Below are 111,305 nucleotides of genomic sequence, written 5' to 3' on the forward strand. Positions count from 1 at the left end.
CGGCGTGGAAGATGGCGGCGTCGGGCTTGGCGCGGCCGAAACGGTGCGCCGCGATCGAAACGCCGAAATGCTCCGCCAACCCGATGCGCCCGAGGTCGGCGAAGCCGTTGGAGACCGTGCCCAGCGTCAGTTTGGTTTTCAGGCGTCGCAAGGCCGGTTCGACGTCGTCGAACAGCGCGACCGTGCTGCGCGCCTCGGAAAACAGCGCCATGGCGGCGTCCGCCAGCGCCGGGTCTTCGCCGTGTTCGCGCAGCACTTCCGTGAGCGCGGCATGGCGCAGCTTCCACAAGTCGATGCGGTACAGCGGATCGGTCTGCATCAGGGCCATGCGGCGTTCGCGCAGCGAAGCCACGCTATGGCGGGCGGTGACCTTGGGCGCATGCCGGCGCAGCCATTCGTAGAGCAGGCCTTCGGCGCGCACCAGCACCGGCTCGATCGCCCACAGGGTGTCGTCGAGGTCGAACAGCACGGCCCTGACGGCGGCGCGGGAAGCGGAAGTGGATGGTGTATTCATTACAATCTTAAATTATGGTCTAATCCGCAGCATGTGGCCCATCAAATTACCCGTCCAGGCAGCCGTGCCAAAAACCGTCGCGATCATCGGCAAGTACCAGGCCGTGGGCATCGCGCAGATACTGTCCGACATCGCCGTGTTCCTCGAGTCGCACGGACATACCGTGGTGTTCGAAGCGGAGACCGCGCAGAACGTCGCACTGGATGGGTATGGGGCCTTGACGCCGGAGCAGATCGGCCAGCAGGCCGATGTCGCCATCGTTATCGGCGGCGACGGCACCATGCTTGGCATCGCGCGCCAACTGGCGCCGTACAGCGTGCCGCTGATCGGCATCAACCAGGGGCGCCTGGGTTTCATCACGGATATTCCCCAGGACCGAATGATACCGGCTCTGGGCGATATGCTGGATGGCAAGGTCGAAGCCGAGTCGCGTTCGCTGCTGGAGGCCCGGGTCTACCGCGAAGGCCGGGAGATTTTCCATGCGCTGGCGTTGAATGACGTGGTGGTGGCGCGCGGCGCCACCTCCGGCATGGTCGAGCTGCATGTCGAGGTCGACGGCCACTTCATGTACAACCAGCGTTCCGACGGCCTGATCGTGGCCACGCCGACCGGCTCCACCGCCTATGCGCTGTCGGCCGGCGGCCCGATCCTGCATCCCAGCCTGCATGGCATCGTACTGGTGCCGATCTCGCCGCATGCGCTGTCGAACCGCCCGATCACCATCTCGGACTCCTGCGAGATCGTGATCCAGGTGATTTCCGGGCGCGAGGTCAGCGCCAATTTCGACATGCAGTCGTTGACCAGCGTGCTGCACGGCGACCGCATCGTGATCCGCCGCTCGGCGCACAAGATCACTTTCCTGCATCCCGAGGGCTGGAGCTATTTCGATACCTTGCGGCAGAAGCTGCACTGGAATGAATATCCTTCGATAGAAGGCCGATTACAATAATCCAATGTCGGCGGCTGTCATCCTTGCGTCATGATGGCGGCCGACACTGCCTTCCTGTCCAACCTTCCACTGACCACCATGCTGCGTACCCTCACGATCCGCGACTTTGTGATTGTCGATGCCATCGAGCTCGAATTCGCGCGCGGATTTTCCGTCTTTACCGGCGAAACCGGCGCCGGCAAATCCATCCTGATCGACGCCCTGGCGCTGGCGCTGGGTGGGCGCGGCGACGCCAGCGTGGTGCGCGAAGGCGCGGCCAAGGCCGATATCACGGCCGACTTCGCCGCTCCGCCCGAGGCGCAGGCCTGGCTGGCCGAACATGAATTCGCCGATGAAGACGGCGGCGTGCTGCTGCGCCGGGTGATCGACAACGCCGGCCGTTCCAAGGCCTACGTCAACGGCATTGCCGCCACCGCCGCGCAATTGCGCGAGCTGGGGGAGATGCTGGTCGACATCCACGGCCAGCATGCGCACCAGTCGCTGATGAAGTCCGATGCCCAGCGCCAGCTGCTCGACAGCCAGGCCGGCCTGCTGGACCAGGCGCGCCAGGTGGCGACGGCCTACAAGAGCTGGCGTGCGCTGGCGCGCCAGCGCGAGGAATTCGAACAGGACGCGCGCAACGTGCTGCTGGAGCGCGAGCGGCTGCAGTGGCAGGTGTCCGAGCTGGAGAAGCTGGCGGTCAAGCCCGGCGAGTGGGCCGAGATCAGCGCCGAGCACAGCCGCCTGTCCCATGCCGCTGCGCTGATCGGCGGCGCCCAGGAAGCGCTGGAGGCGATTTCGGAATCGGAGTCGCCGATCCTGTCGCAACTGTCGTCGATCACGCAAAGGCTCAACAAGCTGGTCGACGTCGACAGCGCCTTGCAGCCGGTGCTCGATACCCTGGAGCCGGCCCAGATCCAGTTGCAGGAGGCGGTGTACGCCTTGAACGATTACCTCGGCCGCGTCGAACTCGACCCCGCGCGCCTGAAGACGGTCGAAGAGCGGCTGGAAGCGGTACATTCCACCGCCCGCAAATTCCATGTGCAGCCGGACGACCTGCCGCAGGAATACGCGGCCCTGTCCGCGCAGCTCAAGCAACTGGCGGACGCCAGCGACCTCGATGCGCTGCGCGCGCAGGAAGACAAGCTGAAGGCGGCCTACCTCGCTCTCGCACAGCAGCTTTCCGGCGCGCGCGCCAAGGCCGCCGCGGCATTGGCCGAAGCGGTCACCGCCGCCATGCAGGATTTGTCGATGGCGGGCGGGCGTTTCTCGATCGCGCTCAATGCCTGCGAAGCGGCGGCCTACGGCCTGGAACAGGTGGAGTTCCTGGTTGCCGGGCATGCCGGCGTGGCGCCGCGGCCGTTGGCCAAGGTCGCCTCCGGCGGCGAGCTCGCCCGCATCTCGCTGGCGATCTCGGTGATCGCCTCGCATGCCACCGGCACGCCCACGCTGATCTTCGACGAGGTGGACAGCGGCATCGGCGGCGGCGTGGCCGAAGTGGTCGGACGCCTGTTGAAGCGCCTGGGCCAGGAGCGCCAGGTGCTGTGCGTGACCCACCTGCCGCAAGTGGCCAGCCAGGCCAACCAGCATTTCCAGGTCAGCAAGCGAAATGAAGGCGGCAAGACCCTGTCGCAGATCGATGGCCTGGACGCCAAGTCGCGCGTGGAAGAAATCGCGCGCATGCTGGGCGGCCTGGAAATCACCGCCACCACCCGCAAGCACGCGCGCGAGCTGCTGGCGTCATAAGAAGAGCGTCACCGATGGCATTTCGCAAAGAACCGACCCCGCCCCAGCCGCAGTCCCACGACAGCCTGCCGTCCGCCGCGCTGGTGCTGGTCAACCTCGGCACGCCGGACGCGCCCGATGCGCGCGCCGTGCGCCGCTACCTGAAACAATTCCTGTCCGACCCGCGCGTGGTGGAAATTCCGCGCGCCATCTGGTGGTTCATCCTGAACGGCATCATCCTGCCGTTCCGTTCGTCCCAGTCGGCCAAGAAATACGCCAGCATCTGGACCGGGCAAGGTTCGCCGCTGAAAGTCCATACCGAACGCCAGGCCGCGGCGCTGGGCGCCGGGCTCGCCGCGCGCGGCCATCGCCTGCAGGTGGTCTATGCGATGCGCTACGGCAGCCCGGCGTTGCCGGACGTGCTGGACCGGCTCAAGGCCGGCGGTTGCCAACGCATCCTGGTGTTGCCGGCTTATCCGCAATATTCCGGCACCACGACCGCCTCGATCTTCGATGCGGTCTTCGGCCATTACCGCAAGGTGCGCAACATTCCCGAACTGCGCATGGTTCGCGACTACCACGACAGCGACGGCTACATCCAGGCGCTGCGCCAGTCGGTGCTCGACCATTGGGCGCTGCATGGCCGGCCGGACAAGCTGCTCATGAGCTTCCATGGCGTCCCCAGGCGCACGTTGCTGCTGGGCGACCCCTACCATGATGAATGCCAGCGTAGCGCACACCTGCTGGCCCAGGCGCTGGGATTGGCGCCTGGCGAATATCTGGTCGCCTTCCAGTCGCGCTTCGGCAGGGCCGAATGGCTGCAGCCCTATACCGCGCCGACGCTGCAGGAACTGGCGCGGCAAGGCGTGCGGCGGGTGGACGTGATGTGCCCGGGTTTTACCAGCGATTGCCTGGAAACCCTGGAAGAGATCGCGATGGAAGGCCAAGCCGAGTTCCTGCATGCCGGCGGCAAGGAATTCCATTTCATCGCTTGCCTGAATGAGTCGCCGGCCTGGATGGCCGGCATGGCGGACATCGCGGAACAACACCTGGCCGGCTGGCCTACCATGGGCATGCCGCGCTAAGGCCGGATGGCCGGGCTCCCCCGAAACCTGCGGAAAGCCGTCTGCGGCCTGCTAGAATAGCTGGTTGTCCCTTGCCGGCGGGCAAAGTCGGGTGCGGCATGGCAATTCGCGTTGCAATACGGAAGTTTGGCTTGAACGAGGTTCTCTTCGGCTGCAGGAAGAAGGGCTGGCAGAAGGCTGGCGAGTCCTGCGTGCTTACAATGCGTACAGGCCGACCAGATGCGAATAGCTGATCCAGGCGGTGGCCAGGAGGCTATAAGCGGCAATGAGAACGGCTGCCGCGATCAGTGGCAATTTCATGATGTCACCTCATGTGAGGATGGGATCCGGGGCCCGGTGGTTCCAATCCGGGCGACGCCGCGTCCAGCTTGCCTGGGCGGGTAAAAGGAAAAGCCGCTCAGGCTTGAATTCATCTTAGGTCAAGGTCGTATTAACTTGAAGATGAGTCCAGTAATTTCTGTAACTATTGGTAACAACTTTCTTGTTGAAATGACAGGAAAAAGCAAAAAACCTTGAAATATGAAGGAAATGCCTTATCTGACGGACATCTTGTGCCGTCGCAGGCAGCGCCGGCAAACGGCAATCACAGTTTGATTTGTTGGAGGTAATTCAGGAATGCAAGACATGGAAAAGCAAGAAGCGCAACACGAGCAGCAAACGGCACCGGCCGACCAGACCGCTACCGCCGCCGATGCCGATGCCGATGCCGCGCAGGCGGCGCCCGCCGAGCCGACGCTGGAAGACAAGCTGGCCGCCGCCGAAGCCCGCGCCACCGAAATGCAGGACGCGTTCCTGCGCGCCCGCGCTGAAGGCGAAAACATCCGCCGCCGCGCCCAGGAAGACATTGCCAAGGCGCACAAATTCGCGATCGAAGGTTTCGCCGAATCGCTGCTGGCGGTCAAGGACAGCCTGGAAATGGCCCTGAAGATCGAAAATCCGTCGCTGGAGTCGTTGAAAGAAGGCGTCGACATGACCCTGAAGCAACTGTCTTCCGCCTTTGAAAAGAACAAGCTGCAAGAAGTCAGCCCCCAGGCCGGCGACAAGCTCGACCCGATGAAGCACCAGGCAATCTCGGCCGTGCCCGCCGAGCAGGACGCCAATACGGTCGTGGCCGTACTGCAAAAGGGCTATGTGATTTCCGACCGTTTGCTGCGTCCGGCGCTGGTGACGGTGGCGCAGGGAAAGTAATCGGACAGGCGCCGGAGAGGAAAAGGCATAAATATTGCTTTTTGGCTTGGCTCAGGCGCTTGAAAGTCCGCCTTCCCTCCATATATTAAAACCATTAAAAACTACTGTAGCCCGGCATCCAGGGCTGAAAGATCGAAGGAAAAATCATGGGAAAAATCATTGGCATTGACCTGGGCACCACCAACTCTTGCGTTTCCGTCATGGAAGGCAACCAGCCCAAGGTCATCGAAAACTCCGAAGGCGCGCGCACCACGCCGTCCATCATCGCTTACCAGGAAGACGGCGAGATCCTCGTCGGCGCACCCGCCAAGCGCCAGGCCGTCACCAACCCGCGCAATACCATCTACGCCTCCAAGCGCCTGATCGGCCGCAAGTTCGACGAGAAGGAAGTGCAAAAGGACATCAACCTGATGCCCTACGAGATCGTCAAGGCCGACAACGGCGACGCCTGGATCGGCGTGCGCGACAAGAAGCTGGCGCCGCCGCAGATTTCGGCTGAAGTCCTGCGCAAGATGAAGAAGACCGCCGAAGACTACCTCGGCGAAGAAGTCACCGAAGCCGTGATCACGGTGCCGGCCTACTTCAACGACGCGCAGCGCCAGGCCACCAAGGACGCCGGCCGCATCGCCGGCCTGGATGTCAAGCGCATCATCAACGAGCCGACCGCGGCCGCGCTGGCTTTCGGCCTGGACAAGGCGGAAAAGGGCGACCGCAAGATCGCCGTCTATGACCTGGGCGGCGGCACCTTCGACGTGTCGATCATCGAGATCGCCGATGTCGACGGCGAAAAGCAGTTCGAAGTGCTGTCGACCAACGGCGACACCTTCCTGGGCGGCGAAGACTTCGACCAGCGCATGATCGATTACATCATCGAAGAGTTCAAGAAGATCAACGGCCTGGACCTGTCCAAGGACGCCATCGCCCTGCAACGCATCAAGGCCTCGGCCGAGCGCGCCAAGATCGAACTGTCGTCGTCGCAGCAAACCGAGATCAACGAGCCGTACATCGCCATGGCCAATGGCGCGCCGGTCCACCTGAACCTGAAGATCACCCGCGCCAAGCTGGAGTCCCTGGTCGAGGAACTGATCAGCAAGACCATCGAACCGTGCCGCACCGCCATCAAGGATGCCGGCGTGAAGGTGTCCGACATCGACGACGTGATCCTGGTCGGCGGCATGACCCGCATGCCCAAGGTGATCGAGAAGGTCAAGGAATTCTTCGGCAAGGATCCGCGCCGCGACGTCAACCCGGACGAAGCCGTGGCCGTGGGCGCCGCGATCCAGGGTTCGGTGCTGTCGGGCGACCGCAAGGACGTGCTGCTGCTGGACGTGACTCCGCTGTCGCTGGGCATCGAAACCATGGGCGGCGTGATGACCAAGATGATCAAGAAGAACACCACCATCCCGACCAAGTTCAGCCAGGTGTTCTCCACGGCCGACGACAACCAGCCGGCCGTGACCATCAAGGTGTTCCAGGGCGAACGCGAAATGGCCGCCGGCAACAAGGGCCTGGGCGAATTCAACCTGGAAGGCATCCCGCCGTCCCCGCGCGGCACGCCGCAGATCGAAGTGACCTTCGACATCGACGCCAACGGCATCCTGCACGTGGGCGCCAAGGACAAGGCCACCGGCAAGGAAAACAAGATCACCATCAAGGCCAACTCGGGCTTGAATGAGGAAGAGATCGAAAAGATGGTGCGCGACGCCGAGGCCAATGCCGAGGAAGACAAGCGCCTGAAGGAACTGGCGGAAAGCCGCAACCAGGGCGATGCGCTGGTGCATTCGACCAGGAAGGCGCTGGGCGAATACGGCGACAAGCTGGCCGCCGGCGAGAAGGAAGTCATCGAAGCCGCCATCAAGGAGCTGGAAGACGTCCTCAAGGCTGACGACAAGGCCGCCATCGACGCCAAGACCGCAGCGCTGGGCACCGCCGCGCAAAAGCTGGGCGAGAAGATGTACGCCGACCAGCAGGCGCAAGCCGCGGCAGGCGGCGCCGGCGCTGCTGGTGCCGCTGGCGCCGCCGGTGCGGAAGGCGCAGCCGGCCAGGCCAAGGACGACAATGTCGTGGATGCCGACTTCAAGGAAGTGAAGTAATCCGAGCCTGACCTGACAAGGACAGCCTGCGCGCCCGGGTGCGGAATTTGCATGGGAAACCGTGCGGATTCTGCAGCCCGGGCGGAATTTTGAATATGCATCAACCGGTTTGGCGCAATCATTGCGCCGGACGGTACGCCGAGTCCCGCAGCTGTCAGGCTGAACTCGGCTTTTTCACATTGTTGGTTTCCGGTCGGGCGGGGTCCCCGGCCAGCGGTCGCGACGCGACCGGACGGTTCGACTCCGCATGGCGCGACGGAACACAATAATAAGGTGTTAGACAATATGGCAAAACGCGATTTTTACGAAATTCTCGGACTGGCGAAGAACGCCACCGACGACGAGATCAAGAAGGCTTATCGCAAGCTGGCGATGAAGTACCATCCTGACCGCAACCCCGACAGCAAGGGCGCGGAAGAGAAGTTCAAGGAGGTCAAGGAAGCCTACGAGATGCTGTCCGACCCGCAGAAGCGCGACGCCTACGACCGCTACGGCCATGCCGGCGTCGACCCCAACATGGGCGCGGGCGGCGGCGCCGGCGCGGGCGGTTTCGCCGATGCCTTCGGCGATATCTTCGGCGACATCTTCGGCGGCGGCGGCGGTGGCCGCGCCCGCGGCGCCGGCCCGCAGGTCTACCGCGGCGCCGACTTGCGCTACAACCTGGAAATCACGCTGGAACAGGCCGCGCACGGCTTCGACACCACCATCCGCGTGCCGTCCTGGGACGAATGCGATACCTGCCACGGCAGCGGCGCCAAGCCCGGCACCTCGCCTGTGACTTGCTCGACTTGCGGCGGCCACGGCCAGGTGCGCATGCAGCAAGGCTTCTTCAGCATCCAGCAGACCTGCCCCAAGTGCCACGGCAGCGGCAAGGTGATCCCCGAGCCGTGCGCCACCTGCGCCGGCGCCGGCCGCATCAAGCGCAACAAGACGCTGGAAGTGAAGATTCCGGAAGGCATCGACGACGGCATGCGCATCCGCTCCTCGGGCAACGGCGAGCCGGGTGTCAACGGCGGGCCGCCGGGCGACCTGTATGTGGAAATCCATATCAAGGCGCACGACGTGTTCCAGCGCGACGGCGACGACCTGCATTGCGAAATGCCGATCTCGTTTGCCAAGGCGGCGCTGGGCGGCGAGATCGAAGCGCCGACCTTGAACGGCAAGGCCTCGTTCTCGATCCCCGAAGGCACGCAAAGCGGCAAGACTTTCCGCCTGCGCGGCAAGGGCATCAAGGGGGTGCGCTCAGGCTTCCCCGGCGACCTGTTCTGCCACGTCGTGGTCGAGACCCCGGTCAAGCTGACCGAGCGCCAGAAGGAACTGCTGCGCGAATTCGAGCAACTGACCGCCGAAGGCGGCGCCAAGCACAGCCCGCAGACCAAGACCTGGAAGGACAAGGTCAAGGAATTCTTCGAGTAAGCGACATGGACCGGCATGCTAGTTGGCATGCCGGTTTTTTTGCGAATTTTTTCTATACAATGCACACGCGGCGATGTGCGCCGCCCGCAGCACCGGGGCGCGCACGGCATCCATGGATTCGGCTTCGACTCCGCCCGATGATGCGCCGTGGCAACGCCGAAAGACAGGGGCCTGACGGCTCCCGATAGCAGCGTCGCGCAGGGACCGCATCTTGCGAGCGCGACACCGGCAGCAGTACCGCGATCGTCCACTGGGGCCGGTTATCAAGGCCCTGGATCGCGGAGGCCGCAAGCAGCACGTCTTTCGCTCATCCAACCTCATGCCCGTGGCTTCTTGCGCGCTTTCTGCGCGCAGCGGACGCGTGTGCGTGAACAACCAGATCTTGCCGACCATGACAACACCAAGCCCACAAGACATGATCCAGGAACAACTGCTCAAGGGCAACCGCCGCTGGGCCTCCGAAATCACCGCGCGCGACCCCGAATTCTTCAAGAAGCTGGGCGCGCAGCGCTCGCCCGAATATTTGTGGATCGGCTGCTCCGACAACCGGGTGCCGGCCAACGATTTGCTGGGCCTGTTGCCCGGCGAGCTGTTCGTCCACCGCAACATCGCCAACGTGGTGGTGCACACTGACCTGAACTGCCTGTCGGTGCTGCAATTCGCCATCGATGTGCTCAAGGTCAAGCACGTCATCATCTGCGGGCACTACGGCTGCGCGGGCGTGGCGGCGGCGCTGACCAGGCGCCGCGTCGGCCTGGCCGACAACTGGCTGCAGCACGTGCAGGACGTGCACGAAAAGCACGCGCACTGCTTCCATGAGAGCATGACCCACACCGAGCAGCACGACCGCCTGTGCGAGCTGAACGTGCTGGAACAGTTGGCCAACCTGTGCCGCACCACCATCGTCAGCGATGCCTGGGAGCGCGGCCAGGAGCTGAACTTTTACGGCCTGGTGTACGGCGTGCACGACGGCTTGCTGCGCAACCTGACCGAGGCCATCAGCAATGGCGAGCAATGCCAGACGCATCTGGCGGCAAGCCTGGCGCGGTATTCCGATATACAGGCCTGATGCAGGTAGCGCTGCAGCAATGAAAACAGCCCGGCGTCAGTTCACGCCGGGCTGTTTTTTTATCCGCGCCGGATTCGGTTGCGGGATAGGGACGCTGTCAGAAACAGTGTTCCTGCGCCGGGAAGGAGCCATCCTTGACCGCGGCGACATAGGCTTGCAACGCGGCTTCGATGCTGGGCGCGCCTTCCATGAAGTTGCGCACGAAGCGGCTCTTGTGGCCCGGGAATACGCCCAGCATGTCATGCATCACCAGCACCTGCCCCGAGCAATCGGGGCCGGCGCCGATGCCGATGGTGGGGATGCTCAGGCGCTCGGTGACTTCCTTGCCCAAGGCCGCCGGCACTGCCTCGATCACGATCAACGAGGCGCCCGCCTGCTGCACCGCCAGCGCATCGGCATGCAATTGCGCGGCGCCATCGTGGGTCTTGCCTTGCACCCTGAAGCCACCCAACTGATGCACCGATTGCGGCGTCAGGCCGATGTGGGCGCATACCGGAATGCCGCGCTCGGTCAGGAACCTGACGGTGTCGGCCAGCCAGACGCCGCCTTCCAGCTTGACCATGTGGGCGCCGGCCTGCATCAGCTGCGCGGCATTTTTGAATGCCTCTTCGGGCGTGGGGTAGGTGCCGAAAGGCAGGTCGGCGATCACCAGCATGGTGCCGGCGCCGCGCGCCACGCTGGCGGTGTGGTAGGCGATATCGGCCAGCGCCACCGGGAGGGTGGAGTTGTGGCCCTGGCAGACCATGCCCAGCGAGTCGCCGATCAGCACGGTTTCCACGCCGGCGCGCTCCATCAGCGTGGCGAAGCTGGCGTCGTAGCAGGTCAGCATGCTGATCTTGTCGCCCTTGCCGCGCATGGCTTGCAGCAGGTGGGTGGTGACGGGTTTGCTGCGCGTCGCGGCGCCGGTTTCCTGAAGATAGCCTGCCATGAGATTCAACCTCCCTGATTGAGAAAGGCGCGCTTGCCGCGCATCGCTTCGATGTGCTGCAGCAGTACCTTGAGATCGGCATCGTTGTGGGCCGGATCCAGGTGTTCGGTGTTGACGGTCAACACCGGCGCCTCTGCGTAGTGATGGAAAAAATTGCCGTAGCTGTCAGACAGCTGCTGCAGATAGTCGGAAGAAATCGCTTCCTCCATGCCGATGCCGCGCCGGGCGATGCGCTCCAGCAGCACCTGCGGCGGCGCCTGCAGATAGATCACCAGATCCGGCGGCCTCGCTTGCGGGCGCAGTTGCGCATGCAGTTGCCGGTAAAGCTGCAGTTCCGCTTCAGGCAAGGTCAGTTGCGAGAACAGCATGTTCTTTTCCAGCATGAAGTCGGCGACGAAGCGCCGCTCGCTCAGCGACGGATCCAGCGGCGCCTGCAGTTGCGCAATGCGCTGCAGCAAAAAGAAGGTCTGGGTCTGGAAGGCATACCGTTTAGTATCGCGATAGAAGGACGCCAGGAAGGGGTTGGCGGCGGCTTGTTCGAGAAGCGGCAGGGCATCGAACAAGCTTGCCAGCCGTCGCGCCAGCGACGTCTTGCCGACCCCGATCGGGCCTTCGATTGCGATATAGCGGTAGCTGTCCAGTTCCATGAGCGTTCTTGATCCAGAGGGTGCGCACCGGGTGCGGCATTGTAGATGATTTCGGCAGGCCTGCCATATGCCTGCCCTACGCCTGCGAAGGGAGTGGCGGAATCGGGGAGGGCGCCTGCAATCGGGTAATTTAATTATTCATTTGATAATTTTTTGCCGAATTTTACGTGGTTGATTGATAACTCAACAGGATTTAGGCCTTTATTCCTTGAAAAGACGACACGACTCAAGCGGCACAATAAACTCGCCTCTACTCGTGCGCAGGTATTGTTGACGACCTACGCATGGCAACCGGAAGCGCAGCCAGCAAAGGCTGTGCCGTTCCTGGGGATGCCGGGGCTTATCATCTGAAAAAGAAAAATTAATTAAATATTCGGGATGTTGCTAAAAAAGCAGCGTCGGGTTGCCGATAAATACGGGATGGGCCGCCGGACGGTGCGGCGGCGGGGAAACAGAACAACAACATTTTTGGGGTCGTGTCCGTGAAATTGCTTCGCAATATCTTGCCGGCGCTGTGCATTGTGAATTTGCTGCTGTTCATGATGCTGGCGCAGCATTGGTGGCTCGGCGGCCTGGTCGGCGTGCTGATCGGGGGCGCTTTTTATCTGACCTGCCTGCCGGCGCCGGCAGCATCCGCGCAGGCGCCCGTATCCCCAGCATCCCCAGCATCGGCTGCCGATGAAGGCGATGCCCGTGGGCCATTCCCGGACTTGCTGGTGCGCGTGCTGCCAGTGTGGCAAGCCAACGTGCAACTGGCGCGCAGCCAGACCCAGGGCGCCATCGACAACCTGACGGCGCGTTTCGTCGGCATCCATGAGCGCTTGGGCGATGCGCTGAACCTGTCGCAGGGCGGCAAGAATGCCGACGTGCTCAAGGTGATCCAGAACGCCGCCGAACAGTTGGGCGGCATCGCCACCGCGCTTGAAAGCGTGCTGGCCTCGCGCCAGGCGCTCATCAGCAAGCTGGAGGCATTGGCCGCAGCCAACGACGATATCCGCCACCTGGCGCAGGAAAACGAGCAACTTGCCGGCCATACCGGCGTGACCGACCTGCTCAGCAGCGAGCAGAGCTGGCAGGAGCTGGCGCAGCGGTCGGCTGAAAATAGCCGCCAGATCGCCGCGCGCGCCAAGGGGTTGCGCCAGCAGATCCTGGGCGCGGTCGGCGCGGCCGGCGAACTCTCGGCCGGCGCCGGCGGCATCGTCGAAAACTCGCGCGCGGTGATCGACCAGGTGGTCTCGGATTTCCGCCAGTCGGCCATGACGCTGTCGGCGACCGTCGAACAGCTGGAAGGCGATAACCGCGAAGTCGACCAGGAGGTGTGCGACATCCTGGTCAACCTGCAATTCCAGGACCGCATCGGCCAGATCCTCGACCATGTCCAGCGCGATATCGCGCGCCTGAAGGACGCGAGCGGGGACGGCCGCCTGCCTTCGCCCGAACAGTGGCTGGCCGATCTTGAAAAGACGTACACCACCCCCGAGCAACGCCTGGTCCACACCGGCCAGCAAGTGCCTAATACGCTGCAGCCGCAAGTGGATTTCTTTTGACGGAACCGCCATGGAAAAAAGTATTTTGATTGTCGATGATTCTTTCAGCTTGCGGCAAACCATCTCGATCGCACTCAAGACGGCCGGCTACAGCGTCGTCGAGGCGGCCGATGGCCAGGAGGCGCTCAAGAAGCTCGACGGCCGCAAGTTCAACCTGGTGATCTCGGATCTCAATATGCCCAACCTCGATGGCCTGAGTTTCGTGCGCGAGATGAAGCAGATTTCCGCCTACCGGTTCACCCCGGTCATCATGCTCACCACGGAGAGCGGCGAAACGCGCAAGCAGGAGGGCAAGGCGGCGGGTATCCGCGCCTGGGTGCACAAGCCTTTTCAGCCGCCGGTGCTGCTCGATGCGGTGGCCAAGCTGGTATTGCCGTAACGGAAAAGCCGGGAGCGAAGGGGGTGGCCATGCTGCTGAAACATACCGAGCACAACGGGAACCTGCTGTTGACCTTCAACGGCGGGTTGACGATCTTTCAGGCGGCTGAACGCAAGCCGGAATTGCTGCATGCCCTGGCGCAGGCAAGCCGGACGCTGTCGCTGGACCTGTCGCGGGTGGACGAGATCGATACGGCCGGTGTCCAGTTGCTGTTGATGCTCAAGCGCGAAGCCGGGCGCAATGGCCTGCGGCTGGAGGTGACGGCCTACAGTCCCGCGGTACTGGCGGTATTCGACCTGTTGCAATTGCATTCCATCTTCAACGCGGAAACGGCGGGCCTGGCGGAGGGAGCGGCATGAAAAAAGATTCGGCGCGCGACGCCGTGGTGCAAGAGGCCCGCGAGCTGCTGGTGGCGATGGAAGCCGCGCTGCTGCAGATCGAAATGGAAGGGCCGGGCAAGGACACGGTCAATGCCATTTTCCGCGCCGCCCACACGATCAAGGGGTCGGCCGGGCTGTTCTCTTTCGACAGCATCGTGCAGTTCACGCACCTGGTCGAACACGTGCTCGATAACGTTCGCAATGACGAACTGCCATTGAATGACTACCTGATGTCGTTGCTGCTGGAATGTGGCGACTACATCGGCGAGCTGGTCGACGCCATCGAACGCCGCGAGGAAAACCAGGAGCCGGATCTGGCCCGGCGCCAGGCGCTGGAGGCCAAGCTGGATGCCTTGTCCCGGAATGCCGGGCAACGAGTCGGGCAGGAGCCGGCGCCAGGACCGGAAGCGGCGCCCGGATTGGCGTCCGGAGCGGCGTCGGAGCCGGCTCCGGACGCGCCGCCGCAGCTGCATCAGCAGCCGGTTGCGGAAACCGCGGATGCCAATGAGCCGGCGCTTGCAGGCGATGCGCCCGCTTCGAATCCGTACTGGCACTTGTCGCTGCAATTCAGCAACGACGTGATGCGCGACGGCCTGGACCCGATTTCCTTCCTGCACTATTTATGCACCCTCGGGCGCATCGTCGCCATCATGCCGGTGCTGGAGCGGATGCCCGACGCCGCGGCCATGGATGCGGAGAGTTGCTACATCGGTTTCGAAATCTGCCTGGCGTCCGAGTCGAGCAAGAAGACCCTGGAAGGCGTATTCGAATTCGTGCGCGAGGACAGCCGCATCGACATCTTGCCGCCGCGCAGCCCCTTGTCCGATTACGCGGCGCTGCTGGCCCGGCTGAGCGAGGAAGAGGCCGGCCGGCTGGGCCGGATGTGGCACCAGCATGGCGCATTGAATGAAGAGGATTGGCGCGAGATGGCCGCCGAGGTGCGGCACGATGATGTCGTCGTCCTGGCCTCCATGGGCGACCCGCTGCCGGTCGCGAGCCCGGGTGACGCCCCGTTCGGCGCGGCGCGTTCCCGCGGGCTGGAGGATCGTCGCGCCCAGGAACAGAAATTCATCAAGATCGAAGTCTCCAAGCTGGACCAGCTGATCGACCTGGTTGGCGAGCTGGTCATCGCCGGCGCCGGCGCGCGCCTGATCGCGCGCCGCCGCAAGGACAGCCAGTTCGAAGAAGCGACCCAGGCCATCGATGTGCTGATGGAGCAGATCCGCGATGCCGCGCTGACGTTGCGCATGGTGCAGATCAGCGAAGTGTTCCAGCGTTTTCCGCGCGTGGTGCGCGATTTCGCGCGCGACATGAACAAGGAAATCGAACTGGTTATGACCGGTTCGGAAACCGAACTCGACAAATCGATGATCGAACGCATCGCCGATCCGCTGATGCATATCGTGCGCAACGCCATCGACCACGGCATCGAGCCGGCCGACGAGCGCATCGCCGCCGGCAAGGAACCCAAGGCGACCTTGCGCCTGAATGCCACGCATGAATCCGGCAGCGTGGTGGTGGAAGTGATGGACGACGGCCGCGGCATGGACCGCGACCGCATCCTGGCCACCGCGATCAGCCGCGGCCTGACTACCGCCGATGCCGACTTGAGCGATGCCGATATCTACCGCTTCGTGTTCGAGCCCGGATTTTCGACGGCCAAGCAGATCACCGAGCTGTCCGGGCGGGGCGTGGGGATGGACGTGGTCAAGCGCAATGTCGATGCCTTGCACGGCGAGATCGTCATCGATACCGTGCGCGGCCGCGGCACCATCGTACGGGTGCGCTTGCCGCTGACGCTGGCCATCATTTCCGGCTTCCAGGTGGTGGTGGGCAACGCGGTGTTCGTGATCCCGCTGGACATGGTGGTGGAATGCATCGATATGCCGTCGCAGCGGCACGAGCACAACATCATCTCGGTGCGCGACGAGCCGCTGCCCTTCGTGTACCTGCGCGACCTGTTCGACTTGCCGGCCAGGGAGAGCGGGCGCAAGAGCCTGGTGATCGTGCAGTATGGGCACCAGCGCGCGGGCTTGCTGGTCGATGGCTTGCTGGGCGAGTGCCAGGCCGTGATCAAGCCGCTGGGCCGGCTGTTCGGCAAGGTCAAGGGCTTGTCGGGGTCGACCATCCTGGGCGACGGCCGGGTGGCGCTGATTCTGGATATCCCGCACCTGGTGCACTACACGCAACAACAGGAACAAAGCAATCCGATGGCGCAGGCAGAGCGCGGCGTGGTATCCGAGCAATGAGGCGTCGGCCGAGAGGGAATGAACCATGCAAAACAAGATGACCTATCGAATGAGCATCAAGCAGCTTTTCATCTGGCTGACGGTGGTGCTGTCGATCCTGATGGCGGCCGTGATCGGCCTGATCGGCGCGCTCAAGGATGCCAACATGGAGCTCGAGCGCGCGCATGAGGCGCGCTATTACTCGTCGGCGCTGGCCAACGAACTGCGGCGAACGACCGAGGACATGACCAAGTTCGCGCGCGCCTATGTGACCACCGGCGATCCCAACGACGAGGATCGCTATTACATGATCATGGACATCCGCAACGGCAAGCGCGCGCGTCCCGGCAATTACGACCGCTTCAACTGGGATCTGGTCAGCGCGCGCAAGCTGCAGGCCGAAGCCGGCGCCAAGCCGATGCCGTTGACCGAGCTGATGAAGCAATCCGGCTTCAGCGTGCAGGAGCTGGCCAAGATGCAGGAAGCCCTCCAGGTGGCGGACCAGTTGTCCAAGATCGATGTCACCGCCTTCCATGCCGTCAAGGGGGAGTTCGACGACGGCGCAGGCAAGTTCACCGTGGTCGGCGCGCCCAACCAGGCGATGGCGCAGGAATTGGTGTTCGACCAGAGCTACCGTGCCCTGTTCGGCAAAGTGATGGCGCCGATCAACGATTTCCTGCGGCTGGTCGACGAGCGCACCCAAGCCAATGTGGCCAAGGCGCAGCGCGAGTATGCCGGCCTCGGGCAGAAGATATTCTGGCTGTTGGCGGCATCGGTGCTGTTGTCGTTCGGTTGCCTGTGGTTCGCGTACTACGCGATCCGTTCGCAGATCGGCGGCGAGCCGCGCGATGCCATGGCCGTGTTGCGCCGGGTGGCGGAGGGCGACCTGACGGTGGCCGTGCCATTGGGCAAAAACGACAAGGTCAGCGTGTTTTACAGCACGCAGCAGATGATCAACAAGTGGACCGGCGTGATTGGCGATGTCGGCGGCACCGCCAGCTCGCTGGCATCGGCATCGGAGCAGATTTCCTCGTCGTCGCAGGCGCTCTCCCACAGCGCCTCCCAGCAGGCGTCGAATGTCGAGGAAACCAGCGCCTCGGTCGAGCAGATCACCGCCACCATCGCCCAGAACGCCCACAATGCGCGCACCACCGATGGCATTGCCAGCATGTCGGCCGGCGCCGCGACCGAAGGCGGCGAAGCGGTGCGCGAGACGGTGCTGGCCATGAAACAGATCGCCAGCAAGATCGGCATCATCGACGACATCGCCTACCAGACCAACTTGCTGGCGCTCAATGCCGCCATCGAAGCGGCGCGCGCCGGCGAGCACGGCAAGGGCTTCGCCGTGGTGGCGGCCGAAGTGCGCAAGCTGGCCGAACGCTCGCAGGCCGCGGCGCAGGAAATCATTGCCGTGGCCGAACACAGCGTGGGCCTGGCGGAGAAGGCCGGCGGCCTGCTCAACCAGATGGTGCCGTCGATCCGCAAGACGGCCGATCTGGTGCAGGAGATCGCCGCCGCCTCGAATGAACAATCGGCCGGGCTGGAGCAGATCAACAACGCCGTGCACCAGATGGCGCAGACCACGCAAATGACGGCGTCGGCATCCGAGGAACTGTCGGCGACCTCGGAAGAGATGAGCGCCCAGGCGATCCATTTGCAGGACCTGATGCGCTTTTTCCAAGTAGGTGAACAAAAACGAGTGGTGCCGCATCCGGAACGGGAAATCAACCAGAAACCGGCCATTGGCGGGGACCTCCGTGTGCATCGGGTATCGATGCTGGATGGCGCCGACCAGCAACCGCCCATTGACGAATCATCCTTCAAGCGTTTTTGACATTGCGTGCAACGTTGAACTGCCGTCACGCCCGATAAGGACTACATCATGAAACTTGCCAACAAACTTGCTCTGTTCTTCGCGACGGCGGCCTTGGTTACGCTGGCCGCCGGTATCAAGGGGGGCTACAACCTGTACCAGGTGAACAATCTTCTGAAGGAGATATATGTCTCCAATCTCAAGACGATCGTCAGCCTTGACGGGGTGCGCAAAGGGACGCAGGACATTTACCTCAGCGTGCTCATGGCGCAAAAGGCCGATAGTCCGACCGAGGTGGCGCGCATCTCCAGCGGGCTGGACTCGGCCGTGGCCGAAATGAACAAGTCTTTCGAGGACTACAAGTCGACCACGACGCTGTCGCCGCTGGAGGCCGATTTGCAACGGCAAATCGAACCGATGCTGCAGGAGTATGCGCAGGTGGCCAGGGATGTCAGCAAGTTGCTGCAGATGGGCAAGACAAGCGAGGAGGCCGACAGTGCGTATGCGCAATTGCAGCGTGTGCGTTCCCAATTGGGACTGTTGATCCAGGAGAACGTGCGGCAGGCCGAAGACAATAAAGTGCATGCCGAAGAACTGGAGCACAACAACATGATCACGACGTTTTGGAGTACCGGGCTGGCCGTGCTCATCGCGTTGATCCTGGGCTTTTATACGCGTTACCTGTTTGCGCGCCAGATCGGCGGCGACCCGCGCGAGGCGATGGAGTCGCTCAAGCGCGCCGCCTCCGGCGACCTGACTACCCGTTTCAATGTTTCCCGGCTGGGAAGCGGCAGCATGCTCGACAGCGCGCAACAGATGATGGACCGGCTCAACGGCGTGCTGCATGACGTCAGCCAGGCCATTTCCATGCTGGCCAGCGCTTCCGGCCAGTTGGCCGCCGCCGCCCAGCAGTTGAGCGACAACTCCTTGCGGCAGGCGAGCAATGCCGAAGAGACGGGGTCCGTGGTGGAGGAGATCACCGCCACTATCGGCCACAATACCGACAACGCCAACAAGACCAACGAGATCGCCGGAGAGTCCGCGCGCACGGCAAAGGAAAGCGCGCAAGTGGTGCGCGACACCATCGGCGCCATGCGGGCCATCGCGGGACAGATCGGCGTCATCGACGACATCGCCTACCAGACCAACCTGCTGGCGCTCAACGCCTCCATCGAAGCGGCGCGCGCCGGCGAGCATGGCCGGGGGTTCGGCGTGGTGGCGGGGGAAGTGCGCAAGCTGGCCGAGCGCTCGCAGGCGGCGGCGCAAGAGATCGTCGAGGTCGCCAGCCGCAGCATGGAACTGGCCGAACGCGCCAGCGGCCTGCTCGACAACATGTTGCCGGCGATCCAGCGCACGGCCGATCTGGTCGACGACATTTCGTTCTCGGCGCGCGAACAGAATTCCGGCCTGGTGCAGATCAACGTGGCGATCGGGCAGATTTCCCAGGCCGCCCAGCTCAATGCGGCGGCATCCGAAGAGCTGTCGGCCACCTCGGAAGAGATGAGCTCCCAGGCGCTGAACCTGCGCGAACTGATGCGCTATTTCTCATTGGGGGCGCGTCACGGTTCGACCGGCTCCGACGCGAAGCTGGTTGGGAAGCCGCGTATAGATGCCGCCCGCACATCGACGCTGGAGGCCACATGAGAAGCGCATTAGCAAGAGGAGATGGTCATGCCTAGCGTGTCCTTGAATGGCGCACCGGACAAGAAAAGACATCCGGAAGAGGCGGTGGAGAGCCGCCAGTACCTGACGTTCCTGGTCGGCACCGAAAGCTTCGCCATGCCCATCGGCAGCATTCGCGAAATCATCGAATTCGGCGGCCTGACCGAAGTGCCGCTGATGCCGAGTTTCTTGCGCGGCGTGATCAACCTGCGCGGCGCGGTGGTGCCGGTGATCGACCTGTCGTTGCGTTTCGGCCGTGCCTCTACCGAGATCGCCAAGCGAACTTGCATCATCATCATGGAGCTGATGCAGGAGGAGCAACAGCTGCTGCTGGGCGTGATGGTCGACGCGGTCAGCGCGGTGCTGAGCGTGCAGGAAGACCGCATCGAGCTGCGCCCGTCTTTCGGCGCCGGCGTTAGGGCCGATTTCATTGAGGGCATGATCAACATCAACGAACGTTTCCTGGTGGTGCTGGATGTGCAGAAGGTGCTCTCGGTGGATGAGCTGTCCAGCCTGCTGGGCATGAGTTCAGACGGCGTACTTGCAGGGGAAGAGCGTGACGAACGAAGCGGGCGGCAACCAGAAATCCGGGAAGGTTGACGCGATGGACAGCGGATTCGCAATGGCTCCGGACGTCAGCGATTGCGACATGCTGCTGTTCCAGCAATTGTTCAAGCAGCATATCGGCCTGCACCTGCCGATAACGAAGAAGGCGTTGCTGCAAAGCCGCTTGAGCGGGCGCATGCATGAACTGGGGCTGGAGCAGTTGAGCCATTACCACGCGCTCATCTCCAGCGCGCAGGGGAGCGAAGAGCGGCAACGGGCGATCGACCTGATCACCACTAACGAAACGTATTTCTTCCGCGAACAGAGCCATTTCGATTTCCTTTGCGGCGAACTGCTCCCGGCCTGGTCTGACATGAAAGCGCTGCGCGTCTGGAGCGCGGCCAGCTCGACCGGCGAGGAAGCCTATACGCTGGCCATGCTGCTGGACCACCATCGTCCCGGTGGCTCGTGGTCGGTATTCGCTTCCGACATCAGCACGCGCGTGCTCAGTTTCGCGCGCCGTGGGCTGTACCCGATGGCGCGCGGCCAGAATATCCCCAGTGCCTACCTCAAGCGTTATTGCCTGCGCGGGACCGGCGAATACGAGGGGCATTTCCTGGTGGACGGCGAGCTGCGTCGCAAGGTGGAATTCGCGCAGCGCAACCTGACGAACCTGGATGCGTTCGCCGACGGCGGCTTCGACCTGATTTTCTTGCGCAACGTGATTATCTACTTCGATTTCCAGACCAAGAGCAAGGTGCTCAACGACGTGGTCAAGCGCCTGCGGCCCGGCGGATACCTGGTGGTGGGACACTCCGAGTCGCTGCATGGGCTGCTGCTGGATCTGGAAATGCATTCGCCGTCCATTTACAGGAAGCCGCAATGAGGCGCCGCAGCACCGCCATTGCCGCCGCGCGCGGCGGCGGGCGGGCCGATGCCGGGACCGGCGCTTGGCCGCACGGGAGGCGCGCATGATCCGGGTCATGGTGGTGGATGACTCGTCGGTGGTGCGCCAGCTGATGCAGGAACTGCTCGGCGCCACCAGCGACATCCAGGTCGTGGCCACCGCGTCCGACCCCATCTTTGCCATGCGCAAGATGCGGCAGGATTGGCCGGATGTGGTGGTGCTCGACATCGAGATGCCGCGCATGGATGGCATTACCTTCCTGAAACAGATCATGGCGCTGCGCCCGACGCCGGTGATCATCTGTTCCACGCGCACCGACAGCAGCGCCGAGATCACCATGGAAGCGCTGGCCGCCGGCGCGGTAAGCATCATTTCCAAGCCGGCGCTGGGCGTGCGCAATTTTTTGCATGACACGTTCGACGACCTGGCCAACGCCATTCGCGCCGCGGCCCAGGCGCACCTGGGGAGCCCCGCCGCACAGCCGGCCCAGCCTGCGCCGGTCAAGGCGGCTGCCGCGGACATCCGCAGGCCCAAGGCGCCGCCCCGGGAAATGCGGCATCATCAGGGCTGGGACGGCAGTTTGCAGAAATACAGCGCCGATGTGGTGCTCGATGCGCCGGGAGGGGGCGACGCCATTTGTCCGGGGACGGCCAGGATCGTCGCCATCGGCGCCTCGACCGGCGGGCCGCAAGCGCTGGAACTGGTCTTGGGCGGGCTGTCGCAACACTGTCCCGGGGTGGTGGTGGTGCAACACATGCCGGAGCGTTTCACGCATAGCTTTGCCGAGCGTCTTCACAAGATTTCGCAAGTCGACGTCAAGGAGGCCGTGCACTTGGATATGGTGATGCCGGGCCGCGTCCTGATCGCGCCGGGCGGCATGCATCTGGTAGTCAAGCGCGATGGCGTGCAGTACTATGTAGAGGTCATCAACGGCCCTCTCGTGAGCCGGCACAAGCCCTCGGTGGATGTGCTGTTCCGCTCGGTGGCGAAGGCCGCCGGCAGCAATGGAGTCGGCATCATCATGACCGGCATGGGCGACGACGGCGCCCGCGGCATGAAGGAAATGGCCGAGCGCGGTGCAAATACCTACGCCCAGGACGAACGCAGCAGCGTCGTCTTCGGCATGCCAAAAGAAGCAATACAGCTGGGTGGCGTCCACGATGTCATCTCCCTCGAAAACATCTCTGCTGTGATTGAACAATATGGCCTCCGAGAACTTAAGTGACCTGATCGAGTCGGCGCTGGTGGTCGACGATAGCGCGCTGCAGCGCCAGCATACCGTCGGCCTGCTGCACGAACTTGGCATAGACATGATCTACGAGGCCGGCAACGGCAACGAGGCGCTGGATCTGCTGGCCTTGTTGAAGCTGCCGCCGGGGGTGGCCGTGATCGATCTGGAGATGCCGGGCATGGATGGCATCGAACTGATCCAGCAACTGCAGCAGAAGGGCGTGAACATGCCGCTCATCGTCGCCTCCAGCCGTGAAGCTTCGCTGCTGCAGTCGGTGGAGACCATGATCCAGGCGCTTGGCATGCATGTCCTCGGCGCGCTGCAAAAGCCGCTGAGCAATGAAAAGCTGGCCGCCGCGCTGCGCACCTTCACGCCGTTGCACAGCAATGCGCGGCAGCATGCCGATCCCGGCCCGTCGATGTGCGAGGCCGATTTGGCGGCGGCCATCGCCAATGGCCAAATCATTCCCTACTACCAGCCCAAGGTCGACGTGCAGACCGGCATCCTGAAAGGCGTCGAAGCGCTGGCGCGCTGGATCCATCCCGAGCGCGGCATGATCCCGCCGGACCGTTTCATCCCGCTGGCCGAAAGCAGCGGCCTGATCCACGACCTCACCATCAGCATGATGGACCAGGCCACGGCGCAGGCGGCGGTCTGGCACAGCCGCGGGCTGGCGATCAAGGTGGCGGTGAACCTGTCGCCGCTGTCGCTGGAGCAGCCCGATTTCATGCAGCGGATCATGGGGCTGGTGGAGCGCCATGCGCTGCCGGCCGACCGCGTGGTGCTGGAAATCACCGAGGGTTCGGTGGTGGCGCACAAGGGCAATTCGCTGGGCATGCTGGCGCGCTTGCGGCTGAAAGGCTTTGGCCTGTCGATCGACGATTACGGCACCGGCTTTTCTTCGATGCAGCAATTGGCGCGCATCCCGTTTACCGAACTGAAGATCGACCGCTCTTTCGTGCATGGCGCGCATGAGCGCAAGAACCTGCGCGTGATCTTGCAGTCCGCATTGGACATGGCGCGGCGCCTGGAACTGGTGACGGTGGCCGAAGGCGTCGAGCATATGGAGGACTGGCGCCTGCTGCAGGACTTCGGCTGCAATATCGGCCAGGGCTATCTGATCGCCAAGCCAATGCAGGCCAATGAGCTGCCCTTGTGGCTCAAGGGACACCACCGTCGCCTGTCGGAATTGCGTCCTCTGCCGCGTGAGGGCGAGGTGCCCGGAAACGCGCACAACGGCGCCGCTTGAAGGAGCCGGTTGCGCCGTTTTCGCCGGCGGGCCTGCCCCGGCGAAGTGCCGCGATAGCGTGAAACCTCAGAGCTTGCTGATGGGCTGGCCGCTGATGCCGGCCAGGCAGGCTTGCGCGGCGCCCACCCCGGGAATCGCGATGGCGGGATCGATTTCCAGCAGCGGCGCCAGCACGAAGGCGCGTTGCGCCATGCGCGGATGCGGCACGGTCAATTGGTCGCCGTCGATGATCCGGTCGCCATACAACAACACATCCAGATCGAGCGTGCGCGGCGCATTGCGGTAGGGGCGCTCGCGTCCGTGTTCCAGCTCGATCTTTTGCAGCGCGTGCAGCAGTTCGAGCGGGGCCAGCGAGGTGGCAAGCTGTGCGACGGCGTTGATGTAGTCGGCGCCGCTGGAGTCGACCGGCGCCGTGCGATAGAGCGATGACGCGCGCAGCAGCTGCGATTGCGGCAGGGCGGCCAGTCGCCTGAGCGCCTCTTCGACCGTGCCGCGGGCATCGCCGAGATTGCCGCCGATGCCGATGTAGGCGATGGCTTGCTGCGCTGGCATCGGTGGCGTCAGTCGTTGCCGTCGGCAGCAGCGGCGTCGGCGCCGCCGGATCCACTGCTGCGGCGGCGACGGCGGCGCTTGGGGGCTTCGCCGCTGCCGGCATCGGCGTTTTCCGGTGCGGCGGGTGCGGTCTTTTCAGGAGCGGGTGCGGGAGCAGGGGCTGCGTCCGCTTCCGAACCGGCATCGTTGTCCTGCTCTCCTTGCGCGGCATCCTTTGAGCGGCTGCGGCCGCCACGGCGCTTGCGTTTCTTGGGAGCGGGGCCGGCGGCGGTATCGACCGGTTTGCGGGCGATCAGTTCTTCGCGTTCAGCGCCGTTGCCGCCGATGAAGGCGCTCCACCATTCGCCCAGCTCGGCATCGAGTTCACCCGATTCGCAACGCAGCATCAGGAAGTCGTAGCCGGCGCGCAGGCGCAGATGCTCCAGCAACTTGTAGGGCGCCTTGCCGACGCGGCGTTCGAAGCGCGGCTGCATGGCCCAGATGTCGCGCATGTCGGAGGCGATCTTGCGCTGCAGGGCGAGCTTCTCGGTCTGGGCATCCAGCACGTCGTCGGCCGCCAGGTGCAGCGCCGGAATCGGATATTCGCCGGCGGCCTGGTAGGCGCGCCATTTCTCCAGCACCTGGTGCCACAGCAGCGAGGCGAACAGGAAACCGGGCGACACCGTCTTGCCTTGCTTGACGCGGGTGTCGGTATTGGCCAGCGCCAGCGTCACGAACTTCTCTCCCAGCGGCTGTTCCAGCACCACATCCAGCAGCGGCAGCAGCCCATGGTGCAGGCCTTCCTTGCGCAACTGCTGCAGGCAGGCCAGGGCGTGCCCGCTCATGAGCAGCTTGAGCATCTCGTCGAACACGCGCGCGGCGGGCACGTTGTCGATCAGCGGCGCCATCACGCGAATGGGCGCGCTGCTGGCGGGGTCGATGGTGAACTTGAGCTTGGCGGCGAAGCGCACCACGCGCAGCATGCGCACCGGGTCTTCGCGGTAGCGCGCTTCGGGTTCGCCGATGATGCGCAGCTTCTTGGCGCGGATGTCGGCGATGCCGCCGTGGTAATCCAGCACGGTTTGCGTGGCCGGATCGTAATACATGGCGTTGATGGTGAAGTCGCGCCGCACCGCGTCTTCGTGCTGTTCGCCGAAGGTGTTGTCGCGCAGCACGCGGCCGTGCTCGTCCTTGGGCGAGTTGTCGGCCGAGGCGCCGCGGAAGGTGGTGACTTCGATCAGTTCCTGGCCGAACATCACATGCACGATCTGGAAGCGGCGGCCGATGATGAAGGCGCGGCGGAACAATTGCTTGACCTGTTCCGGGGTGGCGTTGGTGGCGACGTCGAAGTCCTTGGGCTTGACCGACAGCAGCAGGTCGCGCACCGCGCCGCCGACGATGAAGGCCTTGAAGCCGGCTTCCTGCAGCGTCTGGGTCACGCGCACCGCGTTGGGCGACACCAGCGCCGGATCGATGCCGTGCTGTTTGGGGCCGAGCACGTCCGGTTCGGTGGCGCCGGACGCGGCGCCTTTCTTGCCCTTGCCCAGGATCGAGCGAATCAGTTTCTTGATCATTGCGCGTGGCCGTCGAAGAGATTGATCACCGGCCAGCCGCGCGCCTGGGCATGCGCCAGCAGCTTGGCATTGGGGTTGGTGGCGATGGGGTCGGTGACCAGTTCGAGCAGCGGGATGTCGTTTTGCGAATCGCTGTAGAAGTAGCTGCGCTCGAAACCGGCCAGATCGAACCCCAGCTTGTCCAGCCAGGCTTGCGTGTGGGTGATCTTGCCGGGGCCGTAGGTCGGCGTGCCGAGCAGCTTGCCGGTGATGTTGCCGCGGTCGTCCAGTTCCGGCATGGCGCCGATCAGGTGTTGCACGCCGAAGTGCGAGGCGATGGGCTTGGTCACGTAGTGGTTGGTGGCGGTGACGATGGCGACCAGGTCGCCGGCATCCAGATGTTTTTTTACCAGTGCCACCGCTTGCGGCAGGATCGCCGGCTGGATCACTTCAGCCATGAAGCGGCGATGCATGTCGTCCAGCTGCGCGCGCGGGAACCTGGCGAGGATGCCGAAGGCGAATTCCAGGTACTTGACCGGATCCAGCGTGCCCGCCTGGTACTGGGCGAACCATTGGTCGTTGGCTTGTCTGAAGCTGGCGGCATCGACGGCGCCGGTGCGGGCCAGGAACTCGCCCCACTCATGGTCGGAGTCGAGCGGAAGCAGCGTGTGGTCGAGGTCGAATAAGGCAAGGTTCATTGGTGTTCGGTTTCCTGTTGTAACAGATCGCGCAGCAGTGGCAGCGTAATGGCGCGCTTGGTCGCCAGCGAGTAGCGGTCCAGCGCATCGAGCATGCGCGACAGCGAAGGCATGTCGCGCCGGTAATGGGTCAGCAGGTAGGGCAGCATGCCGGGCGGCAGTTCCAGCCCGCGACCGTGCGCCGCCTGCGTGAGGGCGGCGATCTTCTCGTCGTCCGACAGGCCGTGCACCTGGTAGATCAGGCCCCAGCCCAGGCGCGTGCGCAGGTCTTCGCGCAGTTCCAGCTGCGTCGGCGGCAGCGCGCCGGTCGACACCAGCCAGCCGCCTTGTTCGCGGATCTGGTTGAACAGGTTGAAGGCGGCGATCTGGGTTGGCGGGCCGAGCCGGTCGGCGTCGTCGATCAGGTAGTGCGAGACTTGCGGGCTGTAGTCGAAGGCCGATTCCGGCGCATCGGCCGGGATCAGGCGCGCTTGCCCGCCGGCCTGGTGCGCGATGGCATGCAGCAGGTGGCTCTTGCCGGCGCCGGCTTCGGCCCAGAGGTAGAGGAAGCGGTCGGTGCTGGCGCTGGCGGTGTGCGCGGACTTGTCGGCGCCGGCTGCGGCCAGTTGCTGCAAGCGCTGCAGCAGTTCTTCATTGCGGCCAGTAACGAAAGTATCGAAGCTTTGCGGCTGGTCCGCGCTTAAATCGAGCGGAATTTGTTTCATCGGAGTGTGTTATGCCCTATGTCAGCCCCCGCGCAGCCCGGCAAACGGGCCGAATACAAGGCGCGAGGACGCGTCGTAGCGGTGCTACGGCAAGGAGGAGTAACGCAGTAAGCGGCCCGTTTCCGGGGCTGCCCGAAGGGTTCGAATGAGAAAGGCGCATGGCGGCGCGGCGCGCCTTGCACTGCATCCCTTCTCGTTCGAACGCGGGGGCTGACATAGGGCATAACATACTCTAGTGGTTATAAAAATTGCTGGCCAGGTAGGCGCGCCGCACATGCATGGCGATCACCGAGACGATGGCCGATGCCGGCAGCGCCAGCAGCACGCCGACGAAACCGAACAATTGGCCAAACGCCAGCAATGCAAAAATGACGACCAGGGGGTGCAGGCCGATGCGTTCGCCGACCAGCTTGGGCGTGAGGATAAAGCTTTCCAGCACCTGGCCGACGCCGTAGATCAGCGCCACCCACAGCAAGCCGATGGCGCCGTCGAATTGCAGGATGGCGGCCAGGATCGCCAGCACCAGGCCCAGGCCGAAGCCGACGTAGGGAATGAAGACCAGGATGCCGGTCAGCACGCCTACCGGCAGCGCGCTGTCGAAGCCGGCGGCCGTCAGCGCCACCGAATAATAGATCGCCAGCGTCAACATCACCAGCAACTGGCCGCGCAGGTACTGGCCCAGCAGGTCGTCGACCTCGGTCGCCATCAGGTTGACGCGGCCGACCCAGCGGCGCGGGATCATGGTTTGCACGCGCTTGATGAAGGGATGCCAGTCCTGCAGCAGGTAAAACAGCACCATCGGCACGAACAGCAGGTTGGCCAGCCATGCCAGCAGGGCGGTGCTGCCCACGCGCGCCGAGGCCAGCACCGAGCTCCACAGTTCGTCGCCGCTGGTGCTGATTTGCTGGGTGAGCAGGGCCTTGATGCCGGCCAGGTCGAGGCGCACGTCGATGCCCAGTTGGTGCAGGCGCGGCGAAACGATGGCGTTGAGCTTGTCCAGCAGCGGCGGTATTTGCGCCTGCAATTGCGGGATCTGGCGCAGCACCAGCGGCGCCACGATCAGCACCAGCGCCAGCACGGCCAATATCAGCAGCGACACCATGATGGCCACGGCCACGAAGCGCGGTACCTGCACCGGCCCGATACGGCGCCGTGCGATCCAGTCCACGCCCGGATTGAGCACGTAGCCGAGGATGCCGGCGGCAACGAATGGCGACAGCATGGGCCCGAGCGCGGTCAGGAGGGCTAACAGCAGGATTCCGACGAGCAGCCACACCAGATTTTGTTTTTGCTCTTCGGTTAAAGAAAAAGGCATGGAATCGGGGTTTGGGGGTGTCGGTTTTGTTAAAATCACGGTCTAGCGGGGTTTATCGACCCCGGATTTCCTTATTTTACCGTCTTCACTGGCAATATCATCATGACTTCATCATCCAATGTCTCCCTTTCCTACCGTGACGCCGGCGTCGACATCGATGCCGGCGACGCCCTGGTGGAGGCAATCAAGCCTTTTGCCAAGCGCACCACCCGCGAAGGCGTGCTGGGCGGCATTGGCGGTTTCGGCGCCCTGTTCGAGATCAGCAAGAAGTACAAGGAGCCGGTGCTGGTGTCCGGCACCGACGGCGTGGGCACCAAGCTGAAGCTGGCTTTCCTTCTTGATAAGCACGATACGGTCGGTATCGACCTGGTCGCCATGAGCGTCAACGACATCCTGGTGCAGGGCGCCGAGCCGCTGTTCTTCCTCGATTACTTTGCCTGCGGCAAGCTGGACGTGCCTTCGGCCACCGATGTCATCAAGGGCATCGCCGCCGGCTGCGAACAGGCCGGCTGCGCCCTGATCGGCGGCGAAACCGCCGAAATGCCCAGCATGTACCCCGACGGCGAGTACGACCTGGCCGGTTTCGCGGTCGGCGCGGTGGAAAAGTCCAAGATCATCGACGGCACCAAGATCGCTCCGGGCGACGTGGTGCTGGGCCTGGCCTCGTCGGGCGCGCATTCCAACGGCTATTCGCTGGTGCGCAAGATCCTGGAAGTGGCCAAGCCCGACCTGAACGCCGACTTCCACGGCCGCAAGCTGGCCGACGTGCTGATGGCGCCGACCCGCATCTACGTCAAGCCGCTGCTGGCGCTGATGGAGAAGCTGGAAGTCAAGGGCATGGTGCACATCACCGGCGGCGGCCTGGTGGAAAACATCCCGCGCGTGCTGCAGGACAACCTGACCGCGGTGCTGGACGCCAAGTCCTGGACCATGCCGCCGCTGTTTACCTGGCTGCAGCAGCACGGCGGCGTGGCCGATGCCGAGATGCATCGCGTCTTCAACTGCGGCATCGGCATGACCGTGATCGTATCCCAGGAAAACGCGGACGCCGCCGAAGCGCACCTGAAGGCGGCCGGCGAAACGGTGTTCCGTATCGGCCAGATCCGCGCGCGCGCCGAAGGCGAAGCGCAGACGATTGTTGTCTGAAAGAAATTTCCCCGCCCAGGCTTTCACGGGAACGGGGAAGATAAAAAAATGGCTGCGATAGTGATATCGCAGCCATTTTTTATTGCAAAAGGGAAATTGTCGCGGATTTAATTGTCGCGGATCAATGGGCCTGTTCCGAATTGCCATCCTGATGCGCCAGGATCTGGCGCGGCACGGTCGAGGCATGGTGCGCGACATTGGACGGCGGCGGCACGCGCACCGGTTCGCTGTGGTCGGATGACGAAGACAGCACATTGAGCGTGGCTTCCGGCGCGGCATCCCAGACCGGGTCGTCGATGGCTTCGAACACGCGCTTCAGTTGCGCTCCCCAGCTGCGGCGGATCATCTGGAAATACTGGTTCTGCTCGTCGATCGTCACAAAACGGCTCACCGCCAGTTCGTCGCTGTTGTAGAGCAGCAGGTCCAGCGGCAGGCCGACCGAGATATTCGACTTCAGCGTCGAGTCCATGGAAATCAGCGCGCATTTGGCGGCCTCGTCCAGCGTGGTCGAGGGCGTGACCACGCGGTCGATGATGGGCTTGCCGTACTTGGCTTCGCCGATCTGGAAATAGGTGTTTTCGTCGTGCGACTCGATGAAGTTGCCGGCCGAATACATCTGGAACAGGCGGCAACGTTCGCCCTTGATCTGGCCGCCGAAGATGATGGAAACGTTGAAGTCGATGCCGAACTTGCCCAGTTCGCCGGCTTCGCGCTCATGCACCGCGCGGATGGCGTCGCCCAGGATCTGGGCCGCCTCGTACATGGACGTGGCGGTCCAGATGCTGTGCCCTTCGGCGTTGGTGCGCTCGTCCAGCATCTGGCGGATCGACTGCGAAATCGAGAGATTGCCCGCGGTCATCAGGACCATGACGCGATCGCCCGGATTCTCGTAAACACTCATTTTGCGGAAAGTGCCGATATGGTCGACCCCCGCATTGGTTCGAGAATCGGAGAGAAATACCAGGCCGCTGTCCAGGCGCATGGCAACGCAATAGGTCATGATGTGATCTGAAAATGTAAAAACCGGATTTTACAGGAAGCCTTGTCCACCGAAGTTGCGGACAAGGACTTCTGTCGCCGTGTGTCTACATTAACGGCGCAATTCAGAATTTTCTTAGGCGGCAGTGCTGATTTTTTGAATATTCATGCTGCCAAAGGAACAAGAAAATCCCGGCTGATCCGGTTGCCCAGCTCGAAGATGCGCTCCAGGAATACCGTCAGGTAATCGTGCAGCCCGGCGTCGAGCACTTCCTCGATGCGCGCGAACTTGAGGTCGGCGTGCAGCTTGCCGGCGAAGCGTTCGGTGTCGGCCGAGACGTCGTTGTGCACATTCTTCAGGTTGGACAGCACATGGCCCATGCAGGCCAGCAGCGAGCGCGGCATGTCGGCGCGCAGGATCAGCAGTTCGGCCACCCGCTCGGGGGTGATGACGTCGCGGTAGACCTTGCGGTAGATCTCGAAACCGGACACCGAGCGCAGGATCGCGGCCCAGTAGTAGAAGTCGATCTGGCCGTCGCCTTCCTCGCCCGGTTGCGATTGCGATTGCGATTGCGACTGCGATTGGGATTGGCCGTTCTGCTTTTGCGACTGGCTTTCCTTGGCACCGTGGAACTTGACGTCGATGATGCGCGCCGTATTGTCGGCGCGCTCCAGGAAGGTGCCCAGGCGGATGAAGTGGAACGCCTCGTCTTTCAGCATGGTGCCGATGGTGACGCCGCGCGAGAGGTGCGAGCGGTGCTTGACCCATTCGAAGAAATCGCTCGGGTTCTGCTCCAGCGCGTTGGTTTGCAGGTAGGACTGCATCTTGATCCAGGTGGCGTTCTGGATTTCCCAGGCTTCGGTGGTCAGCGCGCCGCGCACCGCGCGCGCGTTCTCGCGCGCCTGGCGCAGGCAGGAGGCGATCGACGAAGGGTTGTTCGGGTCGCGCACCATGAAGTCGATCACATCCCTTTGCGTGAGCTTGTCGTACTTCTGGTTGTAGCCGTACAGCAGCTCGGAAATGCCGAGCACGGCGCGCCAGCCTTGCTCGGCGTCATCGGTCGATTGCGGCAGCAGCGCGGTTTGCACATGCACGTCGAGCATGCGCGCGGTGTTTTCGGCGCGCTCGGTGTAGCGGGCCATCCAGAACAGGTGATCGGCGGTACGGCTGAGCATCTTATTTCTCCAGAATCCAGGTGTCCTTGGTGCCGCCGCCTTGCGACGAGTTCACCACCAGCGAGCCTTCCTTGAGCGCCACGCGCGTCAGGCCGCCCTTGACCATCGTCACGCTCTTGCCGGACAGCACGAACGGGCGCAGGTCGAGGTGGCGCGGCGCGATGCCGGCCTCGACATAGGTCGGGCAGACCGACAGCGCCAGCGTGGGCTGGGCGATGTAGCCGTCGGGCTTGGCGATGACGCGGGCGCGGAAATCCTCGATTTCCTGTTTGGTCGAGGCCGGGCCGACCAGCATGCCGTAGCCGCCGGCGCCGTGCACTTCCTTGACCACCAGCTTGTCGAGGTTGGCCAGCGTGTAGTCGAGGTCTTCCTTCTTGCGGCACTGGTAGGTCGGCACGTTGTTGAGGATGGGTTCTTCCGAGAGGTAGAAGCGCACCATGTCCGGCACATACGGATAGATCGACTTGTCGTCGGCCACGCCGGTGCCGATGGCGTTGGTCAGCGTCACCTTGCCGGCGCGGTAGGCCTGCAAGAGGCCCGGCACGCCCAGCGCCGAATCGGGGCGGAACGCCAGCGGATCGAGGAAGTCGTCGTCGATGCGGCGGTAGATCACGTCGACCCGCTTGGGGCCGCGCGTGGTGCGCATGTAGACCACGTTGTCCTTGACGAACAGGTCCTGGCCCTCGACCAGTTCCACGCCCATCTGCTGGGCCAGGAAGGCATGTTCGAAATAGGCCGAGTTGTACATGCCCGGGGTCATCACCACCACCACCGGGTCGGTCACGCCGGCCGGCGCCACCGAGCGCAGGTTGTCCAGCAGCAGGTCGGGGTAATGGTCGACCGGGGCGATCTTGTGGTGCGTGAACAGGTCGGGGAACAGCCGCATCATCATCTTGCGGTTTTCCAGCATGTACGACACGCCGGAGGGCACGCGCAGGTTGTCTTCCAGCACGTAGAACTCGCCCTCGCCGGCGCGCACGATATCGACGCCGGCGATGTGCGCGTAGATGTCGTTGACCACGTTCACGTCCTGCATCTCGCGGCGGTATTGCGCATTCTGGAAGATCTGCTCGGGCGGGATGATGCCGGCCTTGACGATCTTCTGCTCGTGGTAGATGTCGTGGATGAACATGTTGAGCGTCTTGACGCGCTGCACGAGGCCGGCTTCCAGCTTGGCCCATTCGGCCTTGTGGATGATGCGCGGGATGATGTCGAAGGGGATCAGCCGCTCGGTGCCGGCGTCGTTGCCGTACACCGCGAAGGTGATGCCGACGCGGCGGAAGATCAGGTCGGACTCGGCACGTTTGCGGGCGATGGTTTCTGCCGACTGCGCCGCCAGCCAGTTGGCGAATTCGGCGTAGTGCTGGCGCACTTGCGGGTCGTCGCTTGCTGCGCTCCCCGAATACATCTCATCGAAAAAATGTGCCATAAATTTGATTCGTTTTCCTGGTGTGAGCAGGAATTCTTCTAAGTTGAATTTGACGACAAACGAGGCGTGGAGATCTGCTGCAAATGCGCGCGCTTGCTAGCGTGTGCCGGATAAGCCTATCAGAGGCATATGGTTTTGGACAGTGGAAAATTTCATGGTTTCGATCTTTGCTCCCGATCTGTTTTGGCTTCTTGCGTACGTTCGAAAAATCCCGGGCCGGCATGTCCCGTTTCATCGAGGGCGGTGCGCCGATGAAGCGGGACGCAAGGTGGAAAATGGCCGTTGCGCCTGGTTCAGTTCCACGGCGTGGGCGGCGGCACGGCGCACGGCGGCGGCATGTCGATGGTCTTGAAATCGGCCGGACTGACGATTTCCAGGTACTCCATGTCGGGCGAATAATCGAACAGGAAATGCACGATGCCGGGCCGCTGGTGTACGCAGTCGCCGGTCTTCACCAGCGTCACCTGGTCTTCGTACATGAAGCGCGCCCAGCCCTTGAGCATGATGACGATGTGGAAATTCGCCTCGTGCCGATGCCATCCGGTGCCTTCTTCCGGCGCCATGTTGGCCTTGACCAGTTGCGCGACCACTTGCCCGCCCGTGGCGGCGGCAATGCCGAGGTCGCGGTAGAGGAAAAAGTCGCGCAGCCCTCCCGTTTCATAAGGCGTGTCGTTCTCGCATACATGCGAGAACGTGTTCCCTGCCAATACGCTTTCAGCTACCGTGTTCATCACATCCGTCCTTTCTGCGGCGTCCCGCATTTGGCTTGCGACAAAAATAGCTGCGGCGGCCGCCGCACCCGCGGGCGCGTTCGCTGAAAAATCGAACGTGCCCTAAAACTCCACATCCAGCTCATCAATGTCTTCCGGTTCCTTCTTCGCCGCGGTGATCCATTCCTGCATCTCCGGCATGGCCATGATGCGCTTGCCGTAGGCCGCGCACACCGGATCGAGCTTGACGTCGTAGGTGACGAAGCGCGTCACTACCGGCGCATACATGGCGTCGGCCATGGTGCGCTGCTCGCCGAACAGGAAGGGGCCGCCGTACTTGGCCAGGCATTCCTTCCAGATGGTGGTGATGCGATGGATGTCGGCTTCGGCGCGCGACCATACCTTGAAGTTGGGGAAGTGCGCCTTGAGGTTCATCGGCAATGCCGCGCGCAGCGCCGAGAAGCCCGAATGCATTTCGCCGCATACCGCGCGGCAGTGCGCGCGCGCGGCCTGGTCGTCCGGCAGCAGCAGGGCCCTGGGACGGATTTCGTTGAGGTATTCGGCGATGGCCAGGGTGTCCCACACCAGCACGCTGCCATGCTTGAGGCTGGGCACCAGGATGGAAGAAGACAGCAGCAGGATTTCCGCGCGCGCCGTCGGATCGTCGGGCGGCACGATGTCTTCCTCGAAAGGCAGCCCGGCGAACTTGACCAGGAGCCAGCCGCGTAAGGACCAGGAAGAGTAGTTCTTGCTGGTGATGCGCAAAGTCGTCTTAGGCATGTCAGTCCTTTATCTGTTTTCTCGCAATGTTGACTTTGGGCACGTCGTTGCTGCGCGAGTACGCCGGCGCAGGCACGACATCGTTGCCGCTGCCGTCCCGCGTTTGTTCAATCGGGATGGAAAGCGGTAGCTGGAGCATGTGCTTGCAAAGCGCGTGCCAGCTTGCGGATTTGTCGCGGGCCACGGTCGACAAAAAACGGCGTGATGATTGCGCGCGAGCCGCACCGGGAAAGGCAGCGGCGGGCATCAGTGGCATGCATATTGCATCGCAAGGAAGACTGCGAGCGAACAATATAAGAGACAGAAGGGCGGCGTCCTCATGATCAATACCTATCAGCTCTACCAGCAATACGCAGACGCCACCGATCCCTTGCGGGCTTCCGCCAGGATGATGGCGCCGCTGTTCGGGTACGAATGGCCGGGCTTGCCGGTGCATCCGGTCATGCGCAAGCTGGCGTCGGCCTGCGAAGTGTTCGCGCGCACCCAGCTCACCCACGCCCGTCCGGATTTCGAGATCGCTACCGTTGAAGATGGCGGATGCACGGTTTCGGTGCATGAGGAGGTGGTCGCCGGCACGCCCTTTTGCAGCCTGCTGCGTTTTCGCAAGGAAACCTCGGATGCCCAGCCCAAGGTGCTGGTGGTGGCGCCCATGTCCGGCCACTTCGCCACCTTGCTGCGCGGCACAGTCAAAACCCTGCTGCGCCACCAGGATGTCTACATCACCGATTGGCACAATGCGCGCGACATTGCGGCCGTGCATGGCAAGTTCGGCCTGGATGAATACGTTTCCCACATCATTTCCTTTCTCGAGATCCTGGGGCCCGGCACCCACCTGCTGGCGGTTTGCCAGCCCACCGTCGCCGCGCTGACGGCGGCCGCGGTGATGGCCGACGACGGCAATGCGGCGCAGCCGCGCACCATGACGCTGATGGCCGGCCCGCTCGACACGCGGGTCAATCCCACCGCCGTCAATGCGCTGGCCAAGAGCAAGCCGATCGCATGGTTCGAAAAGAACATGGTCAGCACCGTGCCGGCCCGCCATGCGGGCGGCGGCCGGCGCGTGTATCCGGGCTTCATGCAGCTGGCGGCGTTCATGAACATGAACCTGAACCGCCACGTTGACGCTTTCCGCAACCTTTATCACCACCTGGCCGAAGGGGAGGATGAAAAGGCGTCGCAGATCAAGACCTTCTATGAAGAATACTTCGCCATGTCGGACCTGCCGGCCGAGTTTTACCTGGAGACGGTGCAGATGGTGTTCCAGGAGCATGCGCTGCCGCTGGGCACCTTGCAATACCAGGGGCGCGCCGTCAATCCGCGCGCCATCCGCCGCACCGCGCTGTTTACCATCGAGGGCGAGAAGGATGACATCTGCGCCGTCGGCCAGACGGTGGCCGCACAGGAAATGTGCAGCAGTATCCGGCCTTACATGCGCTTGCACCACGTTCAGACGGCGGTGGGGCATTACGGCGTCTTCAACGGCCGCCGCTGGGAAAACGAAATCTATCCACGCCTGCGGGATTTCATTAATATGCATCACAGGTAGGTACGGCGGCGTAGTCGCAGTTCCAGGGGAGGGGTAATGAACAGGTTCCACGCATAACCGGGTATGAATCACCGTCGCTTCGCCCGCTTTCCGCAACAGGAAAGGCACATGGGCGCGGATGACGGAGATGCATATCGCAGTCAGGCATTCACCATTTGCTCGCCGTAAAGGATCTACATGTCAATTCACGTGGCGCTGAACCATGTCACCTCGTACCAGTATGACCGTGCCATCAACCTCGGGCCGCAGGTCGTCCGCCTGCGTCCCGCCCCGCACAGCCGCACCCGCATCCTGAGCTATTCGCTGCGCATCCTGCCGGAACCGCATTTCATCAACTGGCAGCAGGACCCCGAAGCCAATTACCTGGCGCGCCTGGTGTTCCCGGAGAAGACCACCGAATTCAAGATCGAGGTCGACCTGGTGGCCGAGATGTCGGTCATCAATCCCTTCGATTTCTTCCTCGAACCCTACGCCGAGCAGTTTCCCTTCGAGTACGCCAAGGACTTGCAGAACGAACTGATGCCGTACCGGCAGAAGCTGCCGTTGTCGCCATTGTTCAAGAAATTCCTCGACGGCATTTCGCGCGAGAAAATGGGCAGCGCCAACTTCCTGGTGGCGTTGAACCAGAAACTGGCCGACCACATCGATTACACCATCCGCATGGAACCCGGCGTGCAGACGCCCGAGCAGACGCTGGAACTGAAGTCGGGCTCTTGCCGCGATTCGTCCTGGCTGCTGGTGCAACTGATGCGGCATCTGGGGCTGGCGGCGCGTTTCGTCTCCGGCTACCTGATCCAGCTGACGGCCGACCAGAAATCGCTGGACGGCCCCTCCGGCCCAGAAGCCGACTTCACCGACCTGCACGCCTGGTGCGAGGTCTACCTGCCGGGCGCCGGCTGGATCGGGCTGGACCCAACTTCAGGGCTATTTGCCGGCGAAGGCCACATCCCGCTGTCATGCACGCCCGAGCCGGCGTCGGCGGCGCCGGTGTCGGGCCTGGTCGATCCCTGCGAAGTCGAATTTGAGCATCTGATGAGCGTCAAGCGCATCTGGGAAGCGCCGCGCGTGACCAAGCCCTATAGCGAGGAGCAGTGGACCGAGATCGAAGCGCTCGGCCACGCCATCGACCGCGACCTGGTCGCCAACGATGTGCGCCTGACCATGGGCGGCGAGCCGACCTTCGTCGCGCTCGACCATCCGGACGAGCCGGAATGGAATACCGCCGCCCTGGGGCCGACCAAGAAGCCGCTGGCGGCCGAGCTCTACCATCGCATGCGCGACAAATACGCGGCGCAAGGCCTGCCGCACTTCGGCCAGGGCAAGTGGTACCCCGGCGAGCAGTTGCCGCGCTGGGCGCTGAACTGCTACTGGCGGCGCGACGGCGAACCGATCTGGCTCAATCCCGCGCTGATCGGCGACGAGACCCAGGCCAACGTGGTCGACAAGATCGTCACCAGCCACTTCCTGCACCGCGTGGCGCAGCGTTTGAAGATAGATGGCAAGAACGTGTTTCCCGCCTATGAGGACGTGTTCTACTACATGTGGCGCGAGCGCCGCCTGCCCGGCAATGTCGACCCCTTCGATTCGCGCGTGGACGACAAGCAGGAGCGCGAGCGCCTGATGCGCGTGTTCACGCAAGGCCTGCAAAGCGCGGCGGGCCATGTGCTGCCGCTGGCGCGCCGCTTCGACGGCCGCGGCTGGCAGAGCGGCAGCTGGTTCTTGCGCAGCGAGCGCTGCTACCTGTATCCGGGCGATTCGCCGCTGGGGTATCGCCTGCCGCTCGATTCGCTGCCCTGGGTGAGCCGCAGCGAGTATCCGGCGGTGTATCCCGCCGACCCGTCGCAGTCGTTCAAGGGATTGCCCGGCGCGGCCGAGATCCGGCGCCAGGCCGGCAGCCCGCAAGAGCCGCCGTTGCGGGCGGGAGCGCCAACCGGCAGCGGCGCGGCCAGGCCGGCGCCGGCGCGGGGACAGGCCGGGGATGTTGCCGCCAATGCGGTGAATGCCGCCAGCGTAGCGCCGGCGCATGCCGAATCGGCCCACTGGATCACCCGCACCGCGCTGTCGGCCGAAGTGCGCAATGGCGTGTTCTACCTGTTCATGCCGCCGCTGGAGCAACTGGAGCATTACCTGGAACTGGTGGCCGTCATCGAAGCGGTGGCGGAGGAACTCAAGCAACCGGTGCTGCTGGAAGGCTATGAGCCGCCCAACGACCCGCGCTTGCGCAAGTTCAGCGTCACGCCCGACCCTGGTGTGATCGAGGTCAATATTCAACCGGCCAACAACTGGAGCGAACTGGTCGAACAGACCACCCACCTGTACGAGGCCGCGCGCGAGTCGCGCCTGACCACCGAGAAGTTCATGCTGGACGGCCACCACTCCGGCACCGGCGGCGGCAACCACATGGTGCTGGGCGGCATCACCACCGGCGACTCGCCCTTCCTGCGCCGGCCGGGTTTGCTGCGCAGCCTGATTTCGTACTGGCACAACCATCCGTCGCTGTCCTACCTGTTCTCGGGCATGTTCATCGGCCCGACCTCGCAAGCGCCGCGCATCGACGAGGCGCGCAACGACTCGACGGTGGAGATCGAACTGGCTTTCGCCGAGATGGACAAGCAGGTCGCCAAGGGCGAATGCCCGCCGTGGCTGGTGGACCGGCTGTTGCGCAACCTGCTGATCGATGTCACCGGCAATACCCACCGCGCCGAGTTCTGCGTCGACAAGATGTATTCGCCCGACAGCGCCACCGGCCGCCTGGGCCTGCTGGAGCTGCGCGCCTTCGAGATGCCGCCGCATGCGCGCATGAGCCTGACCCAGCAGTTGCTGCTGCGCGGCCTGGTGGCGCGTTTCTGGCAGCAGCCGTACCAGCCGGCGCGATTGGTGCGCTGGGGCACCGAACTGCATGACCGTTTCTTGCTGCCGCATTTCATCGAGCAGGATTTCCGCGACGTGATCGACGACATGAACGAGGCCGGTTACGCCATGAAGGCCGAGTGGTTCGCGCCGCACATGGAATTCCGCTGCCCCAAGATCGGCGACTATGCGGTCAAGGGCATGGAGATCGAATTGCGCACGGCGCTGGAGCCCTGGCATGTGCTGGGCGAGGAAAGCAGCGGCGGCGGCACCGCGCGCTATGTCGATTCCTCGCTGGAGCGCTTGCAGGTGAAGGTGTCCGGCATGGCGTCCGACCGTTACGTGCTGACCTGCAACGGCGTATCCGTGCCGCTGCAGCCTACCGGCACGGTCGGCCAGTTCGTGGCCGGCATCCGCTACCGCGCCTGGCAGCCGCCGTCGGCGCTGCACCCGACCATCCCGGTGGATTCGCCGCTGACCTTCGACCTGGTCGACACCTGGAACGGCCGTAGCCTGGGCGGATGCCAGTACCATGTGGTGCATCCGGGCGGGCGCAGTTACGAGACCTTCCCGGTCAACGCCTTCGAGGCCGAAAGCCGCCGGTTGGCGCGTTACTTCCGCCTCAACCACACGCCGGGAAAATTCGATGTGCAGCCGGCGCGGCCATCTATCGAGTTTCCTTTTACGTTAGACTTACGCTACTTCTAACTCATCCGGGCGCGGCGTTCGCGCCGCGCCGGTCCTCCCGCCCACGCAAGCCGGTTCGCCGGCGCCAACAGACAGCGGCGGACCCGCCCGCATCGCGCCCGCCCAGCCCCATTTATGCACCAGCGTTTACTGGAAAGCTATCCAGCCAGCAGCGATCGTTACGACGAGATGCTGTCAGCCGACGGCCGCCTGCGGCCGCATTGGCGAACGCTGATCGACCAGCTTGAAAACCTGTCGCCGGAGATGTTGCGCCGGCGCGCCAGCGAGGTGCGCGAGGCCATCGCTTCCGATGGTGTCACCTACAACGTCTACGCCGACCCCAAGGGCGCCAACCGCCCGTGGGAGCTGGACTTGCTGCCGCACATCGTAGCGGCCGACGAGTGGCAGTTCCTGGCCAAGGCGGTGGCCCAGCGTGCGCGCCTGATGAACGCGGTGCTGGCCGACCTCTATGGCGCACAGGCCCTGCTCAGCGAAGGCCTGCTGCCGCCGGCGCTGGTGTTCGGCCAGCACGGCTACCTGATGCCGTGCCATGGCATCAAGCCGCCGGGCGGCGTGCATTTGCATGCCTATGCGATCGACCTGGCGCGCTCCGCCGATGGCACCTGGTGGGCGGTGTCGGACCGGACCCAGGGGCCGTCAGGCACCGGCTACGCCCTGCAGAACCGCCAGATCATGTCGCGCGCCATGCCCGAGGCGCTGCGCGACATGCATGTGCAATCGCCGCACGGCTACTTCCACACGCTGCGCGCCATGCTCACGCAACTGGCGCCGGCCAATGGCGAGATGCCGCTGATCGTGCTGCTCACGCCCGGCCCCTATAACGAAACCTATTCCGAGCATGCCTTCCTGGCGCATACGCTGGGCTTTCCGCTGGTCGAAGGCGTCGACCTGACGGTGCGCGGCGACCAGGTGTTCCTGAAGACCCTGAACGGCCTGCGCCGCGTGCATGCCATCCTGCGCCGCATGGACGACGATTATTGCGATCCGCTGGAACTGCGCGCCGATTCGGCGCTGGGGATCCCCGGCCTGACGCAGGCGGCGCGCCTGGGCAATGTGCTGGTGGCCAATTCGCTGGGCAGCGGCGTGCTGGAGTCGACCGCATTGCACGGTTTCTTGCCGGCCATCAGCGAGCGCCTGCTGGGCGAGCCGCTGGCGCTGCCGGCGGTGGCGTCCTGGTGGTGCGGCGAGAAGCCCGCGCTGGATTACACGCTGGAGCATCTCGACGACCTGGTCATCGTGCCGGCCTTCTCTTCCATGCGGATGCAGCCGGTATTCGGCCACGCCGTCACCGGCGCGGCGCGGCGCCGCCTGATCGAAAGCCTGCAACTGCAGCCGCACGCCTACGCGGCCCAGGAATGGGTGCGCCTGTCGCAGGCGCCGGTGATGTCGCGCAGCGGCGACTACGGCCTGATGGGCCGCACCATCAGCCTGCGCGTGTTCGCCGTGGCCGACGGCCATGGCGGTTACCAGGTGATGCCGGGCGGCCTGACCCGCGTGGCGTCGCGCCAGCGCCGCGACGTGGTGTCGATGCAGCAGGGCGGCACCACCAAGGATGTCTGGGTGCTGCGCGAAAGCGAACCCGGCCCGGCCGAGCACCTGCCCGACGATGTCGTCGATACGCTCAACGGCACGCTGATCCGCAGTACCGTCGACGTGTCTTCCCATTCCGGTGAAAACCTGTTCTGGATGGGGCGCTATTCGGAGCGCGTGAAGAACCTGGCGCGCCTGCTGCGCACCACCTTGCAATACACGATGGACGGCCAGAGCGAAAGCCGCGGCATCCTGGGCAACGTGAGCTGGATTTGCAGCCAGCTTGGCGTGCTCATGCCCAAGTCCGATCCGCGTCCCACCATCACCGGCCTGCAGCAAAGCCTGCAGGCCGCCGTCATCGACCCGTCGGCGCCGGTCAGCGTAGCGACCCAGGTGCGCCAGCTGGCGCATGCGGCCTACCAGGTGCGCGAACACCTGTCGCTGGACAATTGGCATGCGCTGACCAAGATGCCGGCCATGGTGCAGGAGCGCATCAGCACGCCCACCGGCGCCCAGCATGCGCTGGGCAATGTGATCGACGCCTGTTCCGGCCTGGCCGGCCATGCCCTGGACGACATGACGCGCGACGCCGGCTGGCAGTTCCTGATGGTGGGGCGCCATATCGAGCGCATGGTCAACATGGCCACGCTGTTCGACAACTTCCTGCGCCTGCCGCCGGCGCGCCAGACGGCAGCGCTGTCGTGGCTGCTGGAGTCGGCCAGCAGCATCGTCACCTACCGCGTGCGCTATCGGCGCACGCCCGAGTGGCTGCCGGTGTTGCACTTGCTGGTGTTCGATGCCAGCAATCCGCATGGCATGGCCTACCAGTTCCGCATGCTGCAGCAATATCTTGCCGACATCGCGCAGCAACTGGGCTTGCTGAGCATGACCATCCCGACGCATCTGACCGGCCAGCTGGAAGCGATGAACCTGGCCGATTTCGCGCACGGATCGCCCACCATGGAAGACGCCAACGCGCGCCTGGCGCAACTGATGCGCGATGCCGTCGGCGGCGGCGCCATGCTGTCGGACGACTTGTCGCGCCACTACTTCACGCCGTTGACGGCGCCGGTCAGCCAGGGGGTATGAGATGACGGAAAAAGACACTGCAAGCCAGTCTTCCGGCGCCAATGCGGGCGTGGCCGACGGGCGCGTCGTTTATCAGCTCCATCACCAGACCACCTACCAGTATTCGCTGCCGGTGCGCCTGTCGCACCAGATGCTGCATCTGACGCCGCGCGAGCTGGCCTGGCAGCGTTGCCTGTCGCACCAGGTCAACATCCAGCCGGCGCCGGCGCTGGTGCGCAGCTACGAAGACAATTTCGGCAACGCCATCAAGGCATTCTCGCTGGACACCGACCACACCAGCCTCGACGTGGTCGCCGAATCCTGGGTCGAGTTGCGGCCGCGCCTGTTGCCGGCGCACTCCATGCCATGGGAGGAGGCGGTCGCGTTGCTGTCCTACCAGGGCGCGCGGCCTTTGTCGCCCGATATGCTGGATGCCTCCAATTTCCTGTTCGAGTCTTCCCATGTGCGCATCAAGCGCGAGTTCATCCATTACGCGGAGCAATGCTTCCAGCCGGGTTTGCCGTTGCTGGACGGGGTACGCGCGCTGATGATGCGCATCTTCGAGGAATTCGCCTTCGATCCTGCCGCCACCACGGTTTCCACGCCGGTGACCGATGTGTTCGCCAACCGGCGCGGCGTATGCCAGGACTTCGCGCACCTGATGTTGTCCTGCCTGCGTTCGATCGGGCTGGCCGCGCGCTATGTCAGCGGCTATCTGCTGACCCAGCCGCCGCCCGGCCAGCCGCGCCTGATCGGCGCCGATGCCTCGCACGCCTGGGTCTCGGTGTATTGCCCCGGACGCGATGGCCAAGCCGGCGTGTGGATCGATGCCGATCCCACCAACGGCCTGTTTCCCGACACCAGCCACATCACGCTGGGATGGGGGCGCGATTTCCTCGATGTTTCGCCTTTGCGCGGCGTGCTGATCGGCGGCGGCCAGCAAACCATGCAGGTGGCGGTGACGGTGATGCCGGGCGAAGAGGCGGGCGAACTGGAGTTCGCCATCTGAGTGTTTGCGCAAGCAGGCGGGATGGCGAAACCCGGTTGTTGCCGGGTTCCCGTGTGAAAATTGACGACCGATGCCGTCTTGCCGGGCGCGGCCGCGCCCGGCCGATTTACGCCTGTGGCTTGAGCATGAATACGCTGACGGCCTGCTGCAGGCGCTGCGCCTGGTCTTGCAGGGTGTGCGCGGCGGCGGCGGCCTGTTCCACCAGCGCCGCGTTTTGCTGCGTGGTCTGGTCCATCTGCACGATGGCGTCGTTGATTTGCTGGATGCCCGAGGCTTGCTCGCGGCCGGCGGCGGTAATCTCGGCGACCACATCGGATACCTTGCGGATGCTCTCGACCACGCCATCCATGGTGTTGCCGGTTTGCTGCACCAGCTGGTAGCCGCTGTCGACGTTGCTGACCGACTCTTCGATCAGGGCCTTGATTTCCTTGGCCGCCGACGCGCTGCGCTGGGCCAGCGAGCGCACCTCCGAAGCCACCACGGCGAAGCCGCGCCCTTGTTCGCCGGCGCGCGCCGCTTCCACTGCGGCATTCAGGGCCAGGATATTGGTCTGGAAGGAAATGCCGTCGATCACGTTGATGATGTTGACGATCTGCTTGGACGACGAATCGATCGCATTCATGGTGGTGATCATGCGCTGCACCGACTGGCCCGCATTCTCGGCGATCTCGGACGCGGAGTTGGCCAGCTGGCTGGCCTGCGCCGCATTGTCGGCGTTTTGCCGCACGGTGGAGGTCAGCTCTTCGATGGCGGCCGCGGTTTCCTCCAGCGAGCCGGCCTGCTGCTCGGTACGCGACGAGAGGTCGAAGTTCCCGGTGGCGATCTGGCTGGTGGCGACGGCAATGGCATCGCTGCCGGTGCGTACTTCGCTGACGATGTCTTGCAGGTTGCCGTTCATCGATTTCATGGCATGCAACAAGCTGGTTTGCTTGCCACCCACCGAGATCTGGCTGCTGAGGTCGCCGGCGGCAATGCGGTTGGCGATGTCGGCGGCATAGGCCGGTTCGCCTCCCAATTGGCCGACCAGCCCGCGCGAGATCGCGAATGCCAGGCAGACGCCGATGGCCAGGGCGATGGCGCCCAGCACGATCATGGTGTGTTTGGCCGCCAGGTAGAACGCGGTGGCTTCGGCACTGGCTTCGTTGTTGAGGCGATCTTCCAGCGCCGCCAATTCTCCCAGTTTCACGCGGCGTTCGGTTTGCTTGGCCGCCAGGCCATTGTCCAGCAACTGGCGCACGCCATCGATGTCGTCGGCGTCGGCCAGTTCGGTCAGCTTTTGCAGCAATGGAGTGGCGGACGCCGACAGCGTCTTGACCTGCGCCATGGTGGCTTTTTCGATGTCGGCGGTTTCTTCCAGGGTATTGAACATGGAATCGAGTTCCTTTTCGATGCCCTGGTAGTTGGCGACTTCCTTCTTGATGCGCTCGCTCAGTATTTTGCGCGCAGCAGCATCGGGCGCCAGCAACAGGTCGCGGGTGGCCATCGATTGCTCGTACAACGAGGTGCGCAAGGCGACTGCCAGCCGCGCTTCGACATTGTTGACGTTGCTGATGGAATTGAGGCGGGTATTGACTTCACCCATGCGGTTCACGCCAATGGCAATGACCAGCGCCAGCAGCACGAGAACGACGCCGAACCCCAGGTTGAGACGATTTGAGACTTTCATCTGAGACAGCTTCATCGGTGAGCCCTTTCTCGGTATTGTTGATTGGGAAGCGGGGATGATGGTTGCTGCTGCTGCCTTGTTCCTCTCGCCCCCTCAGACGAAAAGATCTCCCCCATGATACATGGATTCTAAGGCCGGAAAGGTCCGGCATAGAACGATGATAAGGATAGTTTTTGCCCCGCATTTTACGGTAACGCTTGGTCCGAATCGGATTTGTTTTCCGTCGGAAATCACGGCGTGCGGATGTGGTCGATCAGCGCGATGGTGGCTTCGTCCGGCGGCGGCGTCAGCAGGCTGACGATGACCATGGCCGCGATGCCCGCCGGCACGCCGAACACGCCGGCGGAGATGGGCGCGATATGGAACCACTGGCCGGCGGCGCTGCCGCCGAAGGTCGGGTTGGTGTGCAGCATGTAGTACACGCACATCAAGAAGCCGCACACGATGCCGGCCACCGCGCCGGCCTGGTTGGCGCGTTTCCAGAACACGCCCAGCACCAGCGCCGGGAACAGGGTCGAACCGGCCAGCGAAAAAGCGGCGCCGACCATCGACAGGATGTCGCCCGGTTTCAGCGAAGCGGCATAGGCCGCCAGCAGCGCCACCACCAGCAACAGCAGCTTGGAGATGGTTACGCGTTTCTGGGTCGAGGCGCTGGGGTCGACCACCTTGTAGTAGATGTCGTGCGAGAGCGCGTTGGAGATCGTCAGCAGCAGGCCGTCGGCGGTCGAGAGCGCCGCCGCCAGGCCGCCGGCCGCGACCAGTCCGGAAATGAAGTAGGGCAGGCCGGCGATTTCGGGCATGGCCAGCACGATGATGTCGCCATCCATCGAAATCTCGCCGAGCTGCACCAGGCCGTCGTGGTTGAGGTCGGTGATGGAGACCAGCGGGTTGAGCTTGTCGATGTTGGCCCAGTAATAGACCCAGTCGGGCAGGTGGCTGTAGCTGCTGCCGACCAGCGAGGTGTAGATGTCGTATTTCACCAGCACGGTCAGCGCCGGCACCGAGAGGTAGATCAGCATGATGAAAAACAGCGTCCAGAATACCGACTTGCGCGCGGCCGATACGCTGGGCGTGGTGTAGTAGCGCATCAGGATGTGCGGCAGCGCGGCGGTGCCCAGCATCAGGCAGAACACCAGCGCGAGGAAATTGTTGCGCTTGATGTCGGAGCTTTCCTGGTCGCGGCCGGGAAAGGGTTCGGTCTGCGAGACCGGCGGCTGCGCCCGTATGAGATTGGCTGCGCGCGCATCGCTCCAGCGTCGCTCGGCCTCTCCCGCGCTTTTCGGATAGGACGACAGGGCGCGGCTGGCGGCCTTGATTTCCGCCAGCGAGGCATGCGTGTCGCGTTTGACTTCGTCGATGTGGCGCTGCGCTTCCAGCCGCCCTTCTTCCCAGGAGCGGGGCAGGCTCTTCAGTTTGCGTTCGAATTCGTCGGCGCGCGCCTGGAAGATCTTGCGGATCTCCTGTTCCTTGGGGTCGTCGGCGAGCTTGTGTTCGATCGCGTTCAGCTTGGGCAGCACCGCGCCGTAAGCCACCGGCGGCACCGGCACCGTGGTGTGCTTGGCGGACAGCCAGACCACCGGGATCAGGTAGGCGAACAGGATGATGATGTACTGCGCCACCTGGGTCCAGGTGATGGCGCGCATGCCGCCGAGGAAGGAGCACACCAGGATGCTGGCCAGGCCGAGGAAGATGCCGATCGAGAAATCGATGCCGGTGAAGCGCGAGGTGATCAGTCCCACGCCATAGATCTGCGCCACCACGTAGGTGAAGGAAATCAGGATGGTGGCGGCCACCGCCAGGATGCGGATCGGCGTGCCGCCGAATTTACCCGGATAGCGCGCGGCCAGGAAGTCGGCGATGGTGTATTGGCCGAACTTGCGCAGGTAAGGGGCGATCAGCAGCGCCACCAGGCAGTAGCCACCGGTCCAGCCGAGGATGTAGGCCAGGCCGTCGAAGCCTTGCAGGTAAAGCCCGCCGGCCAGGCTGATGAAGGTGGCGGCGGAGATCCAGTCGGCGGCGGTGGCCATGCCGTTGAACAAGGGCGGCACGCGGCGCCCGGCGACGTAGTATTCGGGCACGTCCGAGGTGCGGCAGACCACGCCGATGGCGGCATACAGGCCGATGGTGACGAACAGAAACAGGTAGCCGATCCATGAGCGCGGCATGCCCTCGTGCTCGAGGATGGCCAGTACGCACAAAAAGGCGATGAAGCCGAGCGTATAGAAGGAGTAGTAGCGGGTCAGCCGCCAGAAAAAGTCTCTATTACTCTCCATGTCCTTGCTCGCCGTGTACCAGTTGTTCGATGCGCTGCATGCGCCGGATGTAGATCACCACGATGGCCAGGTAGATCAGGATCATGCCCTGGGCCGCCATGTAGAAAGAAATGGGCCAGCCGAACAAGTGGATCCGGTCCAGTTCGCGCGCGAAGAAAATGAAAAAGAACGTGGCCAGAAACCAGACTGCCAGCAGCACGGCGGTCTGCTTGCGGATCTTGTGCCAGTGGTTGCCGGCGTCGCCGGGGCCGTGGTGGTGGGGGCCTTGGTCCATGTCAGCCGATGTCGTCGATGAAGGGCATGCGCGGCGCCAGGCGGAAGCTGACGCAAAACAGGCTGCCCGGGCATTTGGGATCGCCGCTGCGCGGATTGTTGGAAATGTCCACCCTGGCGTCATGCTGCTGGGCGATCTCGCGCACGATGGCCAGCCCCAGTCCGCTGCCGGTGCTGGGCGTGCCGAGGATGCGGTAGAAGCGTTCGAACACGTTTTGCCGTTCCGCAGGCGGGATGCCGGGGCCGGTGTCTTCCACTTCCAGGATCGCCAGTCCGGCTTGTTCGTCGCTGCGCGCGCGCACCGTCACGCTGCCGTGGCCGTCGTGCGGCGTATAGTGCAGCGCGTTGTCGAGCAGGTTGGAGAGCAGTTCGCGCAGCATCAGCGGATTGCCGTGGATCATGATCGGGTGGCCGGGCTGTTCGAAGCCGAGGTCGATGCGCTGGGTGAACGACATCGGCACCCAATCCTGCACTACCGTGCGCGCCAGTTCCGAGAGTTCGATCGGCACCATGGCGCCGGCCTGCGAGACCTGGTTTTCGGCGCGGGCCAGCGACAGCAACTGGTTGACCAGGCGGGTGGCCGATTCGGAGCTTTTGGCCAACTGCTCCAGCGAGCGCCGCACATCGACCTGGTCGTCCTGGCGCAGGGCCAGTTCGGATTGCATGCGCATGCCGGCCAGCGGCGTCTTCATCTGGTGCGCGGCGTCGGCGATGAAGCGCTTCTGGATCGCGATGGTCTGCGACAGCCGTTCCAGCATATCGTTGAGCGAACGCACCAGCGGCGAGATTTCTTCGGGCACCTGGCCCGAGTCGATCGGGCTGAGGTCGTCGGGGCGGCGCGCGCGGATGCGCTGCTGCAGTTCCGACAGCGGCGACAAGCCGCGCGAGAGCGCGAACCACACCAGCGCCAGCGCCACCGGCAAGATGATGAACTGCGGCAGGATCACGCCCTTGATGATTTCATTGGCGAGCTGGGCGCGTTTTTCCAGGGTTTCGCCGACCTGTACCGTGGCCAGTCGCGGTTCGTGCGAAGCGGCGCGTTGCGCCGCGCTGCGGCGCAGGTCGACTTGCACGTAGGCGATGCGCACGTCGCTGCCGTGCAGGATATCGTTGCGGAATTGCACGGCGCCGAGGCTCTGGCGATCGTCTTCGGGCGGCGGTTGCGGCATGTCGACGTCGCCCTCGACATATTCCCCGTTGGGGCCGCTGACCTTGTAATAGATGTTGTCGATGTCGTCGGCGCGCAGCAGGTCGCGCGCCGATACGGGCAGCCGCGCCACGACCTTGCCGTTGACTTCGGACACTTGCTGCGCAAGCACGGTGACGCTGTCTTCCAGCGCGCGGTCGAACGGCTGGTTGGCGATCGATTGCGCAATCAGGTAGGTGATGGCGATGCTCATGGGCCACAGCAGCAGCAGCGGGGCCAGCATCCAGTCGAGGATTTCGCCGAACAGCGAGCGCTGGATGCGTTCTACCGGCTGGGTGGCGATGGCGGCGCGACGTTTCTTGCGCGGCGTTGGCGCCGGCTGGGGCTCGCCGCTTGGCGACGCCGCCGGTTCGGCCGGCGCGGACGAAGGATCACGCCGCAGCATGGTGGCCCAAGGCATTGGAGGCGGGAGGGCGGCCGGCGCCGGCCGTCATCGCATCAGGCGGCGTTGCTGGCTGCGGTCTCGGGGAGCTTTTCGAGGCAATAGCCCAGCCCGCGTACGGTAGCGATACGCACGCCGCCGACCTCGATTTTCTTGCGCAGGCGATGGACATAAACCTCGATGGCATTGTTGCTGACTTCCTCTCCCCATTCGCACAAATGGTCCACTAGCTGTTCTTTGGAAACCAGCCGTCCCGTGCGTTGCAATAATACTTCCAGAAGGCCCAGTTCACGCGCGGACAATTCCAGCATCTGTTCGCCGATGTAGGCGATGCGGCCGACCTGGTCGTACGAGAGCGGCCCATGCTTGATCACGGTCGGGCCGCCGCCGGCGCCGCGCCGGGTCAGGGCGCGCACGCGGGCTTCCAGTTCGGACAAGGCGAACGGCTTGGCCATGTAGTCGTCGGCGCCCAGGTCCAGCCCCTGCACGCGCTGTTCCACCGAATCGGCCGCCGTCAGGATCAGCACCGGCAGGCGCGAGTTGCGCGCGCGCAGGCGGCGCAGCACTTCCAGCCCGGACATCTTGGGCAGGCCCAGGTCCAAGATCAGCAAATCGAAATCCTGGGTGGAGAGGGCCGAATCGGCTTCCAGGCCATTCTTGACGCAATCGGCGGCGTATCCGGAATGGCGCAGGGAGCGCGTCAATCCATCGGCCAGAACACTGTCGTCTTCAGCTAAGAGGATGCGCATAGGAATCGATCAGAGAGGGGCCTCGTCTGATTTGTCTCGTAAGGTAGAATTATTGTGGTATTTTTACGCATAATCTACTAATTCAATCGTCAATGCAAATGAGGGGCGGCGATTGTTTTGAAGGTAAGCTCGCAATCTGACCAAAGGTCTTCGCAGTGCTTGCGATTTATCCGGAAAGCTTGCTCAGGCTCAGTATGGGGGAGCCGGCTCCCGTGAGATCATCCTAAAATGTAACAACGGGGCGGCCGGCACTTGAAATGGGTGGCCTGGTCTCCATATTGTTGCTGTATTTAATTTCTTTCCGTGCTGTTGTCGACATTTTTGTTGTTATAATTTCTCGCATCTTTGCTGGAAAATCTGATGAAACGTTTGTGGGTTCTGTTGCTGATCTGTCTGTTCCCGGTGCAAGTATTTGCAGCGGTGCTGACTTACGCCAGCTCGGTGGCCGCAACCGATTTCTCGGCGCCGGTCCAGGTTGAGCTCAATGTCGCCGCCAAGCACCTTGGCGCCCAGACCGTCGCGGTGGCCGATCATGCCGCCGACAGCCGGCAGCCTGGCGTCGTGGCCGACAGTGGCAGCGCCGGCGACGACAGCAACGGCTACGCCGACAGCGGCGAAGATTTCTCTACCCATGCCGGCATCGGTGACGAACCGGTGCTGATCCATTCCCTGGCAGTCCTGCCGGAACCCACGCGCATGGCGCCCGCTCTTCGCAGCGACGACGCCAGCCAACCTCCGTTCTTGCCTCTCGCAGGCCGCCCTCCCCGCGCCTGATCCTGTCGCCCTGCGCGACATCCGCTTCGCGTTCGCTCAACCGCTCCTGAAACCCGTGGCTTTGCGTCTTGCGACAGCGATGTCTGTTTGCGCATGGCCCGTCAGCCGGCTTCGTCCGGCGCCAATCAGGTACGCAACAGTTCAGTCAATACGGCCGATGTGACCGCATCACATCAGATTCCATCTCAGGAGATAGCATGAAAAAAGCATTTGTCGCGCTGATAGTGGCGGCGATGACGCTGTCGGTTGGCATAAGCAGCGTCGAAGCCAAGCGTCTGGGCGGCGGCGGTTCGTTCGGCAAACAGTCTTCGTCGGCCAGCCGCCAGGCGCAAAGCCCGGCCCCGATGCAGAACCAGGCCGCTGCCGCCAAGCCCGCCGCGCCCGCAGGCGCTGCGGCCGCCGCACCCAAGCCCAGCCCGTGGAAGGGCATCCTGGGTGGCGCGTTGCTGGGCCTGGGCCTGGGCGCGCTGCTCTCGCACCTCGGCCTGGGCGGCGCCCTGGCCAGCATGATCAGCACCATCCTCACCGTTGCGCTGATCGCAATGGCGGCGATGTTCATCTACCGCATGTTCCGCCGCAAATCGGAAGCGTCGCAGCCGCGTCCGGCCTGGGCCGCGCCCAATGGCGGCCATGCGGCTGACAGCACCGCGACCCCGAAGATCGGCTCGTTGCTGGAACCGGCACAGCCGCCCGCGGCGCTGCAAGGTTCGGGCTTCGGCGGCGGTTTCGGCTCGGCTGAGCAGGTCGCGGCTTATGGCATCCCGGCCGGTTTCGACACCGTCGGTTTCGTGCGCAATGCCAAGACCTATTTCATCCGCCTGCAAGCGGCATGGGACAAGGCCGACATCAACGATATCCGCGAATTCACCACGCCGGAAATGTTCGCCGAACTGCGCCTGCAGTTGCAGGAACGCGGCGCTTCGGCCAACCAGACCGATGTGGTGTCGCTGGATGCGGAAGTGCTGGGCGTGGAAACCGTGGGCAACGACTACATCGCCAGCGTGAAATTCTTCGGCTTCATCAAGGAAGACCCGAACAGCTCGCCGGCGCAGTTCGCCGAGATCTGGAACCTGTCCAAGCCGGCTGCCGGCCAAGGCGGTTGGTTGCTGGCGGGTATCCAGCAACTGGATCCTGTCGCGGCGTAAGCAAGCTCATGCATCAGTAAAAGTTTGGCGCGGAAGGCGGCGGTTAGTGGATGAGCGTCGCCAGTCCGTTTTACCGCCGGCTCTGCCGGCGGTTTTTTTATCTGCATTCCACGCCAGTCGTTGTTATCCTGCCGTTCTCCCATCGCCGCGCAAGCCATTGCGTGACGCATTTCCTCCCGCTGTTTCCGGCCGAATCCGGCTCTGAATTCCCGCGTCTTGCCCCGCGCCGCTCCTCGCGCAATCCTACGTGCCTCCGCGCCGTTGTCCTATCCTCGCGTGCATGCCGCCGCTGCATGATGGAATACTCCGCGCGCAGCCTGGCGGATCCTGATTGCAAGGTGGTTGCCGCGGCTATCTCAACCCTGAGCGAAGGAGGCTGTCATGAAACGCAAGGCATCGGCGGTATGGAGCGGCAATCTGAAGGACGGCAAGGGTGCGCTCAGCACTGAAAGCAAGACGCTGTCCGATACCCGATACTCGTTTTCCACCCGTTTCGAAAACGGCGTGGGCACCAATCCGGAAGAGCTGATCGCGGCGGCGCATGCCGGTTGCTTTTCGATGGATTTGTCGTCACGGCTGGAGAAGGCCGGTTTGGGCCCCAGGCGTATCGATACGGAAGCTACGCTGACGCTGGAGAAGACCGATCCCGGCTTTAGCATTACCGCCATCCAGCTGGCGGTCAAGGTCGATCTGGATGATCGCGATGAGCAGAAATTCAATGACGCGGTGGCTGCCGCCAAGGCCGGTTGTCCTGTATCGAAGGTGTTGAAGGCGGATATCTCGGTGATGGCGACGTTGGCCTAGCGATGCGTCTTCCGGTCTTTCGCGGGAGCGCCGTCGCTGTCTTTGCGGCCATCGCCACGGCCGCCCGACAGTGGAAACAGCAATGCCACCACGACCAGCAACACCAGCAGCGCCAACGTGATCTTGTCGAGTCCGTCCATGCCTTACCCCAGCCGTTCCGGTTTCCAGATCGCGACATCGGCCGTGTTCACCTTTTTCGGCAGCAGGCCGGCGGAGAAGAACGCGTCGGCGATGCGTTGCTGTTCGCCCAGCGCTTCCAGCTTGACCGCGCGCACTTCATAGCTGCGGCGGCTGTTGGCCAGCTCGACGGTGTCCGCATCCAGGCCCCACAGCGGCGCGAGGAAGGCGGCCGCTTCCTTGGGATGTTGCTTGACCCATTGCCCGGTCTTCTGCAGTTCGCCGAACACCGCGCGCAGCACATCGGGGTTGGCGTCGGCAAACGGCGTCGACGCCAGGTAGTAGCGCTGGTAGTCGGCGATGCCGAGGCCGTCCGATAGCACGCGCACCTGGGACTGGCGCTGTACACCCGACAGGAATGGGTCCCAGGTCACCCAGGCATCCACGCTGCCGCGCTCGAAGGCGGCGCGCCCGTCGGCCGGCGAGAGGTAGGCGGCGTCGACGTCGCTGAATTTCAGGCCGGCCTTTTCCAGTGTGGCGATCAGCAGATAATGCACGCCGGCCGCCTTGGTCACGGCGATCTTCTTGCGCTTGAGTTCGGCCACGCTGCGGATCGGCGAGTCGGCGCGAACCACGATGGCCTGCGCCGACGGCGAGGGCGACTCCTGCGCCAGATAAGTGAGCCTGGCGCCTGCCGCCTGGGCGAACACCGGCACGGTGTCGGCCACGTCGGCGCTGAGGTCGACGCCGCCGACATTGAGCGCTTCCAGCAGCGGCAGGCCGCTGGAGAATTCGTGCCAGGTGATCTTGGCGCCGCCGGGGCCCAGCAGTTTTTCCAGCGAACCGTTGGTCTTGATGATGGTCAGCAGGGTCGACGATTTCTGGTAGCCGATGCGGATCGCGCGGCCGCTGTTTTGCGCCAGCAAGGCAGGCGCCAGCGTGGCGGCGGCGATGGCGGCGCCGGCTTGCAGGAGATGGCGGCGGGTCAGGTCGGGAGGGGCGTTCTTGCGCATGGGGATAGTCGGAAAGAGGTGGGTCAGGACTTCGAGGAAGAGGCGCGGTGGGCATCGCGCCAGCGCAGGCTGTGTCTTTCCAGCCGGTGCAGCAGGCCGTCGCTGAGCTTGCCCAGCAGCGCCAGGATCAGGATCGCCGCCAGCACCAGGTCGGGCCGGCTGCTTTCGCGGCCATCGGACAGCAGGTAGCCGACGCCGCGCGTGGCCGCGATCAGTTCGGCCGCCACCAGGAACATCCAGGCCAGGCTGAGGCCGCCGCGCAAGCCGGCGAACAGGTAGGGGAGGGCGGCCGGCAGCAGGATGTGGCGTATCAGTTCAGGCGCGCCCAGGCCGGAACTGGTGCCCACTTCGATCAGCTTGTAGTCGATGTCGCGGATGCCCGCCACCAGGTTGAGGTAGACCGGGAAGAAGGCGCCGATGGCGATCAGCACGATCTTGGGCGTTTCGTCGATGCCCAGCCACAGCAGCAGCAGCGGGATCCAGGCCAGGCTGGGGATGGCGCGCAGCGCCTGGAAGCAGGGTTCAAGCAAGGCTTCGGCGCGCCGGCTGATGCCGACCAGCAAGCCCAGCGCTATCGCCAGCAGGCTGCCGATCGCAAAGCCCGCGAGCACCCGCGCCAGGCTGGCCCAGATATGCGGCAGCAGTTCGCCGCGCGCGGCCAGCGACCACAGCGTTTGCGCCAGCTCGCTGGGCGGCGGCAGCAGGCGCGCGGGAATGATGTCCAGCCGCGCGCACGCTTCGGTCAGCAGCAGGAAGGCGAGAGGCAGGATCCAGCCGGTGAAGCGGCCCGGACGATAACCGTCGTCGTGCGGCCAGCCCTTGCGGAGGGGCTTGGCCGCCGCCGATGTGGCCCGGATTATTTCCGGTTGCAGCGATGCCTGCGCGGGCAGGCTGCCGGATCCCGTCTCGCTCATCGCATCAGGCCTTCACCACGCCTTGCGCGTACGACGGATCGATCAGCGCGTTGATGGTGCGCGGCAGGTCGGTGCCGCTCTTGACCAGGTCTTCCTCGGTCAGGATGGGGGCGGCGGCGCGCAGCGCGTCGATGTGTTCGCGGCCGATCTGCGGATGCGAGAAGTCGTTGCGCTTGAGCTGCAGGCGCGCGACCTCGGGCGACAGCTTGGATTCCTCGGCCAGCAGCTTCACGGTGTCTTCCGGATGCGCGATGATCCACGCCCGCGCCTTTTCATAGGCGGCGATGACGCGCTTGACCTGCTCCGGGTGGCGGGCGGCGAAGGTGTCGCTGACGTTGAGGAAACCGTAGGTGTTGAAGTTGATGTTGCGGTAGATCAGGCGCGAGCCGGCTTCCAGTTCGCTGGCCGCCAGGTGCGGATCGAGCCCGGCCCAGGCGTCGACCCGGCCTTGCTCGAGCGCGGCACGGCCATCGGGATGCTGCAGGTGGACGATCTCGACATCGCTTTTCTTCAAGCCGTTTTCATGCAGCGCGCGCAGCAGGAAGAGGTAGGGATCGGTGCCCTTGGTGGCGGCCACCTTCTTGCCCTTGAGTTCGCGCACGGACTTGATCGGGGAATCCCTGGAGACCGCCAGCGCGGTCCATTCCGGGCGCGAATAGACGTACACCGCCTTGATCGGATTGCCGTTGGCGCGCGCCAGCAACGCAGCTAGGCCGGCCGTGCTGCCGAAGTCGACGCTGTCGCTGTTGAGGTATTCGAGCGCGCGGTTGCTGCCCTGGCTCAGCACCCATTTGACGTCGGTGCCCTGGGTCTTCAGGTCTTCCTCCAGCCAGCCGAACTTGCGCAGCACCAGGCTGGGCGGCGAGTAATAGGCGTAGTCCAGGCGGATGGTCTTGGGGGCTTGCGCGGCGCGCGCCATCAGCGGGGCGGCGCCCAGCAGGCCGGCGCCGAGCGCGGCCGGGCCGATGCGGAGGAAGTGTCTGCGTTCCATGTGGTCCGTTCTTGTTGTGTTGGGGGAGTCTGCGGTGCAGACAAACACTCTAAGGACGAACGCGGTGCGGCAGAACGACTATTTTCAAGCTTGGATATGCGCTTTGCGCATGCTCCCGCGACGGTCGCCGCGGGAAGTATCGAGAGGGGTCAGGGCAGGCAGAGTTCGAACAAGGCGCCGCCGTCCGGATGGTTGCTCAAGCGCGCCTGGCCATGCTGGGTTTCTTTGTTGTGGGCGGTGGCGATGGCATTGCACAGGTCCATGCCCAGTCCGGTGGATTGTTTCTTTTCCTGGGTGCCGATGCCGGGGCCGTCGTCGCGGACGGTGAAGATCACGCCGCCGTCCGGGCTCTTGCGGCAGCCGAGTTCGATGCGCGCGCAGGCGAAGCGGCTGGCGTTTTGCAGCGCGGCCTCCAGCGCCAGCGCCACCAGGTGCTCGTCGAAGAAGCCGACCAGCGGCATGTCGGTCTCGTCGAGCTTGAGCTCGACATGATGGCCATTGCGGTTCATGGCGTGCTCGCGCAGCAGCGCCTCCAGGAAATCCAGCGGCGAGACCGCTTCGACCTGCGCCCGCAGGCCCTGCGAATCGGCCTTGTAGAGCGTCAGGAAGGCGATCAGTTTTTCCTGCAGCGCCAGGCAGGTGACATGCGCCTGCTGCACGCGCGGCACATCGTCGCTGAGGCGGCGCAGTTCGCCCTCAAGAACGCCCAGGGAGTTCTTGATGTCGTGGATGATGATCGCGGCAAGCTTGGGGTCCATGGTCAGCTCTTCGGGGCTACTTTGCTTAAGGTGTCGCGCAAAAACTTGTGCATCTTGGCGACCCGGTCATTGCCCGGAATCAGGCGATCCAGCGTGGCGAGATAGCGCCGCACGCGTTTGACATACTCGTCGTTCCAGCCGCGCTGGCTCATCCACAGCAGGTGCAACTGGGCCGACGCCAGCAGCACGCCGGTGTTTTCCGGCATGCTGGAGAGCGCTTCCTCAAGCTTGGCCAGCGACTCGTCGGGCTTGGCGTTGCGCATGAGCGCGTTGGCTTCGGCGATGATGCTCATGCAATGCTTGACGGCGCCATCGATCAGCTCCTCGGCCAGCGCGGCCTTGCCGGTGTCGGCCAGTACCTTGCGCGCCAGCATCTGCAGCGTTTTGTTTTCGTGGTCGGACTTGATGGCGTTGGCGATCAGCTTGGCGCCTTCGTCATCCTTGCCCATCGAGAAAGCGGCTTTGGCCAGGGCCAGCGTGGCGGTCTCGGAAATCTCATCGCCGGCGGCCTGCCTGGCGGCCTCGAACGCCTGTTGCGCCGAGATGGTGTCGCCCAGCTGCACATAGGCCTGGGCTTGCACCGCGGCCTGGGCGGCGGTGAACATCTTGGATTCCTCATAGCGGCGCGGCGCGCTTTCCAGCAAGCGCAGGGCCTGGTCCGGATCGCCGCTGTCGACGTGCACCTGGGCCAGCGACAGCAGGTCGCTCGGCTGCGCGGTGAGCGACCCCTTGGTGTGCTTGAGCACCTTGTCGTAGGCTTCCCTGGCTTGTTCCAGGTGGCCGCTGCGGTAGGCCACCTCTCCCACCAGCCGGCTGCGGCGGGCCGAGGGAATGATTTCGGAGGACATGGTCAGCGCCGCCAGCGCTCCCTCCTGGTTGCCCTGCGCCTCGTCGATCTGCGCCAGCAGGTCATAGGCGGCGATGAACTGCTTGTTCTGCGCGAGCACTTCCTCGACCGTCTTGCGCGCGTCATCCAGTTGGCCGGCCACGATATTGCAGCGCGCCAGGCCGATCTTGGCCCATACCAGGTCGTCGCGCATGGCCAGGGCCTGCGCATAAACCTCGCGCGCTTCGTCGATGCGGCGCTGTTCGACCAGCAGCGTGCCCTTGGTCTTCATGATTTCGACGATCCACTTGGGCGCGGCCTTGAGCACGTTGTCGCATTCGACGATGGCGCCGGCGAAATCCTTGCGCTTCATCTTTTCGGTCACCGGCAGCATGGCATGCTGCTTTTCCAGCAGGCGATCGACGCGTTCGGCGATGCGGCTGGCGGTGAGCGGCTTGAGCATGTAGGCGTCGGGCTGGAACTCGGCGGCGCTGGCCACCAGGTTGTAGCCGCTTTCGGCGGTCACCATGATGAACATGGAGGTCGGCGAGAGCATGTTCTGGGTACGGAAGAATTCCAGCAATTGCTGGCCGTTGCTTTCCTTGTTCAGGTTGTAGTCGCAGATGATGAGGTCGTAAGCCCCGGCCTGGACGAAGCGGATCGATTCATCAGGCGTGGCGGCCTGATCCACCTTGGTCACGCCGAGCTGGCCGAGGTGCATCCGGATGTTCTGGCGCATCGTCGGCATGTCGTCGATGATCAGGCAGCGCAAGGCGCTAATATGGCTAAAGGGCACTAAACTCATGACAACAGTCTAAAAACAGTCTTTATCTCGTTATATTGCAAGCCTGCAATGTATATCAAATAGGTAGCCGCCCGTCGCAAAGTTAGGGGCGGAAACGGTATCCATTTCTGGAACGCATCTTCCCCTATTGATGAAATGCGTCCCCGGCAAACCGCGAGTGTGACGGTTTTTGCTTTTGCTTGCAGTACTTGTATCGCATTTCTCCAGTCCAATCCCCCCGATCTTTTATAATCGGTCACCTCGCCCGTGGATCGATTTTCATCTCCCAGGCGACAAAAAAGCTTGCACAGATCACTGTTTTTTTATACAGTACTGCTTCATTGGTGCCGCGCCCCTGAATTGATCGGTGCGCAGTTTTTAGTGCACTGAGGAAATGCATTCCGAGTACACCTTCTTCACGACCTTTTGCCGAAAGAGATTTATGGACGACAAAAAAGCTGCAAACAACTCTGAAAAGGGCAAAGCGCTTGCCGCCGCATTGGCGCAGATCGAAAAGCAATTCGGCAAAGGCTCCGTGATGCGCATGGAAGACGGCGCCGTCGCCGAGGAAGTCCAGGTCTTTTCGACCGGTTCCCTGGGGCTGGACATCGCATTGGGCGTCGGCGGCCTGCCGCGCGGCCGGGTCGTCGAGATCTACGGTCCGGAATCCTCGGGCAAGACCACGCTGACCCTGCAAGCCATTGCCGAAATGCAAAAGCTGGGCGGCACCTGCGCCTTCATCGACGCCGAACACGCGCTGGATGTCACCTACGCGCAAAAGCTGGGCGTCAATCTGCATGACTTGCTGATTTCGCAACCCGACACCGGCGAGCAGGCGCTTGAGATTACCGACGCGCTGGTGCGCTCGGGAGCGGTCGACCTGATCGTGGTCGACTCGGTTGCGGCACTGACCCCCAAGGCTGAAATCGAAGGCGACATGGGCGATTCGCTGCCCGGCCTGCAAGCCCGACTGATGTCGCAGGCCTTGCGCAAGCTGACCGGCAGCATCAACCGCACCAATACCACCGTCATCTTCATCAACCAGATCCGCATGAAGATCGGCGTCATGTTCGGCAACCCGGAAACCACCACCGGCGGCAATGCGCTCAAGTTCTACGCTTCCGTGCGCCTGGATATCCGCCGCACCGGTTCGATCAAGTCCGGCGACGAAGTCATCGGCAGCGAAACCAAGGTCAAGGTCGTCAAGAACAAGGTCGCGCCGCCGTTCCGCGAAGCCCACTTCGATATCCTGTATGGAGAAGGCACTTCGCGTGAAGGTGAAATCCTCGATCTTGGTTCCGAACACAAGGTAGTGGAAAAGTCCGGCGCCTGGTACAGCTACAACGGCGAACGCATCGGCCAGGGCAAGGACAATGCGCGCAACTTCCTGAAAGAGCGCCCGGAATTGGCGCGTGAAATTGAAAACAAGGTGCGCATCGCGCTCGGCGTGCCGCAGTTGGCCAGCGGCGAAGCTGAAGTCCAGGCATCGTAATCCGCAAGAACCTGCCGCTGTGGGTGTCATGCCCAGTATGGCCGGGACAGCGGCCAGGGATGCCTCTCCCGTCGCTGCTGTCTCGGTAGTTGTCGCCGTTGCCGGTGCCGTATGGTTTTATTTGCAATGCCGGCGATGGTTGGTATTTCTGTCGTTGCTGTTTTGCAGTCTCCGTTTTGTCTGCATGCATTGAGCGCTTCCGATGTATGCAGTCGTCGTTTCATCCGCCGCATAGCCCGTGTAGTCGAACGTCATGCCTAGACCGCCGATCAGCCTGAAAGCACGGGCGCTCAAATATCTCTCTTCACGTGAGCATAGTCGCCTGGAACTTGCGCGTAAGCTTAGCCCTTACGCGCAAGAGGGCGATGATGTCGATGCCCTGCTCAACTGGCTTGAACAATCCCGTTTCCTTTCCGCAGAGCGTTTTTCCGAGTCCCTGGTGCACCGGCGCGCGGCGCGCTATGGCAACAACCGCATCCTGTCCGAGTTGCAAAGTCACGGCATTCAAGGCGAGGCGCTGTCCGAGCTGAAGTCCGGCCTGGCTGAAGACGAGGGGGCCCGCGCGGCCCAGGTACTGCGGCGCAAATTCGGCGAGCCGCCGGTCGATGCCGAGTCGCGCGCCAAGCGCATGCGTTTTTTGCAGCAGCGGGGTTTTTCCCATAGCAGCATTCGGGAAGCGCTCAAGACCGCCTGGGCGGATGAAGACGGGCCGGATGCCTGATTGCGGCGCGGCCGCACGGCGCTGTGGCGTCAATTCTCTCTGGCAGCGATGGAACGATCCGTGAAGTCCGCGGCGCAGGTCTTTATCGGCAAGGTTAGCGCTACCATCGCTCAGCCTCCCGGCCCTGTGCTAGAATTCGGAAGTTTTTGCTGCGGCGCGGTAGCCGAAAAGATATCAATTGTTGCTGTTTTTGAAAAGCGGCAGGTCGATGTCAGGCTGACGACAGCAGGGAAGACGGATAATGCGGATCGCTCCGGTGCATGCCGGCGAGATCGAATATCAGAGACCAACTCATGCAGACGGCATGCACATGCCCAATTTTACGAATTCTTTCGCAACCCGCGCAGCTCATGTCTGCGCCAGTTCTCGTCCGGCAACGGATGCGACGCCCGCCTGCGGGTTGCGGTCTGCTTTCTCGTCAGCCGGTATTGCGCCGATGACGGAATTTCAATCCGGCAAGTTTTATTCAATTAGTGTCTAAAGGGAAGCTCCCATGAAAATCCATGAGTATCAGGGTAAAGAAATCCTGCGCCAGTTTGGCGTAACCGTCCCGCGCGGCGTTCCTTGCATGTCGGTCGACGAAGTCGAAGCGGCGGCCAAGAGCCTGGGCGGCTCGGTTTGGGTCGTGAAGGCACAGATCCACGCCGGCGGTCGCGGCAAGGGCGGCGGCGTGAAGGTGGCCAAGTCGCTGGAGCAAGTCAAGGAATATTCCAACCAGATCATGGGCATGCAACTGGTCACGCACCAGACCGGTCCTGAAGGCCAGAAGGTTCGCCGCCTGCTGATCGAAGAAGGCGCCGACATCAAGAAGGAACTGTATGTTTCCCTGGTGACCGACCGTGTGAGCCAGCGCGTGGTCCTGATGGCCTCCAGCGAAGGCGGCATGGACATCGAAGAAGTCGCTGAAAAGCACCCTGAGCTGATCCACAACGTCGTGATCGATCCGGCCACCGGCCTGACCGACGCCGATGCCGACGCCGTCGCCGCCAAGATCGGCGTGCCGGCCGCGTCCATCCCCGAAGCGCGCAAGAACCTGCAAGGCCTGTACAAGGCATACTGGGAAACCGACGCTTCCCTGGCTGAAATCAACCCGTTGATCCTGACCGGCGACGGCAAGGTCATCGCCCTGGACGCCAAGTTCAACTTCGACTCCAACGCCCTGTACCGCCATCCGGAAATCGTCGCCTACCGCGACCTGGACGAAGAAGATCCGGCTGAAGTCGAGGCTTCCAAGTTCGACCTGGCCTACATCTCGCTGGACGGCAACATCGGCTGTCTGGTCAACGGCGCCGGCCTGGCCATGGCCACCATGGACACCATCAAGCTGTTCGGCGGCGAGCCGGCCAACTTCCTGGACGTGGGCGGCGGCGCTACTACCGAGAAGGTCACCGAAGCGTTCAAGATCATGCTGAAGAACCCCGAGCTGAAGGCCATCCTGGTCAACATCTTCGGCGGCATCATGCGCTGTGACGTGATCGCCGAAGGCGTGATCGCCGCATCCAAGGCGGTTTCGCTGAAGGTGCCTCTGGTGGTGCGCATGAAGGGCACCAACGAAGAGATCGGCAAGAAGCTGCTGGCTGAATCCGGTCTGCCGATCATCTCGGCCGACTCGATGGAAGAAGCCGCGCAAAAGGTCGTGGCTGCAGCCAAGTAAGTAACCCAACACGAAAGCCCGCGCCGGTAAAGTCCGGAGCCAGAAAACAGATTGCGCACCGACCGAAACCGGGCGCGGGCATCACAGTCAAGGAAGAGAAATGTCGATCCTCATCAACAAAGATACCAAGGTCATTACCCAAGGCATCACTGGCAAGACCGGCCAGTTCCACACCCGCATGTGCCGCGACTACGCGAACGGCAAGAACGCGTTCGTCGCCGGCGTGAACCCGAAGAAGGCCGGTGAAGACTTCGAAGGCATCCCCATCTATGCCAACGTGACCGACGCCAAGAAGGCCACCGGCGCCAACGTCTCGGTGATCTACGTGCCGCCCGCCGGCGCCGCCGCCGCGATCTGGGAAGCGGTCGAAGCCGAACTGGACCTGGCCATCTGCATCACCGAAGGCATCCCCGTGCGCGACATGCTGGCCCTGAAGGACCGCATGGCCAAGGCCGGTTCCAAGACCCTGCTGCTGGGCCCGAACTGCCCCGGCCTGATCACTCCGGACGAAATCAAGATCGGCATCATGCCGGGCCACATCCACAAGAAGGGCCGCATCGGCGTGGTATCGCGTTCGGGCACCCTGACCTATGAAGCCGTCGGCCAGCTGACCGCATTGGGTCTGGGCCAATCGTCGGCAGTCGGCATCGGCGGCGACCCGATCAACGGCTTGAAGCACATCGACGTGATGAAGGCATTCAACGACGATCCGGACACCGACGCCGTCATCATGATCGGTGAAATCGGCGGTCCTGACGAAGCCAACGCTGCGCGCTGGATCAAGGACAACATGAAGAAGCCGGTGGTCGGCTTCATCGCCGGCGTGACCGCGCCTCCGGGCAAGCGCATGGGCCACGCAGGCGCGCTGATCTCCGGCGGCGCCGACACTGCCGAAGCCAAGCTGGCGATCATGGAAGAGTGCGGCATCAAGGTGACCCGCAACCCGTCCGAGATGGGCCGCCTGCTGAAGTCGGTGCTGTAATCCGGCGATAAGCGGAACCTGCAAGACAAGCATGGGGAGCTTCGGCTCCCCATGTTCATTGATGGCGGCGCCGGCATCATCGTTTGCCGCCGTTGCGTGTTGGTGCCGATGTGTGCCGATGTTGTGCCGATACGGCATTGCGGCGCGTCCGGCAAGGCAGGAGAATCGCGTTGGCGCCTGGCTGCACAATGGCGCGATCTTTCATCACCAAGGAAATGAATGGAATTTCTGGCAAACCTGAACTGGATCGCGGTCGGGCAAATCATCCTGATCGACATCCTGCTCGGCGGCGACAACGCCATCGTGATCGCGCTGGCGTGCCGCAACCTGCCGGCCAAGCTGCGCATGAAGGGCATTGTCTGGGGCACCCTGGGCGCCATTGCGATCCGTATCGCGCTGATCGCTTTCGCCGTGACCATGCTGGAGTTGCCGTACCTGAAACTGATCGGCGGCCTGTTGCTGCTGTGGATCGGCGTCAAGCTGCTCAATGAGGATGACGGCCATGCCGAAGTCGGCGGCAGCGACCGTCTGTGGGGCGCAGTCAAGACCGTGATCGTGGCCGACCTGGTGATGAGCCTGGACAACGTGATCGCCATCGCCAGCGCGGCCGAGCAAGCCGGCGAGCACCAGATGGCGCTGGTGGTGTTCGGTATTGTCGTCAGCATCCCCATCATCGTCTGGGGCAGTACGCTGGTCTTGAAATTGATGGAGAAATTTCCGGTTATCATCACGCTGGGCGCGGCATTGCTGGGCTATATCGCCGGCGGCATGATTTTCAGCGATGTCGGTATCCAGCCGCACCTGCAGGGTTTCATCCCCGACAGCGAATTCGTCGTTCCCGGCGCGCAATTGCACCTGAGCCTGCCCGGCCTGGTCGGCGCCATCGGCGTGGTGCTGGTCGGCCTGAACCTGAAGCGCAGGACGCAGGAGAAGAACAGCCAGCCTTGAGCCGGCCAAGGTGCCGCCGGCCAGCCGGACCAGGCGCGCACGCTTGATCCAGGTCAGTGTGGCGGATGTTAAATTTTGCTAGTTTGGAAGTATTTCGCTTTGCCGCATCATGGGCGCTGCCGATACTGGCAACGTCTTCCATTTTTAAACAGGAACTCAATGAAAACCGTCGTCAGCAAGTACCAGCAACAAGGGTTCACCCTGATCGAACTGATGGTGACGCTGGCCATCATCGGCATCCTCGCCACCATCGGCGCCAGCCAACTCCAGGACTACATCGCGCGTTCGCGCGTGGCCGAGGGCTTGAATCTGGCGGCGCCTTACAAGCTGGCGGTGGTGGAGCAGGCCAATACCAACAATGGCCTCTTCACGGTGGCGCAACTGGGATTGCCGGCCTTCACAAAAACCGAGAATGTGGAAAACATCAGCGTCACGCCCATGGCAACGCGCGGCGTGGGCGGCGTCATTACGATCACTTTCAGCCAGCGTGTCGGCAACGGCGGCACACTGACGCTGACCCCGACCCTGACCGCTTCCTCCATCCAATGGCAGTGCGCGGCAGCCGGTGTCGCGCAGGCAACGGCGCCGGAAGGCGCGTCGCGCAACAGCGGATTTGCCGCCGGCACGCTGGAGGCGCGCTTCGCGCCCGCCAATTGCCGTGGCTGATTCACGGTGAGGCGATTTGCCTGAACGCCAATCAAAAAGCGCCCTGCGGGGCGCTTTTTCGCAAGCGCCTATGGCCGGGCCATGTTGATATCGCTCTTGCCTCCGCGTTTTTCTGTCACGCAGATATCGGTCATCACCATGGTCTTGTCGACCGCCTTGCTCATGTCGTAGACGGTCAGCAGCCCAACTTGCACCGCGGTCAGCGCTTCCATTTCCACGCCGGTCTTGCCATGGGTTTCCACGCGCGCGGTGCATCGCACGCTGGAGTCGGCGGCGTCGGTTTCAAACTCCACCGCCACCCGCGTCAGCGCCAGCGGATGGCACAGCGGAATCAGGTCCGACGTGCGCTTGGCGGCCATGATGGCGGCGATGCGCGCGATGCCCAGGACGTCGCCCTTCTTGGCGGTGCCGGATTCGATGATGGCCAGCGTCTCCGGCTTCATGCGGATCACGCCGCTGGCCACGGCGACACGGTGGGATTCGTGCTTGCCGCCGACGTCGACCATGTGGGCCTGGCCGCCCTGGTCGAAATGGGTGAGGCCGTCGTGAGAGGATTGCGGGTCGCTGGGTGTAGTCATTGCCGATCTGCCGGGAAAAATGATGAACGGGGAAACAGAGCAGGTATCATAGCAGGCGTGCCGGAATCGTCTGCGGCCAGGCCGGCGTCCCGGGGAATGCGCTTTCGCCCGGGCAGGGAGCCTGGCGGCGCCGCTTTCAACAGTGCCGGCACGACGGTAATTATTTTCAGATTCTGTCCATGCAACGATCCGAGATTTCGTCCGTTAGCCATCCGTTTCGCCCGGCGCGCAGAATGCTGGCGCGCGTGCTTACTGCCGCGCTGCTGTTGCTGCCCGCCGTTCCGCTCACGATGGCGCCGCTTGCCGGCGTCGCGCAGAACCTGCCGACCTTGGGCGATACCGAGCGCGAAGGCCTGTCGCCGCTGATGGAGCGCAAGCTGGGCGAGCAGATCATGCACGATATCCGCAGCGATCGCGACTACATCGACGATGGTCCGGTGTCGGAATACCTCAACAATTTCGGCCTGAACCTGGTATCGATCCATCCCGAGGTCCGCGGCGAAGCCGGTTTCGATTTCCAGTTCTTCATGGTGCGCGACCCGACGCTCAATGCCTTCGCGCTGCCGGGCGGTTTCATCGGCGTCAACAGCGGCCTGATCCTGGCGGCGCAATCCGAATCCGAACTGGCCGGCGTGCTGTCGCATGAAATCGGCCACGTCGCGCAGCGCCACATCGCGCGCATGCTGGGGCAACAGAAGCAGAATTCCATGATCCAGCTGGCCGCCATCGTGCTGGGCGCCTTGGCGGGCGTTTCCCGGGCCGGCGGCGATGCCGCCATGGCGACCATGATGGGCGGCACCGGGCTGGCCATCCAGCGCCAGCTCAACTTCAGCCGCGATGCCGAGCGCGAGGCCGACCGCATCGGCTTGCAGATCATGCGCGACGGCGGTTTCGATCCATCCGGCATGGTCACCTTCTTCGGCCGCTTGCAGACGGCCTCGCGCAATTTCAGCGATGCCGTGCCGCCTTACCTGCTGACCCACCCGCTGACCACGGAGCGCATCGCCGACATCGAGGCGCGCATCCGCGACCAGCGCTACAAGCAGCGCGTGGACAATCCCGAATTCCAGCTGGTGCGCGTGCGCACCCAGGTTCTGCAGAACGAATCGGTACAAGGGCTGCGCGATGCGGCCGAGCGTTTCCAGAGCCAGATGAAGCAGAACACCAAGCTGCAGACGATGTCCGCCAAGTACGGCCTGGCGTACGTCTACTACCGGCAGAACAAGCTGGAGCAGGCCGACGCCATGCTCAAGGAGGCGCAGGAGGCGTCGCAGCCGTTCAAGACCGGCATCATGTTCGCCAGCCTGGAGATCGATATCAAGATCGCCCGCAAGCAAGGCCAGCAGGCGCTGCAATTGGCCGATGCGATGCGCAAGCAGTTCCCGATCTCGCGCGTGGCGGCGCGCCAGTATGGCGATGCGCTGATTGCCGCCCAGCGCCATGAGCAGGCGGTGGCGTATCTGCGCGACCAGGCGCAGCTCTACCGTACCGATCCGGAGATCCAGAAGCAATTGGCGAAAACCTATGCGGCGCAGGGCAAGCAGGCCCTGCAGCATTTGGCGCTGGCCGAAGCCTACGCCTTGAATGGCAGCCTGCTGGCCGCCATCGAGCAGCTGGGGATCGCGCGCCGCGCGCCCGACGCCACCTTCTACGACCAGGCCATGATCGATGCGCGCGAGCGCGAGTGGAAGGAAAAATGGAAGGATGAATCCAAGGACATGAAGGACCGCGGTTAACGTAGCGTCTTCATTTGTAGCGCCTTCATTCCTGGCGAGGTGTGGCGACAAAGCCGAAGTGCCGCGCCAGCCCGTTCGCGTCCAGGCGCTGCACGGTGACCGTACGGCCGGCATGCTCAAGCTTGAGCACGGCGCCGGCGTTGCCGCCTTCCATCCAGCGCAGCAGCGCATCCTCGTCGGCGCTGCCGTCCACCTGCAAGGCGCTGAGCATGTGCGACATGTCGCGGTCGTCCAGCGCGCCGGCTTTTTCCCCTTCCTTGAGGTACAGGCGCCCTTGCTGGTCGAGCCAGGCGGCATCGATCTTTTCCATGCGCTGGCCGGTGTGCAGGACGAGTTCGGGGCGGCCATCGGCGCCCGGCTGCGTGCGCACGATGTAGGGCATCAGTTCGAGATCGACATACACGCGCTGCGGACCGTTCTGGAAATGCCAGCGGCCGGCCTCGTCGGCGGCGTAGTTGCGTTCGATGAAGGCCAGCAAGGCCGGGTGCGCGATACGGTCGCCGGGCAGGCCGAGATGCTGCGCGCGCTCGTCGCGCATGCGCCAGCCGCCGCGCGCATCCAGCCGCAGCCAGCCGAAGCAGTGCGGCACGTTGGGCCATTTGGCCATGGCCTGGCGGACGATCTCATCCATGAATGCCTTCCTTTTGCTCCGTGAAGGCAGATTCGTTCTTGCCTTCCAGGAAATGCAACAGCCGGCGCGGCAGCCAGTCCAGCCGTCCCGGCGGCCCGCCGGCGGCGAAGCCCACGTGGCCGCCTTGCTCAGGGTACTCCAGTACCACCTCGGGCGCCGCCGTGCGCGGCAGATGGCGCGCCGGCAGGAAGGGATCGTTTTGGGCGTTCAAGACCAGCGTCGGCACCGTGATGTCGTGCAGGATGTGCTTGGCGCTGGCGCGGTCCCAGTAATCGTCGGTGTTGCGGTAGCCGTGCAGCGGCGCGGTGACCACGTTGTCGAAGGCATGCAGGTCGCGCGCGGCCAGCAGCGCTTCGCGGTCGAACAGGCCGGGGAACTGGTCCAGTTTCACCAGGCATTTGGGCCGCATGGTGCGCAGGAATACCCAGGTGTAGAGGCGGTTGAAGCCGCGCGCCAGCGCCGCGCCGCCGCCGGCCAGATCCAGCGGCGCCGACACCGCGCAAGCGGCGTCGACGATTTCGGCCTCATGCTGCGATTCGCCCAGCCAGCGCAGCAATGCATTGGCGCCGAGCGAGACGCCGGCGGCATACAGGTGGGTGGCGCCCAGGTCCGACTGGCGCTGCTTGAGCCGCCGCAAGACCCAGTCCAGTTCCGCCGAATCCCCCGAATGGTAGAAGCGCGGCGCCAGGTTGATTTCGCCCGAACAGCCGCGAAAATGCGGCACCGCGCCGTGCCAGCCGCGCCGTTGTACTTCGGCCATCAGCGAGCGGCTGTAGTGGCTGTCCGATGAGCCTTCCAGGCCATGGAACAACACCACCAGCGGGCGGCCGGGTTGGCCGTCGACGAAATCGACATCGACGAAGTCGCCATCGGGCGCTTGCCAGCGTTCGCGCCGATAGGCGACCGGCGGTTTGGCGATGAAGGTCGACGGATAGATGGTTTGCAGGTGACCGCCGGGAAGCCAGCGGGGCGGGATGTAAAGCATGGTGCGGCCTTGTTGCGCGAGTGGTGGCGATAGGGGCGGGTCAATGCAGCATGGCGCCGCTGGAAATCGGTTCGGCCGGCGCCGCGCCCGGCGCCACCGAGGCATGGTGCATCACCATGCGCCAGCCCAGCGCGGTCTTCATGTAGATATTGGTGGCGATGACATGCACCTCAGGTTGCGGATCGTTGCCGTGGTTGATCTCTTCGACCACGCTGTGCACCGCCGTCATCATGTTCTGCGTGGCGTGCAACTGGCGCGGCCGGATATGCAGGCCGCCATTGCCCAGGATGTCTTCCCACACCGCGCGGATCTCGGCATGGCCCACCAGGCGTCGGGCGCCGGGATGGATGCAGACGATCTCCTCGTCTTCGGCCCACAGCTCCATCAGCGCTTCCAGGTCGGCGCGGGAGAGGGCGTCGTAGTAGGCGGCCTCGATTTCATCGGGGGAGCCATGGATCATGTTGGCGCGGGGCATGGGAATCTCCGAAGCAGATGAAAAGAGGGCCAGCGGCCCTCTTTGTTTTGTTTCAGTGGCCCTTGACCACGGTGCCCGGCTTCAACTGGTACTGGGTGCCGCAGTACGGGCACTTGGCCGCGCCATGCTCGTCCAGTTCCAGGAACACGCGCGGGTGCGAAGACCAGCTGGTCATGTTGGGGTTGGGGCAGTGGGCCGGCAGGTCCTTGCCTTCGAGTTGGACGACTGCCTGGGATGCTTGAGCTTGGCTCATGTTTTTCTCCGTAGGTGATGCTGTTTGAGCGTTGAAACGTTGATGCGGTGAATGAATCCGGATGGCTTATACCAGCGTCAGCCAGTGCGAATACTGTGGCGCCTTGCCCGAGACCACGTCGAAGAACAGCGACTGCAGTTTCCCGGTGATGGGGCCGCGCGCGCCGTTGCCGATGGTGCGGCGATCCAGTTCGCGGATCGGCGTGATCTCGGCGGCGGTGCCGGTGAAGAAGGCTTCGTCGGCGCAGTACATCTCGTCGCGCGTGATGCGTTTTTCGATGACCTCGATACCGAGGTCGCGCGCCATGGTCAGCACGGCGTCGCGGGTGATGCCGTCCAGGCAGGAGGCCAGGTCGGGCGTGTACACGCGGCCGTTCTTGACGATGAAGACGTTCTCGCCGGAGCCTTCCGAAACGTAGCCGTCGGTGTCCAGCAGCAGCGCCTCGTCGTAGCCGTCGGCCAGCGCTTCCTGGTTGGCCAGGATGGAATTGATGTAGTAGCCGCAGGCCTTGGCGCGCACCAGCGACACATTGACGTGGTGGCGCGAGAACGACGAGGTCTTCACGCGGATGCCTTTGGCGATGCCGTCTTCGCCCAGGTAGGCGCCCCATGGCCAGGCCGCGATGGCGACATGGATCTTGTTGCCCTTGGCGGACACGCCCAGCTTTTCCGAACCGATCCACACCAGCGGGCGGATATAGCAGGATTCCAGCCGGTTTTCGCGCACCACCTGGCGCTGCGCTTCATAGATGGTTTCCTGGTCGAACGGCACTTCCATCTGGAAGATCTTGGCCGAGTTGAACAGGCGTTGGGTGTGTTCCCTGAGGCGGAAAATCGCCGTGCCTTGCGCTGTCTTGTAAGCGCGCACGCCTTCGAACACGCCCATGCCGTAATGCAAGGTGTGGGTGAGCACGTGGATGGTGGCGTCGCGCCAGTCGACCAGCTCGCCATCCTTCCAGATTTTGCCGTCGCGGTCTGCCATGGACATGATGGATGTCTCCTCGGGGAATAATCGGAAAACGGAACGAAAGGGCTCCATTTTAGCGGATTCAAGCGAGCAAAAACTTTCATCTGTAGAATGACTGGCTTGGGTAAAAATGCTGTGAGGCAAGCCAGTGCCAGTAACGGCACGGCCACCCATTTCATCAAGCGCAAAGCGGAAATAACAATGCAGAAGGAGACAGGCGCCGCCGCGCCATCGGACAGCGCCGCGCTGTCGGAGGCGCGCCGCGTCGAAAGAGAAGCGTTTCAGGAAGGTTGGCGGGCCAGTGCCTCGACCATACCGGCGGTGTTCGCCTGGGGGATCGTGTCGGGCATGGCCATGGTCAAGTCGGGAATGAGCATTTTCCAGTCGCTGGGCATGAGCCTGCTGGTGTATGCCGGTTCGGCGCAGTTCGCGGTGCTGCCGCTGCTGGCGGTGGGCACGCCGCTGCTGGTGGTGTTTTTCACGGCGATGATCGTCAATTTGCGCTTCGTCATCTTCTCTGCCGCCGTGGCCCCGCATTTCGAGCATTTGCCCTGGTACCGCCGGGTCTGGTACGGCTTTTTCAACGGCGATATCTCGATGGCGTTTTTCCCGCAGCGCTTCCCCTCCCATACCGTGGGCCAGCCGGCCGGCAAGATCGGCTTCTTCGCGGCCATCTGCTATCCCGGCTGGGTCGCATGGCAACTGGGCGCGACCATCGGCATCCTGCTGGCCAGCCAGATTCCGGAAAGCTGGAACATCGGTTTTGCCGGCACGCTGGCGCTGATTGCCATCATGATCCCGATGACCAACAACCTGCCCGCGCTGGTCGGGGTGGTGGTGTCGGGCGCCGTGGCGGTGCTGGCGCTGCATCTTCCCTATCGCCTGGGTTTGCTGGCGGCAATGGTCATGGGCATGGCCGCGGCGCTGACGGTGGACAAGTTCCTGCCGATGCGCGACAAGGATGATGAAGACGAGGCAGCAGCGACATGAGCGACTGGTATATCTGGGCGGCCATCGCCCTCATGACATTGTCCACGCTGATCACCCGCAGCGGCTTCTTTCTGTTCGGTCACGCCGTCAAGCTGCCGCCCCGGCTCAAGCATGCCTTGAGCTACGCGCCGGCGGCGGCCATGGCCGCCATTGTCATCCCCGACCTGGTGGCTGCCGAAGGCATCGTCGACGTCAGCCTGGCCAATCCCAAGCTGCTGGCAGGCATCGGCGGCGCGGTTTTCTTTGCTGCGACGCGCCATCTGCTGGGAACTATTGTGGCCGGAATGGCACTCTTCACTGTGTTGAGATTGATATTGTGAGTTGTTGTCTGTGTGGCAACTCGAATTCTTCCGCACCGCTGCCGGCCCTGCAAGCGCGCAGGGTGAATTAGCGTCCAGCCGAGCCCCAGAAACCGTCTGGAAGCAGGCAGGCTGGAGTAAAATACGGCATTTTTCGCCCCTACCTTCGAATTTGAACCTATGAAATTCAACCGACTGAGCGACCTGATTTCTGCCAACCAGTTGCAAGGAAAACGCGTCTTCATCCGCGCCGATCTCAACGTGCCGCAGGATGATGCCGGCAATATCACCGAAGATACGCGTATCCGCGCTTCGATCCCGGCCATTCGCGATGCACAAAAGGCCGGCGCCGCGGTGATGGTGACGTCCCATCTGGGGCGTCCGGTGGAAGGCGAATTCAAGCCGGAAGATTCGCTGGCGCCGGTCGCCAAGCGCTTGTCCGAGCTGCTGGGTGTCGAGGTCAAGCTGGTTTCCAACTGGGTTGACGGCGTCGATGTCGCGCCGGGCCAGGTGGTGCTGCTGGAAAATTGCCGTTTGAACAAGGGCGAGAAGAAGAACAGCGACGAACTGGCGCAAAAGATCGCCAAGCTGTGCGACATCTACGTCAACGACGCCTTCGGCACCGCGCACCGCGCCGAAGCCACCACCCACGGCGTGGCCAAGTTCGCGCCGGTGGCCTGTGCCGGGCCGCTGCTGGCGGCCGAGCTGGATGCGCTGGGCAAGGCGCTGAACCAGCCGGCCCGCCCGCTGGTGGCGATCGTGGCCGGTTCCAAGGTCTCGACCAAGCTGACCATCCTCAAGACCCTGGCCGAGAAGGTGGACAACCTGATCGTCGGCGGCGGCATCGCCAACACCTTCATGCTGGCCGCCGGCCTGAAGATCGGCAAGTCGCTGGCCGAACCGGACCTGGTCGGCGACGCCCGCGCCATCATCGACATGATGGCCAAGCGCGGCGCTTCGGTGCCGATCCCGGTCGACGTGGTATGCGGCAAGGAGTTTTCGCCGACGGCAGTGGCGACCGTCAAGAATGCGCAAGACGTGGCCGACGACGACATGATTTTCGACATCGGCCCGAAAACCGCGGCGCTGTTGGCCGATCAGCTCGGCGGCGCCGGCACCATCGTCTGGAACGGCCCGGTGGGCGTGTTCGAATTCGACCAGTTCGGCAAGGGCACCGAAGCGCTGGCGCGTGCGATCGCCGCCTCCCGGGGCTTTTCGATCGCCGGCGGCGGCGACACCCTGGCCGCGATCGCCAAGTACAACATCGCTGACAAGGTCGGCTACATCTCGACCGGCGGCGGCGCTTTCCTGGAGTTCCTGGAAGGCAAGCCGCTGCCGGCCGTCGACATCCTGCTGCAGCGCGCGCAATAATCATCAATCAGAGGGTGCGCCGGAGACGCGCATCCCGGGGCAGGAAGCCATCCGCCAAGTCCCGATGCCCATACCGGGATCTGGCGGGCTTCTTCACTAAGTCGAAACTAGAAAGTCCTCATGTCCAGAGCAACAAAAATTGTCGCAACCATCGGTCCAGCGTCCAGCGACCGTGAAACCCTGACCCGCATGATCCGTGCCGGCGTCGATGTCGTGCGCCTGAACTTTTCGCACGGCAAGCCGCAAGACCACATCGACCGCGCCACGCTGGTGCGCGAAGTGGCTGACGCATGCAACAAGAAGGTCGCCATCATGGCCGACCTGCAGGGGCCCAAGATCCGCGTCGGGAAGTTCGAGAATGGCAAGATCATGCTGGCCAACGGCGACAAGTTCATCCTCGACGCCGATTGCCAGCTGGGTAACCAGGAGCGCGTGGGGCTGGACTACAAGGCGCTGCCGCGCGACCTCAAGGGCGAGGATGTGCTGCTGTTGAATGACGGCCTGATCGTGCTGACAGTCGAGCGCGTGATGGGCAACGAGATCCACACCGTGGTCAAGATCGGCGGCGAACTGTCCAACAACAAGGGCATCAATCGCCAGGGCGGCGGCCTGTCGGCGCCGGCGCTGACGGCCAAGGACATGGACGACATCAAGACCGCGATGAGCTTCCAGGCCGATTATGTCGCCGTCTCCTTCCCCAAGAACGCCACCGACATGGAAATGGCGCGCCAGTTGGCCAACGTCGCCGCCGAGCCGTTCGGCCACAAGCCGATGATGATCGCCAAGATCGAGCGCGCCGAAGCGATCCCGCTGCTGCAGGAGATCCTCGACACCTCCGACGGCATCATGGTGGCGCGCGGCGACCTGGCCGTTGAAGTCGGCAATGCCGCCGTTCCGGGCCTGCAAAAGCGCATGATCAAGATGGCGCGCGCGTCCAACAAGCTGACCATCACCGCGACCCAGATGATGGAGTCGATGATCGTCAACGCCGTGCCCACGCGCGCGGAAGTGTCCGATGTCGCCAACGCCGTGCTGGACGGCACCGATGCCGTGATGACCTCGGCCGAGACCGCCTCCGGCAAGTATCCGGTGGAAACCGTGGAAGCCATGTCGGCCATCTGCCTGGAAGCCGAGCGCTCCGAAGATGTGCGCCTGGATGCCGATTTCCTCAACCTGCGCTTTACCCGCATCGACCAGTCGATCGCGTACGGCGCGCTGTTTACCGCGCACCATTTGCGCGTGAAGGCCATCGCCGCGCTGACCGAGTCGGGCTCGACCGCGCTGTGGATGAGCCGCCACAATATCGATATTCCCATTTTCGCCATCACGCCCAACGTGGCCACCCGCCAGAAGGCGGCGCTGTTCCGCAATGTGCGTACCTTCGAACTGGCCCAATCGACCGACACCGAAGTGGTCTTGAAGGGCGTGCAGGACCTGCTGCTGGCGCAAGGCGTCGTGCAGAAGGGCGACCTGATTGTCGTGACCTGGGGCGAGCCGATCGGCCAGGTTGGCGGCACCAACGCCCTGAAGATCCTGCGGGTTGGCGAGTACTGATTTTTTATCGTTCTGGAGTTTTTATCATGCCTCTCGTATCCATGCGCCAATTGCTGGACCACGCCGCCGAAAACGGTTACGGCCTGCCAGCGTTCAACGTCAACAACCTGGAGCAGGTCACCGCCATCATGCAGGCCGCCGATGAAGTCGGCGCGCCGGTCATCATGCAAGCCTCGGCGGGCGCCCGCAAGTATGCCGGCGAAGCTTTCCTGCGCCACCTGATCTCGGCGGCGGTCGAAGCCTATCCTCATATCCCGGTCGTCATGCACCAGGACCACGGCCAGTCGCCGGCGGTGTGCATGGCCGCGATCAAGTCGGGTTTCTCGTCGGTGATGATGGACGGCTCGCTGATGGAAGACGGCAAGTCGGTCGCCAGCTATGAATACAACGTCGAAGTCTCGCGCAAGGTGGTCGAGTTCTCGCACGCCATCGGCGTGACCGTGGAAGCCGAACTGGGCGTGCTGGGTTCGCTGGAAACCATGATGGGCGACAAGGAAGACGGCCATGGCGCCGACGGCAAGATGACCCGCGAGCAACTGCTGACCGACGTGGCCCAGGCCGCGGACTTCGTCAAGCAGACCCAGTGCGATGCGCTGGCGATCGCCATCGGCACCTCGCACGGCGCCTACAAGTTCTCGCGCAAGCCGACCGGCGACATCCTGGCCATCGACCGCATCAAGGAAATCCACGCCCGCATTCCCAACACCCACCTGGTGATGCACGGCTCCTCGTCGGTGCCGCAGGAACTGCTGACCGAGATCCGCGAATTCGGCGGCGACATGAAGGAAACCTACGGCGTGCCGGTCGAAGAGATCCAGGAAGGCATCAAGCACGGCGTGCGCAAGATCAACATCGACACCGACATCCGCCTGGCGATGACCGGCGCGATCCGCCGCTACCTGTTCGAGAACCCGTCCAAGTTCGATCCGCGCGATTACCTGAAGCCGGCGCGCGAAGCGGCCAAGCTGGTCTGCAAGGCGCGCTTCCTGTCGTTCGGCTGCGAAGGCCAGGCCGGCAAGATCAAGGCGCTGCCGCTGGAGAAGATTGCAGAGAAGTACAAGAAGGGCGAATTGGCGCAAATCGTTCAGTAATTTCAGTCATTCGACGCACGCGCACTAACCAACCGGGATCCGTTTACAGCGGTCCCGGTTTTTGACTTTACGGAATACCACCATGAGCAGTCTGTACAAATCCTCGATTACTTCCCTGCCTCTCCTGGGCACGGGCAAGGTCCGCGAAAACTACGCCGTCGGCGACGACAAGTTGCTGATCGTGACTACCGATCGCCTGTCGGCCTTCGATGTCGTCATGAACGAGCCGATCCCGGGCAAAGGCAAAGTGCTGAACCAGATGAGCGACTTCTGGTTCGAGAAGCTGGGCCATATCGTGCCCAACCACTTGACCGGCGTCGATCCGGAGTCGGTGGTGGCGCCCGGCGAAGTGGCGCAGGTGCGCGGACGCGCCGTGGTGGCCAAGCGCCTGAAGCCGATCCTGGTGGAAGCCGTGGTGCGCGGCTACATCATCGGTTCGGGCTGGAAGGATTACCAGGCCACCGGCGCGATCTGCGGCATCAAGCTGCCGGCCGGCCTGCAGCAGGCCGCCAAGCTGGAGCAGCCGATCTTCACTCCGGCCGCCAAGGCCGACCTCGGCGAGCATGACGAGAACATCAGCTACGAAGAAACCGAACAGCGCATCGGCGCCGAACTGGCCGGCAAGATCCGCGACATCGCGATCAAGCTGTACGTCGCCGCTGCCGACTACGCCGCCACCCGCGGCATCATCATCGCCGACACCAAGTTCGAGTTCGGCCTGGACGACAACGGCGTGCTGCACCTGATGGATGAAGTGCTGACCGCCGACTCCTCGCGCTTCTGGCCGGCCGACAGCTACCGGGTCGGCATCTCGCCGCCGTCGTTCGACAAGCAGTTCGTGCGCGATTACCTGGAAACCGTGGACGGCTGGCAAAAGACCCCGCCGGCGCCGGCGCTGCCGGCCGACGTGATCGAGAAGACCGGCGCCAAGTACCGCGAAGCGCTGGAACGCCTGACCGGCAACACGCTGAAGGACTGAGCCATGAGCAAGGTCGTCAAGCCGCTGGTCGGCGTCATCATGGGTTCCTCCTCGGACTGGGATGTGATGCAGAACGCCGTGGCCATCCTCAAGGACTTCGGCGTGCCGTTCGAGGCGCAGGTGATCTCCGCGCACCGCATGCCGGACCAGATGTTCGCCTACGCCGAGACCGCGCGTGAGCGCGGCCTGCGCGCCATCATCGCCGGCGCCGGCGGCGCCGCCCACCTGCCGGGCATGGTGGCCGCCAAGACCATCGTGCCGGTGCTGGGCGTGCCGGTGCCGTCCAAGTACCTGCGCGGCGAGGATTCGCTGTTGTCCATCGTGCAGATGCCCAAGGGCATTCCGGTGGCGACCTATGCCATTGGCGAAGCCGGCGCCGCCAATGCGGCGCTGTCGGCCATCGCCATCCTGGCCACTACCGACGATGCGCTGGCCGCCAAGCTGGAAGCCTTCCGCAAGACCCAGACGCAAGTCGCCCTCGACATGAAATTGCCCGTATGACCACGCAGTCCCCGAAACAAGCCCGGCCCGCCGTTCCCTCGACCACGCCTGCCACCTGGCTGGGCGTGATGGGCGGCGGCCAGCTGGGCCGCATGTTCGCCCACGCCGCACAAGGCATGGGCTTCAAGGTCGCCGTACTGGAGGCCGATGCCGATTGCCCGGCCGGCCAGGTGGCCGACCGCCTGCTGGCCGCGCCCTATGACGACGCCCGCGCCCTGGCCGAGTTGGGCGGCCTGTGCGCTGCAGTCACGACCGAATTCGAAAACGTCTCGGCGCACAGCCTGGCGACCCTGGCCGGCCAGACCTTCGTGGCGCCTGCCGCCAGCGGCGTATCGATCGCCCAGGACCGTACCGCCGAGAAAGCCTTCTTCACCGAATGCGGCAGCCGTTCCGGTGTATTGCCGGCGCCGCATCGCGTGATCGCTTCCGAGGCCGATATCGCCGCCATCGGCGACGACCTGCTGCCGGGCATCCTGAAGACCGCGCGCATGGGCTACGACGGCAAGGGCCAGGCGCGCGTGCGCACGCTGGATGAAGTGCGCGCCGCTTTCGCCGACATGAAGGGCGTGACCTGCGTGCTGGAAAAGATGCTGCCGCTGGCCTATGAGGTCTCGGTGCTGGTGGCGCGCGGGGACGACGGCCAGGCCGTGGTCTATCCGATCGCCGAGAACGTGCATCGCGACGGCATCCTGTTCACGACTACAGTGCCCGGGCCCAACATCGGGCAAGAGGCTGCCGCGCGCGCCCAGCAGGCGGCCTTGCAGATCATCGAAAGCATGCATTACGTCGGCGTGCTGTGCATCGAGTTCTTCGTGCTGCAGGATGGTTCGCTGGTGGTCAATGAAATGGCGCCGCGTCCGCACAACAGCGGCCATTACACCATCGACGCCTGCGTCGCCAGCCAGTTCGAACAGCAGGCGCGCGCCATGGCCCGCCTGCCGCTGGGCGACACGCGCCAGCATTCGCCGGCGGTGATGTTGAACATCCTGGGGGATATCTGGTACGACGGCGAGAACGTGCGCGAGCCGGCATGGGAGCAAGTGCTGGCATTGCCCGGCGCGCACCTGCATTTGTATGGCAAGGCCGAGGCGCGCCGCGGCCGCAAGATGGGCCATGTGACCTTCACCGGCGCCACCATCGAAGAGGCGCAAAAGCAGCTTGCCGCCGCTTGCGCCATCCTCGGCATCGCGCTTTGAGCCGCCAGGAACCGGGCATGAGCGACGACAAGCACAATCCCGATCCGCTGCGGATCGATGCGGCCGCGGTGATGCTGGCCGCGCGCAAGCTGGAGCAGGGCAAGCTGGTGGCTTTCCCGACCGAGACGGTCTACGGCCTCGGCGGCGATGCCGAGAATCCGGCCGCCATCGCGGCGATCTATGCCGCCAAGGGGCGTCCGGCCAACCATCCGGTGATCGTGCACGTGGCGCCCGAGGCCGACATCGGCTACTGGGCGGCATCGGTGCCGATAGAGGCGCGCCGTCTGATCGCCTCTTTCTGGCCGGGGCCGCTGACCTTGATCTTGAAGCGTGCCTCGCACATTCCCGACGCCGTTGCCGGCGGCCAGGATTCGGTGGGCTTGCGTTGCCCGTCGCACCCGGTGGCGCAGGCCTTGCTGCGCGAATTTCGCGGCGGCAAGGGCGGCATCGCCGGCCCGTCGGCCAATAAATTCGGACACGTCAGCCCCACCACCGCCGAGCATGTACGCGAAGAGTTTGGCGGTGATGAAGACAGCCTGGTCGATTACGTGCTCGATGGCGGCCAGAGCGAGGTCGGCATCGAGTCGACCATTGTCGACCTCAGCCGTATCGATACCCACGGTCCGGTGCTGTTGCGCCCGGGCCAGATCAGCGCCGAGCAGATTGCCGCGGTGCTGGGCGTCGCGCCTGCCGCGCCGGACGCCGCCGCGCCGCGCGCATCGGGTACGCTGGATGCGCACTATGCGCCGCATACGCCGGTAGTGCAGGTCAATCCGGCAGAGCTGCCGCAGGTGCTCGCCAGGCTGCATGCGCAGAACAAGACGGCGGCATTGATCCACCGCGCGCCGCAAGCGTCCCCAGTGTTTGCCGCGCGGCGCATGCCGCAAGACGCAGACGCCTATGCGCATGACATCTATGCCGCCCTGCGCGACATGGATCACGCCGGCGCCGACATCATCGTCGTCGAGGCCCTTCCCGTGACGGGACAATGGCAAGGCGTCAACGACCGCTTGCGCCGCGCCGCCTTCGATTCCACCGGCATCCTGTCGCGTCTGACCGGCGCCTGAGCGCGCCGTCTTTCCTCCCCTGAAGCACTGCCGTCCTTGCTAGTACTGACCTGCGGGTCAGTTGCTGGTTGTCAAAACAAGACAACGGCCGACATCGTCTATACAAATTGTCACAAAGCTGGCATAGTATCTTCAAAGAATAGCACGCACGTTCTTTTTGTTTGATGGATGTAAGTATCGAGGGGGCGGTTACCCTGATTTACGTGGAAAAAAATTAAAAACGGTGCGTCAGCCGTTGGGAAACAACCTGCCGACACCGCCGGCGGGAATAAAAAATCTGGGCACAGCCCTTAATTCTTGGAGACAGAAATGCAGAAACAATTTTCCCTTTTGCCCAACATCGCCGCATTGTCCTTGATGGCGGCATTCGCTGCTCCGGCCATGGCGCAGACCGCCGGCAGCAATATCGTGAACTTGGGTTGGTTCCATCTGATGCCGCAGGATTCGAGCGAAACTTTGCGCAAGAATGACGGTCCGGGAGCGGGCCCGATTTCAGGCTCGGGAGCGACGATCACCAATGCCGATACGCTTGGCCTTGCCTTCACTCACTTCTTCACCGATAACTTCGCATTGACGACCGACCTTGGCATTCCTCCGACCTTCAAGCTGAACGGCACAGGCACGCTGGCAGGCGTTGGCGAGATCGGCAAGGCCAAGCAATGGAGTCCGGCGATCGTGGCCAAGTGGTACTTTGGCGATGGCAACAGCAAATTCCGTCCGTTCGTCGGCGCCGGTGTGAGTTATATCTGGTATGACAACATCGAACTGAGTCAAGGCTTCCAGCGAACCATCTCCAGTAAGTACAGTGGCGGCGCAGTCACTACGGCCAAGTCCAGCGCCAACTTGAGTTCGTCGTGGGCGCCTGTGTTCAACATCGGTGCGACCTATAACTTCGACAAGAACTGGTCTGTGGCTCTCTCGGTTTCTTACCTGCCGCTCAAGACCAATGCCGACATTACTACGGAACTGCCGGCGGCCGCAGGCGGCACCACGCACTCCAGCACCAGCCTGACGATCAATCCGATCGTGAGCTTCCTGTCTGTCGGCTACAAGTTCTGATCCAGCCGGGTTGAATGAAAAAGCGCCCTCGGGCGCTTTTTTTATGCCGTGCTTGCGCCATCGAAGCAGAGGCAGCTCGTGAGTGGGTCAGATTTCCCCGGTTTTGATGAAACCCCCATTGTGGAATACCAAGGCCGCCTGCGGATGGACCTCGCAGTGTTCGACCTCGCCGACGAAGATCACATGGTCGCCTTCAGGATACTGGCTGCGGTTATGGCATTCGAACCAGGCGGATACGCCATCCAGTACGGGTTGGCCGGTGCGTGAGAGTGAATAGGGGATGCCTTCGAAGCGGTCTTCCTTCTTGCTGGCGAACTGCTGCGCCACGTGCGCTTGGTCGGCGCCCAGGATATTGATGACGTAATGCGAATTGCCCGAGAAAACCGGCAGGCTATTGGCCTTTGTCCCCAGGCTCCACAGCACCAGCGGGGGATCGAGCGAGACCGAATTGAAGGAACTGGCGGTCAGGCCGAGCAGGTTGCCATCGGCCAGGCGCGTGGTGATCACGGTGACGCCGGTGGCGAATTGGGACAGAGCCTGGCGGAAATGGGCGGCGTCGAATTCGCGCGATTCGGCGCGCGGAAAGCGTGTGTGCATCGAAAGTATGGGGTTTGATTCGAAAGGGCGGCGCATGATAAGTGCGCAAGCCGGACATACGCATGATAGCGGATCGCGGCCAGTCCTGCCGCAGCTTGGCGTGAATACGCGGTCACTGTGGTATTGGTGTGCGTCAACAAAGTTCACGGTTGCTACCGTTTTGCGTTAGAGTTTTAACTAATGCAATGGCAATCAAGAACAGGGAGGTCTGTATGGCTAGCGAAATCGCAGTGCTGGGCGGCGGTTGTTTCTGGTGCCTGGAGGCGGTCTATCAGCAGGTCAAGGGCATCGATGCGGTGGAGTCCGGCTATACGGGAGGGGCGGTCGTCAATCCCGGTTATGAGCAGGTTTGCGCTGGCCAGACCGGCCATGCGGAAGTGGTGAAACTGAGTTTCGATCCGCAAATCATCAGTTACCGGGAAATCCTGGAAATATTCTTTACCATTCATGACCCGACCACATTGAATCGCCAGGGCAACGACGTCGGCACCCAATACCGCTCGGTCATCTATTACCAGAACGAGATTCAGCACGATACCGCCAAGCACATCATTGCCGAGATGGCGCTGGTGTGGGACGCGCCCATCGTCACCGAGCTGAGTCCGGCGCAGCCTTACTATAAAGCCGAGGATTACCACCAGAACTATTTCCAGCAGCATCCCTTGCAGGGATATTGCGCTTTTGTGGTGGCGCCCAAGTTGGCGAAATTGCGCGAGGTATTCGCAGGCAAGAGCAAGCCGGAATAAGGAAGGCAGCTCCGCGGGCGTATGGCGTGAGCCGTACGTCCGCTTTTATTTGAGCCTTGAGCCATCTCCGCCTATCGGCACCGGGGCCGGAAGAGGGAGTGCTGCATCCGCCTCATTTGCCGTAGATATAGTTGCGCGACCAGGGCAAGCCTTGTGCGCTGGTATTGGCCTTGGTGCAAACAACCTGGTACAGCGAGATCCAGTCGCGTTCGAAACCGTAGGCGCTGCCCGCCAGGTAGACGCGCCAGATGCGGTAGTGCTTCTCGTCGGTGACTTTGCGGATGGCGTCGGTGTTGGCTTCGAAATTGTCGGCCCACATGCCGCAGGTCCTGGCGTAGTGGCGGCGCAGGTTTTCCACATCGAACGCTTCCAGGCCGCCTTCCTGCATGGCCTTCAAGACCGCGCTGATGTGCGGCAGCTCACCGGCCGGGAACACATATTTGTCGATGAATTCACCGGCGCCGTAAGGCGATTCGCCGTTGTCGATGTCGGTGGTGGTGATGCCGTGATTCATCGCCATGCCGCCGTCAGCCAGCAGATTGTTGATCTGCTTGAAATAGAGCGGCAGGTTCTTGATGCCGACGTGTTCGAACATGCCCACGCTGGTGATGCGGTCGAAGGCGCCGGCGACATCGCGGTAGTCCTGCAGGCGGATGTCAACCTGGCCGGCGAGGCCGGCGCGCTCCACGCGCTCCTTGGCCAGCGCATACTGGTTTTGCGACAGGGTGATGCCCACGCATTTGGCGCCGAATTTCTGCGCCGCCCGGATCACCAGTGCACCCCAGCCGCAGCCGATGTCGAGCAGGGTCTGGCCGGGTTTGAGCTGGATCTTGTTCAGGATGTGGTCGATTTTCTTGATCTGGGCGGTGGCGAGGTCCTCGTCGCCGTTCTCGAAGTAGGCGCAGGAATACACCATGCGCTCATCGAGGAACAACTGGTAGAAGTCGTTGGAGACGTCGTAGTGGTACTGGATCGCCTCGGCATCCTTCTTCTTGGTGTGGGTCACGTTGCGCACCATGCGCCCCAGTTTGCCCTCGGCCTTGAGCGTGTTGGACGCCAGCGCGTTGGCGACGCTGATGATGTTCTTGACCGCGCCCTCGACTTCGATCTTGCCCTCGACATAGGCTTCGCCGAGGTTGGCGAGCGAGGGATTGAGCAGCGAGGTGATGGACGATGCCTGGGGCACTTTCAGCGTGACCTCGGGGGCTTCCTTGCTGAAGTCGTATTGCTGGCCGTTCCACAGCACCAGCCGGAGCGGCAGTGCCGATGCGTTGCGAACATTCTCTACCCAGGCGTCAAGCTTCTTTTCCCAAAACACGATTTTCCTCCGCGTAGTGACGTGAATGCTTAACAGCCCTGTTCAAGGAATCAGGGCTGCAGGCGCTGCCGCTGCCATTCGCCGCTGCCTGCTCGGGTGTAGAGCACACGATCATGCATGCGCGATGGCCGGCCTTGCCAGAATTCAATGCGATCAGGGATGACCCGATAACCACCCCAATGGGCGGGGCGAACCGGGTGGTCGCCGTGTTGCCGTTGCGTCGTGTCGTATTGCTGCTCCAGCGTGCCGCGATCTGCGACTACCTGGCTCTGCCGGGAAGCGATCGCTCCCAATTGGCTGGCCAATGGGCGACTGGAGAAATACGCGTCGCTTTCTTCCTGGCTGACGCGTTCCAACTTTCCTTCGATGCGAACCTGGCGTTCAAGTTCGACCCAGTGGAACAGCAAGGCAACGTACGGATTGGCTTGGACTTCCTTTCCCTTGCGGCTGTCGTAGTTGGTAAACCAGGTAAAGCCATGTTGATCAAATTGTTTGATCAATACGATGCGCGAAGATGGTCTTCCATCGGGCCCGACGGTGGCAACGCTCATCGCGTTGGGTTCGGGGATCTGTGCTTTGGTCGCTTCGTCGAACCAGATTGCAAATTGGTCAACTGGATCGGCGGCGACTTCGAGTTCGGACAAACTGGCGCGGCTGTAGTCTTTACGTAGGTCTGCTATCGACATGCTACTTGATCCTTTTGGAACAGCGCTAGATTAGCGCGTTTTAAAAAGTTCTGCAGAGCGCAAAACGGCGAATGCGAGTCATTGTGCGACATCCTGGCCAACGGCTCAATGATCCATTGCAATAATTACACACGCGCCGGGACATAAAAAAAGCCGATGCGCTGGGCATCGGCTTTGGTATGGCGGTCAGGCCCTATGCTGATCAGTTGCTCTTGATCGCTTCGACCTGGATGGCCAGCTTGGTTTCCATCGAGAAGCCGTATTTCGCGCCGTAGTCGATGCCGAAGTCGGCACGGTTGAAGCTGGCCGAGGCGTCGCCGCCGCAGACTTCGCGCTTGAGCATCGGGTGCTGGATGCAGTTGAACTTGTTGATGGCCAGCGTCAGCGGCTTGGTCACGCCATGCAGCGTCAGCGTGCCGTCGACCGATACCGGCTTGTCGCCTTCGAACTTGATGGCGGTGCCCTTGTAGACTGCGGTCGGGTACTTGGCCGCGTCGAACATCTCGGCGCCCTTGGCGTGCTCGTTCATTTTGGCATGGCCGAAGTCGATCGAGGAAGTGTCGACGGTGATCTCCATGGTGCCGGTCTTGGCGGCGCGGTCAAGGTTCACGGTGCCGCTGGTCTTGGTGAATTTGCCGCGCCAGAACGACACGCCCATGTGGTCGGCTTCGAAGCTGGGATAGGTGTGGTTGGGATCGATGGTGTAGGTGTCGGCGGCGAAGGCGGAGCCGACGGAGCCGGCGGCGATCAGGGCGAGGAGGACGTGGTTCAGTTTCATGTATCGATTCCTTGTAAGTAAGGTTGGCGCTTCAAACGCGATGCGTATGGGGTACTCGGGCTGTTGCGTGGATGGCGCGGTGTTGCTGGTGTGTCCTGCCGGCGAGGCGGTTTATGGCGTGGCGACGATATGGAACTTGATGTTCACTTCATCGGCCACCATGCCGGTGTCTTTCCATTCGCCTTCGCCGATGTTGTAGGTCAGGCGCTTGATCGGCAGCGTGCCGTCGAAGACTTGGGCATTGCCTTCTTTCTTTAACGTCAGCGGGAAGCTGACATCGGTGCTTTTGCCCTTGACGGTCAGCTTGCCGGCGACATCGAATTTGGTGCCGGCCGGTGCGCCGGCGCTGGGCTTGATCGAGCTTGTCACGAACGTGGCCTTGGGGAATTGGGCCGCATTGAACCATTCCTTCTTCTGCACTTCCTGGTTATATTCGGCGGCGCCCAGATCGAAGCTGGCGATATCGATGTCGACGCTGGCACGGCCTTCGGCAGGCTTGGCGGGATCGAAATCGATGGCGGCGGTGAACTTCTTGAACTTGGCGTCAATCGGCACGTTCAGTTGCTTGAAGGTGGCCACGACCGTGCTTTTGGCGGTGTCGACCTTGAGCGGCGCGGCCTGGGCCGAAGCGGCCAGCGCGATCGCCCCGATGGCGATCAGGGAAGGGGAGAGGAAGCTTCGCAGTGTCATATGGGGTTCCGGTAAAAACAAACTGAAACGAACTGAACAAACAGTGGGCTTGGGGCAAATCGGCAAATGGGCATGTGCCGCGGCGGTTGGCGCGCGGCGGAGCCCGATACCGGCGAGCCGCTTACGGCAGCATGCGCCGGAAGAGGTTGTCGCGGTCGATGAACTGGTGCTTCAGCGCGGCCAGCACATGCAGGCAGAAGGAGGCCAGCAGGATCATGTTCAGCACATAGTGCACATCCTTGAGCAGCGGCTTGAGTTCCGGATCGGGCGCTATCAGCACCGGCAGCGGCACGATGCCCAGGTAGACCACCGGCACGCCGGCCGACAGGCTGTAGAAATAACCGGAGAGCGGGACGGCGAACATGAGTACGTACAGGCCCACATGCATCCAATGCGCCATGCTTTGCTGCCAGCGCGGCATATGTGCCGGGTAGGCGGGCGCCTTATGGGTGAGGCGCCACAGCAGCCGCAGGCAGGCTAGGGCCAGTACGGTGACGCCTATCCATTTGTGCCAGGAAAAATATTTGAGCTTGGTCGGGGTCAATCCGGGGATGTCGACCATGGTCAATCCCAGGCCGAAGGCGGAGACGATCAGCAGGGCGATCAGCCAGTGCAGCAGTACGGCGGGTTTGGTATAGCGGTCCATAGCGTGTGCATTTTGTTGTTGCAGTTGGAACGGTGTGGCCTGAAATGGTTTCGCTGGAGCAGGAATTCAGACCGGAATTGCGCGATGGAGGCGACGCGGCAGATTCCTTAACTGTATTGCATCATGCCATTCTTTTTCCAGTATGTGAGTATAAAGAGGTTCGTGGCCCTCCATTACTGGATAAAATTGAATTTCACCTATCCGATTTTGCGAGTAATCATTTTGGGCGAGCGCGTGGCGGAGGAGGATAAAACAAAAATGGCGTGCAGGATGCACGCCATGAAGAGTGATGGATTGCGCGCCTGGCGGCAGGCAATCCGGGTAAGGCTCAGATCTGTTTGGCCAAGGCCTCGGCATTGCCGATGTAGTTGGCCGGGGTCATGGCCAGCAGATGGTCGCGGGCTTCCTGCGGGATCGCCAGGCCATTGATGAAGTCGCGCAGCGCTTCCTTGGAAATGCCCTTGCCGCGGGTCAGCTCCTTCAGTTGTTCATACGGATTCTCGATGCCGTAGCGGCGCATGACGGTTTGCACCGGCTCGGCCAGCACTTCCCAGGTGGCGTCCAGGTCTTCGGCCAGGCGCGCCGGGTTGATTTCCAGCTTGTTCAGGCCGCGCAGGCAGCTGTCGTAGGCCAGCAGCGAGTAACCGAAGCCGACGCCGATATTGCGCAGCACGGTGGAGTCGGTCAGGTCGCGCTGCCAGCGCGAGACCGGCAGTTTTTCAGACAGGTGCTTGAGCACGGCGTTGGCCATGCCCAGGTTGCCTTCGGAGTTTTCGAAGTCGATCGGGTTGACCTTGTGCGGCATGGTCGAGGAACCGATTTCGCCGGCCTTGGTGCGCTGCTTGAAGTAGCCCAGCGAGATGTAGCCCCAGATGTCGCGGTTCAGGTCCAGCAGGATGGTGTTGGTGCGGGCGACGGCGTCGAACAGTTCGGCCATGTAGTCGTGCGGCTCGATCTGGATGGTATAGGGGTTGAAGGTCAGGCCCAGGCGCTGCTCGATCACGTTCTTCGAGAAGGCGGCCCAGTCGGTCTGCGGATAGGCGGACAGGTGGGCATTGTAGTTGCCCACGGCGCCATTCATCTTGCCCAGGATCTCGACGGCGGCGATGCGCTTGACGGCGCGTTGCAGGCGCGCCACGACATTGGCGATTTCCTTGCCCAGGGTGGTCGGGCTGGCCGGCTGGCCGTGGGTGCGCGAGAGCATCGGCACGGCCGCATGTTCATGCGCCAGCTCGGTCAGCTTGGCGATCACATCGTGCAGGGCCGGCAGCATCACGCTGTCGCGCGCGGCCTTGAGCATCATGCCGTGCGAGGTGTTGTTGATGTCTTCCGAGGTGCAGGCGAAATGGATGAATTCCGACGCCGCCACCAGTTCCGGCACGTCCTTCACTTTTTCCTTGAGCCAGTATTCCACGGCCTTGACGTCGTGGTTGGTGACGGCTTCGATTTCCTTGATGCGGGCGGCATCGGCTTCGGTGAAGTCGGCCGCCAGCTTGTCCAGCAGGCTGCCGGCCGCGGCCGGGAACGGCTTGATTTCGGCAAAGCCGGCTTCCGACAAGGCTTGCAGCCAGGCAATCTCGACCTTCACGCGATGGTGCATGAAGCCTGCCTCGGACAGGATGGGACGCAGTTTGTCGGTTTTGGAAGCATAGCGCCCGTCCAGTGGGGACAGGGCCGAGAGAGCGGAGAGAGACATGATGGAAAGCGGGTGAGATGCGTTGACTGAAGATTGGCGGAGATTTGACGCCAATTGACATCAACCCCGGAATCGCCTGAAGGCAGGATTTTACCATCCGCCGGCTATCCGGCCCCAGTTTTGCCGGGCTGTTGCTTTCCGGCAGGCCGGGCCTGGCGCCTGAATTTGTGGCGCAGGCCGAATGCTATAATCGCTGCGGATAATTACTCTAAAGACTATGCTGAAACTCATTGGCTCTTACGGCAGTCCGTTCGTGCGCAAGGTACGCGTCGTGATGGCTGAGAAAAAAATCGATTACGAATTCGTTTTGGAAGATGTCTGGAGCGCATCGACCACCATCCAGCAAAGCAATCCGCTGGGCAAGGTGCCTTGCCTGCTGATGGACGACGGCGGCGCCATGTTCGATTCGCGCGTGATCGTCGAATACCTCGATACCCTGACCCCGGTCGGCAAGCTCTTGCCGCCCAACGGCCGCGAGCGCGCCGAGATCAAGTGCTGGGAAGCGCTGGCCGATGGCTTGCTGGATGCCGCAGTGCTGGTGCGCCTGGAAAGGACTCAGCGTCCCACCAAGCAGCAGAGCCCGGAATGGATCAAGCGCCAGTGGAGCAAGGTCGAGGCGTCGCTCAAGGCGATGGCCGATGGCCTGGGTGACAAGCCGTTTTGCGTCGGCAACCACTACAGCCTGGCCGACGTCGCCGTCGGTTGCGCCCTGGGCTGGCTGGTTTTCCGTTTCCCCGATCTGGCGTGGCGCGAAGAGTATCCGGAACTGGCCCGCCTGTTCGACAAGCTGTCGGAACGGCAGTCGTTCAGGGATACGGTGCCGCAGGCCTGAGCTTGGGGCGGCGCGCAGGCGCCGCTGGACGTAAAAAACGCGCTTCTTGGAAGCGCGTTTTTTTTGCGGCCGGGCCATCCGTAAGACTTACTCGCTGGCCGGGGACATCTGGCTTTGCAGGTAATTCTGGATGCCGACTTTCTCGATCAGGTCCAGCTGGGTTTCCAGCCAGTCGATGTGCTCTTCGGTATCGTCCAGAATCATCTGGAACAGTTCGCGGGAGACATAGTCGCCGTGCTGTTCGCAGGTGGCGATACCTTCCTTGACGGTCTTGTGCGCGGCCTTTTCCAGCTTCAGGTCGCACTCGATCATTTCCTTGGTGTTCTCGCCGATCATCAGCTTGTGCAGCGCCTGCAGGTTGGGCAGGCCGTCCAGCATCAGGATGCGGTCGATCAGCTTGTCGGCGTGCTTCATTTCGCCGATCGACTCGGCGTATTCCTTGGCGCCGATCTTGTCCAGGCCCCAGTGCTTGTACATGCGGGCATGCAGGAAATACTGGTTGATTGCGGTGAGCTCGTTTGTCAGTTGCGCATTGAGCAACTTGATGACAGCTGGATCGCCTTTCATGGAAACCTCTGAATTCGTTAGTAGATGGAGAAGCCGCGCATGGAATGCTGATCAAGGGACAGCGGATGTACGGCGGCAAGAACGGACGCATCATAGCGCAGGCCTTTTGTTTCTTCATCATTAATTAGCGCGAATCATTCTTGTCATAATTCTTCGTTGCTTTGCGCAAGGAGGCGGGAAGGCAGGGGGTAGGGGGCGGACGCTTGCGATGAGTGCCGGCCGCCGGGGTGGCGCGATGGCGTCCGGAGCGGAAAAAGCAAAGCCTCCATCGCATAACGAGGGAGGCTTTACCTGGTGTCGGGGATGGCCAGGCTGCAGGCCATCCCCGACGGTAGTGCTTGCTTCTGCGCTTACTTCTTGTCGGGTTCAGTGACGAAACCGATCTTGGTCAGGCCGCCGGATTGCGCGGCGGACATGACCTGGGCCACCTTTTCATATTGCGTGGTGCGTTCGGCGCGCAGGTGCAGCTCGGGCTGCGGTTGCTTTTGCGCGGCGGCGGCGATACGCAGGCTCAACTGGTTGCTGTCGATCTTTTCGTCGTTCCAGAACACCTCGCCGCCGGCATCGATGGAGAGGTTGATGCTTTCCGGCTTGACCTCATCGGGCTGGCTGCTGGCCTTGGGCAGGTCGATCTTCACCGCATGGTTCATCACCGGGATGGTGATGATGAAGATGATCAGCAGCACCAGCATCACGTCGACCAGCGGCGTGGTGTTGATTTCCGGGTTGAAATCGTCGTCCGAATCGGACAGGGAACCCATGGCCATTACGCTCTCCCGACAGCGGACAGTTTGGCCTTAGCGCCGTTTTTTTCCGATTCTTCCGACGCCGTGCGCGAACCGGTCACGAACAGGGCGTGCAGGTCGAAGCCGAACTTGTTCAACTTGGCGATGATGGTCTTGTTGCCGCGCACCAGGGCGTTGTAGCCGAAGGTGGCGGGAATCGCCACGGCCAGGCCCAGCGCGGTCATGATCAGGGCTTCGCCGACCGGACCTGCGACCTTGTCGATGCTGGCCTGGCCGGTGGTGCCGATCGACACCAGCGCGTGGTAGATGCCCCAGACGGTGCCGAACAGGCCGACGAACGGCGCGGTCGAGCCGACCGACGCCAGCACGGCCATGCCGGCCTGCAGCTTGCCGGAGGCTTCATCGATGGCCTGGCGCAGCGACAGGGTGACCCAGTCGCTGACCGACAACTGGTCGTGCAGGTGGCCCTTGTGGGCGGTGTGGTGGCTCATCGCGGTGACGCCGGCGCGGGCGACATCGGCGAACGGATTGTCGGTGCCCAGCGTGGCCACGCCTTCCGGCAGGCTGGTGGTGTCCCAGAACTGATGACCGGCGGCGTCCGACGCCTTGGACAGGCGCAATAGCTGGATCGCCTTGGTGACGATCACGTACCAGGATGCGATCGACATGGCCAGCAACAGGACGGCAACGCCCTTGGTCACGAAATCCCCTTGAGCCCAAAGGCTTTCCAATCCGTACGGACTAACTTCCATGATGACTTCCTTTGCTACTGTTTATGAATGTTTATGAATTGAGTTTGAAGGCAATGCTGCCCGTGGTGGCAACGACGATGGCGCGGCCATCCTCGATATAGGGCTTGTACACGGCGCGCATGACGGCGCGGCGCGCTTCTTCGTCCAGCCGTGGGTAGCCGGAAGACTTGATGATGTCGACCTTCTCGGCGCGGCCGCCGGTATTGACGGTCACCTTGAACTGCACCACGCCTTCTTCGCCCATGCGCTTGGAGACGGCGGGGTAATTCACCCGTGGCGGTTCAATGTATTCGATGCCGGAGGTGATCTGCTTGGGCAAGACCGGGCCAGGCGGCGCTGCCGGCGCCGGGGCGGGCGCTGCTGCTGCCGGGGGGGAAGGTTCGGCCGGCTGCGGCGGTTGCGGGGGCGCCGTGATCGCGGTTGGGGCCGGCGCCTGCGTCACCGGTATCGGCGGTGGCGGGGTGATGTTTTTCTTGACGGTCTTGACGATCTTGGGCGGCGTCGGCTCGGCCTTGGGCGGGGCCGGTTCCGGCGCTTTTTCCGGGACGATGAAGGTGGCGATCACCTCTTTGGGAATGGCGCTGGCGACTTGATGGATCAGGCCGCTTTGCAGGGCCCAGAAAAAGGCGAGGTGCAAAAGGATGATCAGCCCGAGAGGGCCGATTTTGCGTGCCTGGCGCATCAACGCGCTGGGGGAGCTGCTACTCATAACAGGTGGCGAAATTGCGTTCATGAATTTGACTTATGCCGCCGCCATCGATGCATGGAACATGATGGGGCGTGCATTTTGATGTGTTTGGGAGGCATTGTTGAGACATTCGCGCAGCACGTGCTTGGCGCAAGAGTGACATTTGCCGCAGCAAGTGCCAACGCCAAGCTGCTTGCGCAACTCGGCCATGGATGTCAATCCTGCATCGACCGCCTGGTGAATCTTGCCTTCTGAGACATTATTACAAACACATACGATCATTGTACGCCTTGCCGCCTGCTGTATCAGGCCTTATGCGGATCGCGCTCCTGCGACGATACGCGTGAAGAATTTGAATTTTTCCGGCTGAGGCATCGTACGTTCCACTACATTGCCCCATTGTTCCGAAAGCTGCTGGCAAGTCGCCCGCAGTACCGGCGCCAGGTTGGGCAAATCCGCCAGGGCTTTCAGGTGTCGCTCAATGACTGACGCCAGTTTGACGCAGCTTTGGGTTTCCTGATTGTTGTTGGCGGTATAGTGAGACATCAGATGCAAGACGGCTGAAACCAGAAGCTCAGGCTGGGCCGGCGCACCGTTGGGTTCCACGAAAGCAGAATTCATTTTGTCGGTAACCATCAAACTCTCCTCACTTGGCTAGCTTTGCTGGCTGAACGTCAGAATGGCCTCAACGTTGGCTGGCTTGTTTGTCCACCTTGCGCTTCGATTGCAACGGCATTACGCCGTCAGAATCAGCTTGTTCAATTGCGTCAGACGCAATTTGTAAATTCGACCGCCATGATCGATTTCCAGTTCGCGCATCTGACGGAACAAGTCCGTACTCTTGATGCGGGTGATCGGAGTACCGTTGGCAGTCGTGCCGGGCTTGTTGCGACGGTCCACGCTCTGTTCGTGCAGTTGGCTCATAACACCTCCTATTAAATGCGAACAATTCTTATTTAGATTATTTGTCATTTGCGGCCAGAATGCAAGTCCTTTTATCAATGAGATTGATTATTTTTATCGACTGGAGATTTCCTTGCGACATCATTGACGGATTTTCTTGTCGAAAAGAAAACGCCCCGCAGCGGAAACGCTGGCGGGGCGTGGTTTTATTGCTTTGGTGAAACTTATTTGATAATGGCGTTGCCGCTTTCGATAATGCCGCCGCCCAGGCAGATGTCGCCGTCATACAGCACGGCGGACTGGCCGGGGGTGACCGCCCATTGCGGCGTGTCGAAGCTGAGCGAAAATTGCCCCGCGCCGGCGGCGAAGCCGCAGGGCACGTCGGCCTGGCGGTAGCGCGTCTTGGCCGACAGCGCTTCCTGTTCCGGCGCCTTGCCCGCTACCCAACTGACCTGGCCGGCCGCCAGCGTGGGCGACAGCAACCAGGGATGGTCGTGGCCCTGCACGATATACAAGGTGTTGTTTTCCACATCCTTGCGCGCCACGTACCAGGCGTCGCCGTGGCCATCGGCATTCTGGTGTGCCTTCAGGCCGCCGATGCCGATGCCCTTGCGCTGGCCCAGGGTGTAGAAGGAGAGGCCGACATGCTCGCCCACGGTGTCGCCGTCGGCGGTCTTGATCGGGCCGGGTTGGTACGACAGGTAGCGGTTCAGGAACTCGCGGAAAGGGCGCTCACCGATGAAGCAGATGCCGGTCGAGTCTTTCTTTTTGGCGTTGGGCAGCTGCAATTGCTCGGCGATCTTGCGCACCTCGGTCTTGTGGATTTCGCCCAATGGAAACACGGTGCGCGAGAGTTGCTCCTGGTTCAGCCGATGCAGGAAGTAGCTCTGGTCCTTGCTGGCGTCGATGGCCTTGAGCAGTTCGAAGCTGCCGGCCTGGTTCTGGCGCACGCGCGCGTAGTGGCCGGTGGCGATCAGGTCGGCGCCCAGCTTCATGGCGTGGTCGAGGAAGGCCTTGAACTTGATTTCGGCATTGCACAGCACGTCCGGGTTGGGCGTGCGGCCGGCCTGGTATTCGCGCAGGAATTCGGCGAATACGCGATCCTTGTATTCGGAGGCGAAGTTGACCGCTTCGATGTCCACGCCGACCACGTCGGCCACGCTGACCGCGTCGATCCAGTCTTCGCGCGTCGAGCAGTATTCCGAATCGTCGTCATCTTCCCAGTTCTTCATGAACAGGCCGATGACTTCATAACCTTGCTGCTTCAGCAGCCATGCCGAAACCGACGAATCCACGCCGCCCGACATGCCGATGACTACTCTTTTCTTGCTCATGATGATGTTGCTCGCAAATAGCGGGAATCAATGTCCATGGTCTGCCAGGCTGCCGATCGCGCTGGGATCGGCGTGCAGCAGTTCCAGCGGCGCCCGCTGGCCGCGCAGATAGTCGTCCACGCAGCGCAGCACCAGCGGGCTGCGATGTCGTTCGGCACACGCCGCCAATTCATCGCGCGTCATCCAGACGGTGCGCAGGATGCCTTCATCGAGCGCGCGATCCAGTGGCTCGCCCACGTTGCCGGCGAAGGCGAAGCGCAGGTAGGTCACGCTCATGCCGCCGCGCGAGGACGCTACATTGCGCGACAGGTAGGCGCCCACCAGCGCCGTCGGCGCAAACACCCGCGCGGACTCTTCCAGCGCTTCGCGCACGACCGCGTCCAGCAAGGATTCGCCCGGTTCCAGGTGCCCGGCCGGCTGGTTGATGCGAATGGCGTCGCCGCCTTGTTCCTCGACCATCAGGAAGCGACCCTGCTGCTCGATGATGGCGGCGACGGTGACCGAAGGTTTCCAGACTTCAGACATTGATTACCTCGTGAATTCGACATTTTACCGCGTCGCGCCAGACTCTTCAGCGCAAAGCCCCACCACAGGCGGATTCCCTGCCTGCCGTCATACCCTAGTAAAGTTATTGGGTTTCAAATTTTGTCGTGTAAGATTCGGGTAAGAATCAACAAAACAGGAGCTTTGAATGAGGATAGGTATTCCCGCCGAAAGTCGGGATGGAGAAACGCGTGTCGCGGCAACTCCGGAAACCGTCAAGAAACTGGTGGCCGCCAAACACGAAGTCATGGTCGAGTCGGGCGCGGGCGTGAAGTCCAGCATTCCCGATGACGCCTACGTCGCCGTCGGCGCCAGTATCGGTAGCGCCGACGCCGTCTATACCGCAGAAGTCATTCTCAAAGTGCGCGCCCCGAATCAACAGGAGCGCGCGCAGATCAAAGCTGGAACTGTTGTGGTCGGCATGTTGAATCCCTTCGATGCCGACAACATCGCGGCCATGGCCGGCGCCGGGCTGACCGCCTTCGCGCTGGAAGCCGCACCGCGCACCACCCGTGCGCAATCGATGGACGTCCTGTCCTCGCAAGCCAATATCGCCGGTTACAAAGCGGTGATCATGGCCGCCAACACGTACCAGCGTTTCATGCCCATGCTGATGACGGCCGCAGGCACCGTCAAGGCGGCGCGCATGCTGATCATGGGAGCCGGCGTGGCCGGCCTGCAGGCGATCGCCACCGCCAAGCGGCTGGGTGCGGTGATCGAGGCGTCCGACGTGCGTCCGGCGGTCAAGGAGCAGATCGAGTCGCTGGGCGCCAAGTTCCTCGACGTGCCGTTCCTGACCGACGAGGAAAAGGAAATCGCCAAGGGCGTGGGCGGCTATGCGCGTCCGATGCCGCCCGACTGGATGAAGCGCCAGGCCGAACTGGTCCACGAACGCGCCAGGCAGGCCGACATCATCATCACCACCGCGCTGATCCCGGGCCGCAAGGCGCCGGTGCTGATCAGCGAGGACACGGTGAAGGCGATGAAGCCGGGTTCGGTGATCCTGGACATGGCGGTCGACCAGGGCGGCAACTGCCCGCTGTCGGAGCCGGGCAAGACGGTCATCAAGCACGGCGTGCACATCATCGGCGAAGGCAACCTGGCGGCCCTGGTGGCGGCCGATGCGTCGGCCTTGTATGCGCGCAACGTGCTGGATTTCCTGAAGCTGATCATCGACGGCGAAGGCAAGCTGGTGATCAACCGCGAAGACGATATCGTCGCCGCCACGCTGCTGTGCAGCGGCGGCGAAGTCCTGCGCAAATAAAAGAGCCTGCGTGCGCGTTGCGGCGATGCTTGCCGCACGCGTACGGCGGTTTCCATTGCGCTATCTCGCTATCACGATTACGCGCCGGCACGGCCGGCGCATGCATTACAAGGAAAGAAACACATGCAACGCATCATGCTGCGCGCCAAGATCCATCGCGCAACAGTCACCCAATGTGACCTCAACTACGAAGGCTCCTGCGGCATCGACGAAGACCTGCTGGAGGCCGCCGATATCCGCGAGTTCGAAAAAATCGAGCTGTACAACGTCAACAACGGCGAACGCTTCTCCACCTACGCTATCCGCGGCCAGCGTGGCAGCGGCGAGATCTCCCTCAACGGCGCGGCGGCTCGCCTGGCCCACCTGGGCGATCTGCTGATCATCTGCACCTATGCACCCATGACCGATGATCAGGTCGCGCAGTACAAGCCCAAGGTCGTCTTCGTCGACGACAAGAACCGCATCACCAGCCTCAAGGCGATCTGACCCAGCGATCTGACCCGCGATGCCAACATCGCGCAATAACGAGAGGAACAACAAATGGAAGTCAGCCATACCATCATCAACCTGATCATCTTCGTGCTGGCGATCTACGTCGGCTACCACGTGGTCTGGACCGTCACGCCGGCGCTGCACACGCCGCTGATGGCGGTCACCAACGCCATCTCGGCGATCATCATCATCGGCGCCATGCTGGCCGCCGGCCTGACCGAAGGCCCGGTGGGCCGCATCGCCGGCACGCTGGCCGTGGCCCTGGCCGCGGTCAATGTCTTCGGCGGCTTCATGGTGACCCAGCGCATGCTGGAAATGTTCAAGAAAAAAGAGCCCAAGGCCAAGGCCGCGGCAGACAAGACGGGAGCATCAGCATGAGCATGAACCTCGTTACCCTGCTGTACCTGATTGCCTCGATCTGCTTCATCCAGGCCCTGAAGGGCTTGTCGCATCCGGCCACCGCGCGCCGCGGCAACACCTTCGGCATCGCCGGCATGGCCATCGCCGTGCTGACCACGCTGGCCCTGATCGTCAAGCTCAAGGGCGAAGGCGTCAACGCCACCGGCGACATCGGCTATGTGCTGGTGGCCGCCGGCGTGATCGTCGGCGGCGGCATCGGCGCCTATCTGGCGCGCAGCGTCGAGATGACCAAGATGCCGGAACTGGTCGCGGCGATGCACTCGCTGATCGGCCTGGCCGCGGTATGTATCGCGGTCGCCGCCGTGGCCGAGCCGTGGGCGCTGGGCATTTCGGCGCATGGCGCACTGATCCCGGTGGGCAACCGCGTCGAGCTGTTCATCGGCACGTTCGTGGGCGCCATCACCTTCTCCGGTTCGGTGATCGCGTTCGGCAAGCTCTCGGGCAAGTACAAGTTCCGCCTGTTCCAGGGCGCGCCGGTCAACTTCTCCGGCCAGCATTTCCTGAACCTGCTGCTGGCGCTGGCCATGATCGGTTTCGGCGTCATCTTCGTGCTCACCCAGGACTGGCTGCCCTTCATCATCATGGCCGCCATCGCCTTCGTGCTGGGCGTCTTGATCATCATCCCGATCGGCGGCGCCGACATGCCGGTGGTGGTCTCGATGCTGAACAGCTACTCGGGCTGGGCCGCGGCCGGCATCGGTTTCTCGCTGAACAACCCGATGCTGATCATCGCCGGTTCGCTGGTGGGCTCCTCCGGCGCGATCCTGTCCTACATCATGTGCAAGGCGATGAACCGTTCGTTCTTCAACGTGATCCTGGGCGGTTTCGGCGGCGAAGCGGCGGCGGCGGGTGGCGGCGAGCAGCAGCAGCGTCCGGTGAAATCCGGTTCGGCTGACGACGCCGCCTTCCTGATGGGCAATGCCGAGACCGTGATCATCGTCCCCGGCTACGGCCTGGCGGTGGCGCGCGCGCAGCATGCGCTCAAGGAACTGACCGAGAAGCTGACCCACAAGGGCGTGATCGTGAAGTACGCGATCCACCCGGTGGCGGGGCGCATGCCGGGCCACATGAACGTGCTGCTGGCCGAGGCCGAAGTGCCGTATGACCAGGTGTTCGAGATGGAAGACATCAACAGCGAGTTCGCGCAGGCCGACGTGGTGCTGGTGCTGGGCGCCAACGACGTGGTCAACCCTGCCGCCAAGGACCCGAAGTCGTCGATCGCCGGCATGCCGATCCTGGAAGCCTACAAGGCCAAGACGGTGATCGTGAACAAGCGTTCGATGGCGGCCGGCTACGCCGGCCTGGACAACGAACTGTTCTACATGGACAAGACCATGATGGTTTTCGGCGACGCCAAGAAGGTCATCGAGGATATGGTCAAGGCAGTGGACTGAGTTTTTGTCCCGCCATGAAGAACGCCGCCGCGATGTGAGTCGCGGCGGCGTTTTTTTGTGCCCAGAGTCCTTGCCGTCCCTGCGTTCACGGGAGGCGACCGCAGGTTTTACAGGTTTATTTGGTGCCGAAAATGCGGTCGCCCGCATCGCCCAGGCCGGGGACGATGTAGGCGTGGCTGTCCAGGTGCGAGTCAAGCGAAGCCACATACAGCTTCACGTCCGGATGCGCATCGGTGAATACCTTTACGCCTTCGGGCGCGGCCACCAGCGCCACGAACATGATGTGCGCGGCCGGCACGCCGCGCTTCTTGAGCGCATCCACGGCGTACACGGCAGAGTTGCCGGTGGCGACCATCGGGTCGCACAGGATCATGGTGCGATCCTGCAGGTCCGGCAGGCGCACCAGGTATTCGACCGGCTGGTGGTTCTCGTCGCGGTAGACGCCGATGTGGCCCACGCGCGCCGACGGGATCAGTTCCAGCAAGCCGTCGCTCATGCCGACGCCGGCCCGCAGCACCGGCACGATGGCCAGCTTGCGGCCGGCGATCACCGGCGCCTCGTAGCTCACCAGCGGGGTCTCGATGCGTTCGGTGGTCAGCGGCAGGTCGCGCGTGATTTCATAGCCCATCAGCAACGTGATCTCGCGCAACAGGTCGCGGAAGGTGCGGGTGGAGGTGCGCTTGTCGCGCATGTGCGTGAGCTTGTGCTGGATCAGCGGGTGGTCGAGGATGTACAGGTTCTTGAAGCGCGGATCTTGTTTCATGGCGGAAAGCGGTTGGGCTGTATGGGTGCGGCAGGGCCGCGATGGCGGCATTGTCTCATGCCGCGGCCCGGGGCGGAATCGTGGAGGCCTTAGCGCCGGCCGAACATCATCTGCCCGGCCAGCAGGTCGCGTGCCGGCGGCAGCAGGTCGATCGCGCCCAGCGACAGGCCCAGCAGCGCCTGCGCCGGCGAGCCTTGCGGCGCGCTGGCGAAGATGCGGGCCATGAGGTCGGTCAGGCGGATGGTCAGGTCGCGGTCCAGGCCGCGGCGGCGTTCGAATTGCAGGAATGCCTCAGGCGTCAGCCCGCGCGCCAGTAGGTCGGCCAGGACCCTGGCGTCGCGCAAGCCAAGATTGAGGCCCTGGCCGGCGACCGGGTGCAGCGTTTGGGCGGCGTTGCCGATGGCCGCGATACGGCGCGCCTGGCCGGGTTTGGCGTTCAGGCCCAGTGGATAAGAGTGGCGCGGCCCGGTGCGGGTGAAGCGGCCGACGCGGTTGCCGAAGGCCTGGTTCAGGGCCGCCAGGAATGCGCCGTCGTCCAGCGCCAGCAGGCGTTCGCCGGTGGCGGGCCGTACGCACCAGACCAGCGCGTAGCCGTCATCCTGCGGCAGCAGGGCCAGCGGCCCTTCATCGGTAAAGCGTTCGAAGGCGCGGTGGGCGACGGCCTGGTCGGCGTGCACATGGGTAATCAGCGCCAGTTGCCGGTAGTCGCGTTGCAGGTTTTTCTGCATCTGCTCGCCGAAGACACCGCCCTCGGCCTGGATCGCCAGCGTTGCGCGCAGCACCCGGCCATCTTGCAGCGAGACGGCGACGTGCTCTTCTTCCTCCGCCAGCGCGACCACTTCGGCCGGGCGCAACAGGCTCAGCCCCAAGCCCTCGGTAGCCGCCGCCAGCGCCTGGTTGACGCTGCCGTAGCGGGCCACATAGCCCAGCGCCGGCAGGGCGTAATCCTTGCAGTCGAGCAGGGTGCGGCCGAAATGGCCACGGCGCGAGACATGGATCTGTTCGATGGAGGTCGCGGTTTTTGCCACGCCGTTCCACCCGCCCAGTTCTTCCATGATCTGGCGGCTGCCGTAGGAGAGGGCGATGGTGCGCGGATCGGCGGCGGCCTGCTCCGGCGTTTTCAGGTCGACCAGCGCGATGCGCGCGGCATCCAGCCCGCGGCGTGCCAGCAGGCCGGCGGCGCACAGGCCTACCGGGCCGCCGCCGCAAATGATCAGGTCGAAGTCGGCGATGTTCATGGCGCGGGAATAGGAGGGGGCGGCGACGTCGGGCTAGCCCTGGCGCATCAGCGCTTCGATGTCGTCGGCCTTGCTCGGCACGCCGGTGGTCAGCAATTCGCAGCCGGTGGGCGTGACGTGGGCGTCGTCCTCGATGCGGATGCCGATGTTCCAGTACTGCTCTGGCACGCCTGCGCCGGGGCGCACGTAGATGCCGGGTTCGACCGTCAGCACCATGCCCGGCTGCAGCGTGCGCCAGGGCTTGCTGCCGTCGGCCGCCGGCGGATCGCGGTAGTCGCCGACGTCGTGCACGTCCATGCCCAGCCAGTGGCCGGTGCGGTGCATGTAGAACTGGCGGTAGTCGCCTTTTTCGATCACGTCTTCCAGCGAGCCGACCTGGTTCTTGTCCAGCAGGCCGGTGTCGAGCATGCCTTGCGCCAGCACACGCACCGCGGCATCGTGGCCGTCCATGAAGCGCTTGCCCGGCGCGGTCTCGGCGACGGCGGCGTTTTGCGCGGCCAGCACGATGTCGTACAGCTCCCGCTGCGGGCCGGAGAACTTGCCGTTGGCCGGGAAGGTGCGGGTGATGTCGGAGGCGTAGCTGTCGAGTTCGCAGCCGGCGTCGATCAGCACCAGGTCGCCGTCCTTCAGTTCGGCATCGCCGGCGCGATAGTGCAGCACGCAGGAATTGGCGCCGGTGGCGACGATGGAGCCGTAGGCCGGATATTGCGAGCCGTTGCGGCGGAATTCGTGCAGCAGTTCGGCTTCCAGGTGGTATTCGCGCAGGCCGGGGCGGGACAGGCGCATGGCGCGGCAATGGGCTTCGGCCGAGATGATGCCGGCGCGCTTCATCAGGTCGATCTCGAAGGCGTCCTTGAACAGGCGCATGTCGTCCAGCAGGACGCTGACGTCGACCACCGAACCGGGCGTCGCCACGCCGCTGCGCGCGAGGGCGCGCACGCCTTGCAGCCAGCGCTGGAGCTGGGCATCGCGGCGGTCGTCATGGCCCAGCGCGTAATAGACGGCGGGGGCGTCGGCCAGCAGCGCCGGCATGTTCTTGTCGAGCTCGTCGATGGGATGGGCGGCGTCGAAGCCGAATTCCTGCTGCGCCGCCTGGGGGCCGAAGCGGTAGCCGTCCCAGATCTCGCGTTCGAGGTTCTTGTCGCGGCAGAACAGGATGCTGCGGTTCTCCTTGCCCGCCACCAGCACCAGCACCGCCTCGGGTTCGGTGAAACCGGTCAGGTAGTAGAAATAGCTGTCGTGGCGGTAGGGATAGTCGGCATCGCGGTTGCGCATGACTTCCGGCGCGGTCGGGATGATGGCGATGCCGCCGCCGGCCTGTTGCAGGCTGGCGATCAGGCGGGCGCGGCGTTCGGCGAAGGGCGTGGCGTTGAAGCTCATGGACGTATGCCTCCTGGCGGCTGATTGAGTGCTTCCAGTTGATCGATGGTGCCGACGTTGTGCCAGTCGCCGCGGTAGACGTCGCCGCCGACCTGGCCGCGCGCGGCATATTCGCGCAGCAGCGGGCCGAGTTTGGCGTGCTGGCCGGGCGCGATGGCGTCGAACATCTGCGGACGGTAGACCCCGATGTTGGCGAAGGTCAGCTTGTTTTCGCCCTCATTGGCGATCGAGAAATTGCTGAGCGCGAAGTCGCCATCCGGATGGAACGGCGGATTCTTGACCAGCCAGATCCAGGCCACGTCGCGCTTGTCCGGCGGCAGCGGATTGCCCCACGGGTCTTCATCTTCCAGCACCGTCTTGACCTGTTCGTAGTCGAAGTGCGGACACCAGATATCGCCCGAGACGGCCACGAATGGTTCTTCGCCCAGCAGATGGCGCGCCTTGGCAATGCCGCCGGCGGTTTCCAGCGCGCTGTCTTCGGGCGAGTAATGCAATTGTGCGCCGAACTTGCCGCCGTCGCCCAGCGCTTCTTCGATCTGCCGGCCCAGGTGGGCATGGTTGATGACGATCTCGGTGATGCCGGCGCGCACCAGCGACAGGATCTGCCACACGATCAGCGGGCGGCCGCGCACTTTCAGCAGCGGCTTGGGGCAGGTGTCGGTCAGCGGCCGCATGCGCTCGCCGCGGCCGGCTGCGAAGATCATGGCTTTCATATCGGCAGCGTCTTCAGAAGGTATAGCCGAACTTCGGCGCGTGATCCTGCTCCAGCTTTTCGATCAGGCGCACCAGCGGGGTGAAGGCCACGTAGCGGCGCGCGGTCTTGAGCGTGTATTCCATGACCAGCGGCATGTCCTTCAGGTAGCCGTCCTTGCCGTCGCGGTGGTACAGGCGGGCGAAGATGCCCAGCACCTTGAGGTGGCGCTGCAGGCCCATCCACTCGAAGTCGCGGTAGAAGCTGTCGATGTCCGGCGCCACCGGCAGGCCGGCGCGGCGCGCCTTTTCCCAGTAGCGGATGGCCCAGTCCAGCACCAGCTCCTCGTCCCACTGGATGTAGGCGTCGCGCAGCAGCGAGACCAGGTCGTAGGTGATGGGGCCGTAGACCGCGTCCTGGAAATCCAGGATGCCGGGGTTGCCCGTGGGCAGCACCATCAGGTTGCGCGAATGGTAGTCGCGGTGCACGTAGACCTGCGGTTGCGCCAGGTTGTTGGCCAGGATGGCGTCGAAGGTCTTGGTCAGCACCGCGTTCTGTTTGTCGCTCAGCGTCACGCCCAGGTGGCGGCCGATATACCATTCGCGGAACAGTTCCAGTTCGCGCAGCAGCAGCGGGCGGTCGTACTCGGGCAGGACGTCGGGCCGGCTTTGCGCTTGTAAAAGTATCAAGGCTTCGATCGCATCCATGTATAGTTTGGGCGCGCTGCCTGCGGTGAGCTGGTGCAGATAGGTGGTCGAGCCCAGGTCGGTGAGCAGCAGGAAGCCGCGCTCGATGTCCTGCGCCAGGATCTTCGGCACCGTGACGCCGGTGGCGCCGAACAGGCCGGCGACATGGATGAAGGGGCGCACATCTTCTTGCGGCGGCGGCGCATCCATCACGATGGCGCTGCCGCCGTCCGGCGTGTCCACCCGGAAATAGCGGCGAAAGCTGGCATCGGCCGATGCCGGGCGCAAGGTGGAAGACAGCGCCGGGGTGGCGGCGAGGGTATCGAGCCAGGCTTGCAAATCGGATAAACGGCGATCGGGGGAAGAACTTGGGGAAGACATGAACTATCTGAGGAATTCGTTTGATGTGGTTGAGTTCCCATATAATAAGGGATTAACTTCAAAAAATCCGCCTGCACGGTGTCTTGCCACTCTTTTCATGATCCGGTTTTCCAAGTCTCTCTCTGAACGCACTGTCAATTGGCGGTTGGCGCGCCTGCTTTCGTCGGCGGTGGTGGCATCCGCCTCCGGTTTGCTGCCGCTCGCGGTGCATGCGCAGATGACCGCGCCCAAGCCGGCTGCGGCGCCAGCCGACGACCAGAATGCTCCCGTCAACGTGAGCGCCGAGCAGATGACCGGCCGCCCCGACCGCCAGGTGAACCTGGAGCGGGACGTCGAAGTGGTCAAGGGCCGCACCATCATCAAGGCCGACCGCGCGGAATACCGCATCATCCAGGATGAAGTCGAGGCCACCGGCCACGTATGGATGCAGCGGCTGCAAGACCAATATACCGGCGACCATGCGCAGATGAACATGGAGTCCGGCGCCGGTTTCGTGACCAATCCGACTTACCTGATCGGCAAGAATGGCGGGCGCGGCAAGGCCGAGCGCATCGATTTCCTGTCCAACGACCAGGCGGAAGTGACGCAGGGCACCTACAGCACCTGTGAAGCGACCGATCCGGACTGGTACCTGCGCGCCAACACCATGGACCTCGATAGCGGACGCGATGTCGGCATCATGCGGGGCGGCGTGCTGTACTTCAAGGACGTGCCCATCCTCGGCTCGCCCTGGATGTCGTTCCCGTTGTCGGGCGAGCGCAAATCCGGCGTGCTGCCGCCGACCTACGGCATGACCTCGACCGGCGGCGCCGAGTTGTCGGTGCCTTACTATTTCAACCTGGCGCCCAACTATGACCTGACGCTGTACCCCAAGTACATCGCGCGTCGAGGCTTGCAAATGGGCGCCGAGACCCGTTATCTGGGCGACACCTATTCCGGCACGACTTATGTCGAGGGGATCCAGGACCAGGTGACCGGTACCGGGCGCTATTCGCTGTCGTCGATCCATAACCAGACCCTGGCGCCGGGGTTGACCCTGGCCTGGAACGTGAACAAGGCGTCCGATAACGACTACCCGTCGGACTTTGCCCATTCGATCACGGCCAGTACCCAGCGCCTGCTCACGCGCGACGTCAGCCTGACCTATTCCAGTACCTACTGGAGCCTGTACGGGCACGTTTCCAAGTACCAGTTGCTGCAGGACGTGGACAATCCGATCACCAAGCCTTACGACCGTGTGCCGCAGATCGTATTCACCGGCAGCCGCTACGATGTCGGCGGTTTCGACTTCACCACCACGGCCGACTTCACGCGCTTCTCCAGCGGCGACCTGATCGGCGGCGATCGCGGCTTCATCACGCAGACGGTGGCCTATCCGTGGGTGCGCCCGGGCTACTTCATCACGCCCAAGCTGACGCTGGACGCCACCAGCTATCGCCTCAACAACGTCGGCGTGGGGCAGCCCACCAGCTTCTCGCGTACGCTGCCGACGGTGTCGCTGGACTCCGGCCTGGTCTTCGAGCGCGAATCGACGCTGCTCGGCCGCAGCATGACCCAGACCCTGGAGCCGCGCTTGTTCTATGTGCGCACGCCGTACCGCGACCAGTCGCAGCTGCCGAATTTCGATTCGGGCCTGGCCGACTTCAACTTCGCGCAGATCTTCAGCGAGAACCGCTTCTCCGGCCATGACCGCATCAGCGACGCCAACCAGCTGACCGCCGCCGTCACCTCGCGCCTGATTGAGGAAAACGGCCTGGAGCGCCTGCGCATGGCGGTGGGGCAGCGCTATTACTTCGCCGACCCCAAGGTCGCCCTCAGCGGCACTACCTCGACCACGCTGGGCAGCAAATCCGACTTGCTGCTGGCGCTGGGCGGACAGATCTCCAAGGAGTTCTCGACCGACAGCTCGGTGCAGTACAGCGAGACCCTGCGCCAGATGGTGCGCTCCACCTTCGGCGTGCGCTGGCAACCGGCGCCCAAGCGCGTGCTGAACCTGCAATACCGGTTGGACCGCACTTATGTGAATCCCTACACCGGTTTGCTGGATCCGCTCAAGCAGGTTGACGTCTCCGGACAATGGCCGGTGTCGCAACGCTGGTATGCTGTGGGCCGCATCAACTACTCGATTCCCGACAAGACCGTGGCCGAAGGCCTGCTGGGCATGGAATACAAGGCCGACTGCTGGGTATTCCGCGTGGTGGCGCAGCGGATCCCGACTTCCTCCACCAAGGCGTCGACCGGTTTCTTTTTACAGTTGGAACTCAACGGTTTCTCGAAGATCGGCTCCAATCCGTTGGATGCGATCAAGAGCAGCGTTCCCGGCTATCAGAACGTGAATTTGCCTGACAGCACCGCGAACGACAACTTCTAACCCTTTCCTGACCCAAGTGCTTATCCATGCGTAATATGCGTACTCCACTCCTCGCGAAAACCAAAACAGTGACCGCGCTGCTGTGCATGCTTGGCGTGATCAGCAATGCGCAGGCGCAGTTTGCGGCGACCATCATCCCGGTTGCACCGTCGGAAATGGAGCAACAGGCGCCCGCCAAGCCGGCCGCGGCGCCTGCGGCCAAGCCTGCTGCAACCAGGCCTGCGGCGGCCGCGCCGGTGGCGACGCCGCCCGCGATGGCGCCGGCTCAAGCCCCAGCCTCCCGCGCATCCCAGGAACCCAGGCCGGTCGACTCCATCATGGTGGTGGTCAACAACGAGGTCATCACGCGCCAGGAAGTGGCCGATCGCCTGGCCAGCGTCGAACAGCGCATGGCTGCGCAGAACGCGCAAGTGCCTCCGCGCAATCAATTGGTGCGCCAACTGGTCGAGCGCATGATTGTCGAGCGCGCCCAGGCGCAGATGGCCAAGGAAAGCGGCATCGTGGTCGATGACGCCATGCTGGACCGCGCCATGCAGCGAATCGCCGAGCAGAACAAGATGTCGATGCCGGAATTCCGCACCCGCCTGGAAAAGGAAGGCCTGGTCTACGCAACCTTCCGCGAGGAAATCCGGCGTGAAATCCTGAGCCAGCGCCTGCGCGAGCGTGAAGTCGACAACAAGGTCACCGTGACCGAATCCGAAATCGACAACTACCTGGCCGCTGAAGCCAATGCCGGCGGCGAGCACCAGGAGCTGGACATCGCCCAGATCCTGATCCGCGTGCCCGAGAACGCCTCGCCGGAACAACTGGCCGCGCGCCGCGAGCGGGCCGAAGACGTGCTGCGCCAGTTGAAGACCGGCGCCGACTTCGCCAAGACGGCCGCGACCTACTCCGACGCCGCGGATGCCCTGACCGGCGGCGACCTCGGCTGGCGTCCGGCCGAGCGCCTGCCGCAACTGTTCCTGGACGGCGTGTCCCAGCTGCAGGACGGGCAGGTCAGCGCGCTCCTCAAGAGCGGCAACGGCTTCCACATCCTGAAGCTGGTCGGCCGCCGCGCCGCCGGCAACCAGCAAGCCGCCGCGCCGGCAGTCCAGCAGACCCATGTGCGCCACATCCTGATCAAGGTCAACCAGGTGGTCACCGCGGCCGACGCCAAGCGCAAGCTGACCGAACTGAAGGAGCGCCTGGACCACGGTTCGGCCTCCTTCGAAGAGCTGGCCAAGCTGTATTCGAACGACCTGTCGGCCGCCAAGGGCGGCGACCTGGGCTGGGTGTACCCGGGCGATACCGTGCCCGAGTTCGAGCGTGCGATGGACCAGTTGAAACCGGGCGAAGTCAGCCAGCCGATCGAATCGCCGTTCGGCTTCCACCTGATCCAGGTGGTTGAGCGCAAGACCGACGACGCTTCCAAGGAGCGTACCCGCCAGGCGGCCCGCCAGGCCATCCGCGAACGCAAGATCGATGAGGCCACCGAAGACTGGATGCGCCAGATCCGCGACCGCGCCTATGTCGAGTACCGTAACGACGACTGATGCCGCCAGTGCGCGGCGCCCGTTGCAAACGGCGCCGCGCGCCTGCGCATCTGGCGTCGCCAGCATGCGACACCAGCAAGAAGCCGGCCCTGGCGCCGGCTCTTGCTTTTTTGACGAGGGATTTCCAACGCCATGAATCGACCCATCATCGCGCTCACCTGCGGCGAACCGGCAGGCATCGGCCCCGAAATTTCGCTGCGCGCGGCCTGGGAGTTGCGCGCTGAAATGCGTTGCGTACTGTTGGGCGATGCCGCCTTGCTGGCGCAAACCGCGCAGGGTATCGACCCGCAAATGCGGGTCGCCGCATTGTCGATACAGGCCTGGCGCAATAGCGGCTTGCCGGACTTCCCGGCCGATTGCCTGAGCGTCATCGATTGCCCGGTGGCCGAACCGGTGCGCCCCGGCCAGCTCGATGCGCGCAATGGCCGCGCCGTGCTGCAGGCGCTGGATCTGGCGGTCGAAGGGGCGATGAACGGCAGCTTTGCCGCGATCGTCACCGCGCCGCTGCAAAAGAGCACCATCAACGATGCCGGCGTGGCGTTCACCGGCCATACCGAATACCTGGCCGCAGCCACGCACACGCCACACGTGGTGATGATGCTGGCCGGTGCAGCCACGTCACATGCGCCGCATTTGCGCGTGGCGCTGGCGACTACCCACCTGGCCTTGAAGGACGTACCGGCCGCCATCACCGGCGACAGCCTGGCGTGCACGCTGGATATCCTCCAGGCCGACCTGCGCGCCAAGTTCGGCATCGCCGCGCCGCGCATCCTGGTGACCGGGCTGAACCCGCATGCCGGCGAAAACGGCTATCTCGGCCGCGAGGAAATCGAGGTCATCGCACCGGCGCTGCAGGCGGCGCAGCAGCGCGGCATCGATGCGCGCGGGCCGTATCCGGCCGATACGCTGTTCCAGCCCAAGTACCTGGAAGACGCCGACTGCGTGCTGGCGATGTACCACGACCAGGGCCTGCCGGTGCTCAAGTTCGCCAGCTTCGGCCACGGCATCAATATCACGCTGGGCCTGCCGCTGATCCGCACCTCGGTCGACCACGGCACCGCACTGGACCTGGCCGCGCGCGGGCTGGGCCATGCCGACCACGGCAGCATGGCGGTGGCGATCCGCGCCGCCGCCGAGATGGCGCGCAACCAAGGCAAGCTATGAAACACATCCCCCGCAAACGTTTCGGCCAGAACTTCCTGACCGACGACACCGTCCTGTACGACATCATCCGTTGCATCGAGCCCCAGCCGGGCGACGCCATGGTCGAAATCGGCCCCGGCCTGGCGGCGATGACTTCCCTGCTGCTGGACTCCCTCAAGCACCTGCACGTGGTCGAGCTCGACCGCGACCTGGTCGAGCGCCTGCAAAAACGTTTCGACCCGGCGCGCCTGACGGTGCATTCGGCCGACGCATTGAAGTTCGATTTCGGCAGTATCCCGGTGCCTGACGGGCACAAGCTGCGGGTGGTCGGCAACCTGCCGTACAACATTTCCAGCCCCTTGCTGTTCCATCTGGCGAGCATCGCGCCGCAGGTGCGCGACCAGCATTTCATGCTGCAAAAGGAAGTGGTGGAACGCATGGTGGCCGAACCGGGCGGCAAGGCTTACGGGCGCCTTTCGGTGATGCTGCAATGGCGTTATCACATGGAATTGCTGTTCGTGGTGCCGCCCACCGCATTCGACCCGCCGCCGAAGGTGGATTCGGCCATTGTCCGCATGATCCCGCTGGCGCAGCCCATGCCCTGCGATGAGAATTTGCTGGCGCAGGTGGTCACCAAGGCCTTCTCCCAGCGCCGCAAGGTGATCCGCAACTGCGTGGCGGGTTTGTTCAGCGAAGACGAATTGCGCCAGGCCGGCGTCGATCCGCAGGCGCGCCCGGAAGCGGTGCCGGTGGCGCAGTTCGTGGCGCTGGCCAATCTACTGGGCGGCCGCAAGACCTGAAAATCCCCGCCTTTGTGCATATCCGGTTGCAAATAGTCACATTCGGGGCGCGACTCGTAAGAACTGTAACCAAGTTTCAGAATCGATGTATTTCGAGATTTGCTGACATATAGTTGAATCGTGCCGCGACAACTTAGCGGACTTATTAGACAGGAGCCAATCATGGCCAGCAAAAAAATCGCAACGGTTCTGATCGCAACCACCCTTCTCGCATCGGCAGCTGTCGTCAGCGCGCCAGCCATGGCGCGTGACCACGGCGGCAATAACGGCGTCGCCATCGCTGCCGGCATCATTGGCGCGGTCGCCATCGGTTCGCTGATCGCCAATTCGGTTCCGGCCCAGCCGGTGTACCAGGCTCCTCCGCAACAGGTGTACTACCAAGCCCCGCCGCAGCCGGTTTATTACCAGGCGCCGCAGCCCGTGTACTACGAGCAACCGCGCTATTACGCGCCGCGTCCGGTGCGTTACGTAGAACGCACCGAAGTGCGCTCCTACCGCTATGATGACCGTCCGTACTACTACGGCCGTTAAGCGATGCGCTAAATCGCAGTCTTGAGGAAAGAACGGGCAAGCTTCGCAGCTTGCCCGTTCTTCATTGTGCGTCTGGGATCGAGGTTCAGGCGCCAGCGCTTCGCGCCAGTTCGATGAAAGCATGCAGGTAATCGATGCCGACTTCGGTTTCGCGCGCGCCGAGGAAGATCTGCTTGGCGATGCCGTGCTTGCCCAGGCGCACCGGCGCCACGTCCATCTTGCTGGCGTACTCTTCCACCAGCCAGCGCGGCAGGGCGGCGACGCCGCGTCCGCTGGCGACCATCTGCATCATGATGTCGGTGGTTTCGATGGCCTTGTGCCGCCTGGGCGTGATGCCCGCCGGCGACAGGAATTGATTGTAGATATCCAGGCGGTCGGTCGGAACGGGATAGGTGACCAGCACTTCGCTCATCAGTTGCTGCGGTTTCACATAAGCGGCGCCGGCCAGCTTATGGTTACCGGCCACGACCAGCACCTGTTCGTAATCGAAGACCGGCTCGAAGACCAGGCCGGGCTTGTACAGCGGGTCCGGCGTGACCAGCAGGTCGATCTCATAGCCGAACAGCGCGCCGATGCCGCCGAACTGGAATTTCTGTTTCACGTCCACATCCACATCCGGCCATGTCTCCAGATAAGGCGACACCACCTTCAACAGCCATTGGTAGCAAGGATGGCATTCCATGCCGATGCGCAATGCGCCGCGCTCGCCCTGGGCGAACTGGCGCAGCCTGTCCTCGGCCAGATCCAGCTGCGGCAGCACGCGGTTGGCCACGGCCAGCAGGTATTGCCCGGCCTGCGTGAGCCGCAGGCTGCGCCCCTCGCGCAGCCAGATGTCGGTGCCCAGTTGCTGTTCCAGTTTCTTCATGCTGTGGCTCAGCGCCGATTGCGTGACGCACAGAATCTGGGCGGCGGCGGTCAGCGAACCTTGTCGTTCGACTTCCTGGACGATGGATAAATGGATGCGTTCCAACATAATGTATGAGCTAGTTTCATAATATTGTGGGTTAATGCCATTTTACTTCATGGATATCCAGGCCTGCGATCGTTCCATTCTTTTTTCCGCTCCAGTGGCGCCGCGCAAGCAAAAACGGCCGGAGCGCAATGCTCCGGCCGAACTGGATCAACCAGCGGAGCCGCCCTCAGGCGGCCCGTCCGTACAGCAACTATTTGGCGTTAGGCACATACAGCGGCATGGAGTCTTCCCAGCGGCTGTCGGTCAGGATGCGCTTGTCGGTGCCGTCGGCGTTCATGATGTAGATCTGGCCGTATTGCTGGAAGGTCTGGTCGTACAGCGCCGCTTCATCGCGAAAGCCATGTTGCGAACCGCTCCACATGATGCGTCCATCCGCCGTCCACACGGCGTGGCCGTCGCTGGATTCGTGGTCGGTGCAGCGGAACAGGCCGGTGCCGTCCGGGCGGATGGTGTAGACGTCGTAGTTGCCGTCTTCGCGCTTGCGGGTGAAGACGATGCGCTGGCCATCCGGCGACCAGCCCGGCAGGTTGTCTTGCCCGTCGGTCAGCACGCGCGAAGTGCGGGTCGCCAGGCTGAGCACGCGCAAGCCCTTTTCCTTGTCGCTCCAGGCGCGGTAGACGATTTCCTTGCCGTCGGCCGAATAGCTGGGGAAGCCCGAATGGATGGTGCCATCGGTCAACTGTTCCGCGCCGCTGCCATCGCGGCGCACGCGCCAGACGGCGGCAGTCATGGTGTTGCGTTCAGTGAACCAGTAGCCCAGGCCGAAGGTGATCCACTCGCCATCCGGCGACCACGATGGCTGGAATGCGCCGGCCAGGCCCATGCGCACCTTGGCTTCGTTCAGGCCGTGGCCCGACGATTCGAACACCTTGCGTTTTTGCGAACCGTCCGCGCGCATGATGTAGATCGAGCTGTTGCCCAGTTGCTTGTCGGTGAATACGATCCAGCCATCTTTCGACATCTGCGGGTAGACGTCGATGTGGCGGTATTCCCATTCCGGATCCCAGCTGAACAAGGGCTTGAGCAGCGGGCGCACCGGCTTGAAAGAGACCTTTTCATAGATCACGGACTTGCCGTCGGCCGTCCAGCTGGGCGAGCGGATGAAGGTCTGCTTCAACGGTGCGCGGCCGGAAGTGTACGCCAGGCCTTCGTTCGGGCCGTACTTGATCAGGTAGCCGATCTCGCTATCGCCGATGAACTGCGGCTGCAGCTTCAGGTCGGTGCCGGTGGTGTGTTCGATGCGCTGGCCGTTGGCGACGTCGACCGAGACGATTTGCGAATACGCCTTGCCGTAATAGTTCGGGCGGCGGGCGCCCCAGGTCGCCTCGACGGTCATTTCATAGAATACGATCCGCTTGCCATCCGGCGACCAGCTCGGCGAGCCGAGGCAGTAGCCGGGCTTGGAGGCCACCTTGCGAAAGCCCGTGCCGTCCGGGCGGATGATGTAGATGCTGAGTTCTTGCGTGTGCTCCCAGCCTTGCCCCTGGTCGTGGCCGGTCCATTCGGTATTGCGGTCGCTGGAGAACGCGATCCATTGGCCATCGGGCGACCACGACGGACGGAAATAGCAGTCCGGCTTGCCTTCCTT

General features: G+C 63.2%; 110 protein-coding genes (2 of these 110 only partly in view). 55 read left to right on the forward strand and 55 right to left on the reverse strand.

What is annotated here, in order from left to right; translation table 11 throughout:
* Positions 1-514, reverse strand: the 5' portion of a protein-coding gene (locus AC07N6_RS02560) for an HAD family hydrolase (protein ID WP_494780753.1). It extends 215 nt beyond the left edge of the window; the window shows 514 of its 729 coding nt (coding positions 1-514); the start codon lies at positions 512-514; its stop codon lies beyond the left edge, outside the window.
* A gap of 31 nt (positions 515-545) precedes the next feature.
* Between AC07N6_RS02560 and AC07N6_RS02565 the strand changes: the two genes are divergently transcribed.
* From AC07N6_RS02565 to can, 7 genes are all read left to right on the forward strand, one after another.
* Positions 546-1,463 (forward strand): NAD kinase, encoded by a 918-nt coding sequence (locus AC07N6_RS02565; RefSeq protein WP_494780754.1) that lies wholly within the window; start codon positions 546-548, stop codon positions 1,461-1,463.
* Positions 1,464-1,541: 78 nt separating this feature from the next.
* Positions 1,542-3,188 (forward strand): DNA repair protein RecN, encoded by a 1,647-nt coding sequence (gene recN, locus AC07N6_RS02570; RefSeq protein WP_494781269.1) that lies wholly within the window; start codon positions 1,542-1,544, stop codon positions 3,186-3,188.
* A 14-nt stretch (positions 3,189-3,202) separates the two neighbouring features.
* Positions 3,203-4,252, forward strand: coding sequence for a ferrochelatase (gene hemH, locus AC07N6_RS02575; RefSeq protein WP_494780755.1), 1,050 nt, complete (start codon positions 3,203-3,205; stop codon positions 4,250-4,252).
* A 615-nt stretch (positions 4,253-4,867) separates the two neighbouring features.
* Entirely contained in the window at positions 4,868-5,440 is a 573-nt protein-coding gene (gene grpE, locus AC07N6_RS02580) for a nucleotide exchange factor GrpE (RefSeq protein WP_494780756.1), read from the forward strand.
* A gap of 146 nt (positions 5,441-5,586) precedes the next feature.
* Positions 5,587-7,533 (forward strand): molecular chaperone DnaK, encoded by a 1,947-nt coding sequence (gene dnaK, locus AC07N6_RS02585; RefSeq protein WP_494780757.1) that lies wholly within the window; start codon positions 5,587-5,589, stop codon positions 7,531-7,533.
* A 285-nt stretch (positions 7,534-7,818) separates the two neighbouring features.
* Positions 7,819-8,949 (forward strand): molecular chaperone DnaJ, encoded by a 1,131-nt coding sequence (gene dnaJ, locus AC07N6_RS02590; protein ID WP_494780758.1) that lies wholly within the window; start codon positions 7,819-7,821, stop codon positions 8,947-8,949.
* Positions 8,950-9,340: 391 nt separating this feature from the next.
* Positions 9,341-10,018 (forward strand): carbonate dehydratase, encoded by a 678-nt coding sequence (can, locus tag AC07N6_RS02595; protein WP_494780759.1) that lies wholly within the window; start codon positions 9,341-9,343, stop codon positions 10,016-10,018.
* A gap of 97 nt (positions 10,019-10,115) precedes the next feature.
* Here the strand turns inward: can and panB are convergent, their stop codons facing one another.
* Positions 10,116-10,946 (reverse strand): 3-methyl-2-oxobutanoate hydroxymethyltransferase, encoded by an 831-nt coding sequence (gene panB, locus AC07N6_RS02600; protein WP_494780760.1) that lies wholly within the window; start codon positions 10,944-10,946, stop codon positions 10,116-10,118.
* Positions 10,947-10,951: 5 nt separating this feature from the next.
* Positions 10,952-11,593, reverse strand: a complete 642-nt coding sequence (locus AC07N6_RS02605) for a deoxynucleoside kinase (RefSeq protein ID WP_494780761.1) — start codon at positions 11,591-11,593, stop codon at positions 10,952-10,954.
* A gap of 482 nt (positions 11,594-12,075) precedes the next feature.
* On the opposite strand from AC07N6_RS02605, the gene AC07N6_RS02610 reads away from it, so the two are divergent.
* The 10 genes from AC07N6_RS02610 (at position 12,076) to AC07N6_RS02655 (ending at position 23,535) form a co-directional block, all read left to right on the forward strand.
* Positions 12,076-13,140 (forward strand): chemotaxis protein, encoded by a 1,065-nt coding sequence (locus tag AC07N6_RS02610; protein ID WP_494780762.1) that lies wholly within the window; start codon positions 12,076-12,078, stop codon positions 13,138-13,140.
* 10 nt (positions 13,141-13,150) lie between these two features.
* Entirely contained in the window at positions 13,151-13,519 is a 369-nt protein-coding gene (locus AC07N6_RS02615; protein WP_494780763.1) for a response regulator, read from the forward strand.
* A gap of 29 nt (positions 13,520-13,548) precedes the next feature.
* Positions 13,549-13,878: an STAS domain-containing protein gene (locus AC07N6_RS02620; protein WP_494780764.1), complete on the forward strand. Its 330-nt coding sequence runs from the start codon at positions 13,549-13,551 to the stop codon at positions 13,876-13,878.
* On the forward strand, positions 13,875-16,148 hold the full coding sequence (locus tag AC07N6_RS02625; RefSeq protein ID WP_494780765.1) for a chemotaxis protein CheA: 2,274 nt from the start codon (positions 13,875-13,877) through the stop codon (positions 16,146-16,148). Before AC07N6_RS02620 ends, AC07N6_RS02625 begins: the two co-directional genes overlap by 4 nt.
* 25 nt (positions 16,149-16,173) lie before the next feature.
* Complete coding sequence (locus AC07N6_RS02630) at positions 16,174-17,961, forward strand: methyl-accepting chemotaxis protein (RefSeq protein WP_494780766.1); 1,788 nt, start codon at positions 16,174-16,176, stop codon at positions 17,959-17,961.
* 48 nt (positions 17,962-18,009) lie between these two features.
* Positions 18,010-19,584, forward strand: coding sequence for a methyl-accepting chemotaxis protein (locus AC07N6_RS02635; protein ID WP_494780767.1), 1,575 nt, complete (start codon positions 18,010-18,012; stop codon positions 19,582-19,584).
* Between the two features lie 27 nt (positions 19,585-19,611).
* Positions 19,612-20,202 (forward strand): chemotaxis protein CheW, encoded by a 591-nt coding sequence (locus AC07N6_RS02640; protein ID WP_494780768.1) that lies wholly within the window; start codon positions 19,612-19,614, stop codon positions 20,200-20,202.
* 4 nt (positions 20,203-20,206) lie between these two features.
* The gene (locus tag AC07N6_RS02645; RefSeq protein WP_494781270.1) at positions 20,207-21,034 is read left to right on the forward strand and encodes a CheR family methyltransferase; all 828 of its coding nucleotides are present in this window, start codon (positions 20,207-20,209) and stop codon (positions 21,032-21,034) included.
* A gap of 85 nt (positions 21,035-21,119) precedes the next feature.
* Positions 21,120-22,280 carry a protein-glutamate methylesterase/protein-glutamine glutaminase gene (locus tag AC07N6_RS02650; protein WP_494780769.1) on the forward strand — a complete coding sequence of 387 codons (1,161 nt, stop codon included), beginning with the start codon at positions 21,120-21,122 and terminating at the stop codon, positions 22,278-22,280.
* A complete protein-coding gene (locus tag AC07N6_RS02655) occupies positions 22,258-23,535 on the forward strand; it encodes an EAL domain-containing response regulator (RefSeq protein ID WP_494780770.1) in 1,278 nt (425 codons plus the stop codon). The genes AC07N6_RS02650 and AC07N6_RS02655 overlap by 23 nt, the downstream gene beginning before the upstream one ends.
* A 66-nt stretch (positions 23,536-23,601) precedes the next feature.
* Here AC07N6_RS02655 and folK read toward each other — a convergent pair whose 3' ends face one another.
* The 5 genes from folK to AC07N6_RS02680 form a co-directional block, all read right to left on the reverse strand.
* Complete coding sequence (gene folK / locus AC07N6_RS02660) at positions 23,602-24,087, reverse strand: 2-amino-4-hydroxy-6-hydroxymethyldihydropteridine diphosphokinase (RefSeq protein ID WP_494780771.1); 486 nt, start codon at positions 24,085-24,087, stop codon at positions 23,602-23,604.
* Positions 24,088-24,095: 8 nt separating this feature from the next.
* A complete protein-coding gene (pcnB, locus tag AC07N6_RS02665; RefSeq protein WP_494780772.1) occupies positions 24,096-25,640 on the reverse strand; it encodes a polynucleotide adenylyltransferase PcnB in 1,545 nt (514 codons plus the stop codon).
* A complete protein-coding gene (locus tag AC07N6_RS02670; RefSeq protein ID WP_494780773.1) occupies positions 25,637-26,317 on the reverse strand; it encodes a histidinol-phosphatase in 681 nt (226 codons plus the stop codon). Before AC07N6_RS02670 ends, pcnB begins: the two co-directional genes overlap by 4 nt.
* Complete coding sequence (gene hda / locus AC07N6_RS02675) at positions 26,314-27,021, reverse strand: DnaA regulatory inactivator Hda (RefSeq protein ID WP_494780774.1); 708 nt, start codon at positions 27,019-27,021, stop codon at positions 26,314-26,316. Before hda ends, AC07N6_RS02670 begins: the two co-directional genes overlap by 4 nt.
* Positions 27,022-27,253: 232 nt before the next feature.
* A complete protein-coding gene (locus AC07N6_RS02680) occupies positions 27,254-28,336 on the reverse strand; it encodes an AI-2E family transporter (RefSeq protein WP_494780775.1) in 1,083 nt (360 codons plus the stop codon).
* Positions 28,337-28,438: 102 nt separating this feature from the next.
* Between AC07N6_RS02680 and purM the strand changes: the two genes are divergently transcribed.
* On the forward strand, positions 28,439-29,482 hold the full coding sequence (purM, locus tag AC07N6_RS02685; RefSeq protein ID WP_494780776.1) for a phosphoribosylformylglycinamidine cyclo-ligase: 1,044 nt from the start codon (positions 28,439-28,441) through the stop codon (positions 29,480-29,482).
* A gap of 121 nt (positions 29,483-29,603) precedes the next feature.
* Here the strand turns inward: purM and AC07N6_RS02690 are convergent, their stop codons facing one another.
* From AC07N6_RS02690 to AC07N6_RS02715, 6 genes are all read right to left on the reverse strand, one after another.
* Positions 29,604-30,482, reverse strand: a complete 879-nt coding sequence (locus AC07N6_RS02690) for a proteasome-type protease (RefSeq protein ID WP_494780777.1) — start codon at positions 30,480-30,482, stop codon at positions 29,604-29,606.
* 143 nt (positions 30,483-30,625) lie between these two features.
* On the reverse strand, positions 30,626-31,636 hold the full coding sequence (locus AC07N6_RS02695; protein WP_494780778.1) for an alpha-E domain-containing protein: 1,011 nt from the start codon (positions 31,634-31,636) through the stop codon (positions 30,626-30,628).
* 1 nt (position 31,637) lies between these two features.
* Positions 31,638-33,065, reverse strand: a complete 1,428-nt coding sequence (locus AC07N6_RS02700; RefSeq protein ID WP_494780779.1) for a circularly permuted type 2 ATP-grasp protein — start codon at positions 33,063-33,065, stop codon at positions 31,638-31,640.
* Between the two features lie 293 nt (positions 33,066-33,358).
* Positions 33,359-33,796, reverse strand: coding sequence for a cupin domain-containing protein (locus AC07N6_RS02705; RefSeq protein ID WP_494780780.1), 438 nt, complete (start codon positions 33,794-33,796; stop codon positions 33,359-33,361).
* A gap of 102 nt (positions 33,797-33,898) precedes the next feature.
* A complete protein-coding gene (locus tag AC07N6_RS02710; protein WP_494780781.1) occupies positions 33,899-34,555 on the reverse strand; it encodes a glutathione S-transferase family protein in 657 nt (218 codons plus the stop codon).
* Between the two features lies 1 nt (position 34,556).
* Positions 34,557-34,811 carry a hypothetical protein gene (locus AC07N6_RS02715; RefSeq protein ID WP_494780782.1) on the reverse strand — a complete coding sequence of 85 codons (255 nt, stop codon included), beginning with the start codon at positions 34,809-34,811 and terminating at the stop codon, positions 34,557-34,559.
* 63 nt (positions 34,812-34,874) lie between these two features.
* Here AC07N6_RS02715 and AC07N6_RS02720 point away from each other — a divergent pair, with 63 nt between their 5' ends.
* The 4 genes from AC07N6_RS02720 to AC07N6_RS02735 all read left to right on the forward strand — a co-directional run bounded on the left by AC07N6_RS02720 (position 34,875) and on the right by AC07N6_RS02735 (position 43,266).
* Positions 34,875-36,101, forward strand: a complete 1,227-nt coding sequence (locus AC07N6_RS02720) for a polyhydroxyalkanoate depolymerase (protein ID WP_494780783.1) — start codon at positions 34,875-34,877, stop codon at positions 36,099-36,101.
* A 177-nt stretch (positions 36,102-36,278) separates the two neighbouring features.
* Positions 36,279-39,659, forward strand: coding sequence for a transglutaminase family protein (locus AC07N6_RS02725; RefSeq protein WP_494780784.1), 3,381 nt, complete (start codon positions 36,279-36,281; stop codon positions 39,657-39,659).
* 114 nt (positions 39,660-39,773) lie between these two features.
* A complete protein-coding gene (locus AC07N6_RS02730; protein WP_494780785.1) occupies positions 39,774-42,278 on the forward strand; it encodes a circularly permuted type 2 ATP-grasp protein in 2,505 nt (834 codons plus the stop codon).
* Position 42,279: 1 nt separating this feature from the next.
* Complete coding sequence (locus AC07N6_RS02735; RefSeq protein ID WP_494780786.1) at positions 42,280-43,266, forward strand: transglutaminase family protein; 987 nt, start codon at positions 42,280-42,282, stop codon at positions 43,264-43,266.
* A gap of 106 nt (positions 43,267-43,372) precedes the next feature.
* Here AC07N6_RS02735 and AC07N6_RS02740 read toward each other — a convergent pair whose 3' ends face one another.
* From AC07N6_RS02740 to AC07N6_RS02760, 5 genes are all read right to left on the reverse strand, one after another.
* Positions 43,373-44,932, reverse strand: coding sequence for a methyl-accepting chemotaxis protein (locus AC07N6_RS02740; protein WP_494780787.1), 1,560 nt, complete (start codon positions 44,930-44,932; stop codon positions 43,373-43,375).
* 230 nt (positions 44,933-45,162) lie between these two features.
* Positions 45,163-47,205 carry a sodium:solute symporter family protein gene (locus tag AC07N6_RS02745; RefSeq protein ID WP_494780788.1) on the reverse strand — a complete coding sequence of 681 codons (2,043 nt, stop codon included), beginning with the start codon at positions 47,203-47,205 and terminating at the stop codon, positions 45,163-45,165.
* A complete protein-coding gene (locus AC07N6_RS02750; RefSeq protein WP_494780789.1) occupies positions 47,195-47,479 on the reverse strand; it encodes a DUF4212 domain-containing protein in 285 nt (94 codons plus the stop codon). Before AC07N6_RS02750 ends, AC07N6_RS02745 begins: the two co-directional genes overlap by 11 nt.
* A 1-nt stretch (position 47,480) precedes the next feature.
* Positions 47,481-49,070 (reverse strand): sensor histidine kinase, encoded by a 1,590-nt coding sequence (locus tag AC07N6_RS02755; protein WP_494781271.1) that lies wholly within the window; start codon positions 49,068-49,070, stop codon positions 47,481-47,483.
* Positions 49,071-49,123: 53 nt separating this feature from the next.
* Positions 49,124-49,816, reverse strand: a complete 693-nt coding sequence (locus tag AC07N6_RS02760) for a response regulator (RefSeq protein ID WP_141914412.1) — start codon at positions 49,814-49,816, stop codon at positions 49,124-49,126.
* Positions 49,817-50,176: 360 nt separating this feature from the next.
* Between AC07N6_RS02760 and AC07N6_RS02765 the strand changes: the two genes are divergently transcribed.
* The 3 genes from AC07N6_RS02765 (at position 50,177) to AC07N6_RS02775 (ending at position 52,539) form a co-directional block, all read left to right on the forward strand.
* Positions 50,177-50,590 (forward strand): hypothetical protein, encoded by a 414-nt coding sequence (locus AC07N6_RS02765; protein WP_494780790.1) that lies wholly within the window; start codon positions 50,177-50,179, stop codon positions 50,588-50,590.
* Positions 50,591-50,787: 197 nt separating this feature from the next.
* Positions 50,788-51,735 carry a Tim44 domain-containing protein gene (locus tag AC07N6_RS02770; protein ID WP_494780791.1) on the forward strand — a complete coding sequence of 316 codons (948 nt, stop codon included), beginning with the start codon at positions 50,788-50,790 and terminating at the stop codon, positions 51,733-51,735.
* Positions 51,736-52,116: 381 nt separating this feature from the next.
* Entirely contained in the window at positions 52,117-52,539 is a 423-nt protein-coding gene (locus AC07N6_RS02775) for an OsmC family protein (RefSeq protein ID WP_494780792.1), read from the forward strand.
* Here the strand turns inward: AC07N6_RS02775 and AC07N6_RS02780 are convergent.
* The 7 genes from AC07N6_RS02780 to AC07N6_RS02810 form a co-directional block, all read right to left on the reverse strand.
* Entirely contained in the window at positions 52,536-52,679 is a 144-nt protein-coding gene (locus tag AC07N6_RS02780; protein ID WP_494780793.1) for a hypothetical protein, read from the reverse strand. The genes AC07N6_RS02775 and AC07N6_RS02780 overlap by 4 nt on opposite strands.
* A gap of 3 nt (positions 52,680-52,682) precedes the next feature.
* Positions 52,683-53,669, reverse strand: a complete 987-nt coding sequence (locus AC07N6_RS02785) for an aliphatic sulfonate ABC transporter substrate-binding protein (protein ID WP_494780794.1) — start codon at positions 53,667-53,669, stop codon at positions 52,683-52,685.
* 23 nt (positions 53,670-53,692) lie between these two features.
* Positions 53,693-54,583 carry an ABC transporter permease gene (locus AC07N6_RS02790; RefSeq protein ID WP_494780795.1) on the reverse strand — a complete coding sequence of 297 codons (891 nt, stop codon included), beginning with the start codon at positions 54,581-54,583 and terminating at the stop codon, positions 53,693-53,695.
* Positions 54,584-54,587: 4 nt separating this feature from the next.
* Positions 54,588-55,574, reverse strand: a complete 987-nt coding sequence (locus AC07N6_RS02795) for an aliphatic sulfonate ABC transporter substrate-binding protein (protein ID WP_494780796.1) — start codon at positions 55,572-55,574, stop codon at positions 54,588-54,590.
* A 149-nt stretch (positions 55,575-55,723) separates the two neighbouring features.
* Entirely contained in the window at positions 55,724-56,332 is a 609-nt protein-coding gene (locus tag AC07N6_RS02800) for a sensor histidine kinase (RefSeq protein WP_494780797.1), read from the reverse strand.
* Positions 56,333-56,334: 2 nt separating this feature from the next.
* A complete protein-coding gene (locus AC07N6_RS02805) occupies positions 56,335-57,963 on the reverse strand; it encodes a tetratricopeptide repeat protein (RefSeq protein ID WP_494780798.1) in 1,629 nt (542 codons plus the stop codon).
* Between the two features lie 235 nt (positions 57,964-58,198).
* On the reverse strand, positions 58,199-58,462 hold the full coding sequence (locus AC07N6_RS02810; protein ID WP_494786245.1) for a hypothetical protein: 264 nt from the start codon (positions 58,460-58,462) through the stop codon (positions 58,199-58,201).
* Between AC07N6_RS02810 and recA the strand changes: the two genes are divergently transcribed.
* The 7 genes from recA to AC07N6_RS02845 all read left to right on the forward strand — a co-directional run bounded on the left by recA (position 58,385) and on the right by AC07N6_RS02845 (position 64,405).
* Positions 58,385-59,434, forward strand: a complete 1,050-nt coding sequence (gene recA / locus AC07N6_RS02815; protein WP_494780799.1) for a recombinase RecA — start codon at positions 58,385-58,387, stop codon at positions 59,432-59,434. The two genes, AC07N6_RS02810 and recA, sit on opposite strands and share 78 nt — an antisense overlap.
* A 253-nt stretch (positions 59,435-59,687) precedes the next feature.
* The gene (gene recX / locus AC07N6_RS02820; RefSeq protein WP_494780800.1) at positions 59,688-60,155 is read left to right on the forward strand and encodes a recombination regulator RecX; all 468 of its coding nucleotides are present in this window, start codon (positions 59,688-59,690) and stop codon (positions 60,153-60,155) included.
* 60 nt (positions 60,156-60,215) lie between these two features.
* Positions 60,216-60,629, forward strand: coding sequence for a hypothetical protein (locus AC07N6_RS02825; RefSeq protein ID WP_494780801.1), 414 nt, complete (start codon positions 60,216-60,218; stop codon positions 60,627-60,629).
* A gap of 19 nt (positions 60,630-60,648) precedes the next feature.
* Positions 60,649-61,809, forward strand: coding sequence for an ADP-forming succinate--CoA ligase subunit beta (sucC, locus tag AC07N6_RS02830; RefSeq protein ID WP_494780802.1), 1,161 nt, complete (start codon positions 60,649-60,651; stop codon positions 61,807-61,809).
* A 100-nt stretch (positions 61,810-61,909) separates the two neighbouring features.
* Complete coding sequence (gene sucD / locus AC07N6_RS02835; protein WP_494780803.1) at positions 61,910-62,791, forward strand: succinate--CoA ligase subunit alpha; 882 nt, start codon at positions 61,910-61,912, stop codon at positions 62,789-62,791.
* Between the two features lie 219 nt (positions 62,792-63,010).
* On the forward strand, positions 63,011-63,739 hold the full coding sequence (locus tag AC07N6_RS02840) for a TerC family protein (protein WP_494780804.1): 729 nt from the start codon (positions 63,011-63,013) through the stop codon (positions 63,737-63,739).
* Between the two features lie 159 nt (positions 63,740-63,898).
* The gene (locus AC07N6_RS02845) at positions 63,899-64,405 is read left to right on the forward strand and encodes a pilin (protein ID WP_494780805.1); all 507 of its coding nucleotides are present in this window, start codon (positions 63,899-63,901) and stop codon (positions 64,403-64,405) included.
* A gap of 68 nt (positions 64,406-64,473) precedes the next feature.
* Here AC07N6_RS02845 and moaC read toward each other — a convergent pair whose 3' ends face one another.
* On the reverse strand, positions 64,474-64,983 hold the full coding sequence (moaC, locus tag AC07N6_RS02850; protein ID WP_494780806.1) for a cyclic pyranopterin monophosphate synthase MoaC: 510 nt from the start codon (positions 64,981-64,983) through the stop codon (positions 64,474-64,476).
* Between the two features lie 233 nt (positions 64,984-65,216).
* Between moaC and AC07N6_RS02855 the strand changes: the two genes are divergently transcribed.
* The gene (locus AC07N6_RS02855; RefSeq protein ID WP_494780807.1) at positions 65,217-66,719 is read left to right on the forward strand and encodes a beta-barrel assembly-enhancing protease; all 1,503 of its coding nucleotides are present in this window, start codon (positions 65,217-65,219) and stop codon (positions 66,717-66,719) included.
* Positions 66,720-66,744: 25 nt separating this feature from the next.
* Here AC07N6_RS02855 and AC07N6_RS02860 read toward each other — a convergent pair whose 3' ends face one another.
* The 5 genes from AC07N6_RS02860 to AC07N6_RS02880 all read right to left on the reverse strand — a co-directional run bounded on the left by AC07N6_RS02860 (position 66,745) and on the right by AC07N6_RS02880 (position 70,050).
* The gene (locus AC07N6_RS02860; RefSeq protein WP_494780808.1) at positions 66,745-67,350 is read right to left on the reverse strand and encodes a DUF2946 family protein; all 606 of its coding nucleotides are present in this window, start codon (positions 67,348-67,350) and stop codon (positions 66,745-66,747) included.
* Positions 67,343-68,335, reverse strand: a complete 993-nt coding sequence (locus tag AC07N6_RS02865; RefSeq protein ID WP_494780809.1) for a YheT family hydrolase — start codon at positions 68,333-68,335, stop codon at positions 67,343-67,345. The genes AC07N6_RS02860 and AC07N6_RS02865 overlap by 8 nt, the downstream gene beginning before the upstream one ends.
* A gap of 40 nt (positions 68,336-68,375) precedes the next feature.
* Positions 68,376-68,810 (reverse strand): YybH family protein, encoded by a 435-nt coding sequence (locus tag AC07N6_RS02870; protein WP_494780810.1) that lies wholly within the window; start codon positions 68,808-68,810, stop codon positions 68,376-68,378.
* A 52-nt stretch (positions 68,811-68,862) separates the two neighbouring features.
* Entirely contained in the window at positions 68,863-69,063 is a 201-nt protein-coding gene (locus AC07N6_RS02875) for a zinc-finger domain-containing protein (protein ID WP_079216750.1), read from the reverse strand.
* 66 nt (positions 69,064-69,129) lie between these two features.
* Positions 69,130-70,050, reverse strand: coding sequence for a branched-chain amino acid transaminase (locus tag AC07N6_RS02880; protein WP_494780811.1), 921 nt, complete (start codon positions 70,048-70,050; stop codon positions 69,130-69,132).
* Positions 70,051-70,230: 180 nt separating this feature from the next.
* Here AC07N6_RS02880 and AC07N6_RS02885 point away from each other — a divergent pair, with 180 nt between their 5' ends.
* From AC07N6_RS02885 to AC07N6_RS02930, 10 genes are all read left to right on the forward strand, one after another.
* The gene (locus AC07N6_RS02885; protein WP_494780812.1) at positions 70,231-71,019 is read left to right on the forward strand and encodes an AzlC family ABC transporter permease; all 789 of its coding nucleotides are present in this window, start codon (positions 70,231-70,233) and stop codon (positions 71,017-71,019) included.
* Positions 71,016-71,339 carry an AzlD domain-containing protein gene (locus AC07N6_RS02890; protein WP_494780813.1) on the forward strand — a complete coding sequence of 108 codons (324 nt, stop codon included), beginning with the start codon at positions 71,016-71,018 and terminating at the stop codon, positions 71,337-71,339. The genes AC07N6_RS02885 and AC07N6_RS02890 overlap by 4 nt, the downstream gene beginning before the upstream one ends.
* Before the next feature lie 159 nt (positions 71,340-71,498).
* Positions 71,499-72,689 carry a phosphoglycerate kinase gene (locus tag AC07N6_RS02895; RefSeq protein ID WP_494780814.1) on the forward strand — a complete coding sequence of 397 codons (1,191 nt, stop codon included), beginning with the start codon at positions 71,499-71,501 and terminating at the stop codon, positions 72,687-72,689.
* 120 nt (positions 72,690-72,809) lie between these two features.
* The gene (gene pyk / locus AC07N6_RS02900; RefSeq protein ID WP_494780815.1) at positions 72,810-74,243 is read left to right on the forward strand and encodes a pyruvate kinase; all 1,434 of its coding nucleotides are present in this window, start codon (positions 72,810-72,812) and stop codon (positions 74,241-74,243) included.
* A gap of 26 nt (positions 74,244-74,269) precedes the next feature.
* A complete protein-coding gene (fba, locus tag AC07N6_RS02905; protein ID WP_494780816.1) occupies positions 74,270-75,334 on the forward strand; it encodes a class II fructose-bisphosphate aldolase in 1,065 nt (354 codons plus the stop codon).
* Positions 75,335-75,416: 82 nt separating this feature from the next.
* A complete protein-coding gene (locus AC07N6_RS02910) occupies positions 75,417-76,313 on the forward strand; it encodes a phosphoribosylaminoimidazolesuccinocarboxamide synthase (RefSeq protein WP_494780817.1) in 897 nt (298 codons plus the stop codon).
* 3 nt (positions 76,314-76,316) lie between these two features.
* Positions 76,317-76,814: a 5-(carboxyamino)imidazole ribonucleotide mutase gene (gene purE, locus AC07N6_RS02915; protein WP_494780818.1), complete on the forward strand. Its 498-nt coding sequence runs from the start codon at positions 76,317-76,319 to the stop codon at positions 76,812-76,814.
* Complete coding sequence (locus AC07N6_RS02920; protein WP_494780819.1) at positions 76,811-78,010, forward strand: 5-(carboxyamino)imidazole ribonucleotide synthase; 1,200 nt, start codon at positions 76,811-76,813, stop codon at positions 78,008-78,010. The genes purE and AC07N6_RS02920 overlap by 4 nt, the downstream gene beginning before the upstream one ends.
* Before the next feature lie 17 nt (positions 78,011-78,027).
* Positions 78,028-79,077: an L-threonylcarbamoyladenylate synthase gene (locus tag AC07N6_RS02925; protein ID WP_494780820.1), complete on the forward strand. Its 1,050-nt coding sequence runs from the start codon at positions 78,028-78,030 to the stop codon at positions 79,075-79,077.
* A gap of 309 nt (positions 79,078-79,386) precedes the next feature.
* Positions 79,387-80,136 carry an OmpW/AlkL family protein gene (locus AC07N6_RS02930; RefSeq protein ID WP_494780821.1) on the forward strand — a complete coding sequence of 250 codons (750 nt, stop codon included), beginning with the start codon at positions 79,387-79,389 and terminating at the stop codon, positions 80,134-80,136.
* Between the two features lie 87 nt (positions 80,137-80,223).
* Here the strand turns inward: AC07N6_RS02930 and AC07N6_RS02935 are convergent, their stop codons facing one another.
* Positions 80,224-80,733 (reverse strand): flavin reductase family protein, encoded by a 510-nt coding sequence (locus tag AC07N6_RS02935; protein WP_494780822.1) that lies wholly within the window; start codon positions 80,731-80,733, stop codon positions 80,224-80,226.
* A 212-nt stretch (positions 80,734-80,945) separates the two neighbouring features.
* Between AC07N6_RS02935 and msrA the strand changes: the two genes are divergently transcribed.
* Positions 80,946-81,479, forward strand: a complete 534-nt coding sequence (gene msrA / locus AC07N6_RS02940) for a peptide-methionine (S)-S-oxide reductase MsrA (RefSeq protein ID WP_494780823.1) — start codon at positions 80,946-80,948, stop codon at positions 81,477-81,479.
* A 112-nt stretch (positions 81,480-81,591) separates the two neighbouring features.
* Here the strand turns inward: msrA and AC07N6_RS02945 are convergent, their stop codons facing one another.
* The 6 genes from AC07N6_RS02945 to purB form a co-directional block, all read right to left on the reverse strand.
* Positions 81,592-82,797 carry a class I SAM-dependent methyltransferase gene (locus AC07N6_RS02945; protein WP_494780824.1) on the reverse strand — a complete coding sequence of 402 codons (1,206 nt, stop codon included), beginning with the start codon at positions 82,795-82,797 and terminating at the stop codon, positions 81,592-81,594.
* Positions 82,798-82,847: 50 nt separating this feature from the next.
* Entirely contained in the window at positions 82,848-83,483 is a 636-nt protein-coding gene (gene pdxH, locus AC07N6_RS02950; RefSeq protein WP_494780825.1) for a pyridoxamine 5'-phosphate oxidase, read from the reverse strand.
* A gap of 202 nt (positions 83,484-83,685) precedes the next feature.
* On the reverse strand, positions 83,686-84,261 hold the full coding sequence (locus AC07N6_RS02955) for a YceI family protein (RefSeq protein ID WP_494780826.1): 576 nt from the start codon (positions 84,259-84,261) through the stop codon (positions 83,686-83,688).
* Between the two features lie 111 nt (positions 84,262-84,372).
* Positions 84,373-84,951 (reverse strand): YceI family protein, encoded by a 579-nt coding sequence (locus AC07N6_RS02960; RefSeq protein ID WP_494780827.1) that lies wholly within the window; start codon positions 84,949-84,951, stop codon positions 84,373-84,375.
* 121 nt (positions 84,952-85,072) lie between these two features.
* Complete coding sequence (locus tag AC07N6_RS02965) at positions 85,073-85,597, reverse strand: cytochrome b (protein ID WP_494780828.1); 525 nt, start codon at positions 85,595-85,597, stop codon at positions 85,073-85,075.
* 328 nt (positions 85,598-85,925) lie between these two features.
* Positions 85,926-87,293 carry an adenylosuccinate lyase gene (gene purB / locus AC07N6_RS02970; protein WP_494780829.1) on the reverse strand — a complete coding sequence of 456 codons (1,368 nt, stop codon included), beginning with the start codon at positions 87,291-87,293 and terminating at the stop codon, positions 85,926-85,928.
* Positions 87,294-87,510: 217 nt separating this feature from the next.
* Between purB and AC07N6_RS02975 the strand changes: the two genes are divergently transcribed.
* On the forward strand, positions 87,511-88,125 hold the full coding sequence (locus tag AC07N6_RS02975; RefSeq protein ID WP_494780830.1) for a glutathione S-transferase family protein: 615 nt from the start codon (positions 87,511-87,513) through the stop codon (positions 88,123-88,125).
* Positions 88,126-88,212: 87 nt separating this feature from the next.
* Here AC07N6_RS02975 and bfr read toward each other — a convergent pair whose 3' ends face one another.
* The 4 genes from bfr to AC07N6_RS02995 all read right to left on the reverse strand — a co-directional run bounded on the left by bfr (position 88,213) and on the right by AC07N6_RS02995 (position 90,899).
* Complete coding sequence (gene bfr, locus AC07N6_RS02980; protein WP_050468191.1) at positions 88,213-88,692, reverse strand: bacterioferritin; 480 nt, start codon at positions 88,690-88,692, stop codon at positions 88,213-88,215.
* A gap of 350 nt (positions 88,693-89,042) precedes the next feature.
* Positions 89,043-89,459 carry an ExbD/TolR family protein gene (locus AC07N6_RS02985; protein WP_494780831.1) on the reverse strand — a complete coding sequence of 139 codons (417 nt, stop codon included), beginning with the start codon at positions 89,457-89,459 and terminating at the stop codon, positions 89,043-89,045.
* A complete protein-coding gene (locus AC07N6_RS02990) occupies positions 89,459-90,190 on the reverse strand; it encodes a MotA/TolQ/ExbB proton channel family protein (protein ID WP_494780832.1) in 732 nt (243 codons plus the stop codon). The genes AC07N6_RS02985 and AC07N6_RS02990 overlap by 1 nt, the downstream gene beginning before the upstream one ends.
* A 31-nt stretch (positions 90,191-90,221) precedes the next feature.
* On the reverse strand, positions 90,222-90,899 hold the full coding sequence (locus tag AC07N6_RS02995) for an energy transducer TonB (RefSeq protein ID WP_494780833.1): 678 nt from the start codon (positions 90,897-90,899) through the stop codon (positions 90,222-90,224).
* On the opposite strand from AC07N6_RS02995, the gene AC07N6_RS03000 reads away from it, so the two are divergent.
* The gene (locus tag AC07N6_RS03000; protein ID WP_494781291.1) at positions 90,832-90,981 is read left to right on the forward strand and encodes a hypothetical protein; all 150 of its coding nucleotides are present in this window, start codon (positions 90,832-90,834) and stop codon (positions 90,979-90,981) included. The two genes, AC07N6_RS02995 and AC07N6_RS03000, sit on opposite strands and share 68 nt — an antisense overlap.
* Here AC07N6_RS03000 and AC07N6_RS03005 read toward each other — a convergent pair.
* From AC07N6_RS03005 to AC07N6_RS03025, 5 genes are all read right to left on the reverse strand, one after another.
* On the reverse strand, positions 90,933-91,160 hold the full coding sequence (locus AC07N6_RS03005) for a (2Fe-2S)-binding protein (protein ID WP_494780834.1): 228 nt from the start codon (positions 91,158-91,160) through the stop codon (positions 90,933-90,935). The two genes, AC07N6_RS03000 and AC07N6_RS03005, sit on opposite strands and share 49 nt — an antisense overlap.
* Positions 91,161-91,190: 30 nt before the next feature.
* A complete protein-coding gene (locus AC07N6_RS03010) occupies positions 91,191-91,514 on the reverse strand; it encodes a hypothetical protein (protein ID WP_494780835.1) in 324 nt (107 codons plus the stop codon).
* 99 nt (positions 91,515-91,613) lie between these two features.
* The gene (gene hemP / locus AC07N6_RS03015) at positions 91,614-91,802 is read right to left on the reverse strand and encodes a hemin uptake protein HemP (protein ID WP_402698083.1); all 189 of its coding nucleotides are present in this window, start codon (positions 91,800-91,802) and stop codon (positions 91,614-91,616) included.
* A gap of 203 nt (positions 91,803-92,005) precedes the next feature.
* A complete protein-coding gene (gene mnmA, locus AC07N6_RS03020) occupies positions 92,006-93,115 on the reverse strand; it encodes a tRNA 2-thiouridine(34) synthase MnmA (protein ID WP_494780836.1) in 1,110 nt (369 codons plus the stop codon).
* Between the two features lie 27 nt (positions 93,116-93,142).
* Complete coding sequence (locus AC07N6_RS03025) at positions 93,143-93,640, reverse strand: NUDIX hydrolase (protein WP_494780837.1); 498 nt, start codon at positions 93,638-93,640, stop codon at positions 93,143-93,145.
* A 166-nt stretch (positions 93,641-93,806) separates the two neighbouring features.
* On the opposite strand from AC07N6_RS03025, the gene AC07N6_RS03030 reads away from it, so the two are divergent.
* The 4 genes from AC07N6_RS03030 to AC07N6_RS03045 all read left to right on the forward strand — a co-directional run bounded on the left by AC07N6_RS03030 (position 93,807) and on the right by AC07N6_RS03045 (position 97,228).
* On the forward strand, positions 93,807-94,922 hold the full coding sequence (locus tag AC07N6_RS03030) for a Re/Si-specific NAD(P)(+) transhydrogenase subunit alpha (RefSeq protein WP_494780838.1): 1,116 nt from the start codon (positions 93,807-93,809) through the stop codon (positions 94,920-94,922).
* A 123-nt stretch (positions 94,923-95,045) separates the two neighbouring features.
* On the forward strand, positions 95,046-95,408 hold the full coding sequence (panD, locus tag AC07N6_RS03035) for an aspartate 1-decarboxylase (RefSeq protein WP_494780839.1): 363 nt from the start codon (positions 95,046-95,048) through the stop codon (positions 95,406-95,408).
* 54 nt (positions 95,409-95,462) lie between these two features.
* Positions 95,463-95,792, forward strand: coding sequence for an NAD(P) transhydrogenase subunit alpha part 2 (locus AC07N6_RS03040; protein ID WP_494780840.1), 330 nt, complete (start codon positions 95,463-95,465; stop codon positions 95,790-95,792).
* The gene (locus AC07N6_RS03045) at positions 95,789-97,228 is read left to right on the forward strand and encodes an NAD(P)(+) transhydrogenase (Re/Si-specific) subunit beta (protein WP_494780841.1); all 1,440 of its coding nucleotides are present in this window, start codon (positions 95,789-95,791) and stop codon (positions 97,226-97,228) included. Before AC07N6_RS03040 ends, AC07N6_RS03045 begins: the two co-directional genes overlap by 4 nt.
* A 115-nt stretch (positions 97,229-97,343) precedes the next feature.
* Here AC07N6_RS03045 and upp read toward each other — a convergent pair whose 3' ends face one another.
* The 5 genes from upp to AC07N6_RS03070 all read right to left on the reverse strand — a co-directional run bounded on the left by upp (position 97,344) and on the right by AC07N6_RS03070 (position 102,367).
* Positions 97,344-97,991 carry a uracil phosphoribosyltransferase gene (gene upp, locus AC07N6_RS03050; RefSeq protein ID WP_494780842.1) on the reverse strand — a complete coding sequence of 216 codons (648 nt, stop codon included), beginning with the start codon at positions 97,989-97,991 and terminating at the stop codon, positions 97,344-97,346.
* Positions 97,992-98,080: 89 nt separating this feature from the next.
* A complete protein-coding gene (locus AC07N6_RS03055) occupies positions 98,081-99,229 on the reverse strand; it encodes an FAD-dependent monooxygenase (protein WP_494780843.1) in 1,149 nt (382 codons plus the stop codon).
* Positions 99,230-99,262: 33 nt separating this feature from the next.
* Positions 99,263-100,609 carry a Xaa-Pro aminopeptidase gene (gene pepP, locus AC07N6_RS03060; RefSeq protein ID WP_494780844.1) on the reverse strand — a complete coding sequence of 449 codons (1,347 nt, stop codon included), beginning with the start codon at positions 100,607-100,609 and terminating at the stop codon, positions 99,263-99,265.
* Positions 100,606-101,322, reverse strand: coding sequence for an N-acetylmuramate alpha-1-phosphate uridylyltransferase MurU (gene murU, locus AC07N6_RS03065; RefSeq protein ID WP_494780845.1), 717 nt, complete (start codon positions 101,320-101,322; stop codon positions 100,606-100,608). Before murU ends, pepP begins: the two co-directional genes overlap by 4 nt.
* Positions 101,323-101,335: 13 nt before the next feature.
* Entirely contained in the window at positions 101,336-102,367 is a 1,032-nt protein-coding gene (locus AC07N6_RS03070) for an aminoglycoside phosphotransferase family protein (protein ID WP_494780846.1), read from the reverse strand.
* 97 nt (positions 102,368-102,464) lie between these two features.
* On the opposite strand from AC07N6_RS03070, the gene AC07N6_RS03075 reads away from it, so the two are divergent.
* The 5 genes from AC07N6_RS03075 to AC07N6_RS03095 all read left to right on the forward strand — a co-directional run bounded on the left by AC07N6_RS03075 (position 102,465) and on the right by AC07N6_RS03095 (position 108,744).
* Positions 102,465-104,738 (forward strand): LPS-assembly protein LptD, encoded by a 2,274-nt coding sequence (locus AC07N6_RS03075; protein ID WP_494780847.1) that lies wholly within the window; start codon positions 102,465-102,467, stop codon positions 104,736-104,738.
* Positions 104,739-104,764: 26 nt separating this feature from the next.
* On the forward strand, positions 104,765-106,270 hold the full coding sequence (locus tag AC07N6_RS03080) for a peptidylprolyl isomerase (protein ID WP_494780848.1): 1,506 nt from the start codon (positions 104,765-104,767) through the stop codon (positions 106,268-106,270).
* A gap of 132 nt (positions 106,271-106,402) precedes the next feature.
* Complete coding sequence (gene pdxA / locus AC07N6_RS03085; protein WP_494780849.1) at positions 106,403-107,434, forward strand: 4-hydroxythreonine-4-phosphate dehydrogenase PdxA; 1,032 nt, start codon at positions 106,403-106,405, stop codon at positions 107,432-107,434.
* Positions 107,431-108,213, forward strand: a complete 783-nt coding sequence (rsmA, locus tag AC07N6_RS03090) for a 16S rRNA (adenine(1518)-N(6)/adenine(1519)-N(6))-dimethyltransferase RsmA (RefSeq protein WP_494780850.1) — start codon at positions 107,431-107,433, stop codon at positions 108,211-108,213. Before pdxA ends, rsmA begins: the two co-directional genes overlap by 4 nt.
* 162 nt (positions 108,214-108,375) lie before the next feature.
* Positions 108,376-108,744 (forward strand): hypothetical protein, encoded by a 369-nt coding sequence (locus AC07N6_RS03095; RefSeq protein WP_141913678.1) that lies wholly within the window; start codon positions 108,376-108,378, stop codon positions 108,742-108,744.
* 85 nt (positions 108,745-108,829) lie between these two features.
* On the opposite strand, the gene AC07N6_RS03100 is transcribed toward AC07N6_RS03095, so the two are convergent.
* Positions 108,830-109,717: a LysR family transcriptional regulator gene (locus AC07N6_RS03100; protein WP_494780851.1), complete on the reverse strand. Its 888-nt coding sequence runs from the start codon at positions 109,715-109,717 to the stop codon at positions 108,830-108,832.
* Positions 109,718-109,907: 190 nt separating this feature from the next.
* Positions 109,908-111,305 carry the 3' portion of a hypothetical protein gene (locus AC07N6_RS03105; protein ID WP_494780852.1) on the reverse strand. It continues 495 nt past the right edge of the window, so 1,398 of the gene's 1,893 nt are visible here — the last part of the coding sequence; its start codon lies beyond the right edge, outside the window; it ends in the stop codon at positions 109,908-109,910.

This window comes from Herbaspirillum sp. GW821-FHT09A12 (assembly GCF_059418325.1).

What these genes read in the sequence shown, in the direction of transcription:
- AC07N6_RS02565 (WP_494780754.1), top strand. Translation starts at nt 546, where the DNA reads ATGTGGCCCATCAAATTACCCGTCCAGGCAGCCGTGCCAAAAACCGTC.
- recN (WP_494781269.1), top strand. Translation starts at nt 1,542, where the DNA reads ATGCTGCGTACCCTCACGATCCGCGACTTTGTGATTGTCGATGCCATC.
- hemH (WP_494780755.1), top strand. Translation starts at nt 3,203, where the DNA reads ATGGCATTTCGCAAAGAACCGACCCCGCCCCAGCCGCAGTCCCACGAC.
- grpE (WP_494780756.1), top strand. Translation starts at nt 4,868, where the DNA reads ATGCAAGACATGGAAAAGCAAGAAGCGCAACACGAGCAGCAAACGGCA.
- dnaK (WP_494780757.1), top strand. Translation starts at nt 5,587, where the DNA reads ATGGGAAAAATCATTGGCATTGACCTGGGCACCACCAACTCTTGCGTT.
- dnaJ (WP_494780758.1), top strand. Translation starts at nt 7,819, where the DNA reads ATGGCAAAACGCGATTTTTACGAAATTCTCGGACTGGCGAAGAACGCC.
- can (WP_494780759.1), top strand. Translation starts at nt 9,341, where the DNA reads ATGACAACACCAAGCCCACAAGACATGATCCAGGAACAACTGCTCAAG.
- panB (WP_494780760.1), bottom strand. Translation starts at nt 10,946, where the DNA reads ATGGCAGGCTATCTTCAGGAAACCGGCGCCGCGACGCGCAGCAAACCC.
- AC07N6_RS02605 (WP_494780761.1), bottom strand. Translation starts at nt 11,593, where the DNA reads ATGGAACTGGACAGCTACCGCTATATCGCAATCGAAGGCCCGATCGGG.
- AC07N6_RS02615 (WP_494780763.1), top strand. Translation starts at nt 13,151, where the DNA reads ATGGAAAAAAGTATTTTGATTGTCGATGATTCTTTCAGCTTGCGGCAA.
- AC07N6_RS02620 (WP_494780764.1), top strand. Translation starts at nt 13,549, where the DNA reads ATGCTGCTGAAACATACCGAGCACAACGGGAACCTGCTGTTGACCTTC.
- AC07N6_RS02625 (WP_494780765.1), top strand. Translation starts at nt 13,875, where the DNA reads ATGAAAAAAGATTCGGCGCGCGACGCCGTGGTGCAAGAGGCCCGCGAG.
- AC07N6_RS02630 (WP_494780766.1), top strand. Translation starts at nt 16,174, where the DNA reads ATGCAAAACAAGATGACCTATCGAATGAGCATCAAGCAGCTTTTCATC.
- AC07N6_RS02635 (WP_494780767.1), top strand. Translation starts at nt 18,010, where the DNA reads ATGAAACTTGCCAACAAACTTGCTCTGTTCTTCGCGACGGCGGCCTTG.
- AC07N6_RS02640 (WP_494780768.1), top strand. Translation starts at nt 19,612, where the DNA reads ATGCCTAGCGTGTCCTTGAATGGCGCACCGGACAAGAAAAGACATCCG.
- AC07N6_RS02645 (WP_494781270.1), top strand. Translation starts at nt 20,207, where the DNA reads ATGGACAGCGGATTCGCAATGGCTCCGGACGTCAGCGATTGCGACATG.
- AC07N6_RS02650 (WP_494780769.1), top strand. Translation starts at nt 21,120, where the DNA reads ATGATCCGGGTCATGGTGGTGGATGACTCGTCGGTGGTGCGCCAGCTG.
- AC07N6_RS02655 (WP_494780770.1), top strand. Translation starts at nt 22,258, where the DNA reads ATGGCCTCCGAGAACTTAAGTGACCTGATCGAGTCGGCGCTGGTGGTC.
- folK (WP_494780771.1), bottom strand. Translation starts at nt 24,087, where the DNA reads ATGCCAGCGCAGCAAGCCATCGCCTACATCGGCATCGGCGGCAATCTC.
- pcnB (WP_494780772.1), bottom strand. Translation starts at nt 25,640, where the DNA reads ATGATCAAGAAACTGATTCGCTCGATCCTGGGCAAGGGCAAGAAAGGC.
- AC07N6_RS02670 (WP_494780773.1), bottom strand. Translation starts at nt 26,317, where the DNA reads ATGAACCTTGCCTTATTCGACCTCGACCACACGCTGCTTCCGCTCGAC.
- hda (WP_494780774.1), bottom strand. Translation starts at nt 27,021, where the DNA reads ATGAAACAAATTCCGCTCGATTTAAGCGCGGACCAGCCGCAAAGCTTC.
- AC07N6_RS02680 (WP_494780775.1), bottom strand. Translation starts at nt 28,336, where the DNA reads ATGCCTTTTTCTTTAACCGAAGAGCAAAAACAAAATCTGGTGTGGCTG.
- purM (WP_494780776.1), top strand. Translation starts at nt 28,439, where the DNA reads ATGACTTCATCATCCAATGTCTCCCTTTCCTACCGTGACGCCGGCGTC.
- AC07N6_RS02690 (WP_494780777.1), bottom strand. Translation starts at nt 30,482, where the DNA reads ATGACCTATTGCGTTGCCATGCGCCTGGACAGCGGCCTGGTATTTCTC.
- AC07N6_RS02695 (WP_494780778.1), bottom strand. Translation starts at nt 31,636, where the DNA reads ATGCTCAGCCGTACCGCCGATCACCTGTTCTGGATGGCCCGCTACACC.
- AC07N6_RS02700 (WP_494780779.1), bottom strand. Translation starts at nt 33,065, where the DNA reads ATGGCACATTTTTTCGATGAGATGTATTCGGGGAGCGCAGCAAGCGAC.
- AC07N6_RS02705 (WP_494780780.1), bottom strand. Translation starts at nt 33,796, where the DNA reads ATGAACACGGTAGCTGAAAGCGTATTGGCAGGGAACACGTTCTCGCAT.
- AC07N6_RS02710 (WP_494780781.1), bottom strand. Translation starts at nt 34,555, where the DNA reads ATGCCTAAGACGACTTTGCGCATCACCAGCAAGAACTACTCTTCCTGG.
- AC07N6_RS02715 (WP_494780782.1), bottom strand. Translation starts at nt 34,811, where the DNA reads ATGCCACTGATGCCCGCCGCTGCCTTTCCCGGTGCGGCTCGCGCGCAA.
- AC07N6_RS02720 (WP_494780783.1), top strand. Translation starts at nt 34,875, where the DNA reads ATGATCAATACCTATCAGCTCTACCAGCAATACGCAGACGCCACCGAT.
- AC07N6_RS02725 (WP_494780784.1), top strand. Translation starts at nt 36,279, where the DNA reads ATGTCAATTCACGTGGCGCTGAACCATGTCACCTCGTACCAGTATGAC.
- AC07N6_RS02730 (WP_494780785.1), top strand. Translation starts at nt 39,774, where the DNA reads ATGCACCAGCGTTTACTGGAAAGCTATCCAGCCAGCAGCGATCGTTAC.
- AC07N6_RS02735 (WP_494780786.1), top strand. Translation starts at nt 42,280, where the DNA reads ATGACGGAAAAAGACACTGCAAGCCAGTCTTCCGGCGCCAATGCGGGC.
- AC07N6_RS02740 (WP_494780787.1), bottom strand. Translation starts at nt 44,932, where the DNA reads ATGAAAGTCTCAAATCGTCTCAACCTGGGGTTCGGCGTCGTTCTCGTG.
- AC07N6_RS02745 (WP_494780788.1), bottom strand. Translation starts at nt 47,205, where the DNA reads ATGGAGAGTAATAGAGACTTTTTCTGGCGGCTGACCCGCTACTACTCC.
- AC07N6_RS02750 (WP_494780789.1), bottom strand. Translation starts at nt 47,479, where the DNA reads ATGGACCAAGGCCCCCACCACCACGGCCCCGGCGACGCCGGCAACCAC.
- AC07N6_RS02755 (WP_494781271.1), bottom strand. Translation starts at nt 49,070, where the DNA reads ATGCTGCGGCGTGATCCTTCGTCCGCGCCGGCCGAACCGGCGGCGTCG.
- AC07N6_RS02760 (WP_141914412.1), bottom strand. Translation starts at nt 49,816, where the DNA reads ATGCGCATCCTCTTAGCTGAAGACGACAGTGTTCTGGCCGATGGATTG.
- AC07N6_RS02765 (WP_494780790.1), top strand. Translation starts at nt 50,177, where the DNA reads ATGAAACGTTTGTGGGTTCTGTTGCTGATCTGTCTGTTCCCGGTGCAA.
- AC07N6_RS02770 (WP_494780791.1), top strand. Translation starts at nt 50,788, where the DNA reads ATGAAAAAAGCATTTGTCGCGCTGATAGTGGCGGCGATGACGCTGTCG.
- AC07N6_RS02775 (WP_494780792.1), top strand. Translation starts at nt 52,117, where the DNA reads ATGAAACGCAAGGCATCGGCGGTATGGAGCGGCAATCTGAAGGACGGC.
- AC07N6_RS02780 (WP_494780793.1), bottom strand. Translation starts at nt 52,679, where the DNA reads ATGGACGGACTCGACAAGATCACGTTGGCGCTGCTGGTGTTGCTGGTC.
- AC07N6_RS02785 (WP_494780794.1), bottom strand. Translation starts at nt 53,669, where the DNA reads ATGCGCAAGAACGCCCCTCCCGACCTGACCCGCCGCCATCTCCTGCAA.
- AC07N6_RS02790 (WP_494780795.1), bottom strand. Translation starts at nt 54,583, where the DNA reads ATGAGCGAGACGGGATCCGGCAGCCTGCCCGCGCAGGCATCGCTGCAA.
- AC07N6_RS02795 (WP_494780796.1), bottom strand. Translation starts at nt 55,574, where the DNA reads ATGGAACGCAGACACTTCCTCCGCATCGGCCCGGCCGCGCTCGGCGCC.
- AC07N6_RS02800 (WP_494780797.1), bottom strand. Translation starts at nt 56,332, where the DNA reads ATGGACCCCAAGCTTGCCGCGATCATCATCCACGACATCAAGAACTCC.
- AC07N6_RS02805 (WP_494780798.1), bottom strand. Translation starts at nt 57,963, where the DNA reads ATGAGTTTAGTGCCCTTTAGCCATATTAGCGCCTTGCGCTGCCTGATC.
- recA (WP_494780799.1), top strand. Translation starts at nt 58,385, where the DNA reads ATGGACGACAAAAAAGCTGCAAACAACTCTGAAAAGGGCAAAGCGCTT.
- recX (WP_494780800.1), top strand. Translation starts at nt 59,688, where the DNA reads ATGCCTAGACCGCCGATCAGCCTGAAAGCACGGGCGCTCAAATATCTC.
- sucC (WP_494780802.1), top strand. Translation starts at nt 60,649, where the DNA reads ATGAAAATCCATGAGTATCAGGGTAAAGAAATCCTGCGCCAGTTTGGC.
- sucD (WP_494780803.1), top strand. Translation starts at nt 61,910, where the DNA reads ATGTCGATCCTCATCAACAAAGATACCAAGGTCATTACCCAAGGCATC.
- AC07N6_RS02840 (WP_494780804.1), top strand. Translation starts at nt 63,011, where the DNA reads ATGGAATTTCTGGCAAACCTGAACTGGATCGCGGTCGGGCAAATCATC.
- AC07N6_RS02845 (WP_494780805.1), top strand. Translation starts at nt 63,899, where the DNA reads ATGAAAACCGTCGTCAGCAAGTACCAGCAACAAGGGTTCACCCTGATC.
- moaC (WP_494780806.1), bottom strand. Translation starts at nt 64,983, where the DNA reads ATGACTACACCCAGCGACCCGCAATCCTCTCACGACGGCCTCACCCAT.
- AC07N6_RS02855 (WP_494780807.1), top strand. Translation starts at nt 65,217, where the DNA reads ATGCTGGCGCGCGTGCTTACTGCCGCGCTGCTGTTGCTGCCCGCCGTT.
- AC07N6_RS02860 (WP_494780808.1), bottom strand. Translation starts at nt 67,350, where the DNA reads ATGGATGAGATCGTCCGCCAGGCCATGGCCAAATGGCCCAACGTGCCG.
- AC07N6_RS02865 (WP_494780809.1), bottom strand. Translation starts at nt 68,335, where the DNA reads ATGCTTTACATCCCGCCCCGCTGGCTTCCCGGCGGTCACCTGCAAACC.
- AC07N6_RS02870 (WP_494780810.1), bottom strand. Translation starts at nt 68,810, where the DNA reads ATGCCCCGCGCCAACATGATCCATGGCTCCCCCGATGAAATCGAGGCC.
- AC07N6_RS02875 (WP_079216750.1), bottom strand. Translation starts at nt 69,063, where the DNA reads ATGAGCCAAGCTCAAGCATCCCAGGCAGTCGTCCAACTCGAAGGCAAG.
- AC07N6_RS02880 (WP_494780811.1), bottom strand. Translation starts at nt 70,050, where the DNA reads ATGTCCATGGCAGACCGCGACGGCAAAATCTGGAAGGATGGCGAGCTG.
- AC07N6_RS02885 (WP_494780812.1), top strand. Translation starts at nt 70,231, where the DNA reads ATGCAGAAGGAGACAGGCGCCGCCGCGCCATCGGACAGCGCCGCGCTG.
- AC07N6_RS02890 (WP_494780813.1), top strand. Translation starts at nt 71,016, where the DNA reads ATGAGCGACTGGTATATCTGGGCGGCCATCGCCCTCATGACATTGTCC.
- AC07N6_RS02895 (WP_494780814.1), top strand. Translation starts at nt 71,499, where the DNA reads ATGAAATTCAACCGACTGAGCGACCTGATTTCTGCCAACCAGTTGCAA.
- pyk (WP_494780815.1), top strand. Translation starts at nt 72,810, where the DNA reads ATGTCCAGAGCAACAAAAATTGTCGCAACCATCGGTCCAGCGTCCAGC.
- fba (WP_494780816.1), top strand. Translation starts at nt 74,270, where the DNA reads ATGCCTCTCGTATCCATGCGCCAATTGCTGGACCACGCCGCCGAAAAC.
- AC07N6_RS02910 (WP_494780817.1), top strand. Translation starts at nt 75,417, where the DNA reads ATGAGCAGTCTGTACAAATCCTCGATTACTTCCCTGCCTCTCCTGGGC.
- purE (WP_494780818.1), top strand. Translation starts at nt 76,317, where the DNA reads ATGAGCAAGGTCGTCAAGCCGCTGGTCGGCGTCATCATGGGTTCCTCC.
- AC07N6_RS02920 (WP_494780819.1), top strand. Translation starts at nt 76,811, where the DNA reads ATGACCACGCAGTCCCCGAAACAAGCCCGGCCCGCCGTTCCCTCGACC.
- AC07N6_RS02925 (WP_494780820.1), top strand. Translation starts at nt 78,028, where the DNA reads ATGAGCGACGACAAGCACAATCCCGATCCGCTGCGGATCGATGCGGCC.
- AC07N6_RS02930 (WP_494780821.1), top strand. Translation starts at nt 79,387, where the DNA reads ATGCAGAAACAATTTTCCCTTTTGCCCAACATCGCCGCATTGTCCTTG.
- AC07N6_RS02935 (WP_494780822.1), bottom strand. Translation starts at nt 80,733, where the DNA reads ATGCACACACGCTTTCCGCGCGCCGAATCGCGCGAATTCGACGCCGCC.
- msrA (WP_494780823.1), top strand. Translation starts at nt 80,946, where the DNA reads ATGGCTAGCGAAATCGCAGTGCTGGGCGGCGGTTGTTTCTGGTGCCTG.
- pdxH (WP_494780825.1), bottom strand. Translation starts at nt 83,483, where the DNA reads ATGTCGATAGCAGACCTACGTAAAGACTACAGCCGCGCCAGTTTGTCC.
- AC07N6_RS02955 (WP_494780826.1), bottom strand. Translation starts at nt 84,261, where the DNA reads ATGAAACTGAACCACGTCCTCCTCGCCCTGATCGCCGCCGGCTCCGTC.
- AC07N6_RS02960 (WP_494780827.1), bottom strand. Translation starts at nt 84,951, where the DNA reads ATGACACTGCGAAGCTTCCTCTCCCCTTCCCTGATCGCCATCGGGGCG.
- AC07N6_RS02965 (WP_494780828.1), bottom strand. Translation starts at nt 85,597, where the DNA reads ATGGACCGCTATACCAAACCCGCCGTACTGCTGCACTGGCTGATCGCC.
- purB (WP_494780829.1), bottom strand. Translation starts at nt 87,293, where the DNA reads ATGTCTCTCTCCGCTCTCTCGGCCCTGTCCCCACTGGACGGGCGCTAT.
- AC07N6_RS02975 (WP_494780830.1), top strand. Translation starts at nt 87,511, where the DNA reads ATGCTGAAACTCATTGGCTCTTACGGCAGTCCGTTCGTGCGCAAGGTA.
- bfr (WP_050468191.1), bottom strand. Translation starts at nt 88,692, where the DNA reads ATGAAAGGCGATCCAGCTGTCATCAAGTTGCTCAATGCGCAACTGACA.
- AC07N6_RS02985 (WP_494780831.1), bottom strand. Translation starts at nt 89,459, where the DNA reads ATGGCCATGGGTTCCCTGTCCGATTCGGACGACGATTTCAACCCGGAA.
- AC07N6_RS02990 (WP_494780832.1), bottom strand. Translation starts at nt 90,190, where the DNA reads ATGGAAGTTAGTCCGTACGGATTGGAAAGCCTTTGGGCTCAAGGGGAT.
- AC07N6_RS03000 (WP_494781291.1), top strand. Translation starts at nt 90,832, where the DNA reads ATGATCAGCCCGAGAGGGCCGATTTTGCGTGCCTGGCGCATCAACGCG.
- AC07N6_RS02995 (WP_494780833.1), bottom strand. Translation starts at nt 90,899, where the DNA reads ATGAGTAGCAGCTCCCCCAGCGCGTTGATGCGCCAGGCACGCAAAATC.
- AC07N6_RS03005 (WP_494780834.1), bottom strand. Translation starts at nt 91,160, where the DNA reads ATGATCGTATGTGTTTGTAATAATGTCTCAGAAGGCAAGATTCACCAG.
- AC07N6_RS03010 (WP_494780835.1), bottom strand. Translation starts at nt 91,514, where the DNA reads ATGGTTACCGACAAAATGAATTCTGCTTTCGTGGAACCCAACGGTGCG.
- hemP (WP_402698083.1), bottom strand. Translation starts at nt 91,802, where the DNA reads ATGAGCCAACTGCACGAACAGAGCGTGGACCGTCGCAACAAGCCCGGC.
- mnmA (WP_494780836.1), bottom strand. Translation starts at nt 93,115, where the DNA reads ATGAGCAAGAAAAGAGTAGTCATCGGCATGTCGGGCGGCGTGGATTCG.
- AC07N6_RS03025 (WP_494780837.1), bottom strand. Translation starts at nt 93,640, where the DNA reads ATGTCTGAAGTCTGGAAACCTTCGGTCACCGTCGCCGCCATCATCGAG.
- AC07N6_RS03030 (WP_494780838.1), top strand. Translation starts at nt 93,807, where the DNA reads ATGAGGATAGGTATTCCCGCCGAAAGTCGGGATGGAGAAACGCGTGTC.
- panD (WP_494780839.1), top strand. Translation starts at nt 95,046, where the DNA reads ATGCAACGCATCATGCTGCGCGCCAAGATCCATCGCGCAACAGTCACC.
- AC07N6_RS03040 (WP_494780840.1), top strand. Translation starts at nt 95,463, where the DNA reads ATGGAAGTCAGCCATACCATCATCAACCTGATCATCTTCGTGCTGGCG.
- AC07N6_RS03045 (WP_494780841.1), top strand. Translation starts at nt 95,789, where the DNA reads ATGAGCATGAACCTCGTTACCCTGCTGTACCTGATTGCCTCGATCTGC.
- upp (WP_494780842.1), bottom strand. Translation starts at nt 97,991, where the DNA reads ATGAAACAAGATCCGCGCTTCAAGAACCTGTACATCCTCGACCACCCG.
- AC07N6_RS03055 (WP_494780843.1), bottom strand. Translation starts at nt 99,229, where the DNA reads ATGAACATCGCCGACTTCGACCTGATCATTTGCGGCGGCGGCCCGGTA.
- pepP (WP_494780844.1), bottom strand. Translation starts at nt 100,609, where the DNA reads ATGAGCTTCAACGCCACGCCCTTCGCCGAACGCCGCGCCCGCCTGATC.
- murU (WP_494780845.1), bottom strand. Translation starts at nt 101,322, where the DNA reads ATGAAAGCCATGATCTTCGCAGCCGGCCGCGGCGAGCGCATGCGGCCG.
- AC07N6_RS03070 (WP_494780846.1), bottom strand. Translation starts at nt 102,367, where the DNA reads ATGTCTTCCCCAAGTTCTTCCCCCGATCGCCGTTTATCCGATTTGCAA.
- AC07N6_RS03075 (WP_494780847.1), top strand. Translation starts at nt 102,465, where the DNA reads ATGATCCGGTTTTCCAAGTCTCTCTCTGAACGCACTGTCAATTGGCGG.
- AC07N6_RS03080 (WP_494780848.1), top strand. Translation starts at nt 104,765, where the DNA reads ATGCGTAATATGCGTACTCCACTCCTCGCGAAAACCAAAACAGTGACC.
- pdxA (WP_494780849.1), top strand. Translation starts at nt 106,403, where the DNA reads ATGAATCGACCCATCATCGCGCTCACCTGCGGCGAACCGGCAGGCATC.
- rsmA (WP_494780850.1), top strand. Translation starts at nt 107,431, where the DNA reads ATGAAACACATCCCCCGCAAACGTTTCGGCCAGAACTTCCTGACCGAC.
- AC07N6_RS03095 (WP_141913678.1), top strand. Translation starts at nt 108,376, where the DNA reads ATGGCCAGCAAAAAAATCGCAACGGTTCTGATCGCAACCACCCTTCTC.
- AC07N6_RS03100 (WP_494780851.1), bottom strand. Translation starts at nt 109,717, where the DNA reads ATGTTGGAACGCATCCATTTATCCATCGTCCAGGAAGTCGAACGACAA.